Below are 110,893 nucleotides of genomic sequence, written 5' to 3'. Positions count from 1 at the left end.
CTCGATGCCGTCGAGCGAGTCGTGGTCCTTCCAGTACAGGCCAAGCACGTTGATCTCGCCAGAACCAATGATGCGCAGGTCCTTGCCAGCGGTGGCGTTGTACTGGGCCTGGTAGTTGATGGTCTGGAACTTCGAAATCTCGATCTGACCTTCGGTCTGTGCTGGGTTGACCTGCGGGTACTCGGAGAAACGCACGATATCGAGCTCGATGCCGGCCTTCTGGGCTTCGTCCGCGAAGACACTCCAGGCCTTCTGGTCTGCGTCGGTGGTGCCGATCTTGACGGTCACAGCGTCGCCATCAGCACTGCTTGTCGACGACTCCGTTTCCGACGAGCACGCCACCAAAGAGGTTGCGGCGATGACAGAGGCTGCCGCCGCTGCGAGAAAACGCTTGGTACGCATGAACTACGCGCTCCTTATTACTTCTTGTGCTTACTTGTTCTGCAGAATTACTTCTTGTGCTTACTTGTTCTGCAGACGGTCAAGGATGTCGTTGAGTTCCTTCTGGTCGCGGTAGACCGGAACCGAGGTGCCCTTGGAGTCCTTGGCGGTAGCTTCAGCAACCTCCGGGGTCTGCCACAGCTCGACCAGCTTGTTCAGCGTTTCATCGGAAATGTCCTCGGAACGAGCAGCGAACACGTTGATGTACGGCTCTGCTTCCTTGGACTCCGGATCGTCCTCGAACACGGCCAGGCTCGGCTCGATGCCTGCGCGGTCCAGCCAGGTGTTGTTGATGATGGCCGGCTTGCCCTCGTTGTAGGCATTCGGCGTCTGGGATGCGTCGACCGGGGTGACGGTGACCTTGGACTCGTCCTTGTTGATCTCGGCCGGGGTCGGGGTCAGCGGGTCAGCGACGTTGTCGTTGAGGGTAAGCAGACCGGCCTGAACCAGCACGTTGATGGCGCGGCCCTGGTTGGACGGGTCGTTCGGGATAGCGACGGACTGGCCCTCGATGCCGTCGAGCGAGTCGTGGTCCTTCCAGAACAGTGCGAGCGGGACGATCTCGGTGGAGCCGACAACCTTGAGGTCGTTGCCGGAAGCAGCGTTGTACTCGGCGAGGTACTTAATGTGCTGGAACTTGTTCACGTCCAGCTCTCCCTGTGCGAGCGCCTCGTTGACCGGGGAGTAGTCGGAGAACTGCACGATGTCGAGCTCGATGCCGTTGTCAGCTGCGAGCTGCTTGAATACAGTCCAGGCCTCCTGGTCGGCCTCGGTGGTACCGATCTTGACGGTGACGTTCTCGCCGTTTGCGGCGGTGGTCTCGGTGGCGTCGTTGGACTCGTTGGAGCAAGCGACCAGGCCGGTGGTGGCGAGCGCTGCAGCAGCAACGGTTGCGAGGGTGCGCTTGATACGCATGATGTCTCCTTGTTTATTGGGAAAGTTTGACGGGTGAGAATCTAGCACCCTATGTACCGCTTAGTCTATTTTTTAGAACAAAGCAGTTTGCGCTTCTATGCCTGGGCCAATAAAAGCGCAGCTTGTCCGATGTTGTGCAACGCCGTTCGAAGGTGGTCTGACTCTGCGTTCGCATCCAACTTCATCGTGCAGTCCAGGTCGCGGCATACCCAAAGAAGGTGCCATGCAAGATCGTCCCAATCTGGTGCGCCGGTGACGAAAGTACATCCATTTTTGGTTACCTCTAGGTCGGTGCGATAGGGAGGGGGGATCCGTTCGGCCACCAGATCGGGTGAGCTTTCCAGCTCCACACGGATGACGCAGGGATAGCGTTTTGCGATATCGCTGCTGAAGTCCGGGGGTGGTGGAACCTTCGGGGTGAAACCCCAGCATGTTGTCTGTGCGTTGCTTATTCGGTCGAGGCGAAAAGTGCGCCAGTCGTCTCTGCTTTTGTCAAATGCTTGGAGGTACCAGAGCTCGCCTTGGGTCATGAGCCGGGCTGGTTCAACTTCCCTCGTGGATGATGTGCCGTTGGGCTTGCTGTAGGTGAAACGTACGAGCGTGTGGTCCCGCTGTGAAGTGGCGAGTTGGGTGAGTAGTTGTAGTTCGACGGTCGGGCGCTCATGGGGGAGCGCCGTAGTTGCGTTATCAACCGCTGATGCTAGGGCTCGCAGGTGGGGCGGCAAGATGTGATCAATTTTGGCCAAGGCACGAAGTGCGGCGGTTCCAGCGTTGTCGGTGCCGTTCAGGGCCATCATGCGCAGACTCGCGACGAGCGCGACGGCCTCGGTGTCGTCGAGGAGTAGGGGCGGTAAATGGCGACCAGTGCCCAATTGGTAGCCTCCCTCGATCCCGCTGCTGGAATTGACCGGGTAGCCCATATCGCGCAACCGCGCGATATCGCGGCGCACTGTGCGCTCTGTGACGCCGAGCTCAGAGGCGAGGGCGCTTGCTTGCCACGTGGTTCGCGCTTGCAATAGTCCCAAAAGCTGGAGCACGCGCTGCGTCGTATTTGCCATGCAGTCATTCTTCTCCATACTGCGGACAAAAGCTGTCCTCAACGGGGCTTAGGGTTCCGGTTGGAAAGTGATCAACAGGAAGAAATACCGATGTATTTTCCGCGCAAAGACAATGAGCTAGACACGCTTTGTAACTATCTTGACGTGCAGTTAGATGCGCTGCGGGCTAGCGCGTTTGGGCTTGACGACGATGCTGCGAGGCGCACTCCACTCCGCAGTGCGCTGAGCATTAGCGGACTGCTCAAACACGTCACGTTTGTCATGGTGAGGTCGCTTTTCGGTGCCGGTGTTGCCGGGTATGAACACTCACAGGCCGACTTTGCAGCCAGCTTTACGCCGACTGCCGAAGAGACGCTGGATCGCATCTTGGAACGCTTCGATAGCGTGCGAGCTGACTATATGGAGATGTGTCGCGGCGGTGACCTTGAGGCGGAACTGCCGGTGGGGCCGTTCCCGTGGTACGGCATGGATGAGCCGCAGGTAGCTAAGTTGCGCTACATCTATGTGCATGCGGTGGAGGAGTTCGCCCGCCATGCCGGGCATGCGGACATCATTCGGGAGCAGATTGACGGTGCGCAGGCTGCAGAGTTGCTTGCGGCGATCGAGGGGTGGGAACCGAACGAATACATCACCCCTTGGAGTAACTAGCACACAGTTTCGAACGGTGGTAGCGTTCCCGCTATGAGGTTCAACGGGGGAGCGCCACTGTCGTGGTCGCGGCTCGAACGCATCCTCTCCGGCCGCCCCGGCCCGGAGCCGGTGCCGGTCGGTCACACCGGCACGCCCGCAGGCGCCGCGTACGGCAAGGCGGAGCCAGCGCCCCCGCCGCAAAAACAATGCCTATCGACGATACCGTTCGCCGAGCTGCACACCGTCAGCTCGTATAGCTTCCTCGGCGGGGCGAGCGAACCGGAGGACTTGGTGGCCCGGGCCGTTGAGCTGGGACTGAGCGCGGTGGGGCTGCTGGACCGGGACGGATTCTACGGCGCGGTGAAGTTCGCGGAGGCGGCCGCCGCGGCCGGGCTGGACACCGTCTTCGGGGCGGAGCTGACGTTGGGTGACACCGTCCTGCCCGTGATCGCCCGCGGGCCGGAGGGGTACAAGCGACTCTCCCACCTGATGGCGGACGCGCACATGGCCACCCGGGAAAAGGACAAGGTGGCCTATCCGCCGCTGGAGCTCATCGGCGACCAGCTGGGCGGCACCTGCGTCGTGCTCGCCGGCTGGCAGTGGGTCGATGAAATCGACCACCTGGTCGAAACCTTTGGCCAGGACAATGTGGTGCGAGAATATGAAGTTTCGATGACTCCTGAAGACGCTGACCGGCACGCAATGCTCGATCGTTTTGATCACCTCCCCGCCATCGTCACCGCGATGCCGGCGGCAGCCACGCGTGAGCAGGCGAGGTTGGCTGCGGCGAAGCGTGCGCTGGCTCGCAGAGAAGCACTTGCACAAGCATACGGGGACTTGCATCCGATGGGGGCGAACTGGCTGCGCTCTGGCGAGCAGCTCGAACGCATGCTGCCGGGATGCAAACACATGCTGGATTACAGCGTTGAGTTGGCAAAGCAGTGCGCGTTCACGCTGAATCTTGTCGCGCCTGAACTGCCGCGCTACCCAACGCCAAGCGGGCGAGACGAGATGGATCATCTGCGGGATCTGACGTTGGCGAGCGCGCAGTTCCGGTACGCGACGCGGAGTGCGGATGTGCGCAACCAGGCGATGAAGCAGATCCGCTACGAACTGAGCGTGATTGAGGAGCTGAACTTTCCCGGCTACTTCCTGATCATTTACGACCTCGTGGATTTCTGCGCGAAGCAGAACATTTTGTGCCAAGGACGTGGTTCGGCGGCGAACTCGGCGGTGTGTTTCGCCCTCGGGATCACGAATGTCGAGCCGATCGAGGCAGGCCTCCTGTTCGAGCGTTTCCTCTCGCCTGACCGCGACGGCCCGCCGGATATTGACCTAGACATTGAGTCAGGCCGGCGAGAGGAGGTCATTCAGTACGTCTACGACACATATGGGCGCGACAATGCGGCGCAGGTAGCTAACGTGATTACGTACCGCACGAAAGGGGCGGTCCGTGATGCCGCGCGTGCGCTCGGATACGCACAGGGCGCTGCGGATAGTTGGTCGAAGGGGCTTTCAGATCCGCCCGAGGCTGTGGAGCAACTTGCAGCGCAGTTCAAGGGGCAGCCGCGTCATCTGGGCATTCACTCTGGTGGCATGGTGATTTGTGACCGTCCCATCGCCGACGTCGTCCCCGTCGAATGGGCGCGCATGGCAGATCGCTCGGTGGTGCAATGGGATAAAGATGACTGTGCCTCCGCTGGCCTGGTCAAGTTCGACCTGCTGGGGCTCGGCATGCTCGAAGCGCTGCACCACATGGTGGATCTCGTGGAGGAAACCACAGGCCGCAAGGTGCATTTGTGGGAGCTTTCGCTTGACGACGACGCCGTGTACGACATGCTTTGCCGCGCCGATTCCGTCGGCGTGTTCCAGGTTGAATCGCGCGCACAGATGGGCACGCTGCCTAGGTTGAAGCCGCGCAGGTTTTTCGACCTGGTCGTGCAGGTGGCCTTGATCCGCCCTGGTCCAATCCAGGGTGGTTCGGTGCATCCGTACCTGCGGCGGCGCGACGGGCTAGAGCCGGTCGTGTACGACCATCCGGTGCTCGAGCGATCCCTTGGCAAAACACTGGGGATCCCGCTGTTCCAAGAGCAACTCATGCAGATCTGCGTCGACGCGGCAGGGTTTTCTGGCCGTGAGGCGGATGCGCTTCGGCGCGCGATGGGATCGAAACGCTCGCCGGCGAAAATGGCGGCGTTGCGCGCGCGGTTCTTCGAAGGCTGCTGGACTACTAACCAGATCGGCGAAGAGGTAGCAGAGCGGCTGTGGCAGAAGATCGTGGCGTTCGCCGCATACGGGTTCCCGGAATCGCACTCCCAGTCGTTCGCCTCTTTGGTGTACTTCTCCGCCTGGTTTAAATGCCACTACCCGGCGCAGTTCTGCGTGGGATTGCTGCGGGCGCAACCGATGGGGTTCTACTCACCACAGTCGCTGGTACAGGACGCACGCCGGCACGGGGTAGAGGTACTGCCAGTGTCGGTCAACGCGTCGGGGCGCGAGGCGCGCTGCATTGATTCCTCAACGATCCGGATGGGGCTCGGGCTCGTCCGTGGCTTAGGTGCGGATGCCGCTGACCGGATCGAAGCAGCGGCACCGTTTACCGATATTGCGGACCTATCGCGCCGGGCTGACCTGAGCGTCGACCACGTCGAGGCGCTCGCGCGGGCGGGGGCGTTGGACTGCTTTGAGGTGTCTCGTCGACAAGCATTGTGGCAAGCGGGTATCGCTGCCACGGAACGCCACGGCATGCTGCCCGGATTATCGGCGATCTCGGCGCCGGCGCTGCCTGGCATGAACTCGTTCGAACTCATGGTGGCTGACATCGCAGCCACAGGGGTGACCCCGGAGCTCATGCCAGTAGAGATGGTGCGCGAATCGCTGGAGGAGCGAGGCGTTATTCCGGTTGCACAACTGCTGCATGGCGTGGAGGACGGCACTCGCGTGCGCATCGCCGGAGTGGTGACGCACCGCCAACATCCGGTCACTGCAGGTGGTGTGACATTTTTGGGAATGGAGGATGAAACCGGGCTGGTCAACGTGGTTATCTCAGTCGGGTTGTGGAAGAAGCAACGCGTCCTTGCCCGCACTGCGAAAGCGCTCGTCGTACGCGGGATTGTGCAAAATGCTTCCGGGGCAGTGTCCGTGGTGGCGGACCGGTTCGAACCGTTGGAGGTAGGGGAGCTGCTCTCCCGGGGATCGAGGGACTTCCGATGAATGCTTCGATGAGCCCTGTCATGAGCAAGGCCGTATCTGGGGCTGCTGGTAGCGTGATCGCCATGTCTGAAGCGCTCAGCGGAAGCCCTGAACATCACCCCGGACCAAACACTGCAGGTCCGAACACTGCAGTCCAGCCCACTACCGGCGTGCATAGCCCGGTGCAGCCTTTGCCGTCCTCGGTCGAGGAGATGCACAAAGTGTCGCCGAAGTTGATGTGGCCGATGCTGGTGTCGAATGCCCTGTGGACCATCGGCGTGTGCGGTGGCCTGTATTTGGCCTACCGCGAGTGGGGCTGGGGATTCCTGATCCCGCTGGGGATTTTCACGGTGATCTTCATCTGGCGCTTCTTCCTTATCCCGTACCAGGTCCGCAACATGGGCTGGCTGGAGACCGAGGTCGAACTGGTGCTGAGCACCGGCAAGATGTTCCACACGATCACGGTGATTCCGTACGGGCGCATTCAGTTCGTGGATGTGCAGTCGGGGCCGATCACACGTGCCCTGGGGCTGAAGGAGCTGACGGTGCATACGGCGTCGAATTCGTCCAACTCGGATCTGCCGGGACTGCTTGCGGCGGATGCGGATGCGTTGCGGGATCGCCTTGCGCTGAAGGCTCGTGAGCGGATGAGTGGGCTGTGACAAGCGGACGCGTATCGACGATTCCCGGCATGGAGGGCTACCGCCACGTCCATAGGCTCACGCCACTGTTGCGTGTGTGGACGTTCATGCTGGCTCTAGCGACACTCGCCCTGTTCAACTTCACCATGCCGATTTATCGGTGGATGCAGCGCGAAAACGTCGGCCCCACCGACATTGCATGGGCAGCCGCAGGCCTTGTGGCTGCGCTCGTGGTGATTTTCGCGGTGTCCCAGGTGTGGTGGCGTCGCAGCGGATTCAAGGTAGGCGACGAAGAAGTGGAGACCCGCCGCGGTGTGCTTACCAACCAAATCCGCACCGCGCGCTACGACCGTGTGCAGGCTGTTGACGTAGTCGAATCCTTTGCACCGCGACTGTTTGGGCTTGCCTCCGTGCGTATCGAGGCCGCAGGCAGTGCCAGTTCAGGTTTGGACATCACATACCTTCCGCGCGAGGAAGCAGAAGAGGTCCGCGCGCAGATCCTGGCCCGCATTGACGGGCCAGTAAAGCGTTCGCTTGAGAGCGCCGCCGCCGGGGCCGAATACGCACCGAACATGTTGGTGCCGCCGATCCCGATTCGCCGCTCGCTGATCGGCACCACATTGCAAATGTCGACCGTATTCACACTGGCGTGGTCGACGATTCCACTGTGGACGGATGTGACCGCCGCGGCGATCATCCCTGTTGTGGTGGGTTTCATGCCCCGCATTTGGCGCACGATCGACCAGTCGTGGCGCTTCAACGCGACGAAGGACGGGGAGGTGTTCCACTTGACGTATGGGTTGGCGAATCGTCGTCGGCAAGCAATGCCTCGCTCGCGTATCCACGCGGTGCAGTTGCGCCAGCCAATGTTCTGGCGCCCGTTCGGATGGTGGACGGTCTCTGTCGTGGCGGCGGGTTATGGCTCGGAACGTAACAAGCAAACCGGCACGTCGAAGATTCTGCCAGTGGGGACGTGGGAACAGGCGATGGCCGTGATCGATGCAGCCGGTCCGCTTACCGGCGCAGAACTGACCGATCTGGACAACGTAGATTTCCGCTCCCCGCGCAGCGCCCGGTGGATCTCGCCGTTCGACTGGAAACGTCAAACGGTCAAGGTCCGCGCCGACGCGGTCACGACAACGGCAGGGCGGATCGGCCGCTGGTACCAGATGGTGGACGTCCCACACATTCAGGAACTGACCTTCAACCAGGATCCGCTGCAGCGAAAACTTGGCCTGGCCAGCATTGACCTGGACCTGGTGCCCGGCGCCTTCAGCGTGACGTGTCGGGATTTGGAGGAGGACCAGGCGCGTGGGCTCGTCGATAAGCTGCGCGCCCGCGAGTTGCCGCCGCTGTCACAAAGCGCCGGGGAACCCGAGCTGGCGCCAGGCCTCGTAGATGGCGACTGACGCCGAGTTCGTCAGGTTCATACTGCGCCGCGACGGCAGCATCGGAATCCGCACCTGACGCGTAATCCGCGGGTGGGCGAGGTGCTCCTCCGGGATGCCGTTGGCCTCGTTGCCGAACAGCAACGCGTCGCCGTCCTGGTATTGCACCTCGTGGTAGTGGTGGTCGGTGTGCGCGGTGAACGCGAAAATGCGTGAGCCTTCCAACGCGTCGAAGCAGGCGTCGATGTTGGGGTGGATGACCACGTCTGCAAGATCGTGGTAGTCCAGGCCTGCGCGTTTGAGGTGTTTGTCGTCAAAATTGAAGCCGAGCGGCTCGACGAAATGCAGCTGCGCGCCGGTATTTGCCGCAAGGCGGATCGCCGCGCCAGCGTTGCCGCCAATGGCCGGATTGTCATAGATGATGTGGAGCACGCACAAGAGTCTAGGATTGGGGCCGTGACTGCGATCAAACTGGACGGAAAACTCTACCGCGAGGAGATTTTCGCGGACCTGCGCGAGCGCGTGGCGCGACTGAAGGAACAGGGGGTGACCCCGGGTCTGGCGACGGTGCTTGTCGGCGAAGATCCCGCTAGCCAGAACTACGTGCGTATGAAGCACAAGGACTGCGAAGAGCTCGGCATTGCCTCCATTCAGAAGCACCTGTCTGCGGAGACCACGCAAGAGGAGCTTGAGGCGGTTATCGACGAGCTCAACCGCGACGATTCCGTCACCGGCTACATCGTCCAGTTGCCGCTGCCGAAGCACCTGGATGAGAACCGGATCCTGGAGTTGATTGACCCGGACAAGGACGCCGACGGCCTCCACCCGGTGAACCTGGGCAAACTTGTCCTCAACGAGCCGGCGCCGCTGCCGTGCACCCCGAACGGCTCCATCAAGCTGCTCGAGCGCTTCGGCGTGGACCTCAACGGCGCGATCGTGTGCGTCATCGGCCGCGGCGTGACCGTGGGGCGCCCGATTTCCCTGATGCTGACCTCTCGCGATGTCAACGCCACCACCGTGCTGTGCCACACCGGCACCAAGGATCTCGCTGCGGAGACTCGCCGCGCGGACGTGATCATCGCTGCCGCTGGCAAGCCACACATGATCACCGCCGACATGATCAAGGAAGGCGCGGCGCTTCTCGACGTCGGCGTCTCCCGCGTCGACGGCAAAACCGTCGGCGACCTGCACCCCGACGTGTGGGAGAAGGCCGGTTGGGTCTCCCCGAACCCGGGCGGTGTCGGCCCGATGACGCGCACGTTCCTGGTGCGCAACATCGTCGAAAGCGCCGAGCGCCAAGCCGGCGTGAACCAGCAAGCAAACCAGGACGCGTAACAACGTGGGAAGCACCCGCATCCAGCTCCCTGGGACTTCGCTGCCACCGGGGTTGACGCTGGATAACCCTCACGACCGCGGCAACGCCCCGTCACGCCTGCCATTGTGGGCGCAGCGCGTCGGGGTTGCCCTGTTTGTTGTCGGGTTTGTCATTTCCGGCATCTTCGCCGCTACCGAGCACTGGCGTCGCGCCACGTTCACCCTTGGCGCGGCGCTGCTGTGGCTCACGCTGGTGCGCTTGACCTGCGACTCCAAGGTTATTGGTCTGGTCGCGGTGCGCTCCAAGCGTTTCGACGCCATGTTCACCACCGCCCTTGGCGCCACCATGATGTGGCTGTCCTGGTCGGTGGACGCGCTGGGGTCTTAACTCCTAGATCGCGTAGTCGCCGTAGCGTGACGCGATCTCGCGGGCGGGCGGGATTTCGTGGGTGAGTTTGATGAAGTTGCGCAGAATCCGGTCCATCTGACGTGCCTCCACGAGGAAGGCGTCGTGGCCGACGGGGGAGGACAACTTCGACATGGCTAGCAGGTTGCCCAAGTTTCGGGAGATGTGTTCCTGCTGGTGGTAGGGGTACAAAATGTCGGTGTCGACGCCGACGATCATCGTCGGCACGGTTGAGGATGCCAACGCCTTGTTCAGCCCGCCGCGGCCCCGGCCGATGTCGTGGCGGTTGAGGGCTTCGGTGAGGGTGACGTAGCAGGCGGCGTCGAAACGCTCGGTGAGTTTCTTGCCCTGGTGTTCCAGGTAGGACTGGACGGCGAAGCGCTGGTCGTCTTGGCGGAATGGCCCGAGTGGGTTTTCGCCGGTTTGGGCGGAGGTGCCGAAGCGCTCGTCGATTTCCAGCTCGCCACGGTAGGTCAGATGGGCGATGCGACGCGCGGCGGCGAGCCCGGCATCCGGCGACTGGCCGGTGCCGTGGTAGTCGCCACCCTGCCAGGCTGGGTCCTGGGTGATCGAGGTGATCTGCGCGGTTTGGATACCGATCTGCCAGGCGCTTGCTCGGGCAGACACGGCCAGCACCAGCGCGTAGTCGGCTTGCTCGGGGTAGAGCAGCGTCCACTCCAGAGTGCGCGCGCCGCCCATGGATCCACCGATGACCGCGTGGACGCGCCCAATGCCGAGACGGTCAAGGAAGGCGTGCTCGGCGTGCACCATGTCGCGGATCGTGATGGCGGGGAAGCGCGAGCCCCACACACCACCATCCGGGTGCTCGCTCGCGGGGCCGGTGGAGCCGTAACACGACCCGAGTGCGTTGGTGCAGATCACGCACCACTCGTCGGTGTCTAGCGCTTTGCCGGGGCCGATGGCTTCGGACCACCAGTCGGAGGCGTCACTGTCGCCGGTCAGGGCGTGTTCGACGAGGATGACGTTGTTGACGCCGTTGGGGTCGCCTTGCAGTGCGCCCCATCGTCGATAAGCAATGCGCGTATCCGCGATCACCTCGCCGGCCTCAGTGACAACATCGCCGATGGCGACCGTGGCGAGCTGCCCTTCAGGAGCCAGCATTTAGACCGCCGCGAAACCGCGCTCGAGGTCCGCGATAATGTCCTCGACATCCTCGATGCCGACAGACAAACGCACCGTGGCCTGCGTAATACCAGCGCGGGCAAGACCCGCAGCGTCCGACTGGGAGTGCGTTGTCGACGCCGGGTGCACCACCAGCGAGCGCACGTCGCCGATGTTGGCCAGGTTGGAGTGCAGCTTCAGCGCGTCGATGAACTTCCACGCGTTCGTCTTGTCATCCTGATCGCCCGCGATGTCGAACGACAGCACCGAACCGGTGTACTTCAGACCCAACTTGTCCTTCGTCGCCTTGTACGGCGAATCGTCCAGGCCTGCGTAGTTGACCTTGGCCACCTTGTCATGGCCCGCGAGGAACTCCGCCACCTTCAGCGCGTTTGCATTGTGCTTCTCGACGCGAAGCGCCAACGTATCAATACCCTGCAGCGCAACCCACGCGTTGAACGGCGAGATCGCCGCACCCGTGTCGCGCAGCAAACCGGCGCGGGCACGCAGCGCAAACGCCGGGGCGCCCAGGTCCGCGTACTTCAGACCGTGGTACGCCGGATCCGGGGTGGTGAACAGGGGGAAGACGTCCTTGCCGTCGCGCTGGACGGTCCAATCGAACTTGCCGCCGTCGATAATCGCACCACCAATCGCAGCGCCGTTACCGGTGTAGAACTTCGTCGTGGACACGACCACGATGTCCGCGCCCAACTCAATCGGCTTGACCAGGGCAGCAGTGGCCATCGTGTTATCGACGATCAACGGCACCTGGTTGTTATGCGCAACCTCTGCAAGCGCCGGGATGTCCAGCACGTCCGCGATCGGGTTGCCGAACGTCTCGCCGTAAAACGCCCGCGTGTTCGGCTGGACGGCAGCCTGCCAGCTTGCCGGGTCGTCCGGGTTTTCCACGAAGGTGAACTCAATGCCCAACTTCGGCAACGTGTGCTGGAACAGCGTCTCAGTGCCGCCGTAGAGGCGCGGGGAAGTAACAACGTGGTCGCCAGCCTGCGCCAGAGTAAGAATCGCAGCGGTCTCCGCAGCCATGCCGGAGGCGAACGCCGTGGCCGCCACGCCGCCCTCCAGCGAGGCGAGGCGGTCTTCGAGTGCCTGCTGCGTCGGGTTGGTCAGGCGAGTGTAAATCGGGCCTGCATCCGAAAGGTTGAAACGGTTCTCCGCGTGCTGTGCATCGTCGAACACGTAGCTGGTGGTCATGTAAATCGGCTGGTTACGAGCGCCGTAATCCTGGTCGACTTGCTGGCCCGCGTGGATCGAGCGCGTACCAAAGGACCATTCTTGTGCGTTGGAGTTGTCGTAGTTTCCCATGCGCTGCAATGTAGCCCGCTTGGTCTGTAGTTGTGTACCAAGCGGTCTATTTTGCGAGTTGAGGGGCTGAATAAAAATAGTGCAAATATCCCAGCTCGCGATCGTTCGACCTCCGATGCCGAGACAGGGGAGTAGAACTTGGCTACGTTTACTAAGCACGTCGCGCCCGTGACGTCTTAGTCGCGCCGTAGTTGAAGGAAGCCTCCGTGTCTGCTCAGCCTGCCGATCACGTCCGTGAAGACATCCGACTCCTAGGCCGGGTACTCGGCCGCGTGCTTGCTGAGCAGGAAGGGCAGGAGATCTTCGACCTGGTCGAATCCACCCGCCGCACCGCCTTCGACATCGCCCACGGGGACGCCACCCCGGAAGACTTGCTCGCAGTCTTCCGCGATATGGACATCACCAAAGTGAACCTCGTCGCACGCGCATTTAGCCACTTCGCGCTGCTGGCTAACTTGGTTGAGGATCTTGACGACGAGAAGGCCGCCGCACCGGTCTCACTGCGCACCAGCTTCGCGCACCTGAAAGACAGCGGCGTGGACGCTGACAAGGTCGCCGAACTCATCGCCGGGGCGCAGGTCTCCCCGGTGCTCACCGCGCACCCGACTGAGACCCGTCGCCGCACCGTCTTCGACACCCAGACCCACATCAAGCGCTTGCTGAGTGAACTCCACGCTGGTGCCGACCCGGCAGCCATCGAACGCGAGATGGAGCTGCGCATGACCCTGATGTGGCAGACCGCGCTGATCCGCATCGCCCGCCCGCGTCTTGAGGACGAGATTGACGTCGGCCTGCGCTATTACAAGCTCTCCCTGCTCGAGCAGATCCCGGCGATCAACCGCGCAATCCGCTACGAACTTCGCGACACCTTTGGCCGCGACCTTGCCCTCACCCCCGTGATGCGCCCCGGTTCCTGGATCGGTGGCGACCACGACGGCAACCCGTACGTGAATGCCGAAACGCTCACGTATGCCACCCGCCAAGCCGCCGATACTGTGCTCAGCTACTACATCGATGAGCTGGGTGAGTTGGAGCGCGAGCTGTCGCTTTCAGACCGCTATTCCACCTGCTCGGAGGAGCTTTCCCGGCTTGCGGATGCCGCCAACAACACCGCCGAGTCCCGCGTCGATGAGCCCTACCGCCGGGCCATTTTTGGCATCCGCCACCGTGTCGTCGCTACGCGCGAGTTGCTCGCTGGCTCGGTGACCACGGGCTCGCCGTATGCGGACCCCGGCGAGCTGCTTGCAGACCTGGACGTGATCGACGACTCCCTGCGTGCGCACGGCGGCGCAATCATTGCGGACGACCGGCTGGCGCGTCTACGCTCTGCCGTGACCACCTTCGGTTTTCACCTGTACACGCTTGACCTGCGGCAGAACTCTGAGTCCTTCGAGAAAGTCGTGGCCGAGGTACTGGGCGTTGCCGGCGTGTGCGATAACTACGCCGCGCTCGCTGAAGAGGACCGCGTGGAGGTACTCGTCGAGGAGCTGCGCACCCCACGTCCGCTGCTGCGCGCCGAAGCACTGCTTAGCGACGACACCCGCAAGGAAATGGGCATCCTCACCGCCGCCGCCCGCGCCGTCCGAGACTTGGGCCAGGGGGCGATCGCGCAGTGCATTATCGCCATGACCGGTGCCGTCTCCGACATTTTGGAGCCCATGGTCCTGCTCAAAGAGGTCGGCCTGAGCGACGTCAACGTCGTCCCGCTGTTTGAAACCATCGAGGACCTCGCACACGGCGCCAGCATCCTCGAAGATCTCTGGTCGCTGCCGTTCTATCGCGAACATCTGCGCGCCCGCGGTGACATCCAGGAGGTCATGCTCGGCTACTCCGACTCCAACAAGGACGGCGGCTACCTGCAAGCAAACTGGGCGCTTTACGACGCCGAACTCGCCCTGGTTGAACTCTGCAACCGGCACGGCATCCGCCTCCGACTCGCGCACGGCCGCGGCGGGGCAGTCGGTCGCGGCGGCGGGCCCACGTACGATGCGATTCTCGCTCAACCCAAGGGAGCCGTCGACGGCTCCATCCGCATCACCGAGCAGGGCGAGATCATCTCCGCCAAGTACGGATCGCCAGAGACCGCTCGCCGCCACCTCGAAGCCTTCGTCGCCGGCACCCTGGAGGCATCCTTCCTGGATACCGAACCTATCGACGACCCGACCCGCGCCTACGACATCATGCGTACGCTCGCCGCCTACTCCGGCGAAAAGTACAACGAGCTCATCGGCGACCCCGGGTTCATTGACTACTTCACCCAATCCACCCCGCTGCACGAGATCGGCGAGCTCAACCTCGGCTCCCGCCCGGCGTCCCGCAAACAGACCACCGCGATTTCCGACCTGCGCGCCATCCCCTGGGTGCTGTCCTGGGCGCAGTCGCGCACCAATGTGCCTGGCTGGTTCGGCGTCGGCACCGCAGTCGAGCGCTGGGCTGGGGAAGACGAAGACCGCTGGGATGACCTGCGCGAACTCTACCGTGACTGGCCGTTCTTCCGCTCCGTGCTGTCCAACATGGCCCAAGTCATGGCGAAGGCCGAGCTGTCGCTGGCCCGCCTCTACGCCGACCTAGTGGAGGACCGCGAGGTAGCCGAGCGCATCTACTCCCTTATCGCCGATGAATTCGAGCGCACCAAGCAGGTCTACTTCCGCATCACTGCGCATGCGGACCTTGTTGCCGAGAACCAGCGCCAGGCCCGATCCCTAAAACGTCGTTACCCCTACCTGTTGCCGCTCAACGCCGTCCAGCTTGAGCTGCTGCGCCGTTACCGCGCCGGCGACGAGGCCTTCCTCGTCCCGAAGACGATCCAGGTCACCATGAACGGGCTGGCCACCGCACTGCGCAACGCAGGGTAGATTTCCTGCGGCGAAAGGGAACCGGTGCCGAGTTTCCGCCGTCAGAATAGGTATGGGGATTGACAGAGAACACAAGGCACAACAGCAACGATGGGAGGAGCGGAAGGAGGAACTGCGGCGGGGGATTGTGGACAAACGGCTGCTCTCCCACAAAGCACTCGACAAACTCCGAGGGCCGCATCGGGTGCTCGACACAAGTATTGTGTATCGGGAGACGAGCTGGAAAGAGCTGAAGTTCCACGAACGTCAATGGCTGCGCGTCGAGGCTGCTGCACTGATGAGCAGGGAAGCAGTGCTAGTCGGCAGATCGGCCGCGCGCATGCACGGTATTTGGGTGATCAGTACGACAAAAGAGCCCGTCGAACTGTGTCTGCTTTCCAGGGGGAGCTCCCCTACTCGACGAAACCGGGAAGGGATCCTGTTTCGACGCATGGTGCTGCGCAAGAGCGAAATCTCGTTGCGCGACGGCCACCGGGTTACCAATGGTTTTCGAACGTTCGCTGATATCGCCCGCCACTACGGCTTCGTCGAAGGGCTCGTCGCTGCCGACTACCTCCGGCGCAGTGGGTTTACGCTTGAACTCCTTGAACGGGAGGCATCCCAGCTTGGCAGACTGAAAGGTGTTGCAGTGGTCCGGGAGTGCATTCGGCACAGCGTCGCGGATTCCGGTTCGCCCTACGAATCTTTCGCGCGCGCCTTGCTGATCCGTGCGGGGATCGGCCCCTTGTTTACACAGTACGAAGTGGCTGGACGCTACGCCGACCTTTGCATCGATGGCTGGTTACTCATTGAGATCGACGGCAACGTGAAATACCAGGGACCCAACGCCGAACGCGCGCGGCAGGAAGAGTTCGAGCGACAGAAGATGATCGCCAACCGAGGATATGTGTTTCTGCGCTACTCGCCGGATTTCCTACGCCGGCATCCTGAGAAGTTCGTCCGAGAGGTTCTCGCCACCATCGCTGGCCGTCGAGCAGCCTTGGGGTGAGCAGTCGCACCCGCTCTTCGCCGGCGCTGTTCCCGCCCTTCGCCGCTCCTGGCCGGCGCTGTTCCCGTCCTTCGCCGAGGATGGTAACCGGAGGATGGTGATGAGCCGAGTTGGACGAGCACCGTCGGTCCAGGCACTCGGTTGATTACCATCTGGTGGTTACCACCTAGGAGGACAGCACCAGGAGGAAAGCACCCAGGGCAGGCCTGACGCGACGAACAGCAAAAGCCCCGGCCACTGTGTGGAAACAGTGACCGGGGCCGATCAAACCGAGCGCTTACTTCTCCAGTGCGTCGATGATCTTGTTGAAGGTTGCGGACGGACGCATGACCGCGGAGGTCTTGGCGTCGTCCGGCCAGTAGTAGCCGCCGAGGTCGGCAGCGTTGCCCTGGGCGTTCAGCAGCTCAGAGTCAATCGTCTCGGCGTTGTCGCGCAGGTCCTTCGCAATCGGGCCGAAGACCTCAGCCAGTTCGGCGTCGTCGGTCTGGGCTGCCAGTGCCTCTGCCCAGTACAGGGAGAGCCAGAAGTGGGAGCCGCGGTCGTCGATTTCGTTGACCTTGCGGGACGGGGACTTGCCTTCATCCAGCAGCTTCTCGGTTGCCTTGTCCAGAGCGGCGGCAAGGACGCCCGCCTTCTCGTTGCCGTTGGTGTTCTTCTCGTGGCGGAAGGACTCGGCCAGTGCGAGGTACTCACCGAGGGAGTCCCAACGCAGGTGGTTTTCTTCCTCAACCTGCTGGACGTGCTTCGGGGCGGAGCCGCCGGCACCGGTCTCGAACAGGCCGCCGCCAGCCATCAGCGGGACGACGGAGAGCATCTTCGCGGAGGTACCCAGTTCGAGGATCGGGAACAGGTCCGTGTTGTAGTCACGCAGCACGTTGCCGGTCACGGAGATGGTGTCCTCGCCGCGGCGGATGCGCTCGACGGAGATCTTGGTGGCCTCGACCGGGGAGGCGATGGAGATGTCCAGGCCGTCGGTGTCGTGGTCGGCCAGGTACTTCTTCACCAGTTCGATGAGGTTGCGGTCGTGTGCGCGCTCCTCGTCCAGCCAGAAGATGGTCTTCATGCCGGACAGGCGTGCGCGGTTGACGGCCAGCTTGACCCAGTCTTGGATCGGGGCGTCCTTGGTCTGGCATGCGCGCCAGATATCGCCAGCTTCGACGTCGTGCTCGATCAGCACGTCGCCAGCAGCGTTGACAACCTGGGCCTTGCCGTCAGCCGGGATCTTGAAGGTCTTGTCGTGGGAGCCGTACTCCTCAGCCTTCTTCGCCATGAGGCCGACGTTCGGAACGGTGCCCATGGTGGTCGGGTCGTAGGCGCCGTTTTCGCGGCAGTCGTCGATAACCGTCTGGTACACGCCGGCGTAGGAGGAATCCGGGATGACGGCCAGGGTGTCCTGCTCCTGGTCGTCGGCGTTCCACATGTGGCCGGAGGTGCGGATCATGGCCGGCATGGAGGCGTCGATGATCACGTCGGACGGGACGTGGAGGTTGGTGATGCCCTTTGCGGAGTTCACCTGTGCCAGTGCCGGGCCGTCCTGCAGGGCCTGGTCGAAGGCTGCGCGGATCTCTTCGCCGTTCGGCAGATCAGCAAGGCCCTCGTAGATTGCGCCGAGGCCGTTTTCGCCGTTGAGGCCGGCGTCGAGAAGCTCGGCGCCGTACTTGTCGTAGACATCCTTGAAGAATGCGCGCACGACGTGGCCGAAGATGATCGGGTCGGAGACCTTCATCATGGTGGCCTTGAGGTGCGCGGAGAAGAGCACGCCCTCTTCCTTGGCCTTCTTCACGGACTCGAGCAGGAACTCATCCAGAGCCTTCGCGGACATGAAGGTGCCGTCGATGACCTCGCCCTTTTCAACCTTCAGGCCGTCCTTGAGCACCTGCTCGCCGTCTGCGGTGACGAGCTTGATGGCCAGGGTGTCCTCGGCCGGCATGATGACGGACTTCTCGTTGTGGCGGAAATCGCCTGCGCCCATGGTGGCAACGTTGGTCTTGGAGTCCTTCGACCAAGCGCCCATGGAGTGCGGGTGCTTCTTGGTGTAGTTCTTCACGGCCTCCGGAGCGCGGCGGTCGGAATTGCCCTCACGCAGGACCGGGTTCACAGCGGAGCCCTTGACTGCGTCGTACTTGTCCTGCGCGTCCTCGTAGTCCGGGATGTCGAAGCCTGCGGCCTGCAGTTCGGCGATGGCCTTCTTCAGCTGGACGAGGGAAGCGGAAATGTTCGGAAGCTTGATGATGTTGGCTTCCGGGGTCTTTGCCAGCTCACCGAGCTGTGCGAGTGCGTCGTCGACCTTCTTGTCGCCGAGGCGATCTGGGAACTGTGCGAGGATGCGGCCTGCCAGCGAGATGTCTGCGGTGTCGACCTCGATGCCTGCACGGGAAGCGAATGCCTCCACGATTGGCTTGAGGGAGTACGTCGCAAGCAGCGGTGCTTCGTCGGTACGAGTCCAAATGATCTTCGCCATAATGCTCCTTTGTTGTAAGGTTCCTGACTTCAACCCACCAGAGTACCGTCCCAGCGCAGCCCTGTCTGGCGATAGGGCCGGGAGAGGTTCGGGATAGGTAAGGTCTTGGCCCATGAGCCTTACCATTGCATCCGTCAACGTCAACGGCATCCGTGCCGCCACGAAGGTCCGCAACGAGAACAATCCGGGCATGTTGGCCTGGTTGAACGAGAATCCGGCTGATGTGGTGCTGATGCAGGAGGTGCGCGCCACTGCTGATCAGACGCGTGCTGCGCTTGCCCCGGCGCTGGAAAATGGGTGGCACTTGGAGGTGGCACCGGCCGAAACACCTGGTGCGAAGGGTCGTGCGGGTGTGGGCATCCTGTCGCGCACGCCGCTGCGTGATGTGGAGGTCGGGATTCCTGAGTTTGAGGATGCGGGTCGCTTTATTGCAGCATCGCTTGACGACGACACCCGTGTCGCATCCCTCTACCTCCCCTCAGGAGCAGCCGAGACGGCCAAGCAGGACGAGAAGTATCGTTTCCTGGATCAGTTCGAGCCGCTGCTGGAGCAGTGGGCGGGCGAGTACCCGGACATGGTCATCGGCGGGGATTGGAACATCTGCCACCGCCGCGAGGACCTGAAGAATTGGAAAACGAACAGGAAGAAGTCCGGTTTCTTGCCGCACGAGCGCGCGTTCATGGATGCGGTGTTCGGTTGCTTCCCGGACGCGGAGGCCCAGGATGTAGAGGACAAGGCTGCGGTGGAATGGGCTGGGGCGGTGGAGTACCGGTCGGGGGGTCGTCGTCAAGCAAATGGTGCTCCGAAGTGGTTCGATGTTGCGCGCAGGCTGCACCCGGAGGACGCGCCGTACACCTGGTGGACGTTCCGCGGCCAGGCGTTTAACAACGACGCGGGTTGGCGCATCGACGTCCAGGCGGCCACCGCGAACATGCTGGAACGCGCGCAGCGCACGTGGGTGGAGAAGGCGCCGACGGTGGAAGAGCGCTGGTCGGACCACTCGCCGCTGTTGGTGGAGTACCGCTAATCTGGGTTTTCCTGAACGCCGTTCAATTACGCGCTAAACTGTTGCGCAACCATCACGTGAACGACGCGAACGGAGCCCGCAGATGACCGACATCCTTGACATCGCCCGCGAAAAAGCCCTGGAAAACGGCGAAGGTCTGAACAAGGAGGAACTCGTCCAGATCCTCAACATCGAGGACGAGCGCCTGCCTGAACTGTTGGACCTCGCCCACCAGGTGCGCATCAAGCATTGCGGTGTCGATGTCTCGTTGGAAGGCATCATCTCCCTGAAGACCGGTGGCTGCCCCGAGGACTGCCACTTCTGTTCCCAGTCCGGCCTGTTCGAATCACCTGTGCGCGCCGTGACCTTGGACATCGCCGAGCTCGTCGAGGCCGCCAAGCAGTCCGAGAAGATGGGCGCTTCCGAGTTCTGCATCGTCGCCGCCGTGAAGGGCCCGACCCAGCAGCTGCTCGACCAGGTCGCCGAGGCCGTCACTGCGATCCAGGAAGAGGTGGACATTTCCATCTCCGCATCACTTGGCATCCTCACCCGCGACCAGGCCCGCCAACTGGCCAAGATGGGTGTGTCGCGCTACAACCACAACTTCGAAACCGCCGAGTCGTTCTTCCCCAACGTGGTCACCACCCACACCTGGCAGGAGCGCAAGGACACGCTGGAGAACGTGCTGGCAGAGGGCATGGAAACCTGCTGCGGCGGCATCATCGGGCTCGGCGAAACCATCGAGCAGCGCGCCGAGTTCGCCACCCAGCTGGCCGAAATCCAGCCGCATGAAGTGCCGATGAACTTCCTCGACCCGCGCCCAGGCACCCCGTTCGCCGACCGCCCCTTGGTGCCGCAAGGTGAGGCGCTGCGTGCCGTCGCCGCGTTCCGCCTGGCCATGCCGTCCACCCAGCTCCGTTTCGCGGGTGGCACGGAGCTCGCGCTTGGCGACGACGGCACCGAAGCCGGCCTCATGGGCGGCGCGAATGCCATTATTGGCGGGAATTACCTGACCACGTTCGGCCGTCCGATGGAGAAGGACCGCGACGCCGTCGACCGGGTGATGGGAGGCGGGGCGAAGCCAGGGCTGAGCCTGAACATCACCCCGGTGGGGCAGAAGCAGAACTCCGGCCACGGTGTTCTGTACGACACCATCAAGTCGCTGTAGTCAGCCGGGCCCTGATGAAAACCCCGGATTCAACGGAACTCGCCGACGCAGTCCTGTCCGGCGAGATCGCCTGGCCGCTCGACCCGGCCAGGCCTTACGACGCCCCGCGCATCTGCCCGCTGTGCCAGCGGCGCATGGTGGTAAAAATCAGCCCGATGGCGTGGGAGGCTGCCTGCTCCCGTCACGGCCTGCTGCGCTCCGAGTGGTTGGAGCGTTAGCGCACGAAACGGCGGGTTCTGGCGAACACAACTGCGCTGGCTGCCAAAACTACTGGCCCCGCCGCCGCTACGAAGATGGCGTAGAGGTAGGGGTCGAAGGGGTTCACGTCCGCCCTGTAGCGACCCACTAGGAGCCCGGTGAAACCACCTACGAACATGCTGCCGAGCATGAACCACTGCATGCGGGTGCCTCGCGCAAGGCCGATTGCTACACCGGTCAGCGCCATCGTGAGGAAGATGACGAAGTGGAGTAGCACAGTTGACACGATGGATGTCAGGTCCTGCGCAGCACCTTCAACAAAATACGGTTCGCCGCTGCCGTTGATCCAGGGCATCGGTTGTCCGTTCGTAACAATGAACGGGTCGTACCGCTTGTAGTACGGGCTATGTGCTTGGTGGTACACCGCCGACGCGGCGGTAAGTGGCGTGAGTATGACCGCTGCCACGAGAGCCGTTAGCGTTGCCGAATTCATCCATCGGTTGAAGCTCGCGCCTAGCTGGTTCATTGCTGGCCAGTTCGATCCTCCGATTGCGAAGAGTATCCACAGTGTGGCAGCGCCCGCCATGGTCCACAGGCCGCCGTCGCCAAACTCCAATCGTCCAAAGGGTACGGCAATGCAGAGGACGAGAAAGATGCCCAAATACATCGCTGGTTTGAAGGGGCTGAGGAAGAGTTTCATCGTTCGGGCCTTTCCGTTGCGAGGAGGTCAATGAGTTCGGCATCGTCCGGGTACTCGATGGGCAGGTGGACGTCGTCCTCTCTGAGAGGTTCGGCGAAAGTGACGCGTGTCATCGGTCCGAGGCTCGCTGTCTCAGCCACGGGGAAGCGGGCGGTAAGGTCTTTGATCTCGGCGGTGGGGCCGGTGACCGTTGGAAAGCATAGGCGGGCGTCGTCGAGTGGGACTGGGCGCGAAACCACCCGATCAAACACCTGGATGACATGGGTGGCGAGACCCACGAAGTCCTCGGGGCGATGCGATGCCATCACCACGCTGCGCTGCGGGTTCTCCGCGATGTAGTCGATCAGTCTCTGGCGGACCTGTTTGCGGGTGGTGGTGTCGATGCCATCAAACGGTTCGTCGAGAAGTAACAGGTCTTTGCCAATGGCTAGGGCCACCTCAATGGTGAGTAGGCGGCGCTGCCCAACGGAGAGATCTTTGATGCGGGCGTTGGGAAAGTCGAGCCTCACGTGCGGGTAGATCGCTGCGACTGCACGTAAGTGATCGTCCACGGTCGTGCCTGCAAACTTGGCATCCGCACCAGCCGGAACGAACGCGGCGTGAGGGCTCATGAGCGTGTGGAGGTAGTGGGTTTTGCCGGCGGCGTTCGGGCCGACCAGCGCGTAGAAGCCGGGGTTCATTGAGCACGCTCCTTTTCGATCATTGCGGTCAGCTCCTCGGTGGTGATGCCGAGTTGGTTGGCCTCGTGGACAAACGGTTGGACAAAATCGCGGGCAAATGCTTCGCGACGAGTACGTAGCACCTGCTCACGTGCACTCTCCAGGACGAACATGCCGAGCCCGCGGCGTTTCTCCAGCAGACCCTCGTTGAACAGTTCGGTGAGTGCTTTGGCGGAGGTGGTGGGATTGACAGAGTGGTAGGCGGAGAGCTCGTTGGTAGACGGCACCCGGTCGCCGGGAGCGAGGGTGCCTGCCCCGATGAGGTCACGTAACTCATCTGCTATCTGTAGGTATATGGGTTTACCACTCATGTGGGTAACCATAGAACAGGAAAGCCCGGCGCGTCAACCCCCAATTTTGACGCGCCGGGTGAGATTCGGGTATGTCGCGGAAACCGCAGGCTAGCGGCTACTCGTCGGTGATGTCGAGCAGTGCCGCGCCCTTATCCACGTGGCTGCCGGCCTCCACGGCGAGGTTTTTCACCACACCGCTCTTGTGGGCCTTGACCGGATTTTCCATCTTCATGGCCTCGAGGATGACCACGATGTCGCCGGCTTCCACCCGGGCGCCCTCGGCGACCTCGGACTTGACCACGGTGCCCTGCATCGGAGCGGTCAGGGTGTCTGCGCTGGCAGCGCCCTTGCCGGACCCCTTGCCGCCGGATCCGCCATTACGGGAGCGGCGCTTGCGGTCGCGGCGGCGCTGCGCCACTGCGCCGAGAAGCAACGGCTCCGGCAGCGTGATCTCGATCGATCGGCCGTTGACCCCGACGGAGACGGTGCGGCGGCGCGCTTCGTCCTGCTCACCGTCTTCGCCAGCGCCGTCGGACTCGTAGGGTGCGACGTCCGGGTCCCATTCCTCTTCGATCCAGCGGGTGTAAACGGCGAATTGGGTGGCGTCGCCGGTGAAGGCGTCGTCGTTAAGCATGCGCTGGTGGAAGGGGATGATGGTCGGCATGCCTTCGACCCGGAATTCGGCGAGGGCGCGCTTGGCGCGGGCGATGGCCTGGTCGCGTGTTTCGCCGCGGACGATGAGTTTGGCCAACATCGAGTCGAACTGGCCGCCGATGGTGGAGCCGGCGCGGATGCCGGAGTCGACGCGAACGCCGGGGCCTGCCGGTTCGATGTAGGTGGTGGCGGTGCCGGGCATGGGCATGAAGTTGGTGCCGGCGTCTTCTGCGGTGATGCGGAATTCGATGGCGTGGCCGGTGGGTTCCAGGTTGGCGTCGAAACGCAGTGGCTCGCCGGCGGCGATGCGGAACTGCTCGATGACGAGGTCCACACCGGTGGTTTCTTCGGTGACGGGGTGCTCGACCTGGAGGCGGGTGTTGACCTCGAGGAAGGAGATCAGCCCGTCGGAGCCAACCAGGTATTCGACGGTGCCAACACCCACGTAACCTGCCCGCTTCGCAATCGCTTTGGCGGAAGAGTGGATGCGTTCGCGCTGCTCATCGGTGAGGTACGGGGCGGGGGCTTCCTCAATGAGCTTTTGGAACCTGCGCTGCACGGAGCAGTCACGGGTACCGGCGACGATGACGTTGCCGTGAGTATCCGCCAGCACCTGCGCCTCCACGTGGCGGGCGCGGTCGAGGTAGCGCTCCACGAAGCACTCACCGCGGCCGAACGCTGCCTTGGCTTCGCGGGTGGCGGACTCGAACAGTTCGCGGATCTCGCCGCGGGTGCGGGCGACCTTCATGCCGCGGCCGCCACCGCCGTACGCCGCCTTGATAGCCACGGGCAGACCGTGGGTGTCGGCGAAAGCGACCACATCGTCGGCGCTGTCCACCGGGTCTTTCGTGCCCGGCACGAGCGGTGCGTCGACCTCTTCAGCGATGCGCCGGGCGGTGACCTTGTCGCCAAGCGCGTCGATCGCCCTTGGCGGCGGGCCGATCCAGGTCAGGCCCTCGTCGATGACGCGCCGGGCAAATTCGGCGTTCTCTGCCAAGAAGCCGTAGCCGGGGTGGACGGCGTCCGCGCCGCTGTCGCGGCAGGCCTTGAGCACTTTGTCGATATCCAGATAGCTTTGCGACGACGTCTCGCCACCGATCCCAATCGCCTCGTCCGCCATTTCGGTGTACGGCGCGTCTTTGTCGGGGTCGGCGTAGATCGCCACGGAGGCAAGGCCGGCGTCGCGGGCTGCGCGGATGATGCGGACCGCGATCTCGCCGCGGTTGGCGACGAGGACCTTGCGGAACGGAAAGTCATGCATGTGTGCGGTCCTTTCTAGAAGTAGGTGACGTTGCCGATGGTTTGCTGGGCGCCGAACGGCTGGCCGAACGCATCGCCGAACACGTTGTCTTCGTAGGCAGCGCCGGTGCCGGCTGCCGCGCCAGCAACGCCAGGTGTGCCGGCAACGGCCTGCCAGGAATGGGCCTCGGCGAGGACGGTGGTCAGTGCTGCCAGTTCGTCGTGGGACAGCGACGTGTCGTCGGTACGAAACAGTGGTGTCATGGTGTCTCTCCTTAAACGGTCGGGGTCGCGGTCGGGTACGTGCCGTCGGCGTTGAGACGGGCATCGGGGTTGAGCAGGAGTGCGATCTCGTCGGCGTGGTCGTCGATACCGGCGAAGCGGCGGTTCTCCACCTGGGTGAAGAGGTCGGCGCGGCCGATCATTCCGGCTTCGAGTCGGCTTGCGCCCTGGGCGAGGCGTTCGGTTGCGCGCTCACGCCAGGCGTCGGCGTCGCGGCCGTCGCGTGTCAGTGCGGCTTCGAACACACCCGGGTGGCCCAGCACGACGAGCGCGCCGACGTGGCCGAAACCGAGCGAGGTCAGCGCCGCGGCCTTCACGTTGCCGGCACCGAGGGCGAGCGGGGAGCGCAGCCACACCAGGTTGGTTGCCTTCGGCTCGATGAGCGGGTCGACGCAGTCCAGGGAGGCGTTCGGCGGGAGGTCGCCGGTGGCCAGCACGTCGAGGAGTCCGCCGGTCTGCAGCAGTGCTGCACCTGCCTTGGAGTGGCCGGTGAGGGTCTTTTGCGAGATGACGTACATCGGCGCGTCCGGGTCGCGGCCAACGGCCGGCCACAGCACCGAGTGCAGTTCGGACTCGTTCGGGTCGTTGGCGTTGGTGGAGGTGTCGTGCTTGGACAGGACGGTGACGTCGTCAGGGGTCAGCCCCAGCGAGGACAGGGAGCGGGCCAGGCGCGAGTCGGTTCCGCCGCAGGCTGCAGCGAGCACGCCGAGGCCTGGTGCCGGGATGGAGGTGTGCGCGCCGTCGCCGAAGCTGGAGGCGTACGCGACCACTGCCAGCACCGGCAGGCCGAGTTCGGCAGCGAGGGTGCCGCGGGCGAGCAGGACGGTGCCGCCGCCTTCGGCTTCGAGGAAGCCACCGCGTCGGCGGTCGTTGGCGCGCGAGATAAAGCGGCCGTCGATCCCTTGTGCCGTCATCTTGGCGGTTTCGGCGGTGGCGTTCATGTCGCCGAAGCCCTGGAGGGATTCGACCTGGACGTCGTCGATACCGCCGGCGACTACGAAGTCAGCCTTGCCCAGCGCGATCTTGTCCACCGCTTCTTCGATGCTGACGGCGGCGGTGGCGCAGGCGCCGACCGGGTGGATCATGGAGCCGTAGCCGCCGACAAGTGCCTGCATGGTGTGGGCAGCCACCACGTTGGGCAGTGCTTCCTGCAGGATGTCGGTCTGGCGTTCCTCGCCGATGAAGCGGGAGACGAACACCTTGTGCAGCGATTCCATGCCGCCGATACCGGTGCCTTGGGTGGTGGCGATGAAGGACGGGTGGACCTTCTGCATGAGCTCCGCCGGGGTGAAGCCGGCGTTGATAAACGCGTCGACGGCGGTGACCAGGTTCCAGGCGGCCATGCGGTCCATGCCGTCGGCCATCTGTGCGGGGATGCCCCACTTGGTCGGGTCGAAGCCGTCCGGCATCTGGCCAGCGACGGTGCGCGTCAGGGTGGCCTTCTTCGGCACGTGTGCCAGGGCACCGGCGTGGCGGGTCACGCTCCATTCGCCGTCGATCTGGCGGATGGTGGTCTTCTCACCGTCGGCCTCCACGTATGCGAGAGCTTCCTCTTCCGTGGCCACGGTGAACGTGATGTCGCGGTCGAGGTAGACCTGCTCTAAGTCGATGGAGCCTTGGTCGGTGAGGAAGTACTTGTCCGTCAGGGTGCGGATACCGCTGCGTGCGATGACATCGTCGCGGAAGCGCTCGTAGATGTCCTCCTCGGCGACCTCTGCGCCGTCTTCGTCGTACCAGGCCGGGTTCGGATCCTCGGACCAGGTGATCAGGCCCATCATCCACGCCAGTTCGAGGACACCGGCTGCGGTGAGGTCGACCTCGCCCGTGCGCGTGATGCCGTATTCGGCTTCGCGGCGGGTGCGGCCGGAGCCCCAGCTGGATACCTCGCCGATGCCGACGACAACCACCATGTCATCAAGTGCGCAGGTCACATCGCCCACAGCTGCAGGTGCAGGCTGGCGCGGGGTGGTGACGTTCGGCAGTGCGCGCACCGTGGCGCCATTGCTTGTCGACGACTCCGTGCCCGCCACATCAACACGTGCATTACGCGCCAGATCGGCGATGGACACGCCTGCGTCCTCGAGCCCACCTGTGAGGTCGAGATCCAGCGGGGACTGCTTCGCCTGCTCGCGGGATTCCTCGGTGACCAGGCCAAGTAGCTGCGTGGAGATCTCCTCCGGGCTCCACACGTGGATACCCGCAGCCTGTGCTGCCGGAACGAGCCCGTCGTTGCCGCCCATCAGGTGCGTGCCGGCAACCCAACCGATGCGGGCCTGCGCCAGGGTCACGCCTTCTGGCCAGCCGGTTTCCGCCGACCACTTGTTTACGATCGCGTCGAAGGCGGCCTTGACTTCGCCGTAGGCGCCGTCGCCACCGAAGGTGCCACGGTTCGGCGAGCCCGGAAGGACGATGTGCGCGCGCTCGGCAGGGAAGTGATCGCCGCGCTGCGCCAGGTCGGACAGGCCAGCGATGGTGCGCTCCACCGACCACAGCAGCAGGCGGGCCTGCGTTTCGGCGTTGCCGCCGACCTCTGCAAGCGAGCCGGACACCGGCGGTGCTGCGAACGGGAAAGCAAGCGTCGGCGTGAGTGCCGGTTTGATGATCTTGACGTCCTTGCCAACGGTTTCCTTCTGCTCGGAGCCGATCCACTCGATGAGCGCATCGATGTCGCGGTAGGACGACAGGTTCGTCGGCACCAGCCACAGGCGCGCACCCACGGAGGCGTGCTCAGCGAAAAGCGTGCGGGCGAATTCCTTGCGCGCCTGGCTGACGTTGGATGCGGTCATGATGACCGTCGCACCGCCTGCGAGCAGGCCCTCCACCACTGCGGTGGCAATGGAACCCGGCGCGGCACCGGTGACCAGGGCGACGTCGTTTGCGTACGGCTCGTTCGCTGCGGCGTTGGCGGCAGCGGCGATCTCGCCGAGTACGTTGCGACGATCACCCTCCACGCGCTTGGCGTACCACTCGGCCTGCTTGGCCACGGTGGAACCGGTGCCAGCGAAGCGCTGTGGTGCGAGGTCGAGCTCGCCGAGGGCGACGCGGGCGAGGTCTTCGCGGGCTTGGGCCCAGCGGTCGTCGAAAAGCACTGCCTTGCGCTCGTCGAAGACCGTGGTGACCTGCTTGACCCAGCCGGAGCCGAGTTCTGCCTCGATCGTTTCCACGATCGTGGTGTCCGGTGCGGGGATCTCGGCGACCTCGTTTTCGATGCCGAGCTTGTTCAGCAGCGTGCGGGCGGTAGCCACCAGGGTGTCGGTGACTTCGTCCTTGTAGGCGTCGAGCGCAGCCGAATCCACCACGCCGCCGCCGGATGCGCCGCCGCTGGTGGCCTGGGAGACTGCAACGCCGTAGCGTGCGGCGACGTTTTGTACCGCCTGGTCGATCAGTGCGGTGATCTCCGCCTTGGTTGTGGCAGACGGCAGGCTGTTCAGCGAGCCGCCGCGCACCGATTCCTCGGTGCGGCTGCCCAGCAGGATCTCGGCTTCGACGTGTGCGGTCCAGGATGCGGGCAGGCCCCACGCGGCTGCGAGGTGCTCGCCGACAAACGCCGGCTTCAGGCCTGCGCCACCGAAGAGTTGGCGCAGGCGGGTGCCCACGGCCTCGCTCAAGACAGCGCCGAACGGGGTGTAGCCAGGCGCGGCGGTGTTCACGCGGGTGTTTAGCGTGGCCACGTCGGCTTCAGCAGCGCCGTCGATGGCGGGCACGCCGAGTTCGGCGGACATGTCCATGAGCAGCTGGTTGCGTCGCGACGACACCCCACCGGTGAGCTCCTCAATAGTGTCCGAATCGTTGATCTGCTCGGGGCGGATCTTGTTCTGCAGCGCGAACAGGACGGTGATCGCATCGGCCGCGGTGAAGGGAAGGTCGGATGCGGGTGCGCCGGATGCAGCAGGTGCATCCGGTGCAGCCGGTACTGGCTCTGCCGGTGCGGCGGGGGCCGCGGGTGCAGCCTCGGCGGCCGGTTGCGGGGCGGATTCTGGGGCCGGTTCGGCGTCTGTTTCGGCCGGGGTGTCGTCGACAAGCACAGGCTCCGGCGCGGACACCACGTCGTTGAGCATGACAATGTCCTGGCTTGCCTCAACGTTGAAGACCGGCACGTGGATGCCAATGACATCCATCTCGCGCTTAGCCAGGTTGGTCAGCGTCGGCGAGGACGCAAGGCCGACCTCGATGACCTGGTCGACGCGACCAAGCAGGTAGTCCTGCGTTTCAATCCAGCGCACAGGCGAGGCGAACTGCCACGCCAGCAACTCGATAAGCAACGTGCGTGCGAGCGTGTTGCGTTCGGTGTTCTCCGGCGTCATGCCCTTGAGGCGCTCGGAGGGGACCTCGTCGGTGACGGCGTCGATGAACTGCTGCGTCAGCGCGAACGGCTTGGCCACCAGGTTCGGGATGTAGCGATCCACCAGCGTGTCCACGTCGATGATCGCCGGCATGTGCTCGTCGAGCTTCTCGGCGAAGTCCGCCACACCCTCGCGCAGCACGCGCGAGTGGAACGGAACGTCCACGCCCGGAACCGTGACGTAGGCGCGCGGCGTGACCGAGTTGGCCTTGCGCTCCAGAGCAGCAAGGCCGCGCTTCGTGCCCGCTACGGAGTACTGCTGGCCCTTGATGTTGTAGTTGACAATCTCCAAGAACTCGCCGGAATCCTGCGCAACACCAGCGACGTAGGCCTCGACCTCTTCTGGGCCGACACCGATCATGTTCGGGCGCAGCGCACCCATGCCGTAGTCGGAGTTACCCTCCGCATCGCGCGGCACCAGGGAGCCCATGGCGGAGCCGCGCGAGTACACGATGTCGATGACCGCTTCTAGATCAAAGATGTTGCCCAGAGCTGCAAGCGCGGTGTATTCACCAAGCGAGTGGCCCGCAAAGTACGCGCCGGAGGCCAACGCGTTGGCCTCGTTCAGGCGCTGGGTCTGGGCGTAGGCGACAACCGCCATGGCCACCTGGGTGAACTGGGTCAGGTGGAGCACACCGTCCGGGTGCTTGAACTCCACACCGCGGATCACCAACCGCGACGGGTTGTCTTCCACAATGCGCTGGATGGAGAACCCGTGGGTCTCGCGCGTGTGGCGGTCTGCGCGGCGCCACACGTCGCGCGCGGCAGCGGAAGCAGCTCGGTCGCCGTTGCCCATGCCCTGGGTCTGAATGCCCTGGCCGGGGTAGACGTAGGCGGTGCGTGGCTGGGCCAGAAGCGCCTGACCACGGGAGACAACGTCGCCGGCGATGCGGCAGGTCACCTCAAGGGCCTGCTGGATGCCGACGCGGCCGACACGCTCGACGGTGATCTCTACCTCGTCATCAAGCTGCACCATGCCGTACATGGAGTAGGTCCAGCCGATGACCTGGCCGTGGCCGGCAGCGAGGTGCTGCGCGGTGGCAGACAGCCACATGCCGTGCACCAGCGGTGCATCCAGGTTGACCAGGGCGGCAGCGTTGGCGGAGGTGTGGATCGGGTTGTAGTCGCCGGAGACCAGCGCGAACGGGGTCATGTCCGACGGTGCGCGGACCACGGTGCGGTCCACGAACGAACGTGGGGTCGGCTCCACCTGATCGCTTGCCGCGCCGTCGCCGTACGCCGGCGCCGGGACTGGCGTCGCGGTGCCGGTGGCGCGACCACGGATGGCAAAGCGCTGCATCTGGGTTGCCACAACCTCGTCGCCAGAGCGCAGCTCCAACTCGACGGTGACAATGCGGCCAGAGGTGGACTCGGCAATAGAAGTGCACTTGGAGGTCACGTCGATGCGCCTGCCATCGGCAAGCTCGGACAGCGGGACACGCAGGTCAATGACGTGATCCAGGTGGACCGCGTTGAGCAGACCCTCGATGACCGGCGTGCCATCAGCCAGCCTGCCGGAGCCCAGCGCGGCGTAGATCGCCGGCCAGCAGGGGCCAACCAGCACATCCGGCGTACCAACCACAGCGTTGTCGGCCACAGCGCCACCCGTAACTGCGGAGTGCGACGCCAGCAGGGAAGCAGGCAGCGTAAACGACGAGCGCGCCACACCAAACGGTGCGTCCTCGGTCGGTTCCTCGATCTGCGGAATCTCAGTAATCGTGTCGCCGGCCTCGCTGACCGAACCGACACCCGCCAGGCCAGACAGCAGCTCGAAGACGCTGTCGGAAAGACGATCGCCGTCCACAACCGGGGAGGCACCCGTGCCTGCGCCGGCAGGGATCTCGACCGGGATGTTCACCTCACGCACGTAGAACGGGCGCTTATCTTCCGGCAGGTGATCCCATGCGGAATCAGCGTGGATCCGGATCGTCCACTCACACTCACCAGCCGCGTTGGTGGTTGCCTCCACGTCGAAGGCGTCCTCGTCCAGCGCGTATGCCGGGTTTGCCATCAGGTGGCCGTGCCACACCAAGGTTGGGCAGGAGCGCAGGTACGCGGCCTCGTCGGCGGCGTCGCTGCGTCGAGCGAAGCGGGATTCGGCGGTGACGCCGTCGTCGATAAGCATCTGCGTCGCGGCATCCTCGAAGCGTGCCAGCAACTGCGCAACCGGCTCGTTCTTGCGCGTAATGCCAGCAACCGCAACCGGGCCAGGGATGATGCGCACCTGGTCAGCGGTGTAGCGCTCATCCTGCGCCTGCCACAGGGTGTCCTTGCCAAACCAGGACTTCAGATCCGCATCAAGTGCCGGGACCCACGGCATCGGCTTCGGGTAGGCGTAGTGCAGACCGATCCACCACGCCGCATCGCGCGGGGAAACCACAACCTCGCATGCCTGCGGGTAGTGCTGCAGCAAGGTCTGAAGGCCTTCGCGCGGGGAGATCTCGACATCGTCGGGGAAGAGGGTCGGGATCTCGCCGTGGTCGGCTTCGTTCAGGCGTGCCTCGATGCGCTGCAGCAACGCGACAAAGCGCGCGTTCCAGGTCTGGTCGATGAACGGATCGGCGAGCTCGACGAAGCGCTCGACCCACTCGGCGTACGTCATCGTCTCCACGTCGCCGAAGTAGGGCTTCGCCGTCTTCGACAGTGCCTCGATGATCTCTTCGCGGTGCGCCGCGTACTCCTCAATATCCAACGAGGCGATAAACCGCGCCGCCTTGGCAAAGGAGTTGTCCAGGTCGTGCAAGTCTGCCAGCAGGTGCGATTGCGACGACGCCACACCGGCCACGCCGCGACCGCGGCCGACCCAACCGCCGTTGTTCTCCGGGGGCAGGCCCGGCGTATCCACGAGCAGCTGCTTGACCGAATCCGTGGCCTTCGCCTCCTTCGTGGCCATAGCCACGGTGCCGACGAACACACCATCCACCGGCATCGCAGGCAGCCCGAACTTCTCGGACCAACGGCCCGTGATCAGTTCCGCGGCACGCTCCGGCGAGTACACGCCACCGCCGACGGTGAGCACCGCGTTGTCGTGCGCACGAATCTCCGGGTAGGTCTCCAGCAGCATGTCTTCCAGGTCAACCCAGGAGTGGTGGCCGCCAGCGTGGCCGTCTTCCACCATCAAGATGACCTGGTCGTCCGGGTTCGCTGCCGCGATGGCAAGCGCGTTGCGGATCTGCTGCGTCGTACCAGGCTTGAGCGCAATGTAGGGGAAGCCATCCTGGTGCAGCTGCGCGAACAGTTCCGTAGCTTCTTCAACTTCCGGGATGCCTGCGGAGATGCACACGCCGTTAAACGGGGCACCGGCCGCGCGGGCCTTTGGCACCATGCGCGTTTGGCCGAACTGCAGGTTCCACAGGAAGCGGTCGAAGAACATGGTGTTGAACTGTGCGGTGCGACCGGGCTGCAAAAACGCCTTGAGGTTGGCGGTGTGCTTGCCAAACTCCTCCTCGGAGTACATGCCGCCACCGGCAAGTTCTGCCCAGTAGCCGGCGTTGGCGGCAGCGGCGACGATCTCGCCGTCCGCAGACGTCGGCGTCATGCCACCCAGGATGATCGGGGACAGGCCAGTCAGCGACGAGAACTTCGTCTGCGTGTACGTCTTGCCGTCCGGCAGCGCAATCACTCGCGGCGCGTAGTCCGAATAGTCCACGCCCTGCGGCAGCTCAGCACCCGGGCGTGCGAGGTCGTCGCGTTTCGCGGCAGTGGATGCATCGAGCACAGCGACGCCGGAACCGTTGGCCAGGTTGGTCACAATGGTTGCCGTCGCCGAATCAAACGTGAAAATGTGGCTCGCACCCTGGGCAATCAGGTCGCGCACGACTTCGGTGAAGTCGAATCGGTCCACCAAAATCGACTGCGCCAGTTCACGCGGGGTGGTGGTTTCAAACGTGATCCCGCACGCGTCCGCCCACTGCTGCGCTAGATCCACACCAGGGGCGTTGGTCTCCACATGGAAGGGGTACGCAACATCAAGCGAATCGAACACCGGCGTGATCTCGGAGCCGCCGTACTCCACTTCCAACTTGGCGTTGTAGCTGCTCGCAGCCGCTTCGATGTCCTTGCGTGCCTGCGCGAGCGCCTCCGGGCTGCCGGACAGCACCACGTGGCGGTGCCCATTGATCACGCTGATCGGAGCAGCTTGCGTATCGACGACAAACTCACCGACCTGCTCAGGCGTTAAGCCCCGAACCGAAAGCATCCGGCTGCGCGAGTCGGCGGCACCGTACACGTTGGTCGCGGCGGCACCCATGATGAACGCGAACGCAAGCGCCTTCTCCGCAGCCTGCGGGCCGTTAGCGCGATCCAGTGCGGCAGCGCCCAGGATGCCCTGCGAGTGACCGGCGAACAGTGCGTCGGTGGTGTCCAGGCCGAGCTGCTCGAGGTCTTCGGCAGCAACAATCTGGGCGAGCAGAATCGCCGGCGCGCTGACTGCGGGCAGGGCGTCGATCGCCTCGTGCGCAGCATCTGCATCCATCGCCTCGCGGATACGCTGCACAACCCCTGGCACCACAGAGGCCAACGGGCGGGCGACGGCGGCGGTGAGGGACTGGGCGTCGTTAAGCAATTGCTCCATGCGGCTGCGTGCCACAGGAGTCGCAGCAGCATCAGCGAGTGCCTGCTGCCAGGAAGAACCCTGCCCCGGGAACAGGATTGCGGGACGCTTCAGGGAAGAAAAAGAGGTGGAATTCATAACAGTGTCCTTATGGTCCTTTGTGGTCCTTGAATCGGAGCGGGATTAGAGCGGGATATTGCCGTGCTTGCGCATCGGACGCGCCACGGTCTTGTCACGGAAGAAACGCAGTTGCGCTGCGAGAACCGCAGGGGTTTCGCTTGGGAGGATGACCGAATCGATCAGACCGCGCTCAGCGGCCTTGTACGGGTTGAGCATCTCGTCTTCGTAGTCGCGCTCGTACTTCGCAATCAGTTCGCGGAGCTCCTCGTCGCTCACACCGGAGTCGCGGGCGTTAGCAATGTCTTTGCGGTTGATAAAGCCGACTGCGCCAGACGCACCCATCACCGCGATCTGCGCGGTCGGCCACGCCAAGTTCACATCGGCGCCGAGGCCCTTCGAGCCCATCACGCAGTACGCGCCGCCGTACGCCTTTCGCATGGTCACGGTCACCTTCGGCACGGTTGCCTCGCCGTAGGCGTACAGCAGCTTCGCGCCGCGGCGCAGAATGCCGCTGTGTTCCTGGTTCGCGCCGGGCAAGAAGCCGGGAACGTCCACCAGCATGACAATTGGGATGTTGAAGCTGTCGCAGGTGCGGATGAAGCGCGCGGCCTTTTCCGCCGAGTCAATGTCCAAGCAACCTGCGAGCACCATGGGCTGATTAGCGACGAAGCCCACCGGCTGGTCCTCAATCCGACCAAACGCAGTGACGACGTTTTCAGCGCGCTGCTCCATGACCTCCAGGAACTCGCCGTCGTCCGCGATATGCGCAATCACGTCGCGGACCTCATAAGGGGTGTTCGGCGAGTCTGGGATCAGTGAATCCAGCGCGGCAGCATCGGTGGCGTCTGCCTCTGCATCGGTTGGGGTTGCCGGGCGCGGCGCCGACTTCTGGCGGTTGTTCGACGGCAAGTACTCGAGCAAGTCAGCCACCCAGTCGAGCGCATCCTCGTCGGATTCCGCAACGTAGTGGCAGTTGCCGCCCTGCTGCATGTGGATCCAGGCGCCGCCGAGCTCCTCCTGCGAGATCTCCTCACCCGTGACCGTCTTGATCACATCCGGGCCGGTGACGAACATCTTCGAGGTCTCATCCACCATGACCACAAAGTCGGTCAGTGCGGGGGAGTAGGCGTTACCGCCGGCGCAAGCGCCCATGATCACGGAGATCTGCGGGACCACGCCGGAGGCTTCGATGTTGTGCAGGAAGGTCCGCGCGATCCAGTCCAGCGATACCGCGCCGTCCTGGATGCGGGCGCCTGCACCTTCATAGAGGCCGATCAGTGGACGACCGGTGGTGACGGCAAGGCGCTGAATCTTGGTCATCTTCTCGCCGTAGACCTCACCCAACGCGCCACCGAAGACGGTGCCGTCCTGGGAAAAGATGCAGACCTCGCGTCCGTCGATCGTGCCGAATCCGGTGACAATGCCATCCGTTGCCGGCCGCTTCGCCTGCATCCCGAAGTCATGGGTGCGGTGGCGGGCGTGCTGGTCGAACTCCACAAACGAGCCCTCGTCCAGGAGGTAGTCCAAGCGCTCACGTGCGGTCAGTCTGCCTGCTGCGCGGACCTTCTCCAGTGGTTTTGATCCCATCGGCTCGGCCGCTTCGGTGCGTCGTTGCACGAGGTCATCGTGTTTTTGGGCTGTGGTCGCCGGTGCCGGGATTGGCGCCGGAACCGCTGCCTTTTCAGTCTTATGTACACCTGTAAACGTATTTGGCATGCTGGCATTCTAAACCTACGAATCCGTAAGTTACTAGTCGGTAGGTAAATTCCCAGCCACACAGCAGGTTCTATTACGAACGCCAACCCCCGATGGACATTCAAGAAACTAGGCTTTGACCATGCATATCGGCATCGACCTCGTGGACGTTTCCTCGTTCGCCCAACAAATGGAATTCCCAGGTTCTACCTTCGGTTCTGTGTTCACCGACCGCGAGATACGCACGTGCAACACGAAACCGAATCGTGCTGCATCGCTCGCCGGACGCTGGGCGGTAAAGGAGGCTTACATCAAAGCCTGGTCCCAAACGATCATCGGCCAGCCCCCGCTTATCACCCCGGACGAGCTCAACTTCGCCGAGATAGAAGTAGTCAACGACGCATTCGGGCGACCTGTGGTCCAGTTGCACGGTGAGGTCGCACGGTTAGGCCCCCACGTCCAAAGCGTCTCCCTGAGCCACGACGGCGACTATGCGATTGCCACCGTGATCGTGGACTAGGGGCGCTTGGCCGGAAGGCTTACCGCCACGCCTGGGCGGCACGGACGAAGCCGGCTGCAAGGGTGCGGCCGGTGTGGGTGAGGTGGTCGTCGTGAAGCGAAAGCTCCTGGGTGACGGCGGCAGCGTCATAACCGCTGCGCGCGGCCCACTGACCTGCAACATCGGGGGAGCATTCGGGGTGGAACTGCACCGAGACGATGGAACCGAGACGCATCGCCTGGATGGGGCAGCGGGCACTCGAGGCGAGCAGTTGCGCGCCGGGCGGGAGCGACACCACTGCATCGTGGTGGGATTCGACCACAACCAATTCGGGATCGAGGACGCCGAAAAGAGGATCGGCAAGACCAGCTTCGGTCAGCGACACTCGTGCGGCGCCCTCTTCGTCCTGACTGGCTAAGCCGACGGAAACTTCGCCCCCGAAGCAGTCGGCGATGATCTGGTGGCCAAGGCAGATACCCAGCACCGGCATGCCTGACGAATGAGCTGCGCGAAGGAGATCGTGGACGGCGGGCAGCCAAGGTGCGGCCTCGGTGTCCAGGGCGTTGGTGCGACCGCCGAGGAGGATGAGGGCGGAGGTGGTGTCGTCGATACGCGGTGGCGTTTGGTTGAGATCGACGACATCGAGCTCAGCGCCGGCGCGTTCGAGCCATGGGCCGAGGCGCTGGAGCGGGCTGATCGGGTCGGGCTGGAGAACAGTGATGCGCATGGTCAGAGGTCAAAAGAAGCGACGCGACGCATTTCATCAGTGACACGGATCTTGCCTTTGCCCTCGCGCTCTCTCTTGAGGATCAGCTTTGCGAAAGCAATCTGGCCACGGGGCGGACGTTCTCCCTTAACATCCTGAGCTGTCTCAGGGCGGTTACTCACAGTCATCGCTGCTCCTTTCGTGGGCTTCATCGTAGCGAGTAAACAACCCCCGGTTCCCTCGAATGCGCATCGGGTTAATATGTGGTGCATGCAACGCGTGCTTTCCGGAATCCAGCCCACCGCCGACTCCTACCACCTGGGAAACTACTTAGGTGCCCTGAAACAGTGGATTGACCTGCAGGACGGCTACGAAGCGTTCTACTTTATCCCCGATCTGCACGCGATCACGGTGGACCAGGACCCGGAAGAGCTGCGCCACCGCACGCTTGCTGGCTGTGCGCAGTTGATTGCGCTGGGTATTGACCCGGAGCGTTCCACCCTGTTTGTGCAGTCCCACGTGCCGGAGCACGCCGAGCTGACTTGGGTACTGCAGTGCCTGACTGGTTTTGGTGAGGCCAGCCGCATGACGCAGTTCAAGGACAAGTCGGCCAAGCAGGGCCAGGACCGCACGTCGGTTGGTCTGTTTACCTACCCAGTGCTGATGGCTGCGGATATTTTGCTGTACTCGCCGCAGTTGGTGCCGGTGGGTGAGGATCAGCGTCAGCACTTGGAGCTCACGCGTACGCTGGCGGAGCGGTTTAACTCCCGCTACGGCAAGACGTTCACGGTGCCGGAGGGCATGATCGTGGAGGGTGCGGCGAAGATCTACGACCTGCAGGATCCGACGTCGAAGATGTCCAAGTCGGGTGCGAACCCGAAGGGCATTGTGAATCTTCTGGACGAGCCGAAGACCTCCGCCAAGCGCATCCGCTCCGCCGTGACTGACAACGATGGCGTGATTGCCTACGACAAGGAAAACAAGCCGGGCGTGTCCAATCTGCTGGTGATTCAGTCGGCGCTGACAGGCAAGTCGATCGACGACATCGTCGCCGGCTACGAAGGCCAAGGCTACGGCGCGCTGAAGGTGGATACGGCGGATGCGCTCGAGGCGTTCACCACGCCGCTGCGCGCGCGTTACGACGAACTCATGTCGGACCGTGCCGAACTCGAAGCCATCCTCGCCCGCGGTGCCGAGCGCGCCCGCGAGGTGGCATCGCCGCTGCTGAAGGACGTGTACGAGAAGGTTGGGTTCTTAGCGCCGAAGCGCTAAGGGCTAGCGGCGGAGCCAGGTCCGTTTCCGGCGTAGCCTCAGCGCTTCGCTCGTGCGGCCCGCAGGCCGTTCAAGATCACGATGACTTCGGCGACCTCGTGAACCAACACCACGGCGGCTAGGCCCAGCACGCCGGTGATCGCCAGCGGCATCAACACGATGATGATGGCCAGAGACAGCACGATGTTTTGGTTGATGATCCTGCTGCCTCGGCGGGCGTGCTGCAGAGCCTGCGGGATCAGCCGGAGGTCGTGGCCGGTGAAGGCGACGTCAGCGGACTCGATCGCGGCGTCAGAGCCGGTCGCTCCCATCGCAATGCCCACCGTCGCGCCTGCCAGTGCCGGCGCGTCGTTGATGCCGTCGCCGATCATCGCCGTCGGCGTCTTGGAGGAGAGTTCGGCGACGATGTTTGCCTTGTCCTCCGGTCGCAGCTCGGCGCGCACGTCGTCGATTCCGGCGATTTCAGCCAGCGCCCGGGCGGTGCGAGTGTTGTCGCCGGTGAGCATGCTCACTTCCACGTCGTTGGCGTGCAGGGTCTGCACGGCTTCGGGAACCTCGGGACGCAGCTCGTCGCGGACACCGATCGCCCCGGCGAGGGCGTCATCGACGGTGACCAGGACGCAGGTCTGGCCCTCGGACTCCATGCGCTCAACGTCTGCCTTCAATGGCCCGGCGTCGATCCACCGGGGGCTGCCCACCAGCACTCGTCGGCCTTCGACGGTGCCGCCGATGCCATGCCCGGCTTCCTCGCTGATGTCCGAGGCGGTGGGCGCTTCGGGCGCCGCTGCCGCGATCGCCGCGGCGAGGGGGTGCGTCGATTGCTGCTCAACTGCCGCCGCGAAAGCAAGCACCTGAGCCCGATCGAATCCGTCCGCCGGGACCACGCCGGTAACCTCGGGCTGGTTGCGGGTAAGAGTTCCGGTCTTGTCCACCGCCAGGTGACGGATGCCACCGAGCCGCTCGAACGCCGCGCCGGATTTGATGACCACGCCGAACTGGCTGGCCGCGCCGATCGCGGCCACGACCGTCAGCGGCACGGAGATTGCCAGCGCGCACGGCGACGCTGCGACCAGAACCACCAGCGCACGGGTGATCCACGTCTCGGGGTCGCCCAGCAGCGAGCCGATCACGCCGACCAGCACCGCCAGGATCATCACCCCGGGCACTAGGGGTTGGGCGATCCGGTCGGCGATCCGGGCGCGGTCGCCCTTTTCCGCCTGTGCCTGCTCGACCAGGTCGACGAGGGTGGTCAGCGAGTTGTCCGTTCCAGCTGCGGTCGTCTCGATCTCCAGCACACCGGCGGAGTTGATTGCTCCCGCGGGTACCTCGTCGCCGGGTGCGACCTCCTCCGGAATGGATTCTCCGGTGATCGCTGAGGTGTCAAGGCTGGATCGTCCGGAACGAATGATGCCGTCCGTGGCGATTCGTTCCCCGGGGCGCACGAGCATTAGCTCGCCAACCACGAGGTCCTTCGCTGCGACCTCGACCGCCGTGCCGTCGCGCAGCACCGTCGCGGTCTGCGGCACCAACTTCAACAGTGCCCGCAGTCCGCTCTGGGCCCGGTCCATCGCCTTGTCTTCCAGTGCCTCGGCGATCGAGTACAGGAACGCTAGCGCCGCGGCCTCTCCGACGTAACCGAGGATCACCGCGCCGACCGCACTGATCGTCATCAGCAAGCCAATGCCGAGCTTGCGCTTCGTGACAAGGTTCCGGATCGCGCCGGGCGCGAACGTGTACGCCCCTAGCAGCAGGCCGACCCAGAACAGTACTGTCGCGGGTGTCTCCAAGTCGGACCAGTCCAGCGCCAGACCTATGAAGAGGGCTATGCCGGAGAAGATCGGCAGTAGCAACTCGGGGTCCTTCCACCATGGCCGATCGAGCTCTTCGACCTCCGCGGCGGGTTTGTGTTCGCATCCACACGCTGAACTCATGCGTCCGCTCCCTTCTCGCCGCAGCCGGGGACCGAGCACTCAGAGTCGATGCATGGGGCGTTTTCGTCGACAGCCAGCGTCGCGTTGACCAGCGCGTTGAGCGCTGCCGCGAGATGCGGATCGGCGATTTCGTAGCGGGTCTTGCGGCCCTCCGGCTCAGCGACGACGATGCCGCAGTCACGCAAGCAGGTCAGATGGTTCGAGACGTTTGAGCGGGTCAGGTCTAAGTCGCGCGAAAGCACGGCTGGGTAGCTCGGGCCGTCGAGTAGGGTTATCAGGATTCTGGAGCGCGTCGGATCCGCCATGGCCCGGCCGAGCCGGTTCATGACGTCGAGGCGTGAAGCAATAGTCAGCATGTGCTGAACTATACAGTATGTACTGAACTGACCTGAAATGAGAGGAGCCTGCCGCCACCCCGCACCGGGCAACGCCCCTGCTACGTTGTCTCGCAGGCTCCTCTACGATGTGTTCGGTAAAGCACACTCGTTTAGAAGGGACGTCCGTCGATGGCAACCTCGACATCGCCGCGTAAGGCGTACACCGACGAACAAGGAATCGAGCGCGCCTCGAAGCAACAGCAAGAAGGCCTAGAGGCGAAAGTAGAGGAGAAGGCGCCCGCTGCGGCTCACGTGCTGCGGATGAACGAGCGCTTCGGTACCGAAGGCGGCAACCAGCTTGCCGGTGGCATTACGTACTTCTCGGTGCTGTCGCTGTTTCCGCTGCTCATGCTGATCTTCGCCGGCCTCGGTTTCTTCCTGAGCGCTCGGCCGGATTTGATCCAGGAGATCGAAAACCAAATCACCTCCTCGGTCGACGGCGATCTGGGCGACATGCTCAATGAACTGGTCAATGCTGCTATTGATCAGCGCGGTGCCGTCGCTGGTATCGGTTTGCTAACCACTCTGTGGTCCGGCCTGGGGTGGATGAACAACCTGCGCGTGGGCGTGTCCGCAATGTGGAAGGTGGATGCGAACGAAGGCGGCAACTTTGTCACCAAGAAGTTGGCGGACCTGCTGGGCCTGATCGTGCTCATTGTCCTGTTCGTGGTGGCTGCAGGCGTGACCGCGGTTGGCGTGTCCGGCTGGACCAGCACCGCAATGGAGCGCCTCGGCATCGGTGATTTCCCGGGCGCGCGCCTCGTGGTGTGGGTCGTTGGATTCCTGGTCAGTGTGCTGGCCAGCTTCTTGGTCATGCTGTGGGTGAACATGTACATGCCGCGCACGAAGGTGCCGGTGAAATCAGGTCTGAAGGGTGCGCTGCTCGGCGCGGTTATCTTTGCCATCTTGCAGCAGTTCGCAGGCCTGGTGATCTCTTCCGCTACCGGTAACCCGGCGGGTGCAATCTTTGGCCCGATCATCACCCTCATGGTCGTGCTGTACCTGATCTGGCGCGTGGTGCTCTACGTTGCAGCATGGACTGCGACGACGCAGGAGTCCCTGGACGCAGCCCCGGCGGAGGTTCCGGAGCCGGCCGTGATCAACATCCGTGCAGGTGCGGTGCGTAACACCGATAAGTCGGCGTCTACCGGCAAGGCGCTTGGCGTCGGCGCCGCGCTTGGCGCTATCGGCGTTGGCCTCGCTTCCGTGCTGACGCGAGACTAACCACAGCGGCAAGCAACGCGAGGGCCACAACGCCCGCAACGACAAGGTAGGACCACCAACGGTTCCAGGCCGTCTCCTCTTCCATACCGGAGTTCTCTTCGGGCGTGGGGGAGGGGGCGGCCTTCGTCGTTTCAGGGGTGTTGGTCTCTGGGGGCGCTAGCTTTGCGACGACACCCTCCACCCCATACGCCGCATGCAGCAGCATCTGCGCCTGTTCCCAGGCGCGGTGTTCGTGGGCAGTGGTGTCGAGGACGACGGCGACGAGGCGGCGGCCATCGTGGTTGACCGCACCGACGAAGGTGTGGTTGGCGTCGTCGGTGTAGCCGGTTTTTCCACCGATGCCGTCAGGGTCGTTGAGGTAGAGCTTGTTGTCATTCCACAGCTCAAAGGCTGGTAAGTCGTCGAATCCGGGGAACGTGTAGGACTCGGTGGCGACGATGTCCGCGAACGTGGGGTTCGCAAACGCCGCTTTGTACGCCAGGCCCATATCCCACGCGGAGGTGGACATGCCGGCGCTGTCCAGGCCGGAATACGAGGTGGCACGGGTATCGGTCATGCCGAGTGTTTTGGCCATTTCGTTGATCTTCAAAAGCGTCATCTCGTTGCCGCCGAGCGCCTGGGCGAGCGCGTGGGCGCAATCGTTGCCAGAGGCCAACAGCAGACCGTGGAGCAGGTCGTTGACGGTATAGTCGCCGCCCTCGCCGATGCCTGCGGCGGAGCCTTCCTGGCCCGCGGACTCGGCGGATACCGGCACTTTCTGGTCTAGCGGCAGTTCGTCGATCGCCGCCAATGCCAACAGCACTTTGATGATCGATGCCGGACGGTATCGTCCGTGCGGATCCTTCATCGCCACCACGTCGCCGGAATCCAGGTCAGCCACCAGCCACGCGGATGCGAGCACGTCCTGCGGAACCTCGTAACCGTCGGCGACGCTGACCCCACACGGCCCGTCGTAGGTCACCGGCAACGCGTCCGGCGTGCTTGTGGCCCGTTCTGAGGTGGAGACAGGCTCCGGCGGCCAGGTTGCCTGCGGGCAGTTATCGGTATCGGGTGCTTTGTCGCGCTTGGGTGGGACCCAGTTGCCGGTGTCGTCGTAGTAGCCGGTGGTGGGGGCGGCCGGCTCGATGGCATCGGTTGGGGCGGGGGTTTCGGCGTCTTGCGCGTTCGCTGTCAAGCACAGCCCCATGCTCAAACACACCACCGGAACTGCTGCCAACGTGCGCTTGATCATTTAGGACCCCTTCTGTTTGTAGCGGGTGACGAGGCGGTCGATGAGCTCGTCGGTAAGTTTCTCATCGGAAAGAATGATATCGAGCATGTCAGCATGCATCGCCTCAGTTTCCTCCGGATCTGGTTCTACCTGGTCATCGTAGGAATCGCCGGAGAGATCCATGCCGATGCCGTCGAGGAGCCCCTCGTCTTCAACAGGGGTGTCAATTCCCGTGGCTTCTGCGAGCATCTCCGCATCAATAGCGGGGAACTGGGTGGTGAACTCGGTGAGGAAATCGTCCGCATCGCTCATCGCCTGCGCCGGGCGCTTGCCCTTGCGGATCTCCGCATCGATGCGACGCTGCAACGCCTTCTCCATCTGGCGGTGGCGCCAGGAGCGCACACGGGTTGGCTCCAACTCGCGGGCCACCGCGCGTGATTTGTTCTCAGCCTTGCGCGCAAGCGTGGCTACCTGCGTCGCCGTCGCGTTCACAGTGGTATTTACCGGAGCGAACTCCGAGTCGGTGGAAATGCGCCAGTTGCCGTAGTAGCCGAACAGGAACAGGGCGAAACTGGCAACAGGTCCGAGAATCATGCCCCAGGCGAGGTAGCCAGTGGCGTTGCCGATCAGCGTGATCACTGCACACGCCACTGCCGGCAGCACGGTGGGTTGGTTACCGCCAAACACTGACGGTTCTTGGCCGGTGACCACGTCGCGGATCATGCCGCCGCCGGTCGCGGTGAAGACACCCATCATGATGGTGGGCACAACCGGAAGCCCGTACTGGATTGCTTTCGACGCACCCGTGGACGCCCACAATGCGGAGACCAACGCGTCGCCATGCGATTGCAAAAATTCCCATGCGCGGCCCTTGAAGTAGGTGAACCTGGCGATCAACGCGCCGGTAAACGCAAGGATCAGGTACTCAGGCTGGCTCATTGCTGCGACGGTGCCCTCGTTGATCAGCACGTCGCGCAACATGCCTCCGCCGAGTGCGGAAAGCATCGCGATGAAGAAAAACCCCACGATGTCGTAGCCGAGTTGGCGTGCCAGGGTGCCGCCAATGACACCCATGAGGAGCACGCCGGAGATGTCCATCCAGTGATAGATGGCGTTGATGAGGGGGTCGACCTGGTCCACTGCCATAGCCGACCATTCTAAACCTCAGGTCTTAGAACTTGGAGAAGCGCTTGATCAGCTGGTTTTCCATCTCGGTCCACGCTTCTGCCTTATCGGTGAACGGTGCGGACGGAACGTAACCGGCGGCGCGGGTGGAGCCAAGCATGTACGCCAGGTAATCCTGCATGCGCGGGTTGGTCAGCAGCAGGGAGTTCAGCGAATCGTCCTTCGCCCAGTCGGCGGCGTCCGCGAGCAGTTCGTAGGCCTTGGCCATCTGCTTGGTGTCTACCGCGTCGGTGCCCTTGGCAATGTCGGCGGCGATGCCGTTAAACGAGTAGGAGTTGTCCGGGTGAACCTCCACCTTGAGATCACCAGCGTTTGCCGCGTTGAGGATGTCCTGCCAAGTGGACACGCCTGCGAGGTCGTGGTCGTCGTTTTCCAAAATCCAGCGGCCGAGGTGCTTCGTGGACGGGAAGGTGATGATCTCGCCGTACTTACCCAAGAACACCGGCGCGCCGTTCAGGTACGTGCGCAGCGTGTACACGCTCTGGCCCTGGATGGAAACCTTCACCGGGTCGATGCCAGCAAGGCCCCAAACGGAGGAATCGTACGGGTCCTGCGCGGCGGCCTGTGCCTGCTCGTCGGCGCGGCGCTGCTCCTCAGCCGCTGCGCGTGCTTCCTGTGCTTCAGCAATAGCGGTGGTTGCTGCGGCAACCTCGTTCGCATCGAGATCTTGCGTATCGACGACACGCACCACCTCATCCAGCGACTCCACAACCTGCTTCCAATTGGTCAGCACAACGCGGCCCACACCCGACCATTCAGACATGCCGTTCTCGCCCGCGTAGTGGTCCGCGCCACGGTTGACGTTGCCCAAAATGGAGTGGGAGGCGAAGAAGATCTGCGCATGCTCAGCGCTGGCCACCTCGGCCAGCGAACGCGACACCTGGAAGACGCGTGCCAGCGACGAGACGTTCTCGTGGCTCGGACGACCCGCTAGGAAGTTCGGGGCGCCAATGATGTCGTAGTACTGCTTGTCACCCGGCACGACGCGGTCGTCGCCCTGAGTGTTAAACGCCTCCCACTTCGGGTGGTCACTCAGGTCATGCGACGGGTTGGTGTTGAGGTAGGCCAGAAGCTCCTCGGGGGAGTTGAAGGCGAGGACCGATTGGTCGTCGCCAAGAAAGGCCTGCCACTGCGTGCCCTTCTCTTTCCAGGTTGGGGCCCACAGGGTGTAAAAATCGCCCTCGGTCAGGGACAGTTTCACGGGAAGGATCGCGCGGGTACTCATGGGGTGAGAGTCTACTCAACTCACAGCCAGCAGATTAACCGGTTGGCCGCCAGAACCCGTAGAACGGCATTCCGATGTTCTCGGTGCGCACCGGGTTCATCTGTACCGGGTCGCCGGCCTCAATCATCATGCCGTCGCCTGCGTACATTGCGGCGTGGCCCGACCAGAGCACAAGATCGCCCGGCTGCAGTTCCTCGTAGGACACCTGCCTGCCAACCGTCTGGTCGGCCGCAACGCGAGGAATCTCCATCCCTGCCTGGCTGTAGGCCCAAGATGTCAGCCCTGAGCAGTCGAAGCCGCCGGGGCTCGACCCTCCCCAGACATATGGCGTGCCGAGTTGGCTTTTCGCTGCGGCCACTGCGGCTGCGCCGACAGGGGAGCCACCCTGTGCTGGCGCTGGCGTGGGCTCCGGTGGAGGAGCAGACATTGGCGTGACCTCAGGCGGAGCAGGCGCGGGGACCGTGGCTGCGGGTTTCGGTGCAGTCGGCAGCGCCGCGGCCACAAGCTGGCGCGGGGATGATGGCACCGAGGCCGATAGGCGCTGCAACTCTGCGTTCGCTGCCTCACCGAGCGCGCCCGGACCCGGCATGACACGGGCGGCCGCCGCAGCGGTCGACGCCCCCAGTTTCGTCGCAAGGGCGCCCAGGTCCTTCTCCAAGCTCTGCAAAGCCGCCATCGCAGCATCGAGCGCCTGACAGACTTGAGCCGCGACAAACGCCGCTGCACCAATTGGGCCGATTGGTGTCGCCGCAAGCGCGGGCGCTGCCGCGGCGTTGCGCATGAGACCGATTGCAATAGAGACAAGCTCGGCGACCGCGGCCGAAGCGCGGACTGACCCGCGCAGGACTGCGTCACTGATATCTGCACGGTAGGCCGCCAGGTCGGATGCAGCCTGCAGCCTGGTTTCTCCGCTCGCGTTAGCAACCTGTGCGAGCGGGCCGAAGTCCTTGAAGTCCGGCATGCGATAGCCCGGAAGGGTCGGAAAATCGATGATGTCTGCCATGGACAGAATCTGTGCCGCAGCAGTACCGATATCTAACGAGAAGTTCAGGTGGCGGTTGTTTGTCACTGACGGCGGCCCGCCTAGCGAGGAAAGCGCGTCGAGCATGGTGCTAAGGGTGGGGTTCATAGTGTCGCTCCAAACTTGTGGCAGGTGGCGGTATCGACGGCGCACGCAGCATCAACGGTGAGGTCCATGGTTGCGGCGATGCGCCGGGCTTCGTCGCGAAGCAAATTGGCGTCGCTGTTCGCTTGCTCGATAGCGGTGGACACTGCGTTGTGGAATTCGCTCAATGGCCACACATCGGGCACTGGCACATGGTTGAGGGCGCGCAGCGAGGCTGCGTCGTTGCGTAGAGAATCGGTCATGGAAAACACGGATGCGGAATCAAATTGAAAGACAGTCATGCACATTGGACGGCGAAAACCCCACGCCGGTTCCCTCGTAGGAGAAAAAACTTTGGTGAATTAGCATGGGCGGCATGGACATCACGGTTATTAACCACCCGCTGGCTGCTTCGCGGCTGACCATTATGCGCGACAAGCGCAGCGACAACGCAGCTTTTCGTGCGGCGTTGGCCGACCTCGGCGCAATGCTGATCTACGAGGCGGCGCGTGATTTGAAAGTCGAGCAGTTCGACACCGAAACCCCAGTTGCGGTCGCTCAAGGCACGCGGCTGGCCACCCCGCCGATCATCGTTCCGATCATCCGAGCCGGTCTGGGCATGATCGATCCAGCACTGTCGATGATCCCGGACGCCCAGGTGGGCTTCATCGGCTTGGCTCGCGACGAGAAGACCCACGAACCGGTGCCGTACCTCGAAGCACTGCCCGACGATCTGTCTGGACAGCCGGTGTTCCTGGTGGACCCGATGCTGGCAACCGGCGGCTCGCTCATCCACGCCATCGATCTGCTTGTTGGCCGCGGTGCGGACGACATCACCTGCATCTGCATGGTCAGTGCACAGCCGGGCGTGGATGCGCTCAAGGCTCACGGCGGGCCTGTCCGCCTGGTTACTGCGACGATCGATCCGTCGCTGAACGAGGACGCCTACATCGTGCCTGGCTTGGGCGATGCCGGTGATCGTCTCTACGGTCCGCGCAACATCGACCTCTAACGCGCATAACGCGCGCACAGTACAAGCGCAGCGCAAGGTCTACGCGCCACGGAACCGAAAATAACCGTGGCGTGCACACTTGCGCTGCGCTACATTGTGAGCACAACGGCACAACAGCACAACAGCACAACGACACAGCCAGGGGGAGAGCTGTCATGGGGGAATTGCTACCGGACTCGCACTGGGCCAGCTACGCGCTGGGCTTGGGAGAACGTATTCGCGCGCTGCGCATCATGCGGGGGTTGAGCCAAACGCGCCTTGCGGAACTCGCTGGAGTGTCGCGCTCGCTTGTGTCCAACATTGAGCGCAACGACTACAACGAGCGGGCTGCCGACCCAACCTTAAGCACTCTCTACCGCATCGCTCGTGCGCTGCACGTGCCACCTGCGATGCTGTTGCCGGGCAGTCTTGATGATGTCGACGATGCCTACGTGCTCCAAGGCCCTGACGCCAAAGTGGAGGCGATCATGTTCCAGTGGCCCCGCAGTCCGTACGACACTGCCCGGTTTTCCACCGCCTATCTTCAACCCGGCGCACCGAGGGGAACACCAGTGTTTAGCGTTGCTGAACAGATTCAGCACTGCACTGAAAACGCAGTACCGAAAAAGCAGTGCGCTTCTAGCGTGGCGACGACCCCGGCGTAGACTCTGTGCAACATATGCACTTGCTTGTACCCGCTGTACAGGACGACCTTAAGGGAGGACGCGTGAGTAACGCCGGAATCGCTACAGCCGTGGCGGCTTGGTTTGATCAAAACCAGGACAAGGTCGTGGGGTGGCGTCGGCACATTCACTCACACCCGGAGCTATCCAACGAGGAAGTGGAAACTACCGAGTTTTTGGTCAACGTACTGGAGGAACATGGTCTGAAGCCGGTGCGCTTCCCGGGCACCGGGTTGTATGTGGACCTTGGTCCTACCGAAGGCAAGCGCTTGGCATTTCGCGCAGACATCGATGCGCTGCGTGTGCCGGAGCAAACCGGTTTGCCGTTCGCGTCGGTGAACCCGGGCGTGTCGCACTCGTGTGGCCATGATGTGCATACGACGGTTGCTCTGGGCCTTGCGTGTGCGTTGTCCACGATCGAGCTTGAGCAGGGTGTTCGCGTGATCTTCCAGCCTGCGGAAGAAGTTATGGGCGGCGGCGCGCTGGACGTGGTCAAGTGGGGCGGGTTGGAAAATGTTTCCGCGATTTATGCGGTGCATGCCGAGCCGCATATCCGTGTTGGGGAGATCGGCGTGCGCACCGGTGCGATCACCTCGGCGTCTGACGTGATTCGTATCGAGGTCCAGGGCCCCGGCGGACATACGTCGCGCCCGCAGTTGACCGCCGATGTGGTGTACGCAATCGGTGCGCTGATTACTCAGTTGCCGGCGTTATTGTCGCGCCGGGTGGATCCGCGCACAGGCACTGTGTTGGTGTTTGGCCACGTCAATGCGGGTGATGCGGCGAATGCGATTCCGAAAGTGGGTGTTTTGGAAGGCACGTTGCGCACGGCGGATATTACGACGTGGCGTGAGATCGAGGACTTGATTACGGACCTGATCGACCTTGTCGTTGCGCCGACCGGTTGCACGTACCACCTGGATTACATCCGCGGTGTGCCGCCCGTGCTTAACGACGACGCCGCCACCGCCCTGGCCGTCCAAGCCGCCCGGTCCGTGGACCCGCACAGTGTTGTCTCCGCCCCGCAATCCAGCGGTGGGGAGGACTTTTCGTGGTACCTCGAGCACGTACCCGGCGCGATGATGCGCTTGGGTGCGTGGAACGGTGAGGGTGAGCCACAGGATCTGCACCAGGGGAACCTGAATGTTGATGAGCGGGCGATTGGGGTTGGGGTTCGTTTGTTCGGTGCGATTGTGGAGCAGTACTTCCGGGTGGGTGAGGTTTCTCCGGCTCCGGGTAGACTGTGACGTTGTTTAACCTGTCACGTCAAGTCTGAAACTTTGAGGAGAGCCGTTTTGTCCAAGAAGATTGTCATCATGGGTGGAGGCCCCGGCGGATACGAGGCCGCGCTGCTCGCGTCGAAACGCGGCGCAGACATCACGTTGGTGGAAGATTCTGGGGCTGGCGGCTCGGCGATCCGTAAGGACGTTGTGCCGTCGAAAAGCTTCATTGCGGGCGCGAACATTAAGACGGACTTGCGCCGCGCGGACGATATGGGGCTCAACCACACGTTGGGTGACGCGAAGCTGTCGCTGCTGGCGCTGAATGAGCGTGTGAAGCAGTTGGCGGCGGAGCAGTCCAGTGACATCCGCGAGCAGCTTGAGCGCAAGGGCGTGCGCCTGGTCAAGGGGCGTGCGCGCTTCTCTGATAAGCAGGTCGGTCACACTACGCATGACATTGAGATTGTCACCGAGTCTGGTGAGACTGAGCACGTCAGCTGCGACATGGTGCTTGTGTGCACGGGTGCGAGCCCGCGTGTGCTCAAGGGGGCGGAGCCGGACGGCGAGCGCATCCTGAACTGGCGTCAGATGTATGACCTGCAGGAGCTGCCGACCCACCTCATTGTGGTTGGTTCTGGCGTGACTGGTGCGGAGTTTGTCTCTGCGTTTGCGGAGCTGGGCGTGAAGGTGACCATGGTTGCTTCCCGCGATCGCATTTTGCCTCACGACGACGCCGACGCCGCCGATGTCTTGGAGAAGGTCCTGGCGGATCGCGGCGTGCAGTTGGAGAAGGACGCGCGTGTGGAGCGTGTGGAAAACACGGGTGACGCTGTGGTCGTGCACACCACTGATGGCCGCGCCATTGAGGGTTCGCACGTGATGATGTCCATCGGTTCTGTTCCGAATACGGCAGATTTGAACCTTGAGGCCGCAAAGGTGGAGACCACCCCGTCCGGCCACATTCATGTGGACCGCGTCTCGCGCACTAACGTCGCCGGCATTTACGCTGCGGGCGACTGCACGGACCTCATGCCGCTGGCGTCGGTTGCGGCGCAGCAGGGCCGCACTGCCGTTGACCACGCGATGGGCGACGGTGTCAGCCCGATCCGCCTGAAGACGGTTGGCAACGCCGTGTTCACCCGTCCGGAGATCGCTGCCGTGGGTGTCACCGAGCAGGAGATCCGCGACGGCAAGGTTGAGGCAGACATCTACAAGCTGCCCTTGTCGACGAACCCGCGCGCCAAGATGCGTTCCCTGCAGTACGGGTTTGTGAAGATTTTCGCCCGCAAGGGCTCCGGCCAGGTCATCGGCGGTGTGATCGTCGCGCCGACCGCATCCGAGCTGATCTTGTCGCTGACCATCGCGGTAACCAACAGCCTCACCGTCACCCAGCTGGCTAACTCGATGGCGGTGTACCCGTCGCTGTCGGGCTCGATTACCGAGGCGGCTCGCCGCCTGATTACAAAGTCGGATCTGGACTAGCCGGAAACGCACGTTGGGGGCAGCGGGTGCGCGGACACGTCGCGCACCCCGGACCAATCGGAGTAGCTGATGCCGGGGCCAGATCAAGGCCGTCGGCGTACACCAGTTGGGGTGCGTATGCGGCGTCGCAGCCAAGCGCTACGGCGTGCTCGCGCCGGGGCTGACCAAAGCCCACGGCGGGACCCTGCACCATGCGCGCAACCCACATCTGTGTGCGCCCGTCCGGGGTGGTGGAGACCTGCCTGGTCACACGGTTTGGGGTTTCAAACGCACGGTGCACCACCCATAGCGGGCAGGTATCGCCGGAGACGGCGAAGCGGAACGACGTGGTGGCCTGGCGCTTGGACACATTTCCTGCGCGGTCGGTGCGCATAAATACAAACGGCACAGCCTGCGCGCCGGGGCGCTGCAGTGTGCCGAGGCGTTGGCAGGTGGATTCGAATCCGGTGCCGAAGCGGGCCGAGATGACATCGATGTCGTAGCGCGTCTCGTGGGCAGCCTGCAGGATCTCCGTGTACGGCATGGTGACGGCAGCCGCGAAGTACTGGGCTAAGCCGTGGGTGGTGACGTTGCGGGCCGGGGTGTCGTCGATACGCGCAATGAGCTCTGATATCACGTCGCCGTGGGCGAGATTGCTGTAGCGGTAGGACAGCTCGAAGCACTGTTGCGCTTCGCTCAAGCCTGAGCGCAGGCGGATCTCGCGGGTGGTGGTGTCGATGTCGGAGCGACCCGACTCCACAGGCTGGTTGAAGCGCACGGTGTAGCCGAAGTCGCGGTCGAGGACCGACGCAAGACGGGTCAGGCGCAACTGGCGGCCACCAAGATGCTCCGCAAGCGTTTCGGCCGCTGAATCCAGGGAGTGGAAGTAGTTGCTGTGTTCCTGGAAAAAGCTGCGTGCGTACTCGTAGGGGTTGGGGGCTTGCTCGTTGAGGCGCTCGGGGATGGTTCGGACACGCTCCGCAAGGGTAGGGAAGTGGCGGGCGAATTCCTCCAGCTCGTGCTGCGCGATGCCGGGGAGCAGTTCCGAAAGGGCGGCTGCGGTTTCGCGTTCGGCGTCGCCGGAGAAGAAGGAAGCATCCACCCCGAAGGCGGACGTTAACTGCAACAACACCGTCGCCGTGAGAGGGCGCTGATCGTTTTCCAACTGGTTGAGATAGCTCGGCGAGATACCGACGAGGACCGCCGCATCGGCTTGAGTGAGGTTGCGAGCGGTGCGCAGTGTGCGGATCTGACCCCCCGCGTACAGCTTTGCCATCGTTGATTTTGCTCCTTCTCAGCCGCTTGGCCTGGTGATTTGCAACACTTTGCAAGTCTGCCAGTTTCAGGACGCAAGAATACGCAACTTCCACTATGATGCGCAACACACTTTCGCTCCTAATATGAGGTGCATCATCATCTCGATTGCCAGAAGGAGCCGAAGAATGATCCAACACGAGGTACGTACCCATAAGTCCGCAGAAGACTTCCCGATTGAAGAGCATCTGGCCTACAAGATTGCCAAGGTCGCGGCCGACCCGGTTGAGGTACCGGAAGACACCCGCGAAATGATCATCAACCGCATCATCGACAACGCTTCTGTCGCTGTTGCCTCCTATAACCGCCGCCCGGTCGCCGTCGCCCGCGCAATGGCCAAGGCACACCCGGCAGACAACAAGGGTGCACTCGTCTTCGGCGAAGACGGCACCTACTCCGCAGAATGGGTCGCTTTCGCAAACGGCACCGCCGTGCGCGAGCTCGACTTCCACGACACCTTCCTGGCAGCCGAATACTCCCACCCGGGCGACAACATCCCGCCGATCCTCGCTGTTGCACAGCACAAGGGCCTCGACGGTAAGGCGCTGATCCGCGGCATCGCCACCGGCTACGAAATCCAGGTCAACCTGGTCAAGGGCATCTGCCTGCACGAGTGGAAGATCGACCACGTTGCACACCTTGGCCCCTCGGCCGCAGCTGGCATCGGCACCATGCTCAACCTGGACGTGGACACCATCTACCAGGCAATCGGCCAGGCGCTGCACACCACCACCGCAACCCGCCAGTCCCGCAAGGGCCTGATCTCCTCCTGGAAGGCATCCGCCCCGGCGTTCGCCGGCAAGATGGCCATCGAAGCGGTGGACCGCGCCATGCGCGGCGAGGGCGCACCGGCCCCGATCTGGGAAGGCGAAGACGGCTTCATCGCATGGATGCTGCACTCCCCGGAGCGCACCTACACCGTCCCGCTGCCGGCAGACGGCGAGCCGAAGCGCGCGATCCTGGACACCTACACCAAGGAACACTCCGCCGAGTACCAGGCACAGGCTCCGATCGACCTGGCTCGTCGCATGAAGCAGACCATCGCAGACGCAGGCAAGACCACCGCCGAGATCGAGTCCATCGTGCTGCACACCTCGCACCACACCCACTACGTCATCGGCACCGGCGCGAACGACCCGCAGAAGATGGATCCGAAGGCATCCCGCGAGACCCTGGACCACTCGATCATGTACATGTTCGCTGTCGCCCTTGAGGACGGCGGCTGGCACCACGTCGACTCCTACACCCCGGAGCGCGCAAACCGTCCGGAGACCGTCGAGCTGTGGCACAAGGTGTCCACGGTGGAGGACCCGGAGTGGACCCGTCGCTACCACTCGCAGGATCCGGACGAGAAGGCATTCGGCGCCAAGGCTGTCATCACCTTCAACGACGGCACTGTCATCGAGGATGAGATGGCTGTCGCCGACGCCCACCCGTACGGTGCTCGTCCGTTCGAGCGTGAGAACTACATCCAGAAGTTCCGCACCCTGGCTGAGGGCATCGTCGATAAGGACGAGCAGGACCGCTTCCTCGCCGCCGTGCAGGATCTGGAAAACCTCACTGACCTGACCGAACTTAACATCCGCGTCAACGACGCAACCCGCGCCGCTGCAGAGGAGATCCCGGGAGGCATCTTCTAATGTTCAAGCCTGACACAACCCCGAACGAGCGTCGCAAAGCACTGCGAGCATCGCTTGTCGACGAAAAAATCACCACCTTGCCCGGCGCCTTCAACCCGCTGACCGCGCGCCTGATCGAGGACATCGGATCCTTCTCCGGCGTGTACGTCTCCGGCGCCGTGGTAGCCAACGACCTGGGCCTGCCGGACATCGGCCTGACCACGCTTTCCGAGGTTGCAAACCGCGGCGGCCAGATCGCCCGCGCCACCAACCTGCCGGTGCTCATCGACGCCGACACCGGCTTCGGCGAGCCGATGTCCGCAGCCCGCACCGTCGCCGAGTTTGAAGCGGCAGGCCTGGCTGGCCTCCACCTGGAAGACCAGGTCAACCCGAAGCGCTGCGGCCACCTCGACGGCAAGGAAGTTGTGCCGCGTGACCTGATGATCCGCCGCATCACCGCAGCGGTGCGCGAGCGCCAGGACGACGACTTTGTCATCTGTGCCCGCACCGACGCCGCCGGCATCGAAGGCATCGACGAGGCCATCGAGCGTGCGAAGGCATACGCCGACGCGGGTGCGGACCTCATCTTCACCGAAGCGCTGTACTCGGAGGAAGACTTTGCCAAGTTCCGCGCCGCCGTGGACACGCCGCTTCTGGCCAACATGACCGAGTTTGGCAAGACCGACCTGCTCAGCGCCCAGCAGCTGGAAAACCTCGGCTACAACGCCGTGATCTGGCCGGTGACCACCTTCCGTATCGCCATGGGCCAGACCGAAGCAATGCTGCGCGACATCGCAGAAACCGGCACCCAGGTGCCGTGGCTGGACAAGATGCAGCACCGCGCCCGCCTCTACGAACTGGTGCGTTACGACGAATACAACCAGTTCGACCAATCCGTCTTCACCTACTCGAAAGACACCTACAGCTCCACCTTTGAGCAGTAGACCGCCACCACCAACACCACCACCAAGAAGGAGTGAATCATCATGACTGAGCAGGAAATTCGTAAGGGCCTCAACGGCGTTGTCGCTGACTACACCGCAGTGTCCAAGGTCAACCCGGAGACCAACTCGCTGCTGTACCGCGGTTACCCGGTCCAGGAACTGGCAGAGCATTGCACCTTCGAGGAAGTGGCATACCTGCTGTGGAACGGCGAACTGCCGACCGAGGAGCAGTTTGCAGAGTTCCGCGGTGGCTGCATGGAAAACCGCGACATCGATGAAGAACTGATCCAGATCATCAACTTCATGCCGAAGGACTGCCACCCGATGGACGTGCTGCGTACCGCAGTGTCCTACCTGGGTGCAGAGGATCCGGAGAAGTTCACCCCGGATTCCGATCACCTGCGTGGCATCGGCCGCAAGCTGCTGGCCAAGCTGCCGACGATTGTCGCAACCGACATCCGTCGCCGCCAGGGCAAGGAGTACATCGCCCCGAGCAAGGAGAAGGGCTTCTCCGAAAACTTCCTCTGGATGGTTTTCGGTGACGATGAGAAGTCCCCGGCCAACATCCCGTCCGACATCGAGGCGTTTGAGAAGACGATGATCCTCTACGCCGAGCACTCCTTCAACGCCTCCACCTTCACGGCCCGCACGATTGCCTCGACGATGTCCGACGGCTGGTCCGCAATCACCGGCGCAATCGGTGCTCTGAAGGGGCCGCTGCACGGTGGCGCCAACGAGTTCGTCATGCACCACATGACCGAAATCGGCGACCCGGCCAAGGCAGAGCAGTGGTGCCTGGACAAGCTCAAGAACAAGGAGCTCGTCATGGGCTTCGGCCACCGCGTGTACAAGAAGGGCGACTCGCGCGTGCCGACGATGGAAGCCGCCTTTAAGAAGCTCGCCCAGGAGCATCCGGAGAAGGACGCTCAGAAGTGGGTCGAGATGTACGACATCATGGCCAAAACCATGCACGACAACACCTCGATCAAGATCCGTCCGAACCTGGACTTCCCGTCCGGCCCGGCCTACTACATCCTGGGCTTCGACATCGAGTTCTTCACCCCGCTGTTCGTGATGTCCCGCATTACCGGCTGGACCGCTCACATCATCGAGCAGTTTGAGAACAACTCCCTGATCCGTCCACTCTCGGCCTACAACGGCCCGGAGGAGCGCCACGTCAAGGCGTAAGCGGATCACCCCCGAAACGCGGGTCGTCGCAACGCGGCGCCCGCGTTTTTGCACCCCCGCGTTAGGGTGCAAACGTGTCACATTCGTTGGCGAAAACGACCCAAGAAAAGTGTGACCTGTACTAAACTACCCGTTGCAGTATGACTTCGATCTTTCCTTGAGGAAAGGAACCAAATGAACCCGGATAACCTCCCGCTTAATGACCTGCCAGCATTCAAGAAAATCCTGGTAGCTAACCGCGGTGAGATCGCCGTTCGTGCCTTCCGTGCAGCCTTTGAAACTGGCGCGAAGACCGTCGCGGTCTACCCCCGCGAGGACCGTAACTCGTTCCACCGTCCGTTCGCGGACGAGGCAGTCCAGATCGGCGAGGCCGGCCAGCCGGTCAAGGCGTACCTGAACATCGACGAAATCATCCGTGCCGCGAAGCAAACTGGCGCAGATGCCGTCTACCCGGGCTACGGCTTCCTCTCCGAGCGTGCTGACCTGGCTCGTGCCTGCCGCGACAACGGCATTAAGTTCATCGGCCCGACCCCGGAGACGCTGGACCTGACGGGCGACAAGTCCGCCGCTGTCCAGGCCGCTGAGCGTGCCGGCCTGCCGGTGCTGAAGGACTCTGAGCCGTCGTCCGACCCGAAGCAGCTGGCAGAGTTTGCCAAGGACTTCGAGTTCCCGGTGTTTGTGAAGGCTGTCGCCGGTGGCGGCGGACGCGGCATGCGTTTCATTGAGAAGATCGAGGACGTTGAGCGTCTCGCAGCCGAGGCATCCCGCGAGGCTGAGGCAGCCTTCGGTGACCCGAACGTCTACATCGAGCGCGCCGTGATCCGCCCGCAGCACATTGAGGTGCAGATCATGGCTGACTCTTACGGCAACGTGGTGCACCTGTTTGAGCGTGACTGCTCCGTGCAGCGCCGCCACCAGAAGGTTGTTGAGATCGCTCCGGCGCAGCACATCACGGAAGAGCAGCGCCAGAAGATCTGTGCCGACGCTGTGGCGTTCTGTAAGGAAATCAACTACGAGGGCGCAGGTACGGTCGAGTTCCTTGTCGACGAGTCCGGCAACCACGTCTTCATCGAGATGAACCCGCGCGTGCAGGTCGAGCACACGGTGACCGAGGAAGTCACCGGCATCGACATCGTAAAGAACCAGATGTACATCGCCGCCGGCGCGAAGCTGGAGGACATCCACCTCACCCAGGACCTCATCGAGGTCAACGGCGCAGCCCTGCAGTGCCGCATCACCACCGAGGACCCGGCCAACGGCTTCCGCCCGGACTCCGGCGTAGTCACCGGCTACCGCTCCCCGGGTGGTGCAGGCGTGCGTCTCGACGGCTCCGTGGCCGTCGGTACCACCATCACCCCGAACTTCGACTCCCTGCTGGTCAAGATGACCTGCCGTGGCCGCAACTTCCAGGTCGCCGTCGACCGTGCCCTGCGCGCTCTGAACGAGTTCTCCATTACGGGCCTGTCCACGAACATCGGCTTCCTGCGCGCCCTGCTCAGCGAGGACGAGTTCCGCAACGAGCGCATCAACACCGGCTTCATCGCGGACCACCCGCACCTGCTCGAGGCTCCGGCCGCGGCTGACGATGCCGGCAAGATCCTCGATTACCTGGCATCCGTTACGGTGAACCAGCCAAACGGTGCTCGCCCGACGAACATTCAGCCGTCGAAGAAGCTGCCGGAATCCAAGTACGGCGATCTGCCGCGTGGTTCCCGCGACGACCTGCTCGAGCTCGGCCCGACAAAGTGGGCTGAGAAGATCCGCAAGCAGACCGCACTTGGCGTCACCGAGACCACGTTCCGCGATGCCCACCAGTCCCTGCTGGCAACCCGCATCCGCACCAACACCCTGGTTGCGGCCGCGAAGCATGTGGGCCACCTGACCCCAGAGCTGGCCTCCGTTGAGGCATGGGGCGGCGCCACCTTCGACGTGGGCATGCGCTTCCTCCACGAGTCGCCGTGGATGCGTCTCGACGAGCTGCGCGAGGCAATGCCGAACGTCAACATCCAGATGCTGCTGCGTGGCCGCAACACCGTCGGTTACACCCCGTACCCGGACAAGGTGACCAAGGCGTTCGTCCGCGAGGCCGCTTCCTCCGGCATCGATATCTTCCGTATCTTCGACGCGCTCAACGACGTGTCCCAGATGCGCCCGGCTATCGACGCCGTGCTGGAGACCAACACCACCGTCGCCGAGGTGGCCATGGCGTACTCCGGCAACCTGGTGGACCCGAACGAGGACCTGTACACGCTGGACTACTACCTCAACCTCGCCGAGGAAATCGTCGAGGCAGGCGCCCACGTCCTGGCGATCAAGGACATGGCTGGCCTGATGCGTCCGGCAGCAGCAGCCAAGCTGGTCACCGCGCTGCGTGAGCGCTTCGACCTGCCGGTCCACGTCCACACCCACGACACTGCGGGTGGCCAGCTGGCGACCTACCTCGCCGCAGCGAATGCGGGTGCCGACATTGTCGACGTCGCATCCGCCCCGCTGGCCGGCACCACCTCCCAGCCGTCGATGTCCGCCCTCGTCGCGGCGTTTGAGAACACCGAGCGCGACACCGGCATCGACCTGCAGGCCGTCTTCGACATGGAACCGTACTGGGAAGCCGTGCGCCAGGTGTACGCACCGTTCGAGTCCGGCATTCCGGGCCCGACCGGCCGCGTGTACAAGCACGAAATCCCGGGTGGTCAGCTCTCCAACCTGCGCACCCAGGCGAAGGCCCTTGGTCTGGAAGACCGCTTCGAGCTCATCGAGGACTACTACGCAGGCGTGAACGAGATCCTCGGTCGCCCGACGAAGGTCACCCCGTCCTCCAAGGTGGTTGGCGACCTGGCTCTGCAGCTCGTCGGCCAGGGTGTCAGCCCGCAGGAGTTCGCAGAGAACCCGCGCAAGTACGACATTCCGGAATCTGTCATCGGCTTCCTGCAGGGCGAGCTGGGTACCCCTCCGGGTGGCTGGCCGCTGCTTCGCGACAAGGCACTGGAGAATCGCTCCGAAGTCGACCACACCGTCCAGGTGCCGACGGAGCTCGAGCCGGATCTGCAGTCCGACGACCACAGTGTGCGTCGTGCGGCGCTGGATCAGCTGCTGTTCCCGAAGCAGTACGCCGAGTACCAGGAGCACCTGCGCACCTACGGCATCACCGACCAGTTGGGTGACAAGACCTTCTTCTACGGCCTTGAAGAGGGCGTGGAGACCATGATCTACTACGGCGAGATCGACGAAAACCGTCCGCCGCTGGTGGTCAGCCTCGACGCTGTCGGCGAGCCGGATGAGAAGGGCATGCGCCAGGTCATCCTGACCGTCAATGGCCAGGTCCGCCCGGTTGCCGTCCGCGACGAGAACGTCGAGTCCACCGTTGCTGAGGTGGAGAAGGCCGACGCGTCCAACCCGGGCCACGTTGCCGCACCGTTCGCTGGTGCCGTCACCGTCACGGTGAAGGAAGGCGACGAGGTCAAGGAAGGCGACCCGGTCGCAACCATCGAGGCTATGAAGATGGAGGCCGCGATCTCCGCACCGAAGTCGGGCGTGATCGAGCGCATTGCGCTGACCAAGCCGACCAAGGTGGAAGGCGGCGACCTCGTGGTGGTTATCGCTTAAGAGCTTTTCGCCTGACGACGTCCAAAGCGCCGACCTCCACCCGGAGTGCCGGCGCTTTCGGCGTTTTGGCGGCTGGGCGTCTCGGCACAATGATGTAGGTAAGCCTAAACTACCTTTCATGGTTTTCGGTTCTAACAACTTTTCGGACATTCAGCTCACGGACTGGCCTCAGCGCGAGAAAAGCGATGCACTCACAGTCACCGTCGCCAATGTTGAACGGGTTGCCCCCGACCTCCTTGAGATCTCCGTGGTTGCGCCTGAATTGCGCGACCACCAATTGGTAGGCCCAGACGAGTTCTTCGGCCTCCTCATGCCGGGGCCTGGCAAGGACTATGTCCCATTAACGACAACTCGGGTAAGCAATCTACGAGCCCAACTTGCCGCGCTTCCGGATGCCGTGCGACCCGACCTTCGGTGGTACACAGTTCGAAGTCTCGACCGAGCTGCTGGCACCCTGAGCTTCCTATTGGTCACACACGGTGTTTCGGATGCCTCGGACACCGACATCGGGCCCGCGTTGCGTTGGGCGCTGCGCGTCGCGCCTGGGGACACCTGCGGAATCTACCCCGCGAACGGGCTGTGGTTCCGGCGCGAGCCAAAGCCAGGCACATCGCAGCTGCTGGTCGCCGACCCCACTGCAGCGCCTTCAGTCGCAGCAATTCTTGAATTCCTCGAGCAATTCCACCCTGCTGAGCTGGCTGCGGCAGATGTCGTGTTCGCCGCCACCACGAACGACGAATTCGAGCCTGGGCTGGTTGAGCGCTGGCAATCCCGCGTGAGGTCACTGGCCCTGGTCACCGCCCAGCAGGACAGGTTGCTGGAGGCAGTTGTCTCCGAGCTTCGCTCTCACGAGCGCCCGGAGAGTGTCTGGTGTTGCGGCGAACGAGACCTCGCAGCGGGGGTGCGACGATTCGCCGTGCAAGAGTGGGGGATTGATCCCAAAAATGTCACATTCAGCGCGTTCTGGATTCGAGGACAGGCGCGGGGGTAACTTCCTCGCGAGATGGTAAGGGCTGCTTTACCTAACCCAGACCATCTGTTAGGTTTGCCTTTGCTAAGTGCTCGCCTGGCTTTCTGCTCAGGCCACATTTCGACTGAAAGGGATCCCGCATGCGCGCGAAACTCGGTGCAGTGCTCACCTTTGCTGTTGGCCTCGCTCTCACAGGCTGCAGCTCATCTCCTTCCAACTCCGCCTCAACTTCCACTGCAACTTCCACCGTGTCTGCCTCGGACGCCGCGACATCCTCCTCCGCGTCCGCTTCGAGCAATGCCCAGGCATCCGGTGCGCTGGTGTTTAACCACCCGAGCATTGACGGCCTGAAAATCGAGTTCGCCGAGCAGCCCAAGAACATCGTCATGGACTGCTACGCCTACTCCACCCTCGATGAGTACGGCATCAAGCCGAACGCCATCTTCGGTTACCAGTGCGACGACCCGACCGTGATGGGTGGGGCGGACACCACCGGGATTGAGCAGATCGGCACCGACGGCGAGATTGACTTGGAGAAACTCGCACAGCTCAAACCGGACGCGATCATTGGCTTCGGCACAGCAGACGGTTGGCAATGGTTCAAAGAGGATGTGAACTCCCAACTCACTCGCGTCGCCCAGTTCGTGCCGCTGCCCGGCGGCGACACCGTGGACGAGGGCATCGCCAACGTCCGCGAGCTCGCCGAGTTCCTCGGCGCCGATGTCACCGCCTCGCACATCACTAAGGCAGACCAAGACTACGCGGCTGCGAAGCAGAACTTCTCCGATGCCATTGCTGGCGAAGACTTGAGCTTCATGCTGTCGAGCCCCACCAAGGAGATGCTCTACACCAGCGCGAACGGCCCCCATGCGGATCTGCTGAAGTCGCTCGGCGCGACCCTCGCTGGCCCGACCGAGGGTCACGAGGGCAGCCCGTGGGCGTGGATCGCCTGGGAGGAAGCCTCGAAATACCCCACCGATGTCATGCTCGTCGAGGACTACGACGAAGCTGACCCCTTCACCGCCGAAATGTGGGACTCGCTGCCGTCGGTCCAGGCTGGTCAGCTCTACGCCTGGAACTCAAAGGGTGCGCTGACCTCGCGCCACTACGCCGACTGGTTGGACGGACTCGCCACAAAGGTCCAGGGCTTCAACAAGGTCTCCTAAGCCCTCGACCCGCCCACCGCGAACCATGACGATCACCACAGCGCCTGCGCCCACCGAAACGGAAGCCCAGCTAGCACCGCCACAGCCCCACCCGCTCGCGTACCGAGTTGTCGGCGCATGGGTGCTCATCGCGTTGCTCGCGGTCTCGCTCGTGCTCAGCCTTACCGTCGGTGCGCGCGAGATTACGCTCAGCGAGCTGTGGCATTTCCTCCGTTCGCCCGATCCGGCCGACCCGGTGTCGCAGGTGGTGTGGCAGTCGCGGGTGCCGCGCACCGTGCTGATTTTGGTGGCAGGGGCCGCGTTCGGTGTCGCGGGCGGCTTGATGCAGGCAGTGACCAGAAACCCCCTGACAGACCCCGGAATCCTCGGCGTCAATGCCGGCGCTTCTCTGGCGGTGGTGGTAGGCATCGCCTACTTCGGTCTCACCGACATCAACCAATACATGTGGTTGGCATTCACAGGTGCGACCGTTACATCGTTCGCTGTATTCCTCATCGGAAATGCTGGGCCGATGCGAGGCAACCCGATCCGGATGACACTGTCCGGCGTCGCACTCGGTGCCGTCCTCGGCGGGTTCACTTCAGCGGTTCTGCTCACCAACTCCGACGTTCTGAAGAAGATGCGCGGCTGGTCCGCTGGCACCACGGCCAACCAGGCTCTGGACAATACGCTCGCGATCGTGCCCTTCATTCTGATCGGGCTCGTGCTCGCGCTCGCACTATCGAAGTCGCTTGATGTGCTCGCGCTGGGCGAGGCCGCTGCCGTGGCGATGGGAGCGAACCCGAACCGCGTTCGTCTCGTCGCACTGATCGCTATTGCGCTCCTCGCTGGCGGCGGCACTGCGGTGGCAGGACCAATTTCTTTCCTCGGGTTGTTGGCCCCGCACCTAAGCCGGATGATCGTGGGCCCGCACCAGGGATGGATCATGGCGTACTCGATCATTTTGGCACCCGCCATCATGGGTTTCGCTGACGTGGTCGGCCGCGTGATTGTGCAGGGCGAGATGCCTGTAGGGGTGGTCACGCCCTTCATCGGCGCGCCCCTCCTTATCTACATGGTGCGCCAGTTCCGGGTGACAGAACTGTGACGACGCAACGCCTGGATTTCGGCCGACCGATGGTAGGGATCGGCCCGCGCGAGCGCCCGATCTTCGTCACCGATGTGCGTGCAGTGGTAGTCACCGCCGTTCTCGTCGCGCTGGCGGCTGCTTGCGGCGTCTTCGCGCTTTTCACCGGTTCTGCATCGATGACCGCGGGCCAAGTATTCGATGCTGTGCTGGGCCGCGGGGACGACTTCACCCACATGGTCGTGGTGGAGTGGCGTGCTCCGCGCGTGCTGATGGCGCTGGTGCTCGGTGCTGCGCTCGCTCTGTCGGGCGCGTTGTTTCAAAACCTCACCAATAATCCGCTCGGTTCGCCGGATGTGATCGGTTTTCAAACCGGCTCCTATACCGGGGCTCTCATCGCTATGCTGGTGCTCCGCGGCGGTTCCACGGCCACCCTGCTCGGTGCGCTCGCGGGCGGCTTGCTCACGGCTGTAACGGTGTTTTTCCTAGCGTCGAAAGACGGCCATGCTCGGGGAGTGCGGCTCATCATCGTCGGGATCGGTGTCAGTGCGATGCTGGCCGCGGTGAACACATGGCTGCTGCTCACGGCGACGGTCGAGGACGCGATCATGGCGAGCTTGTGGGGTGCGGGCAACCTTGCTGGCACCAGCTGGAAAACCCTCGGGTTCGCAGCATCGGGCACGGTGGTGTTCATTGCGGTGACGGCGTTGTTGGCTCGCCCGATGCGCCTTACACAGATCGGCATCCCGTTCGCCACCGCTCTTGGGCAAAACGTGCGTGCAGTGCAAGTCGCCGCGATCATCACCGGGATTGGCTTGACCGCACTAGCCACCGCCACCGTTGGACCGATCTCATTCATCGCGCTCGCCGCCCCGCAGATCGCGCGCCGACTTGTGCGCGCCGACGGGCTGGCGCTGATGCCTACTGCCGCGACCGGCGCGTTGCTGCTCGTGCTCGCAGACACTGTCGCACAGCGCATTCACCCCACTTCGCCACTGCCAGTAGGCATTGTCACCGTCTCCATCGGCGGTATCTATTTCCTCTGGCTGCTGATTCAGGAAGGACGGAAGTAAATGGCACGTCTGCGCACCGAACACGCGAAGTTGGCGTACTCCGACGAAGCGATCATCTGCGACGATGTCACAGTCGAGATTCCGGATCGCATGTTCACAGTCATTGTGGGGCCGAACGGGTGCGGCAAATCGACGCTGCTGAAGTCCCTTACGCGGCTCATTACGCCGGTTTCAGGGGCGACGCTTCTCGACGGCAAGTCTCTGCACGAACAGCCCACCAAACACGTTGCTAAGCAAGTCGGCCTGCTTCCCCAGGGGCCGGTCGCACCGGAGGGCATCCGTGTCATCGATCTCGTCTCACGCGGACGGTATCCCCACCAGGGTCTTTTCAAACCTTGGTCGCCAGAAGACGAGCGTGCCGTGGGAGGGGCAATGGACGCGACCAACGTGCGCGAGCTCAGCGGTCGCTTCGTCGACGAGCTTTCCGGCGGGCAGCGCCAACGTGTTTGGATGGCTGTCGCTCTTGCGCAGGAGACTCCGATCCTGCTCCTCGACGAGCCGACCACGTTTCTGGATGTGCGCTACCAGATCGAACTTCTTGAACTGTGCCGCGAGCTGAACAAGCGCGACCACCTCACCCTGGTGGCGGTGCTGCACGATCTCAACCAAGCGGCGCGCTACGCGGATAACATCATCGCGATGAAAGACGGGGAAGTCGTGGCCACCGGCGCGCCCGCCGACGTGATCACCGAGGAGTTGGTTCGTGACGTTTTCGGCGTCGAGGCCAGTATCATCCAAGATCCGGAATCCGGCAGCCCCCTCATGATCCCGCGGTGGGAAGGGCGCGTCGCAGAGAGGGCAGATTAGAGCTGGTAGACCATCACACCCCCGGGTACCGCGACATCGCTGAAGCCGAACGCTTCATAGCGGTGGCGGGCGCGGGGGTTGTCTTCTGCGACAAAGAGCGCCACTTGTGTAGCACCCTGCTCCCGGGCGAGGTCTACGACCTCACGGAGCAAGGCTTCGCCCAAGCGGTGGCCCGCATATCGGTTCTCAATGGCGATGGCGATTTCTGGAGTGCCGGGCGAGAGGTTCGCATAGCCCTGGTCAGGCGACGTCCAATACCGCAACCACACTCCGCCTGCGGGAATGCGGAATTGGTCGAAGGCGATGACCCCGCCGTCGCGTTGCGGGTCCCACTCGTCGACGTAGCGTTCCACGTCCGGTAACTGCTCCGGGCGCACCTCCTTGGATTCGTCACCGTAGATGTCCGCGAGGAAGTTCAGACGGCGCAAGTAGGTGCGGTCCGATTCTGTGGCGCGGTGGAAGGTGAACTCCATGGGTGCCACCGTACTCATGCACTTAAGTCACGCACGGTAACCTTTCCCGCATGCGCCCACAGCGCCAGAGCCGCCACAGCCGCCGCTGGTGCCGTCTGTCTGGCCGCCGCGCCGCCTGAGTGCCGCCGCCCAACCATTACGGTCACCCAAGGCGACGTGGTGCGCTTTGGCGGGGTCTCCGAGTGCACGCTGGGCTACGTGGACGCCTCGTAAGGGATTCTGGGCGGGCTACACCGCCGCCCACTGTGGCCGGCCTGGCAGCCGCGTGGAGGTGAAAACCGTTGGCGGATACCGCGAGGTGGGCACGTTCTTGCCGTCGCGGCAGTACGAGGTTGAGTGGCACGACGCCATTAAGTCCTTTGCGCTTAACTGGCTTGATCGTGGGGAAAGGCTGCTGGAGGCTTAGGAATGGGGCTCAAATTTTGAGCTCTATCGGTGGAGGTGGTCCCCCAGCAGGCGCGCCGCCTAGGCGAAACGTGGCCTAAGCGGTGAAGTCATCGACGTCGACGGCCATGACATTGTCGTGGCCGTCGACGTTTTTGAATCCGAAAGACTCGTAGCGGTGGCGTGCGCGGTCGTTGTTCGGGTCCACCCACAGCGCTACCTTCGACGCGCCTTGCTTTGCTGCCAACTCAACTGCAGCTGCAAGGAGTCGGACGGCGAGTCGGTGGCCGGCGTAGCGTCGCTCCACCGCAATTGCGATCTCCGGAATATCCTTCCCGAGGTTGGCCCAACCCAGTTCGGGCGTGGGCCAGTAGCGCAGCCAGACACCGCCCGCTGGCACACGGAACTGGTCGAATGCAAGGATGCCGCCTTCGGTTTCTGGGTCCCATTGGCCGACGTAATTGTCGGAGCCTGCACGTTCATCTGGTCCGATCTCGCCGTGCTCATCCCCGAACACGTCGGTGAGAAAGTTCAGGCGGCGCAGGTACGTGCGGTCGGATTCAGTTGCTTCACGTAGTTCGAACTCAGGTGTGTAATCCATGCCCACCACGTTAATCTTTTTCCATGCTCCGCCGCATATGCCTCTCGACGACCACCGCAACCGCCCTTGCCCTCACCCCAATCGCAAACGCCGCGGTTCCGGTGGTGGAGCAGGGAGCTCGTGTGGTCGTCGTCGATAAGGGCATGTGCACCATCGGGTTCAACGACCCCGACCAACGGATCAGTTACACCGCCGGGCACTGTGGCGAACACGGCAGCCGCGCTGCTGTGGGCCAGGCAAGCGGAACGTTCTACCCCTCCACTGCATTCGGTAGGTCTGCGACCGGCAACGACTGGGGGATCATCCGTTGGGACGACGGTGTCCAACTGGGTGCGAACACCATCACCACCGACGCCGTGGTGGACCTCGAGGACCTGCACCCCAACGACGAGGTCTGCCTGCTCAACGCAGGGGAGAAGCGGTGCGGCACCTTCGTTGACCGGCTGGGCAACAACGTCTACTTCGACAGCGAACTTGGCGTGAAAGGTGACTCCGGCGCACCCGTGTGGGCACCCGGCAGGGGACTGGTGGCGGTCTACTCAGGCGTGAGCACGGTGTCGAACGGGAAGGGCGAATCGTCCTCGCTCAACAGAGCTTCGAAACCAGTGAACGGGCCTGGCGTATCGGAGGCGCAGGAGATCGAGCTCATCAGCGCCACCAAGCCGATCAGCGCCCCAGTTGTCCACGGCACCGGCATCCCCGAGGCACCCGCGACCGATGTGGCTCCTACAGGTTCGAGCACTTCCCCAGAAGCCATCGCTGCGATTGTTGTGGCTGTCGCCGTTGTTGTGGGCCTGCTCATGCCGTTTTTTGGGCCTGTGTTGGAGCAGTTTGCCGTTTCCGTAGGTCTGCGCTGACGGATTGTGGCGGAATGTGTCAGGCGGCCTTTGAAGGTGCATAAAACGCCTGGTCGCAGCGTCGCAAAGAAAAGCCCTGACAGATTCTGCAAAATCTGTCAGGGCAATGGGTGGGACAAGCGCCACCGAAGCAACCAGCTACTTCAGCTCCATGAGCACGGCGCCCTTGGTCACCTGGCCGCCAGCTTCGGCGGCGAGGCCCGTGACGGTGCCGGCCTTGTGTGCCTTGACTGGGTTCTCCATCTTCATGGCCTCGAGGACCAGCAGGACATCGCCTTCAGCAACCTCGTCGCCTTCGGAGACGTTGACCTTGATCACGGAACCCTGCATGGGGGAGGCGACGGCGTCACCGGAGACAGCAGCCTTGCCTGCGCGGCGCTTCTTCGGCTTGCGCTTGGCGGGGCCTGCGGTGACGAGTTCCTCGGGTAGGGCGACTTCGACGCGGCGGCCGTCAATTTCAACGGCAAAGGTGCGACGGGTCGGCAGGTCGGTGTCGGCGTCGTCACCAGATGCATCGGCGCTGGACGCGGGCAGTTCGCCGTCCCACTCTTCCTCGATCCAGCGGGTGTACACGTCGAAGCCCTCTTCGGTGCCGACGAATGCCGGGTTGTCCAGGATGGCCTGGTGGAAGGGGATGACGGTGGGGAAGCCGGTGACCACGTATTCGCCGAGTGCGCGGCGGGCACGCTGGATGGCCTCTTGGCGGGTGGCGCCGTAGACGATCAGTTTCGCCAGCATGGAGTCGAACTGGCCGCCGATGACGGAGCCTGCGCGCACGCCGGAATCGACACGCACTCCGGGGCCGGTGGGCTCAGCGTATGCAACGACGGTGCCCGGTGCCGGCATGAAGTTTGCGGCGGCGTCTTCGCCGTTGATGCGGAACTCAATAGCGTGGCCACGCGGAGCCGGGTCTTCGGTCAGCTGCAGTTCCTCGCCGCGGGCGATACGGAACTGCTCGCGCACGAGGTCGATGCCGGCGGTGACCTCGGTGACGGGGTGTTCGACCTGCAGGCGGGTGTTGACCTCCAAAAACGAGATCAGCCCGTCAGAGCCCACGAGGTACTCCACGGTGCCGGCGCCGTAGTAACCTGCTTCGCGGCAGATGGCCTTGGCAGAGGAATGGATGCGCTCGCGCTGCTCGTCGGTGAGGAAGGGCGCTGGGGCTTCTTCGACAAGTTTTTGGAAGCGACGCTGCAGCGAGCAATCACGCGTACCGACGACCACAACGTTGCCGTGCTGATCAGCCAGCACCTGCGCCTCAACGTGGCGGGCCTTGTCCAGGTAGCGCTCCACGAAGCATTCGCCACGGCCGAAGGCTGCGGTGGCTTCGCGGGTGGCGGACTCAAACAGTTCCGGAATCTCTTCGCGGGTGTAGGCGACCTTCATGCCGCGACCGCCACCGCCGAAAGCTGCCTTGATGGCAACGGGCAGGCCGTGCTCGTCGGCAAACGCAACGACCTCGTCAGCGTTGGCCACGGGGTCCTTAGTGCCGGGCGCCATGGGGGCGTCGGCGGCTTCAGCGATGTGGCGGGCGGTGACCTTGTCACCGAGTGCCGCGATGGCCTCCGGCGACGGGCCGATCCAGGTCAGGCCAGCGTCGATGACCTTCTGCGCGAACTCGGCGTTCTCCGAGAGGAAGCCGTAGCCCGGGTGGATAGCGTCGGCGCCGGACTTCTGCGCGGCGTCGATGACCTTGTCCATGTCCAGGTAAGACTCGGCGGCGGTGGTGCCGCCGAGGGCGAAGGCTTCGTCGGCAAGAGCGACGAACGGCGCATCGACATCAGGGTCTGCATACACCGCGACCGACGCAACACCTTCGTCCTGGCACGCGCGGATGACGCGCACGGCAATCTCGCCGCGATTAGCGACGAGCACCTTGCTCAGGCTGCGGGGCAGATCAGTATTCGGTGCGGTGGTGGACACGAAGCAATCCCGTCCTTCAATCGGAAATACGAACCGTCAGAAAATCGGACAAATGTCGTTCTATGTTACAGCCCCACCACGGGAATCCCCTTTAGCCACGGGGACGCGGACCATGTTGCCCCACTCGGCCCAGGAACCGTCGTACAGCGCAACGTCCTCGAAACCGAGAATATTGTTCAGGACGTACCAGGTGTGCGACGCGCTTTCGCCCAACTGGCAGTACACCACTGTGCGCTTCTTCGGATCGAAATCCTTGTAGATCTCGCGGATGTCCTCCAACGGGCGGAAGCGCGCGTTCGGGTGCACGGAACGGCCCCACGGGACGCTAAACGCGCCCGGAATGTGGCCCTGGCGCAGCGTCGGTACTTGGGGTTGCACAGGGGCGGTGCCGTCGCCGCGGTAAGCGGGGGCTGGGCGGGCGTCGATAAGCTGCTCCGGCGGATTATCCAGCAGCTCGGAGGCGAAGGTGCGAACTGCGGTGTCCTTGCGCTCCACCACGGGGTAGTCAGACTCGGGGTAGGAGGGAACGACGAAGGACGTGTCGCGCTCCTCACCCATCCACGCGTCGCGTCCGCCATCGAGCAAGCGCACGTCGGGGTGGCCGAACAGCTCGAACACCCAGGCGGTGTAGGCAGCCCACCAGTTGGCGTGGTCGCCGTAGACCACCACCGTGTCGTCGCGGCTGATGCCGCGGGACCGCATGAGTTTGGCAAAGGCTTCGCCGTCGATGAAGTCGCGGTTGAGCTCGTCGTTAAGATCGCTCTTCCAGTCAATGCACACCGCGCCCGGAATGTGGCCGATGTCGTAGAGGAACGCATCCTCATCACTTTCGACAACCTTCAGACCATCCACGCCGAGCCGCGCCGAAAGCCACGCGGCGGTGACAAACTTCTCAGGATGTGCGTAGTCCTTGAACTGGGGATTGTCGTCGAGTTCGATACCCACGTCAGCTGCCTTTCGTCTCTGCGGCCCCCGCCGGAATAGGCGAGTGAACAATCACCGACAAGGATACAGGTAGTACCAGCAAATCCCGGCCGGAATCGGCGAGAAACCTCGCCTCGCCACAACAGGTGTGAACTTGCACACTATCAATTCTGCCGCCCTGTGTGGGTCGCTTTAAGCCGATAGAGTCAGAGACGGAACACGACGGCTACGGCTGAGATGTTTCGCGAGTTTTTACCTACCCCGCCGATGCATGCGCTGACCGCATTCACACGCTGCGGGACAACATCATGAAAGGGATCACCGTGCACAAGGCGATTGTTGTCTTCGAGGTTGAGGGCGGCTCCGACAAGTACATTGACGGCCACCGCAAGGACACCATGCCCATTGTCAACGCCATCAAGGAAAAGGGCTGGCACGCAGAGGTTGTCTACTTCCGTCCGGAGTGGGCCGACGACCTGTTCACGTACGTCTCCGAGAACTTCGACGGCTACATCTCGCGTGTGAACCCGGGCAACATCCCGGGCGGCGAAAAGGGCTACTTTGACCTGCTTACCCGCCTGTCCGAGGCCGGCCTGGTCGGCATGTCCACCCCGCAGGAGATGATCTCCTACGGTGCGAAGGATGCCCTGGTGAAGCTGAACAAGACCGACCTTGTGCCGGAAGATACCGCCGCGTACTACGAGGTTGAGGACTTCCACAACACCTTCCCGACCTCCCTGTCCTACGGCGAGCGCGTGCTCAAGCAGAACCGCGGCTCCACCGGCTCCGGCATCTGGCGCGTGCGCCTTGCCGACGAAGCCCTGGCCGACTCCGTCGAACCGGGCACCGCCCTGCCGCTGGACACCAAGCTCAAGTGCACCGAGGCCGTGGACAACCACACTGAGGAGCGCGAGCTCGGCGAGTTCATGGACTTCTGTGACCAGTACATCGAAGGCGACAACGGCATGCTCGTGGACATGCGCTTCATGCCGCGCATCGTCGAGGGTGAGATCCGCATTCTGCTGGTCGGCCCGCACCCGGTGTTCGTTGTGCACAAGAAGCCGGCTGAGGGCGGCGACGCGTTCTCCGCAACCTTGTTCTCCGGCGCGAAGTACACCTACCAGAAGCCGGAGGAGTGGCAGGAGCTCGTCGACATGTTCGCCGAGGCCCGCCCGGTCATCGCCGAGAACCTCGGTGGCGACAACATTCCGCTGATCTGGACCGCGGACTTCATGCTTGCCGATGACGACGAGACCGGGGAGGACACCTACGTCCTCGGCGAGATCAACTGCTCCTGCGTCGGCTTCACCTCGGAGCTCGACATGGGCATCCAGGAGATGGTGGCCGAGGAGGCCATCAAGCGCGTGGAGGCGAAGCACGCGTAAGCGCTGGCTTTTCGACGACACCAACGCCCCGGCCCGAAAATCCCGTGCCGGGGCTTCTTGTCTGTCGTGACCCGGTTTTCGCCGACCGGGAATGCGAATCGTCTAGTTGCATTTCGGAGCTGCTAGACGATCCGCATTTTATTGATATCTGTTTTCAATATCACCTGGGGAAATGCATCCCGGGACTCGTGATCGTCTAGTGCCCCCTCACAGGCAGCTAGACGATCTGCTTTTGACGCCTACCCCAGCAGCTCCTTTACGCTAGCCGGGTCGGCATCGGAGAGCATTTGGCGGCAGCGGTCGTACTCGGCGTCGTCGCCAATCGCCTTGGAGGTCAGCGCGAGCATCGCGATGGCTTTGAGCACACCGCGGTTCGGCTCGTGGGACGCCGGGACCGGACCCCAGCCCTTCCAACCGTTGGCGCGCAGGCGGTCCAGGGAGCGGTGGTAGCCGGTGCGGGCGTAGGCGTAAGCGATGAGTTTGTCGCCGGATTCGAGTTCACGCTCGGCGCGGGTGGCCCAGACGGCGGGGGAATCGGGGTGGGCGAGTGCGGTGTCGTCGGCAAGGAGGTCCTTGCCGGTGGCCGGGTCTGCGGGAAGTTCGATGGGCTTCGGTGCAAGCATGTCGTTGATTTCCATGCCCGCCAGGCTACCCACAACGTGCGCTACGCGGTCCAGAAGTCGGAGGCGTCCAGTCCGAAGCGGTACAGGCAGCGGCGCAAAAGTGGCATGGACAAGCCGATGACGCTGGTGGGGTCGCCGTCGATGGAGTCGATAAACCAGGAGCCGAGTGCCTCGAGCGTGAACGCGCCGGCGCACTGAAGCGGCTGGCCGGAACGGGCGTAGGCCTCAATATCGGCATCCGATACGTCACCGAAGCGGATGGCGGTGGTGACGGTATCCACGACCCACTCGCCGCCGAACCACACCGCATGCCCGGTGAGCAGGTGGGCTTCCTTGCCGCGCTGTGCTTTCCACCGGCGGATAGTTTCGTCGACGGTGTGGGGTTTGCCCAGCAAGGTGTCGTCGAGAAGCAGCATGCTGTCGCAGCCAACAACAACGTTGTCGGGGAATTCCGCAATTGCGGTCTCGGCTTTTGCGCGGGCGAGGGTGGCCACGGTGGTGGCGGGTGGGACGTCGCCAAGTACAGCGATCACCGCATCCTCATCGATGTGCGCGGGGCGCAGCACCGGGGTGACGCCGCCTTGTTCGAGCAGCATGCGTCGCGACGGCGACTGCGACGCCAACACCAACCGCATTAGAAATACGCCGCCGAATCGAACGCGTGCGGATTAAACGCAGTCGCCGGGTGGGACGCACCCCACATGTTGGCGTCCGGCTGCACCCCGGACTGCTTGCGTTCGCGCTGGAGCTGCAGCAACACCTCGGTCAGCGCCTGCAGTTCCGCCTCGGTGGGGTTGCCTTTAACTACCTGAATATCCACGTCAGCCTCCTTACAGCGGGATGTTGCCGTGCTTCTTCTGTGCCGGGTAGGTCACCTTGCGCTCAAGCAGGCGCAGACCCTCGAGGACGCGGGCGCGGGTGGTGGACGGTTCGATGACGGCGTCGACCATTCCGCGCTCGGTGGCCACGTACGGGTTGAGGTTGTCCGCGGCGTACTGCTCCTCGTCGGTGCCGATCGCCTCGGCGGCGGTGGTGGCGTCTGCCAGTGCGATCTGTGCGGTCGGCCAAGCGAACACCAGGTCCGCGCCCAGGCCCTTCGAGCCGAGCAGCGCGTACGACGGACCGAACGCCTTGCGGGTGACCACGGTGATCGTGCCCACCTGGGCCTCTGCAAACGCGTAGGCGAGTGCGGCGGCGGCTGCGGCGGACCCGGAGCGCTCCTCCTCGACCGACGGGAGGAAGCCGGGGGAGTCCACGAACTGCACGATCGGCAGGTTAAACGCGTCGCAGGTGCGGATGAAGCGTGCGGCCTTGCGTGCGGCGTCGCGGGTCAGGCAGCCAGCCAAAACACTCGGCTGCGTTGCGACGACACCAACCGCGCGCCCGCCCACGTGCGCAAAACCGGTGACCACGGAACCTGCGAAGCCAGCGGAGAGTTCCAGAACGTCGCCGTCGGTGACCGAAGCCAGGATGTCGGTGACGTCGTAGGGCTGGTTGTCGTCGTCAGGCATGAATGTGTCGAGGTCGGCCTCCGTCGCAGGGGCCTCGGCGTTGTCCGCGCCCAGCGGGGACGCGGCCTTGTTGTTCAGCGGCAGGTAGCTGACCACGGTACGGGCCAGGTCCACCGCTTCCGTATCGGTCGCGGCGACGAGCTGCGCCAGGCCAGTCTTCGCGGCGTGGACGGCGGTGCCGCCAAGCTCATCGGAAGTCGTTTCGGCGCCGGAGACCTTGCTCACGATGTCCGCCGTGGTCACGTGCAGGGACGCGCCCTCGGCCATGACGGTGATGTCCGCCATCGGGACCGTGGTGGCAGCGAGCGAGGCGACATCCCCGGCCACGACCGCGATCTGCGGAATCAAACCCGACGCACGGGTTGCCGCGCGCAGGATCTGTGCCTGCAGATGCGCGGTGACAATACCTTCCTTCCAACGCGGGCCAGTCGAGTCATAAATACCGATCAGCGGCACGCCGGTCTTGGTTGCCAAGTCGTAGATCTTGAGGATCTTCTCGCAGTACACCTCACCGACCTGGCCGTCGAAAATCGTCGGGTCTTGGGAGAAGACGCAGACACGACGGCCGTCGATCAGCCCGTAGCCCGTAATCACACCGTCGGTGGAAGGCTTGGACTTGTCCATCTTGTATGCCTCGACGCGGTGCTTGGCCAGGGCGTCGGTCTCCACGAACGTGCCGTCGTCGAGAAGCGAAAGCACGCGCTCACGAGCAGTGGTGCCGCCAGCCTCATGGACAGCATCGATCGCGTCCTGACCGACCGGTGCCTGCGCCTCATCCAGGCGATTGCGCAGATCCTGAATGCGGCCAGCCGTCGTGGTCATGTCGGGTTTAGATGAACTCATAACGCCCCAGTCTAGATTCCGAGATTGTTCCTGCCACATTGCCTATCGACGGCGCGTCGCCAGACGTTTCGCAGCGTAGGTGTAACCGGGGTGCCGGGTTGGGGTGTGCTTCCGGGGGCTTGCGAGGGCGAGGGTGAGGAAACGGGAACACTAATTGCTGAGAAGCGCGAGAGGCATAACGATCACACCGTCAGGTCGTACATAAGCCTGTTTCCCCGTGGTAAGGACCATGAGGTTGGTAACACGGTCTGGAATGCGGTCGCGCAACCATAGGAGGTGTCGGACGTCGGCGTCATCGATATGAGGCTTCAGCTTGACTTCCACCCCGAGCACCTCCCGCTCAGCGCCCTCAATGATGAAGTCGACTTCTCGCTCTCCCGCGTTGGACCTGAGGTGGTAGACCTTGGCCCTGTTTGCTTGGGCCAGTACACGCAGGGTGAGCGCACACAGAGACTCGAAAAGCGGCCCGAACATGTGCGCAGCACGGTTACTCAAGAGGCCAGATGGGGATATTCCAAGAAGCCTGGCAGCGAGTGCAGGGTCAGCCAAGTGATGCTTTGGGCCTTGCTGCAGGCGTTTGAACTCATTGTTTTCTGGAACCCAACCAGGAACTGGATCAAGCAGCCAAATCTTTGCAAGGTGCTCACGATATGCGAGTGTGGTCTTCTGATTTGGTTGTTCAGTCTGACCGCCGGTGGTCGCATCAAGCAGCCTGGAGTAAGCGGTGGTAGTGGCTGTTGCAGCAGCGTATGCGCGCAACCAGCTTCGAAGCGATTCCGGCCGTCTCACCTCGTATCCTGCATCGGGAATATCACGATCGATGATTCGCTCAATGTAGGAATCCAGCAGTGTGACCTGGATGAGCGGATTCGCGGAAGCGATGGCGGGGAATCCGCTTCCGGTGATGAGGCGTGCGTAGTCGTCGAGCCTACAGTCAGAAGAACCAGATACATCGGTGTTTCCGGCCAAGATCCCGGCGAAGCTGCATGTGGGGTTGGCGACGCCGCGTTCATGAACTGCCATTGGTCGCATTCTCAATGAGACGATGCGTCCGGCCCCAGAGTGTGAGCCCTTCGGGTCAACTGGGGTAGCAGAGCCGGTGAGGAGGAAGCGCCCGGGCCCAGCGCCCTGATCTACTTGACGGCGGACAGAATCCCAGATCTGGGGAAGATGCTGCCACTCATCTAGTAGAAGAGTTCCATCTGGTGCGGAGGAGAGCGAGAAATCTGCCTCGGCAACGTTCCTCATATCGGGATCGTCGAGATACCAAGCAGCGTCGGCTCGGCGCCTTGCAGTGTCGGTCTTGCCCACACCTTTTGGTCCGTCAATTGCGATTGCGGGCAGGTGAGGCATAAGGAGATCAAGCTCGTCATCAAGCGTGCGCCGAAGATATGACATACGGGTAGTGTACAGCATGAATAGTTCCTACTACCCGTTTTTCAGAAGGACTACTACCGGATTTTCAGGACTCCTACTACCTGATTTTCAGAAATGGGATGCCTCTCCGGAGAAGCGTGCTACCCGACGTTTTTCGACGACGGGCCGTGGTTCGCGAGGGCCCGCGAGCGCGCCCCACCTTCCCACCCCAACACCCCGCCGCCTACTACGCTCGTGACCATGAGTGTCAAGGACGTGCAGGCAATTCAGGACAAGGTGGCCGGATACTGGACTGACGTGCGGTGGGTCGAGTCCACCGGGTCGACGAACGCGGACCTGCTCAAGGACGGTTCCGCGCCGGGCACGGTGCTCATCGCAGACGAGCAAACCGCTGGCAAGGGCCGCTTGGGCCGCCATTGGGTGTCGCCGAAGGGCTCGCAGTTGGCCATGAGCATGGTCATCGACGTGACCGATACCCCGCCGCCGTTCGGGTTGCTGTCTATCGCGCCGGGTGTGGCGGTGACGGATGTGGTGCCGCAGGCGCAGTTGAAGTGGCCGAACGATGTGCAGATTTGCGGCAAGAAGATCGCTGGCATCCTCTCGGCGTTGGATATGCCGCGGGTGATTGTGGGCATCGGCATTAACGTCGCTATGCGTCCGGAGGATCTGCCTGTGGAGACCGCCACCGCCTTGAACCTTGAGGGCATTGACGTGGATTTCGACGAGTTCACCGCCGACATCCTCGCCGCGATGGGTCGTCGTTTGAAGCAGTGGCAGGAGCGCGACCCGCAGTTGTTGGAGGATTACCGCAAGGTCTGTTCGACCATCGGCCAGCAGGTTCGCCTGGAGTTACGCGAGGGGGAGGAGACGGTGCGCGGCCTGGTCACGGGCATTAATGATGAGGGCGAGGTGCTTATCGACGACACCCCGTTCTCCGTCGGCGATGTCCACCACCTCCGCCCGACCCAGTAGGCGTGCAGTAACCTAGCCGGTCATGGCTAACAAAGCGGTGTTTCGTGTCGGCGAGGACGAGGTGGTCCTCGCCGATGTGTGTGCGCCGCTTTCTTCGTTGACGTTCCCGTTGCTGGAGTTGGTGGCGCTCACCGGTGTTGCCTGGATGGCGATCGGCTGGATGGACGTCACCCCGCATATCGATCCGGGGATGCGCAACATTGTGGTGCTGATCTGGGCGATTCTTGCGCTGTGGCGGTTTGTGTTGCCGTTGGTGTCGTCGCGACGCAGGCGCTTCGTGGTCACTGACAAGCGCGTCCTCGCAAGGGGGCGGCGTGGCGCGGTGGATTCGATCCCGTTGCGCCAGATCCATTCGGTGCGGCGGGAGCGCGGGGGCTTGTGGATCGCGCTGTACGGCTACGCCCAGCCGGTGCGGTTTGACCGGGTGGGTAAGACGCGCGCGGTGGAGAAAGTGCTGCAGGCGCAGCTGCGCAGCTAGTCCTTGACTTCCGTGGTGTGGAGCTGCTCGTCGAGGTCCTCAGGTGAGAGGTGCCCGCCGAGGAATTCGGCGGTGACGGGCAGGTGCAGTTCCATGTCGGTGCCGGGGCACAGTTCGATGACGGCGTCGTCGACGGTGTAGTCGAGAACGTGGCCGCCGCGCGTGTGGTCGTCGTCAATGAAATGCACGTGGCAGCCGGGCACACCGATGCCTTTGGCGTACATGGGTGTGCGGAATCCGCCGATGACGCCTTCGACGTCGGTGAAGATGTGTTCGGCGTCGTCGGAGACCGCCTCGGACATTGGGGGATAGGGCTTTTCTTGTTTGGTCACGGTGCGTACGCGGACTTCTTTGAATCGGCCGGTGATTTTGACGGCGGTGAAGAAGTTGTGGCTGGGTTCGGCGTCGTCGATAAATTTGGCGAGTTCGGCGCGGACCATGCCGGCGGGTGCGTCGAAACGTAGGCGGGGTACGAAGTTGGTCACCACGGTAAATGGGGTGCGTTGGTCGAGGTCAGCGACGCGGGCTTTGCCGTCGGAGGTGAGTTGGTGGCATACGCCGTCGAGGATGAGCATTTCGCCGTCGAGGGCGTCGAAGGTGCCGAGGCCGAAGTTGCCTTTGCTCAGGATGTCGCTGATGGTGAGCTCGCCGTCGTAGATGCCGTCGAGAAGTGCGGTCATCAGAGAGTTTTGGAAAATGGTGTGGCGGGCGATGGTTTCCGACATGGCTGCGATGCTAGTCGGTTGGCCGACTACAGTGTGGGGCGTGAGTAACGCGTATGGGATGCCTGTTGTCGCCGTGCTTGGCGACGGCCAATTGGCACGAATGATGCAAACAGAAGCTATCGAGCTCGGCGTGGACACTCGCGTGCTCGCGTCGAGTAAGGACAAGTCGGCGGCGCAAGTCTTCGGTGATGTCCGCATCGGCGACTACACCAACCTTGAGGATCTGCGCGCGATCGTCGAGGGCGCGGACGCGGTCACGTTTGATCACGAGCATGTGCCGAACGAGTACGCGCAATTGCTTATCGACGACGGCGTCGCCGTCGAACCGCGCCCCGAAGCCCTCATCTACGCCCAGGACAAACTCGAGCAGCGCCGCCGCCTCGCTGAGGCGGGCCTGCCGGTGCCGCCGTTCGCAGCGATCACGTCGGCTGCGGACGCGGAGGCGTTCTGGGACGAGACCGACGGTCAGGTGTGTCTGAAGGCGACGCGGGGTGGGTATGACGGGCATGGGGTGTGGTTCCCGTCGTCGAGAAGCGAATGCGCGGAACTCGTGGAGCAGCTTTTGAGCCGCGACCTGCCGCTGATGGCAGAGAAGAAGGTCGCCTTCACGCGTGAGTTGTCCGCCATGGTGGCGCGCAACCGTTCCGGCGATGTGCGTGCGTGGCCGGTGGTGGAATCGCGCCAGGACGACGGCATTTGCCGCGTGGCCATCGCGCCCGCACCGAACATGTCGGACGAGCAGGCCAAGCATTGCGAAGACCTCGCCGTGCGTGTCGCCGAAGGCTTGGGTGTGACCGGCGTGCTGGCGGTGGAACTGTTCGAGTATGAGGGGCCGAACGGCCCGGAGGTGGCCGTCAACGAGTTGGCCATGCGCCCGCACAACACTGGCCACTGGACCCAGGACGGCTGCCTGACCTCCCAGTTTGAGCAGCACATCCGTGCTGTGTTGGACTGGCCGCTCGGTGCCGTGGACACGCTTGCGCCGGCGACCGTCATGGTGAACACGCTTGGCGGCGACGAGGATCCGGACACTCCGATGGCCGAGCGCGTCGTCGCGGTGATGCGCAAGTACCCGCAGGCCAAGGTGCACCTCTACGGCAAGGATCACCGTCCGGGCCGCAAGATGGGCCACGTCAACGTGTGCGCAGACACCGTCGAGGAAGCCCTTGCGATTGCCGAGGACGCCGCGCACTACATCATCCACGCAACCTGGAAGGACTAAGCAGATGGCACAGCCGCAAGTTGGCATCATCATGGGCTCGGACTCGGACTGGGACACCGTTGCCCCGGCCGCCGAGGTACTCGCCGAGTTTGGCATCCCGTTCGAGGTCGGCGTGGTGTCCGCGCACCGCACCCCGGACAAGATGCTCGCCTACGCCAAGGAGGCACACACCCGTGACCTGCAGGTGATCATCGCCTGCGCTGGCGGTGCCGCACACCTGCCGGGCATGGTCGCCGCGGCCACGCCGCTGCCGGTCATCGGTATCCCGCGCGCGCTGGACACACTCGACGGTATGGATTCGCTGCTGTCCATCGTGCAGATGCCGGGTGGTGTTCCGGTGGCCACAGTCTCCATCGGTGGTGCGAAGAACGCCGGCCTGCTCGCCGCCCGCATCCTGGGTGCCGCCGACCCGGCCGTGCAGCGCAAGATGGTGGACTACCAGGAACGCATGGCAGCCGAGGTGGAACGCAAGGACGAGGCGCTGCGTCAGCGCCTGATGGGTGAGTAACCCAATCGTTGTGTTGGGCGCCCGGATTGTGGACGGGCGCCCTTCTCGCATGCTCGAGCACCGTCTGCACAAGGCGCTCGAGGTATGGCGTGCGAATCCGGCACCGATCGTGGTGTCCGGTGACGGAGAGGCCGACATCATGGCCGCCTGGCTCACCGCCCACGGTGTGCCTGCTCAGGCGGTGGTGCTCGAGCCGCATGCGCGGTCCACGAACGAAAACCTGGAACGTTCCCGCGCGCTGTTCCCCGACGCGTCGTACCTCACCGTAGTGACCAGCGGTTTCCACGTCCCCCGTACCCGCGTGTGGGCGTGGCACCTGGGCATCCCGGTGCGCATGGTCGCTGCGACGACGCCTGAAACCTCGCGGAAGAAAAACTACGCGCGCGAAGTGTTTGCCGTGCCGCACTCCATCACGCGCGTTGCTTGGCGACGACTCGCCCGCCGCCTCTTCGGCCGCTGAGCCATGCAACACGTGCCGGGCGGCGTCGGCCAGCACGGCGGCGCCGGGACTAGCGGGGGAGGCCCGGCAGGTTGATGCCGAAGTGTGGGCCAGCAAAGTACAGGCCTGCTGCGCCGAGGGTGGCGATGATCGCAGCCGCACCGACCAGCAGCGCGACGAAGCGCCCTGCGTTATCCACTTCGTCCTGGGTGTACTCGGAGCTACCCGGGCCGGTGGCCATCTTCTTGTCTTTCGGAGTGGTGTTTGTGTTCTCGGTTTCGGTCTGAGCCGTGGTCTCAGCCTGGGCCGGGGCGACAGTTGCGGTGGCGAGGCTGACGGTCAGTGCGGGGGCGAGAGCCAGCGCACCAGCGCGGCGGATCAGCGTGCGGGACATGCCGGATTCCCTTCATCAATGCGGGTAGTGTCCGGCACAGCTTAGCCCAGGAGTGCAGGGGTAACAGTTATGACTACTGGATACGCCGCGTGACGTTCTCAGCGGCGGAGATCTCCTGGAGCCGTTCATCGGATACCGAACCCGTGACGACGACCACGGATCCACCAGCGGCCAGCGGTACCATCACCGACATCGTGAAGTCATCGGTGCCACGCCAATCTTGGGCGAGGTAGCGTTCGGCCTCAACGCCTGGCTGGGCGAAGGTGGACAGGTCTGGGCTGTTGCCGAAGTAGTCGTCGCCGTAGAAGCGCACGGTGGGGCCGAAGTCCACGGTGCCGGGCGGAATGGTGCCGCCGGCTTCCTCGACGCCGCGGCCGAACGGGTCGTCGGAGACCAGAACGCACTCGGCGGCATCGGTCCAGGCGTCGGCGCGTTCCGGGGTGGTGAAGACGATATCCGGGGAGGTTGGGTGGTCGTCGATAAGCGGAGTGCGCGACGAGTTCAACGTGCCCACCGCAATCACCGCAGCCTGCCAGGAGACGGGCAGGTCGATGACGATGCTCGCGTCGAGGGGGAGGTCGAATTCCTCGTCGAGCATGTTGGCTACTTTGCTGGCCCAGTTGTCCAGCGTTTGGGCGGAGAAATCCATGCGTAATCCCCGCGCATCGTCGTAAATGGTGAAGCGCGGGGATGCGGGATCTGCGGCGAGAAGTGGGGCGAGCATGCTCATGCTCGCCCAGTGTAGGCACTACAGGAAGATGGCAGCGCCGGGGCCGAGCGGCAGGTCGAAGATGTACCAGATGAACAGCAGGGTAGCCCAGGACACCCAGAACGGAACCACGAACACGATCAGGCGCGACATCAGCGTGCCCAGGCCAGCATTGGGCTCGTATCGACGAAGCAACGTCAGGATCACGATGATGTACGGGTTCAGCGGGGTGATGATCTGGGTGGCGGAATCGCCGACACGGAACGCGGCCTGCGTGAAGGCTGGCTCGAAGCCGATCAGGGCGAACATTGGGACGAACACGGCCGCCATCAGGGTCCACATCGCGGAGCCGGAAATAACCAACAGGTTCAGGCACGACGCCAGGATGATGAACGCGAGGATGGCCGCGAAGCCGGTGATGCCAGCCGCCTCGAGCATCTCTGCGCCCTTGACGGCGGAGAAGGTGCCGATGCCGGACCAACTAAACAGGGAAATGAACTGGCCGAGGATGAACGCGAGAACCAGGAAGCCGAGCATGTCGCCCATCGCCTTGGTCATCATGTCCACGATGTCCTTGATGTTCTTCACCGTGCCGGCGACCTTGCCGTAGACGATGCCGAGGACCATGAAGTAGGTGAAGACGATGAACACGATCGACTGCAGCAGCGGGGACTTCGGCAGGAAGCCACCTTCTTCGTTGCGCCACGGGGAATCCGGGATGAGTACTGCGAACAGGATGATTGCCGTGACGATAAGCGTGGCGACGCCCGCCCACATCAGGCCGCGGCGTTCCGGCTTGGTCAGTTCGACGGAGATCTCGTTGCCGTCGGTGTCGCGGTTCATGCCGTCGTCGCCCTCGACCATCTCCTGGGGGACGTCGAGTTTGTGCATGCGAGGCTCGAGGATCCTATCGATGATGAAGCCACACACCAGGCCCAGGATGATAGAGGCGGCGATGTTGAAGTAGTAGTTGGACACCGGGTTGACCTCGGTGGCGTCCATGCTCGGCAGGGTTTCCATCACGGCGTTGGTGATGCCGGCGAACAGGGCGTCCAGCGACGTCGGCACCAGTGCGGTGGAGTAGCCAGCGCCGACGGCGGCGAAGCCACCGAGCAGGCCTGCGACCGGGTGGCGGCCAGCGGCCTTGAACACCATCGCGGCCAGCGGCGGGATGACCACGAACGCGGCGTCCGCCATGATCGAGCCGGTCACGCCAATGATGCCAACCGCGTACGGCAGAACCGAGCGGTTAGCGGAGCCGAAGAGCTTGCGGATGAGCGCGGAGAGCATGCCGGAGCGCTCGGAAACGCCCACGGCGAGCATGATCGGCAGGACCGTGACCAGTGGCGGGAAGCCGAGGTAGTTCTGGCCGAGGGTGGTGGTGAACCAGGCCAGGCCCTCACCAGTGAAGAAGCCCTTGATCTTCACACTTTCGTCCTCGCCGGGCACGGCGACCTCGGCACCGAAGTACGCCATCACGGTGGAGATGACCGCGGTGATGAGGAACAGGATGAGGAAGAGCGTGAAAGGCTCTGGAAGTTTGTTGCCGACAGCCTCGATGGTGCCGAGCACTCGGTCCATCGCGGTTTTCTTCTGCGGTGGGCTGCTGTCGGCGGAGCGCTCGAGCTCGGCGCTCCCTGTGGCTTTTCGCGTACTCATGCGTATATGTTGTACCAGTCACATTAATTCTGCGCTAGGGTTTTGTAGAAACGTAATCCGATCGACGGAGAGTGAGCGGACCGTGAGCGAAACGCATCCCAACCGCCCGACCAGCCCAACCCCACCGAACCCTGCCTTCCTGCAACGCATGGACGCAGTGGTGCGAGATGAGATCGCCGCTGCGTCGCCGCAGTTCCCGGTTGAGCCGGGCTATCCGGAGCGTGACGCGGTGTGGGGGAAGGTCGAGCGCAACGTCGAAGCCGTCCGGGCCGACCTGGAACACATCATGCGTGACCTGCACGCGAACCCGGAGGAGGCGTTTCAGGAATTCCATGCGCAGGCTGTGATTGCGAAGGTGCTTGAGGGGCAGGGGTTCGTCGTCAAGCAAGGGGCGCATGGCGTGGAAACAGCGCTGCGTGCGGAGTGGCAAAGCGACGATTTTGACCCGAGCACACATCCGACGGTGGCGGTGATGTCTGAATACGACGCGCTGCCGGGTATTGGACATGCGTGCGGGCACAACGTGATCGCTGCATCCGGGGTGGGTGGTTTCCTCGGTGCGGTAGGTTCGGGTTCGGGCCGCATCGTGTTTCTTGGCACCCCGGCGGAGGAGGGCCACACCGGCAAGGAGTACATGATCCGCGGCGGCATGCTCGACGGCGTGGATTGTGCGGTGATGATCCACCCGTTCTGCTACGACCTGGTGTCGCACGCGTGGACGGGGCGCCGCTCGCTTACCGCAACGTTTACCGGCGTTGCCGCGCACGCGTCGATGCAGCCGTACATGGGGCGCAATGCGCTAGATGCTGCGACGCTTGCGTACCAAGCCATGGGGTTGTTGCGCCAGCAGATGCCGCCGTCGGATCGCCTACACGCGATCATTTCGGACGGTGGTGCGAGGGCATCGATCATTCCGGAGACGGCCACGCTGAGCCTCTACGTGCGTTCGCTGTACACCGAAACACTCATGGATTTGAGCAAGCGTATCGACGACATCCTTACCGGCGCCGCCCTCATGACCGGCACCGGCGTGGATGTGCAGTGGGATAACCACCCCATGTCGCTTCCTGTCCGCAACAACGAAACCTTGGCGGCGCGCTGGGGAGCGACCCAGCAGGCGCGGGGTAGGGAAGTGTTGCCGGGTGGGATCTTGCCGGACTCGCAGGCGGCGTCGACAGATTTTGGCAACGTCTCGCAGCTCGTTCCGGGAATCCACCCGCTGGTCAAGATTGCGCCGGAGGGCACGGCGCTACACACGACCAAGTTCGCCGATGCGGCGATCACCCCGGCCGCGATGGACGGTGTGATCGACTCCGCAGTGGGGCTCGGCCAGGTCATCGCTGACGTACTCAATGACCCGGTGCTGTTGCAGCGCGCTCGCGAGGAGTTCGAAGCGGCGGGCGGGGCGATCTCCGTGGAGGCGCTGCTAGATGAGGCCTAGATGACGCGTAACTGACGCCTGAATGGCGTGCTACAGGAAGATGACAGCACCCGGGCCGAGCGGCAGGTCGAAGGTGTACCAAATGAACAGCATTGCCATCCAGAAGATCCAGAACGGAACCGTGAACATGATCAGGCGCGACATGAGCGTGCCCACGCCAGCCTTCGGTTCGTAGCGGCGCAGCTGCGTCAGGATCACGATGATGTACGGGTTCAGCGGGGTGATGATCTGGGTGGCGGAATCGCCGACGCGGAACGCTGCCTGGATGAAGGCCGGGTCGAAACCGATCAGGGCGAACATGGGCACGAACACGGCTGCCATCAGGGTCCACAGCGCGGAGCCGGAGATGATCAGCAGGTTCAGGCACGACGCCAACACGGCGAACGCGAAGATGGCGGCGAAACCGGTGATGCCTGCGGACTCGAGCGCGTTGGCTCCCTTCACGGCGGTGAAGGTGCCGATGCCAGACCAGTTAAACAGGGCGATGAACTGGCCCAGGATGAACGCGAGGATGAGGAAGTTCACCATGTCCTTCATGGCGCCAGCCATCATGTCTGCGACATCGGGTACGCGTTTGATCGTGCCCGCAACCATGCCGAAGACTAGGCCCATGACTACGAAGTAGAGCACCACGATGAACACTGTGGACTGCATCAAGGGCGAGTCCGGCAGGAAGTTGCCTTCCTCGTTGCGCCACGGAGAGTTCGGGATGAGGACGACGATCGTGCACACCACGGTCAGCAGCAGGGTGGCCCACAGAGTGGCGCGCAGACCGCGGGATTCGGCGTCGGTGAGATCTGCGGAGATTTCCTTGCCGTCGCGGTCGCGGGTCATGCCGTCATCGCCGGCAACCATCGTGTCGGGGACGCCAAGCTTGTTTAAGCGGGGCTCGAGGACCTTGTCGATGATGAAGCCGGCCAGAAGTCCCAGCACGATCGCGGAGACAAGGTTGAACCAGTAGTTAGAGACCACGGTGACCTCAGGGGCGTCGAGGCTTGGTAGCGCCTCCATCACGGAATTCGTGATGCCAGCGAACAGCGCATCGAGTGAGCCCGGCAACAGCGACGTGGCGTACCCCGCGCCCACGGACGCGAAGCCACCGAGCAGACCCGCCACCGGGTGACGGCCAGCAGCCTGGAACACCATGGCAGCAAGTGGCGGGATGACGATGAACGCCGGGTCGGCGATCAGCGAACCGGACACACCAATCAGACCGACCGCATACGGCAGCACCGAGGTATTCGCGGAAGAGAACAGCCGGCGGATCAGCGCCGACAACATGCCCGAGCGCTCCGCGATACCGACCGCCAAAATGATCGGCAGCACGTACACCAACGGCGGGAAGCCAACGTAGTTCTTGCCCAAGTTCACGGTGAACCAGGCAAGGCCTTCCCTGGTGAAGAAGCCCTTGATGGGGCGGATCTCGTCGTCGCCAGGCACCTGCACTTGCAACCCAGCCCAGGCCATCACTGTGGAAATGACCGCGGTGATCAGGAAGAGCAACAGGAAGAGCGTGAACGGTTCCGGAAGTTTGTTACCTACCCGCTCAATAAAAGAGAGGAGCCGGTCTACGGCTCCTCTTGGTGTCTGATCTCGTTCGGTCCCATCGTCCGGTCCCGGGTCGGGAACCGTGCCTGATGTGGCCTCCTGAGGTGCTACCGAAGTGGAGCCCTGGGCGGCGTGGTGGACAGAATGATTCTTTGCAATGTTCATGCAAAGAGGTTTTACCTGTCGCCGATTCGAATTTCAGGCGATTGGGGGATATTAATTCACGCAGCGCGGGCTGTCCTCGCCAGCTGAGAGCTCAGGGGCAGGCTCGTTGGCACCGAAATCCTCACCTGGCGTGCCCACAGGAGCGACCTGTTCCGCCTCATCAGCATCCATCGCGCCGGGCCCGTTGTAGTCGTCCGCGATGACGGCAATGACCGTGTTCGGCTCCACGCTGGCGTTGGCCACGACGGGCACTCCGCCGAGCAGCTGGGCCAGCTCCTGGGCGGCCGGGTTGTTCTCGTCTGCGGCAAGCACTTGGGTAGCTGTGTAGAGGCCTTCCATGGCGTTGGACACGCTTGTCACCGTCAGGCCGTCGCCGTTGAGTATCTCAGCAACACGCCCAGCCTGTCCGGGGACGCTGCCGGCGTTGAGCACGACTGCTTCGTAGCCGTTGAACGCCTCGCGTGGGGCGCTGGTGGCGGAGTCCGAACCGTCAGAACCCTCAGCGCCGTCCGTGTTGTCCTCCTCAGGCTTAATCGCTTCTGCCATGAACTTCTGCACCTGCGGTAGATCCACGGTGACGATGGACTCGCCATAGTCACCGACACCATTGACGGAGGTCACAGGGATGGTGGTGAAGGTGACGTTGCCACCAGCCAGGCCGGAAAGTTGCTGGGCCAAGCCCACAATGTCCCAACCCTTATCCAGTGTCACGGAGCGTTCCGCAGCGTTAGACAGTTCGCGCAGTTTCGCCGGGTTGGTCAGGGTGCCTGCGGAAAGCATCGACTGTACGAGCGAAGCCATGTAGGCCTGCTGGCGCACGATGCGGTCTAGGTCGCCGCGCGGCAGGTCGTGGCGTTGGCGCACAAACGACAGGGCTTGCGCACCGTCGAGGGTCTGCTCGCCGGCGGGGAACTTCGCGCCGGAAAGTGGCTCGTCCACGGGATTATTCAGGCACACTTTGACGCCGCCGACAGCGTCGGTGAGCAGCACGAAGCCAAGGAGACCGACCTGGGCGAAGTGGTCGACTTCGACACCGGTGAGGTCCGCTACGGCGTCGATCAGTCCCTCTTGTCCTGCGCGAGCAACCTGCTGTTCGAGCGCCGGGCCTTCGCTCATGCCGGATTCGATCAGTTCTTCGCGTTTTGCGGCAGCGTGTGCGCCGTAGACGCCATTGATTTTCAGGTTGCCGTAGTCGTCCGTATGCACATAGGTATCGCGTGGGATGGACACTGCGGTCGCGCGTGAGCCGTCCTCCGGGATGCGGATAACCATGATGGTGTCGGTATTGATCTCACCGTCCGCGATACCGGCGTTCAGACGGGAAAGTTCCTGCTCACTTAAGGGGTTGCCCTGCGCGTCCGTGCGCGAATCGGAGCCCACCAGCAGGATGTCCATTGCGCCGTCCAGGGCGTTGCCGTCTTTGCCTTTGCTTTGCGACGACACCTTTAAGTCCGACGCGCTCAACTGCCCGCCAAGCCGCCCAACGGCGAAATACCCGACGCCCGACAGGGCGATCGCGGCGGCGGAGACAATGGCAAGGGTGGTTCGCAGTGCGGGGTGGCCAGATTGCGAAACATCCCGCACCCGGGACGGGGCAGGTTTGATATCGCGGGCTTGCCGCCTGGGCTCAGTCACGCCGGGAATTATACGACATTCCCCGGCTCGCCCTGTGCCGTGCGCCGGAATTGGAGGTCATGGTGGGTATGCTGTCCAACATTGTGAAAGACACAGAGCATCATCCTGACGCTCATCAGGCGCCACTCGCGGTGATCACCGTGACGTATTCGCCTGGGGAGCACTTGGCGCAGCTCATCGCCTCCTTGGAGAAGGCGACGACGCGCCCCGTTGTGCTGCTTTGCGCCGACAACGGCTCCAAGGACGGCGTGCCGCAGCAGGCCGCACGCGAGCACGAGCACGTGGAGTTTTTCCCCACTGGTGGAAACATCGGTTACGGAGCCGCGATTAATGCGGCTGCTCGGCAGTTGGGGGATCGTCGAAAAACAGGTGCGGTGCGCGGCGACTACTTCCTTATTGTGAACCCCGACGTGGAGTTCACCCCGGGGAGCATCGACGAGTTGATCCACTGCGCCGACGACGCGCCGAAGGCAGGAGCTGCCGGGCCCAGGATTGAAGAGGCAGACGGCTCCGCATACCCCAGCGCGCGCGAGGTGCCCAGCCTGGTCATGGGGATCGGGCACGCGCTGCTGTACGACTACTGGCCGTCCAACCCGTTTTCCCGCGCGTACCAAGCCGGGGCGAATATGGAGGTGCAACGCACAGCAGGCTGGCTGTCCGGCGCGTGCCTCCTTGTGCGGTGGGATGCGTTTGACCAGATCGGCGGGTTCGACGAGCGCTACTTCATGTACCTGGAAGACATCGACTTCGGGGACCGTCTTACCCGTGCAGGCTGGGACAATTTGTACTGCCCGAGTTCCGTGATCTTGCACGATCAGGGCCATGTTGCGGACCGACACAGGGGAGTTACGGTGCCTGCGCACCACGCCTCGGCGTATCGGTTCCAGCGCGACCGCCATCCGCATGCGTGGCAAGCGCCCATCCGCTGGGCGTTGTGGCTCGGCCTCCGAGTGAGGGGTGCGCTGCAGTTGGGTAGGGCGAAACCTGCACACAGGGCTGGCACCGGCCGTGGGGAAGTGAACTGACAACAAGATGAAGGATCTAGCAATGGCTCAGACAGCCTCCACCGAAATCGCCGAGTCTGCTGAAATTGCAGAAATCACAGAAATGGATGCGGTGATTCTTGTCGGCGGGCGTGGCACACGCCTGCGTCCGCTGACTGTCTCTACACCCAAGCCGATGTTGCCGACGGCAGGTTTCCCGTTCTTGGCACATCTGCTTGCCCGCATCCGTGAGGCTGGCATGCGTCACGTGGTGCTGGGGACGTCCTATAAGGCAGAGGTGTTTGAGGAGTACTTCGGCGACGGTTCCGAGTTCGGTCTAGAGATCGAATACGTCGTGGAGGAAGAAGCGCTTGGCACCGGCGGTGGCATCCGCAACGTCTACGAGAAGCTCCGCTACGACAACGTGATGGTCTTCAACGGTGATGTGCTTTCTGGCGCGGACCTGTCGGCGATTGCGCACACGCACGTGGATAAGGACGCGGATGTCACGCTGCACCTGGTGCGGGTGCCGGATCCGCGCGCGTTCGGCTCGGTGCCGACGGATGAGGACGGCAACGTGCTGGCCTTTTTGGAAAAGACCGAGGATCCGCCGACCGACCAGATCAACGCCGGTTGCTACGTGTTTAAGCGTTCGGTGATCGAGCAGATCCCGGCAGGACGTGTGGTTTCCGTAGAGCGCGAAACCTTCCCGGGCCTGCTTGAGCAGGGTGCGAAGGTCGTCGGCCATGTGGATTCGTCGTACTGGCGCGACATGGGCCGCCCGGACGATTTCGTCCAGGGTTCCTCGGATGTGGTGCGCGGCATTGCGTACTCGCCGCTGTTGAAGGGGCGTACGGGCGAATCTGTGGTGGATCCGTCTGCCGGTGTTGCGCACGGCGTGATTCTGATGGGCGGCACAACGGTTGGCCGTGGTTGTGAGATTGGGGCGGGCTCGCGTATCGACGACTCTGTGATCTTCGATGGCGTGACCATCGAGCCTGGCGCAATGGTGCGCAATTCCATCATTGCTGCCGGAGCCACGATTGGAGCGAATGCGCGCTTGGTTGATTGTGTGATCGGTGAAGGCGCCCAGATTGGTGCGCGCTGCGAGCTGCAGGGTGGCATGCGTGTGTGGCCGGGTGTTGTGATCCCAGATTCGGGAGTGCGTTTCTCCCCAGACGCGTAACCGACACGCCAACACGGCCAAATAGTCGCGCTTTTTAGTCCCGACACTACATGTAGTACCCCCGAAGTCCACCCCCATTGCAGCTATACTGTGACAGTTGTGACTGGTGTGAAAGTTGACGTGGGGAATGTCTAAAAAAGGCGCGCTCGGCTCACATTTTGGTTGCGACTATTTAGTGCCTCGGTGTGTAATCACAGAAGTGTTATTTCCGCATCCGCAACCAGCGGGTGCATCACTCTTCGAACGACCACCGAAAAGATCAACTAAGCAACAGGGAAGGTAATGGCGTGGAAAATCAAGCGGACGCCATCCTCCGCGGCGCTGCTGCGGGAGGGATGACCCTCGACGAGTTGTTTGGCGCTGTCGAGCAGGAGTGGCAGGACCAGGCGCTGTGTGCGCAGACTGACCCCGAGGCCTTCTTTCCTGAAAAAGGCGGCTCAACTCGTGAGGCCAAACGAATCTGCAAGGCATGCGCAGTGCGCGATGAGTGCCTCGAGTACGCACTCGAGCACGATGAGCGCTTCGGTATTTGGGGTGGGCTGTCCGATCGTGAGCGTCGCCGTCTGAAGAAGCAGATCGGCTAACAACTCCCAAGATCTACAGGGTGGATCTACCAGGGAAAATCGGGATTCACAGTGCGTGGATCCAAATTTAAATAGTTTGCTACCAGCGCGGTGAGCACCCACGTGAGCAACTCTGCACGCTCCTGGGTGGTCACCGCGCGGTGTTCTATCGGCATGCGAAACACGACAAAGCGCGCGCGGGTGGGGTTACCGTGCTGATCCACGCCTGCCTGGAGCACCCGCCCGAGAGGGACCGGGCCGTCGGCGATGATCTCGTCCGGCAAGATCGTCATATCTGCGTGCAGGCGCATGCGTGGGATCGTGTCCACCGCCAGATCCACGCTTGCCAGCTGCTCAAAGTACGCGTTGTGGAGCGGGGCGTAGGCCTCCATGACAAGTGCGTCGAATGCGTCGTTGCGCGAGCGATAGCGGGGCACCCCAACGGGCAGGAGCGGGCCACGGGCACCTCGCCCGTGGCGGTCGCGTGCGGCGCGGACGTGCGAGGGGCCGACGCCGGGCCTGGAAGGGGTTTGCATGACGGCAATCCTAAGGTGGAAACAGGCAGGTGTGGAGGGGGCGCGCCGCGCCGCAGTACAAAAACCTCAAGAAGGGGTTTAGACTGTCCGCCGTGAATGTCTTCCGTCGTTGTTGTCGCCCGGGTTGCGGCAGGCCCGCTGTGGCCACGCTGATTTACGCGTACGCGGACTCGACGGCAGTGATCGGTCCGCTCGCCCCGGTAGCAGATCCGCATGCGTGGGACTTGTGTGAGCGCCATTCCGCCCATATCACCGCGCCCGTTGGTTGGGAAATGGTCCGTGTAGAGCACGTCGAGTTAGAAGGCGATGAGGATGACGATCCGGAAGCCTCCGACATCACCGCCTTGGCCGAGGCCGTGCGTGAGGCGGGTCGACTGACCACTGGTTTGGTCGATTCTTCGCAGGACCCAATCGAGTACGAGGCCTCGCACGACTTCAACGACCCGGATACCTCGAACCACCCGGTGCATCGCACGAAGCGGGTGGAAGAGCAGATTGCTGCGCATAAGGCGGCGCGCCGTTCGCATTTGCGCATCGTGCCGGATCCTTCGGCTGAGCAGGAATAGCGAAACCACAGCAGCCGGGGAGGGGTCGTGTCGCGGGGCGCACTAAGATGGCCTGCATGGCTATCCAGCACACACGTGAGACTCTGAGCAGCGTTATTAAGGCCTACGACGTTCGAGGCGTTGTCGGCGAGCACATCGACGAGGACTTTGTCCGCACCGCCGGCGCTGCGTTTGCCCACATTCTGCGCGAGGAGGGTGAGACCCGTATCGCTGTCGGCCACGACATGCGTCCGTCGTCGCCGGCGCTGGCCGCGGCGTTCGCCGAGGGAGCTGCCTCCCAGGGGCTTAATGTCACCGACTTGGGGCTGACGTCGACTGACGAGCTCTACTTCGTTGCCGGCTCCCAGCGTTGCGCTGGTGCGATGTTTACCGCCTCGCACAATCCGGCTCAGTACAGCGGCATCAAACTCTGCCGCGCGGGCGCGACCCCGGTGTCTACAGATACCGGTTTGTCGGAAATCGGCCGCATGATTCTTGAGGGCGTGCCGGAGTTTGAGGGGGAACGTGGTGTCGTCGAGAAGCAAAATGCGCTCGAGGCATACGCGAAGTATGTGCGTGATCTGGTGCCGGTGCCTACGCGGCGCAAGTTGGTCGTGGCAGTGGATGCCGCAAACGGCATGGCTGGGCTGACGGTTCCGGCGGCGTTGGGGGATATGGATATTCGCCCGCTGTACTTCGAGTTAGACGGTACCTTCCCGAACCATGAGGCGAACCCGCTCGACCCGAAGAATTTGGTTGACCTGCAGAAGTTCACTGTTGAGCAGGGCGCGGACATTGGGTTGGCGTTTGACGGGGATGCGGATCGTTGCTTTGTTGTTGACGAGCGGGGCGAGGCCGTTTCCCCTTCCGCCATCACTGCGCTGATTGCCACGCGCACCCTTGCGGAGAACCCCGGTGCGACGATCATCCACAACCTGATTACCTCGCGTGCAGTGCCGGAGATGATCGACGAATGTGGTGGCACCGCCGTACGCACCCGTGTGGGCCACTCTTACATCAAGGCCAAGATGGCCGAGCACAACGCGCTATTCGGCGGTGAGCACTCCGCCCACTACTACTTTGCTGAGTTCTTCAACGCGGACTCTGGCTTGGTCGCTGCGCTCCACGTTCTGGCGGCACTGGCAGAGCAGGACAAGCCGCTGAGTGAACTGATGGCGCAGTACGAGCGCTACGTCGCATCTGGTGAGATCAACTCGGAAGTTGCCGACCAGGAAGCGGCGACGAAGCGTGTGGTGGATGCGTTCGCGGATCGTGCGGAATCGGTAGACACCCTCGACGGTGTGACTGTGCAGTTGAAGGACTCCAAGGCGTGGTTCAACGTGCGTGCATCCAACACGGAGCCGCTGCTGCGTCTTAACGCGGAAGCGCCGACCCAGGAAGAGGTCGACGCGCTGGTCAACGAGATTCTTGGCCTGATTCGTTCCTAGGCACCGAATTCTTGTAACTCGAACGGGGAGCGTGGGACTGCTATTTTGGACGTTTGCGCTCACGCAGAACCAAAGGAGGCCACATGGAGCGATTGGATGGGGTACTGCGACCCTACCCATGGGGGTCGCGGACGCTGCTCGCACAGCTGAGGGGGACGCCCTCGCCGAGCGAGAAGCCCGAGGCCGAACTGTGGTTTGGTGCCCACCCTGCCGCCCCAGCGACCATTGACGGACGTGGCCTCGACGAGATCATCGCCGAGGACCCCCAGGCAGCATTGGGCGACCGCGTGATTGCCCAGTATGGCGAGCAACTGCCGTTTTTGGTGAAGTTGCTCGCGGCGGATTCCCCGCTGAGTATCCAAGCGCACCCGTCGCGCGAGCAGGCCGTTGCTGGCTTCGAACGGGAAAACGCTGAGGGCATCAGCCTCAACAGCCCGCAGCGCAACTACAAGGACTCGAACCCGAAGCCGGAACTTATCGTCGCGTTGACTACGTTCCGTGCGATGGCGGGGTTCCGCCCTGTGGCGCAGATGACCGAGTTGTTCGAGGCGTTTTCCTCCCCAGCCTGGGACCGTTACGCAGCACTACTGCCAGCGGCCGGCGGTGCAGGAGACATGCGGGTGTTGTTTACTACCCTGGTGTCGTTACCCAAGCCCGCGCTGACGGAGGTGCTCGACGCCGTCGGGCATAGTGCCCGCACGATTGCCGATGGAGGCACCGCAGCCCACCCTGCGTGGGTTGTGGAAGCAGCCGAGGTATTCCTTGAACTAGCGCAGCGTTACCCAGGCGACGCTGGTGCGTTTGCGGCTCTGCTGCTCAACATTGTCACCCTCAAGCCGGGTGAGGCGGCGTTCCTCGGCGCAGGTCAACTGCATGCCTACCTCAGCGGTCTCGGCGTGGAGGTCATGGAAAACTCCGACAACGTTCTGCGCGGTGGCCTGACCACCAAGCACGTAGATGTGCCAGAGCTCGTGCGTGTACTCGACTTTTCTTCGTTGGAATCGCCGCGCGCAGACACCGAGGAGGTGGCTGGTGGGAAGCGATTCGTGCTGCCGGTGGAGAGTTTCACCGTGAGCATGCACGAGCTTGATCAGGGCGAGTTGCGTATCGACGAAGATGGCCCCGCAATCGCACTCTGCACCGCGGGCACCGCCACGGACGGGACAATGTCAATCGCCGCTGGGGAGGCTGTGTGGATTCCCGCAAGCGATGGTGCGGTGACCCTGCGGCCTGCAACGGATGGGGAACCCACCCAGGTGTTTGTGGCTACCGTGTAACGCTTCGCGCGATCTGGTCAAGCGCCTCGCGGGGGGCTAAAGCCATCATCCGGCTGGGGGTATCCGGCCACGTCCTCCTTGCCCGGCACACGCGCCCGGGCAGTTGTGGGCGCAGATGCCTGCGACTGCAGTTGAGCCTCCAGCTGGTCTGCAGGAATCGCCTTGTTGTTTTCGGGGTGCTCATCGCGATCGTTCTCACGCGAGGTTGGCTCGGCGGGGGAGGAGCCGGGTGCGGGTTTGCCGTCCTTGATCTTCGGCTCGTTGTCCGCAGATGTGTCGGGGCCGCGCTCGGGCTCGGATGGTGCCGTGGGGACCCCGGAGGTGCCTGCCGAGTCGGTCTCAGTCGGCGTTTGTGCAGGCGTGTCCGGTGTGGACGGGTGCGACGCCTCAGGCGTTGGCTGCGGCCTGGACTCCGACGGGGACTCAGGCGTTGTCTCGGGGCGGTTCGGCCGTTCTTCGCTCGTTGTTCCAGACGGCCGGGTCGACTGTGAGGCCGACTGCGGCCCCGATCGCTGTGATTGCGGTGCCTGCTGGGCCGACTGGGCCGACTGGGCCGACTGGGCCGACTGGGCCGGTGGCGGCACAACGATGTTGGTCGGGCGGTACACCTTGGTCGGCTGCGCCGGATCCGCCTGGCCCACCACTGCGTGCGGTGGCAGGTATGGATCGTTCTGCGCCGCATAGTTCGGGTTGACGTGGTGCGTGCCACCCTGCATGCCGTGTTGTGCGCTGTAGTCCTGGTCTACCGGTGCATCGTTTCCAGTAGTGCGCCCATCTGCAGAGGTTTCTGTTGTCGACGAGTCGGTCGCTGTGCGGGAACTCGACGTGCTTGAGGTTGTCGAGTGCGCGCTGGTGGTGTCTGCGGCCTCGGCGGAAAAGCCTGCGTGGTCCGAAGGTGCGGTGGACGATGACGCCCATACGGTCCAACCGGTCAGGCCAGCAAGCCCGAAGCCTGCAGCAAAAAGAGCAGCGGTACGGCGGTTGGTCGGTTTCACGTCCCCGCTCCTTCCACGGTCGGCGCGCAGCCCTTACATCACGAATTGGTAACAGTATGGTGGTGTAGGAATGTTTATAGCACGTCGTACGGCGAAGGTGTACCCCCATAAGGTGCAAGTGCCGTATATAAAGACGTAATAGATACCGTGTTTGCAGCACTCGATACAGACGGAAGGAGCGTCACAGTGACGACCTGGGACGAGCAGATTTTCACCATTGACACCAATGCAGATTTCCTCGACGAGATCTCTGACCTGGATACCGACGAGATTGTGGAAGCAGTGCGTGACGCCGTGCTCCTCGCCGCAAATGGGGATTCCGCAAGCGAAGATGAGATCCTCAACGGCCAGGCTGCGGCGACGATCGCTGCAATTTGGTCGGGTGCACCTTTTTCTGCCGGTGATGTGGCAGAGGCGTACCCGTTCATCCGTCTGCGCCCGGACGAGATCGACGAGAAGCTCGTCGAGGCTGCTGCTGCGGTGCTGGAAGCAGTGGAGACCGAGGCGGACCTTGAGCAGTTCCTCGAGGCGCTGGCCTAACGGTTTGCGGCCATGATTATTGCGTTTGAAGGTATCGATGGCGCGGGCAAGAACACGCTTGTCACCGCGATCAAGAAGGAACTCAACGCCGACACGCTTGCGTTTCCGCGTTACGAGGACTCCATTCACGCCCAGCTCGCACAAGACGCGCTGCACGGGCGCATGGGGGATGTGACGGATTCCGCGTTTGCGATGGCGACACTGTTCGCACTTGACCGTCATGGGGCGAAGGCGCTTCTCGACGAGTACGTCGACGATCCGTCCCGCGCCCTCATCCTGGACCGCTACGTGGCCTCTAACGCCGCGTACACCACTGCGCGCACCGGTGACGATGCCGCCTTGCGCTGGGTGGAAGACCTGGAGTTTGGGCGTTTGGGGTTGCCGAGGCCGGACTTGCAGGTGCTCGTCGATACGAGCCCTGAGCTTGCGCGGGAACGCGCAGCGAAGCGCGAGACGCAGGACGCAACGCGTGCGCGCGATCGCTACGAACGCGATGGTGGCCTGCAGGCCGCAACGTATGCGATGTACGGACGGCTGGCGGAAATGTCGTGGGGTGGGCCGTGGGTACGCGGCTCGGATCCTGCGGTTATCATTCAGGCAATACGCGACCTGGCATAAGCCTCGTCATTTCAACCCCCATAAAAGCCCTGACAAAGGAGTACATGTGGCCCACAAGATCCTGGTCGTGGACGATGACCCGGCGATCAACGAGATGCTCACCATCGTGCTTGAGGCCGAGGGGTTTGAGACGAGTTCCGTCACCGATGGCGCTGAGGCCGTTGGCGCGTGGCGCAGCTTTGATCCGGATCTGATCCTGCTCGACCTGATGCTGCCAGGCGTCAACGGCATTGATATTTGCCGCGAGATCCGCAAGCAGTCCGCCGTGCCGATTGTCATGCTGACAGCGAAGACCGACACGGTGGACGTGGTGCTTGGACTGGAGTCTGGTGCGGACGACTACATCACCAAACCCTTCAAGCCGAAGGAACTGGTCGCCCGAATCCGCGCGCGTCTGCGTCGTACTGACGACGAGCCGGCGGAAATCTACGAGGTTGGCGATCTGACCATTGACGTTCCGCAGCACACCGTGACTCGCGGCGGCCAGGAAATTCAGCTGACCCCGCTCGAGTTTGACCTTTTGCTGGAGATGGCGCAGAAGCCGAATCAGGTGCACACCCGCGAGGAGCTGCTGGAGTCCGTGTGGGGCTACCGCAACGCTTCGGATACGCGCCTGGTTAACGTGCATGTCCAGCGTCTGCGCTCCAAGATTGAGCACGACCCGGAGAACCCGGAGATCATCCTCACTGTGCGTGGTGTGGGCTATAAGACCGGCAAGCCGGGGGTGTAGTCGCTGAATGCGCTCAAACGCGCACGCGAACGCGTAGCGCACGCATGGTCGACCTCGTTGCAGGTGAGGTTCGTGGGCACGGTACTCATCGTGTCCGCAATCGTGATGTCCGTGCTTGGGTTTGTGCTGGCGTCGGTGGTCACTAGCCGCATCACCGAGGCGAAGCTGGAAACCGCGAGTGTGGAGATCGAGCGCGCACGCGCCACCGTCGAATACCAGCTGGACAACAGCGGCAGTTCCGCCTCGCTGCAGGCGCGCTTGAACTCAGCCCGTGCAGGTTTGACCCAGCGCGCACAGGAACACTCGGACACGTCGAGCTTTTACGAGCCGGTCTTGGTGGCGGAAAGCGGTGGCGGGGTGGTGACCTCGTCGCCGGAGTCGTACCAGATCCCAGAGCGCTTAGCGCAGTTCGTCAACGACGGAAATGTGGCCTACCAATTCGCCACTGTGGAACGGCCGGATGCGACGTTGTATGACGCGTTAATCGTCGGTACACCAACGAATGCGGATATCCCGAATCTGCAGCTCTACCTGGTCATGAATATGGAGAGCGAAACCACCACCGTTGCACTGATGCGTGGCATTTTGGCTATCGCTGCGGTGATCGTCGTGGTGCTTTTGATGGGCATTGCGTGGCTTGCGTCGCAGCAGATTGTGGCGCCGGTGCGCTCGGCGTCGAGAACTGCCCAGCGTTTCGCGTCCGGTCACCTGCGCGAGCGCATGCCGGTCGATGGCGAAGACGAAATGGCAGTGCTGGCCATGTCCTTCAACAACATGGCGGACACGCTGTCTAAGCAGATCAACAACCTGGAGGAATACGGTGACCTGCAGCGCCAGTTCACCTCTGATGTTTCCCACGAGTTGCGCACGCCGCTGACTACGGTGCGTATGGCCGCAGACATGATCGCGGCGAACGAGGATTCGCTCGAACCGTCGACCAAGCGCGCTTCCCAGTTGATGATCAAGGAACTTGACCGCTTCGAGGCGCTGCTTAATGATTTGCTGGAGATTTCGCGTCACGACGCCGGCGTGGCCGAACTCTCCACCACCAGCATGGATGCTCGCGGGCCGGTGGAGTCTGCATGGCAGCAAACCCAGCACCTTGCCGACGAATTGGATGTGGAAGTCGACTTTGACATCCCGGAGGAACCACAGACGATCGAGGGTGACCCACGGCGTATCGAGCGCATCGTGCGCAACCTGGTGGCCAACGCCATCGACCACTCGGAGGGCAACCCGGTGAAGGTTGTGATGCATTCCAACGACGAGGCCGTGGCAATCACCGTCACCGACCGCGGTGTTGGGCTGAAGGAAGGCCAAGACGAGTTAGTGTTCAACCGCTTCTGGCGCGCGGACAAGTCCCGCAAGCGCCACTCGGGCGGCACCGGCCTGGGCCTGGCTATTGCGCGCGAGGATGCGCTATTGCACGGCGGCATCCTCGACGCCGCTGGCACGCACGGCGTGGGTTCCCAATTCCGCCTGGTGTTGCCGAGAGAAGTCGGGGCGAAAATCAACGTCGCCCCGTTGGACTTGGTCGCGCCGGGCAAGATTTCCGGCGAGATCGAAGGGGCTCCTGTTGTCACCGAAGCGGTTGGAGTTACCGATGCTGACACCAGCGGGGGAGATGATCCGGCCACCGATAGTGGGGCCGGTGTAGTAGCGCCGGATCCGCAGCCTGAAGTCCAGGAGGAACACCGATGAGGACGAATAAAGCTGCATCGTTGGCGTTGTCGGCCGTGGCCACGTTGACTGCGATGTCCCTGCTGTCGGGGTGCGCAACGCTGCCAACCAACTCGGCACCTCACGTGCTGCGTCCGTTTACGCCGGCGGAGTCTCCGACGCCGGATGCTGGTCCCGCGGAGGATGAGGAGCCAGACTTGCTGCTGCGTGGGTTCTACGCAGCATCGGCGATTCCGGACGGCGACTACGAAATGGCGCGTGCTTACCTGACGGAGAGCGCTGCCCAGGCGTGGGATCCAAGCGGGCAGAAGCTGATCGTGGACAGCTTCGGCGTGACCACGCTGCCGGGGGCCTCGGCAGGGAAGCGTCGCTTTGCGGTTCACGGCAATGTGGTTGGTGCGGTGCGCACTGGGGGATCGTTTGCTCCGGAGCGCGGCAAATACGAGGCAGAAATCGAGCTGGACATGATCGATGGGCAGTGGCGTATTTCGTCGCTACCCGCGGGTGTGGTCATGGAGCGAACTGAGCTGCGTAACCAGTATCAGCCGTATAACCTGTACTTCTTTGATGCCGACGACCGTGAGTTGGTCACCGACCGCCGTTGGGTTCACTCGCGTCGCGAGGCCCTGGCGGGTGACTTAATCGGGTTGCTTATGGAGGGGCCTGCGGAGCGTCTGCGTCCAGCGTTGCCCAATGCGTTGCCGTCGAAAGTGGCCTATACGGGGTTCAAAGACGGCGCGTTTACCTTTACTGGTTTCAGCGAAGTCGACGCCGCACGCCGCACGCAGTTTGCTGCCCAAGTGGTGTGGACCCTTGCCACCGCCGGCATCACAGGTCCGTATCGTTTGGAAGCCGACGGCAGCCCCCTCATCGAAGGCGCTGACGAACTCGGTACCGACGACTTTGCGGACGAGAGCCCACTGGTGGAAACCGCTGGTGAAAGCACGCTCTACGCGCTCGTCGATGGGCGCATTTTGCGTGTCGACGGCCGCACCACCCAGGCCGTCGACGGCAGCCTCGGCAGCTCTGGCCAGATCACTTCAGCCGACCTGGCCAAGGGTGGCCAATGGGCTGCTGTCTTCGGCAAACCAGACGATGACAAGGACGATGTGCTTCGCGTGGGCAAATTCGGTGCCCGCGAGGAAGAGGTTATGCGGGCGCGTACATTCACACGCCCGAGCTTCGAAGCGAACGCGGCGGCGGTGTGGTCGGTTGCAGACGGCAAGCGGATCCTGCGCACAGTCCAATCCGCAGCCAGTGGCGAATTGTCCACCGGCGAGGTGCACGTCGACCTGCCAGAAGGCGTGGACGGCAACATTTCTGTGCTGCGCCTGTCGCGCAGCGGCACCCGCGTGGTCATGGTGATCGACGGAAAGCTCTACACGGGCATTGTCCAGCGTGGCGCTTCCGGCGAACGCTCTATTGTCAATGTGCTCGAGTACGCCCAGGAGCTCGGTGGCAGTGTCGTATCTGCCGAGTGGCGTGCGGATGGTTCGCTCATCGTCGGTACCTCCGCCCCGTCGCCAGTGCTGCGTGTGGAGCAGGACGGCTCGTCTATGACCGCGTTGTCGGCGGGTAATATTTCGGCTCCGGTGGTGGCAGTGGCGGCGTCGCCAAGCATGCTCTACGTCACTGACGTCAATGCTGTATTGCAAGTGCCGGCCTCAGGTGCGGATAACCCCATCTGGCGTGAGGTGCCAGGTCTGGAAGGTATGCGCGCGCTACCGATCATCGCGCGGTAGGGGAGTCAGGGATGCTGGGGGATATCGGGGAGTTGCTGCTACCGCGCAAGTGCGCCGGATGCGGCGTGCCGGGGCCGCTGTTGTGCGCTACCTGCCGGATGGAGTTGGCGCATCCGCCGCAGCGCGTGTTTCCCAACACCACACCGATGGTGCCGGTGTTCGCACTGGGAGCCTATGCGGGTGCGCACCGTGGGGTGGTGTTGGCAATGAAGGAACGTAACCACCTTGCCGTGCGTCGCCACGTTGGTGCGGTACTCAACGCCGGGCTGGACTACTTGGAGGCGCGCGGCGATATCGCAGTCGGCGCGGTGTTGGTTCCCGCGCCGACGAAGGTGTCCTCGGCACGCGCCCGCGGCGGCGACCCCGTGGAAGCTATCTGCCGCGCCACCCGGCGCAGTGTCGCACCCGCGTTGCTACTCGACGCCAGCGCTGCCGATCAGTCGAACCTTGACGAGTCCTCGCGCCGCGCAAACCTGTCCGGAGCAGTACGGCTTGCCGCCATCCCTGCAGGTCCCGTGGTCATTGTCGACGACGTCGTGACCACCGGAGCCACCCTCCAGGCCAGTGTGTCCGTGCTGCTCGCCCACGGGGTTGACGTGAGTGCGTGCGTGACCGTGTGCGCAGCGTAACCGCAGGCCAAATATGTGTTTTTGCAGGTGTCCAGTAGGGTCACAGGAATGAAATTGCGTCTTCTTCCACTCGTGTGTGCCCCGGTTCTCGCGTTGGTCGGTTGCTCGACTGCAGAGATCACCCCACTTCATGAGGCCCGTGTTCAGGAGGTCTCCGAAATCCGTGACGCCCTTGCCGGCACGGACTTCGACTGCACCAACTGGCAGGAGTTGAAGCAGGAAGAGGGCGTGTGCATGCAGAAGGAAAAGGGCCAGATCAAATTCAAGCTCGACGGCACGCCTGAGGATTATGCGCGCTACCTCATGGAGGAGCAGTTCCCGTACGCAAAGGAAGTCATCGTCGGCGAGAACTGGGTTGGCCGCTGCGATAACACTGATGAGGGCACCTGCCAGACCATCGCTGAAGGTCTCGGTGCAAACGTGAAGCAGAGCACCCGCAGCTAAGCATCCGCTGCTCAACACCCGGCAGCGTAGCTCTCAGTAAGCTCATAGCGAACATTTTGCGAACCCCCGTGTATTGGTCATAACCAGTTGTATAGTGGTGATGGACACAGTTCCTACTACCCACAGGGAGGAAGCACATGACTTCTGCAGACCAGAATGCCGTACAGGGTGGCGCACAGGGGGAGGGTCTCGGACCCGATGTGGTGTTGACCATCACCGGCCGCAACGTTGAGGTTCCGGAGCACTTCCAGGAACGCGTAAGCGGCAAGTTGGCAAAGATTGCGAAGCTCGATCCGACTCTGAATTCCTTCCACGTTGAGCTCAAGCATGAGCCGAATCCGCGTCGTGAACAGGAAGCGGAACGCATCCAGATCACCGCAACTGGCTCGGGCCACCTCGCACGCGCTGAGGCGAAGGAAGACACCTTCTACAACGCCTTGGATGCCGCAGTGGCAAAGCTGGAGCGTTCGCTGCGCAAGGTCAAGGCTCGTCGCACCACTCCGATGTCTGGCCACCGTGCACCGAAGGGCGCCGGCAAGCTGGCCGCTGAGCTTGAGGCTGAGCAGAAGGCAGCGCAGGCTCGCGAGGCTGCTGCGCAGGGTCCGTACGATGTTGACCCGTACGAGGATCAGGTTGAGGATCTGACCCCGGGTCAGGTCGTTCGTACCAAGGTGCACTCCAACGCTCCACGTAGCGTGGATGATGCGCTCAGCGAGATGGAGCTGGTTGGACACGATTTCTACCTCTTCATCAACGAGGAGACGAACCGTCCGGCTGTGGTCTACCGCCGTCACGCGTTTGATTACGGTTTGATCGAACTGGCTGATGAGGCGGAAGCCGAAGCAGGCGAGAAGTAGCGCTTGCGCTGTTACCCGCACGGTCCTGTGAAAGGGGCCGGGCGGGTTTTGTCGTCGATTAGCAACGCCGGGTTGTTCTCTGCAACGTGGGCGTGCGTACAATGGCGGGTTGTTACACCTTGGCCCTGCCTACTCCAGTAGTAAAGGATTTTCTCACGTGTTTGGACTGTCGAAGCTGCTCCGCGCCGGTGAGGGGCGTACCGTCAAGCGCCTGGCGAAGATCGCTGACCAGGTCATGGCCCTGGACGATGAATACGCGGCGCTGACCGATGAGGAACTTAAGGCGAAGACCGCCGAGTTCAAGCAGCGCATCGCCGACGGCGCGAGCCTCGACGACATTTTGCTCGACGCGTTCGCGACTGCCCGTGAGGCGTCGTGGCGCGTGCTGGGACAGAAGCACTACAAGGTGCAGATCATGGGTGGTGCCGCACTGCACTTCGGCAACGTCGCTGAGATGAAGACCGGTGAAGGCAAGACGCTGACGTCGGTGCTGCCGGCGTACCTCAACGCGCTGTCCGGCAAGGGCGTGCACGTGGTCACCGTGAACGACTACCTGGCTAAGCGTGACGCCGAGATGATGGGTCGTGTGCACCACTTCCTCGGCCTGGAGGTGGGCGTGATTCTGTCGGAGATGCGTCCGGCGGAGCGCAAGAAGGCGTACGACGCTGACATCACCTACGGCACCAACAACGAGTTGGGCTTTGACTACCTGCGCGACAACATGACGCGTTCGGTCAACGAAATTGTGCAGCGTGGCCACAACTTTGCGATTGTGGATGAGGTTGACTCGATTCTTATCGACGAAGCCCGTACCCCACTGATCATCTCCGGCCCGGTCGATGGGTCCAGCCAGTTCTACTCGGTGTTCGCACAGCTTGCGCCGCGTATGCGTGAGGGCATCCACTACGAGGTGGATCACCGCAAGCGCACCGTCGGTATTTCCGAGGAGGGCGTGGAGTACGTCGAGGACCAGTTGGGCATTGACAACCTGTACGCGCCTGAGCACTCCCAGTTGGTGAGCTACCTCAACAACGCGATCAAGGCCAAGGAGCTCTTCGAGCGCGATAAGGACTACATCATCCGTCAGGGTGAGGTCATGATCGTGGACGGTTTCACCGGCCGTGTGCTCGCGGGCCGTCGTTACAACGAGGGCATGCATCAGGCCATTGAGGCCAAGGAGCAGGTGGAGATCAAGAACGAGAACCAGACGCTGGCCACCGTTACCCTGCAGAACTACTTCCGCCTGTACGACAAGCTCTCGGGTATGACCGGTACCGCTGAGACTGAGGCGGCCGAGCTGCACCAGATTTACAAGATGGACGTTGTGCAGATCCCGCCGAACCGTCCGAACCAGCGTGTGGACCGCGACGACCTGATCTACAAGACGCAGGAAGCCAAGTTCGCGGCCGTTGCGGAGGACATTGCGGAGCACGCGGAGAAGGGCCAGCCGGTGCTGGTCGGTACCACCTCTGTGGAGCGTTCCGAGTACCTGTCGCAGCTGCTGACCCGCAAGGGCGTGGCCCACAACGTGCTCAACGCGAAGCACCACGAGGAAGAAGGCCGCATCATCGCTGAGGCTGGCCTGCCGGGCAAGGTGACCGTTTCCACCAACATGGCTGGTCGCGGTACCGATATCGTGCTGGGTGGCAACCCGGAGATTCTCTTGGATGCGAAGTTGCAGGAGCAGGGCCTCGACCCGTTTGAGGACGAGGAGCGCTACCAGGAGGCGTGGAACGATCAACTGCCGAAGGCGAAGGAACGTTCCAAGAAGCTTGGTGATGAAGTCCGTGAGGCCGGTGGCCTGTACGTTATTGGTACGGAGCGTCACGAGTCGCGTCGTATCGACAACCAGCTCCGTGGCCGTTCCGGCCGTCAGGGTGACCCGGGCGAGACCCGTTTCTACCTGTCCATGCGCGATGAGTTGATGGTTCGCTTCGTGGGTCAGACCATGGAGAACATGATGAACCGCCTCAACGTTCCGGACGATGTGCCGATCGAGGCGAAGATGGTGTCCAACGCCATCAAGGGCGCACAGTCGCAGGTTGAGAACCAGAACTTTGAGATGCGTAAGAACGTGCTCAAGTACGACGAGGTGCTCAACGAGCAGCGCAAGGTGGTCTACGGCGAGCGTCAGGAGATCCTGGCGTCGAAGGACATCAAGGACCAGGTGCGTCGCATGATCGAGTCCACCATCACTGCGTACGTCGATGCGGAGACCGCGGAAGGCTACGTGGAGGACTGGAACCTCGAGGAACTCTGGCACGCACTCGAGTCCCTGTACGGCCCGTCCGTGACGCCGCAGGAACTCATCGATGGTGACGAGTACGGTCGCCCGGGTGAGCTGACCTCGGCACAGTTGCGCCAGGCGCTTCTCGACGACGCCAACGCCCTCTACGACAACCTCGAAGAGAACATCTCTGCGATCGGCGGCGAAGAGCAGATGCGCAACCTGGAGCGCATGGTGATCCTGCCGATCATCGATACGAAGTGGCGCGAGCACCTCTACGAGATGGACTACCTCAAGGAAGGTATTGGCCTGCGTGCGATGGCGCAGCGCGACCCGCTGGTGGAGTACCAGAAGGAGGGTGGCGACATGTTCAACGCCATGAACGAGGCGATCCAGGAAGAGACCGTGCGCCAGCTGTTTGCCATGCGTAAGCAGTTTGAGACCCAGCCAGCCCAGGCTGCTGAGGGCGAGACTGACGGCGGCACCGCCACCGTCTAAAACCACCGCTGAGCCCACTGTTTGGGGCCACTGTTCGGGCCCACTGTTTGGGCCAGCGCGGTCTCACACTGAGGGCAACGCCCTGGTGAGGGCGTGAGGAGCCGTCTGCGACGTGTTGCGCGCAGGCGGCTCCAGTATTTTGAACGACTGCAGTTTGCCGTCCGCCATCTTCGCGGCAAAGGCGAGGCGTCGCCCGCCTTTCTCCACGGTGCCGTAGAACTCGCCGGCCTCACCAGAGTGGCAGGTGATCACCCGGACGTGCTGGGTGGGCAGGACTGCGGTGTTGCGGGTGTGGGCGCGGAGTTGGAGCTGGGCTCGTCGATACGCACGGATGTGTGTGCGCACCGACGTACTGAACCGCGAGGCTGTCATCACAGTCGGGTCGTAGCCTCCGAACGCAGCACTGATGGCCTGGCGCACGAGAGGGTCGACGCGTTGATTGGTCTGTGGTGTGGCGCTGAGCGCCACGTCCGGCTCGAGCACCGACGGCGCCGGTTTCGGCGCGGGCGTGCGGCGCTCAGGTGCGAGGAGTTGAATGTGCTGGTGGCCGGGAACGCTGTAGTACCTGGTTGCGGGCATGTGGGAATCCTCCGTCACGGGAGGGGGTGGGGCGCGGCGCGGGGTAGGTATCATTGTTCACGATTGGCGCAATGAAATAAAGAGTGTGCGCACTAAAATACGCATCACGTACGCGAAATACGCAGCTAACGAAAGCTAACGAAAGAAGGCCGAAGTGCAGGGTTTGATCATCGACTACGCAGGTGTGCTGGACACGGGCGCTGAAGACCAGAGCCGCTGGAAGACCCTCATCGAGGAAGCCAAGAAGAAGGACGTCTCCGTGGCCATCCTGTCCAACGAGGCAGCTGAGGGCGAGATTGCGGACGCGATCCGCGAGTGGGAGTTCAAGGGCGTTGTCGACGCGGTTGTGCTCTCCGGCGAGATCGGTGTGGAAAAGCCGGAGCGTGCAGCGTTCCAGGCGGCAGCCGACGCGATCGGCCTGGATATGAACGAGTGCGTGATGATCGACGATGACATCATGAACATCCGCGCCGCAGTGGAATACAACCTCATTGGCATCCTGCACACCGCGCTGGACCGCACTGCGGTAGAGATCCAGTCCCTGTTCGACATTGAGGGCGAGTTCTAGTGCGCGTCTACATCCCGGCAACCTTTGGCATGCTGCAAGCGCTGCAGGACAACGGTCTGTTGCATGCGCGCAGCGGGTGGGGTTTTTCTGCGACGAAAGCGTTGCAGGAATTCTTCACCTCGGGCGATCTCGAAGAGATCGAAGATGTGGCGTTCGATGACGCAGCGTTGGCGTCGCTACGCCTGCTCGCCATTGGGGACGAGGAGCGCTTCCCGCACCGCCGCGTGGTCATCTCCGTGGACGTGGACGCGACTGAAGCGCCCGATATGGGCGAGTCTGTGGTGAAACTGTCCGGCCCGGTGAATCTTGAGGACGTCGCCGCGATCCATGTGGACATCAAGGAATCCGAAGAAGCCACCGCGAAGGCCATCGAGGTGGTCGATGCCGCGGATCTTGGCGACGAAGATGCGGAGCTGACCGTCGGCGACGCCCAAGACAACTACATGGCGTTCTATCACCCAGACGAGTTAGCGTTCCTCCTCGAGCTGCTTTAACTCCCACTCGTTATTGCTGTGTAGCGCCTCCAGCAGGTGGCGCACAGCCAGCGCGCGGCGCCCGATGGGGGATTCGGTGTCGAGCGTGTCCCAGGCACACTCCGGGTCCGCAGGCGGACCCAAGTGGGTGCAGCCGCGGGAGCAGCCTTCGGCGGCCTCGGCGAGATCGGGGAAGACCTGCACGATTTGTTCCGGGGCGACGTGTGCGAGGCCGAAGGAGCGGATACCGGGGGTGTCGATAATCCAGCCACCGCCGGGCACCTCCAACGCCACGGACTGGGTAGAGGTGTGGCGACCCTTGCCCACGCCGGAGACCTCGCCAGTTTCGCGGTCCGCGTCCGGCACGATGCGGTTGACCAGGGTGGATTTGCCCACTCCGGAATGGCCGATCAGCGCAGAAACGCGGTCGTGGATGTGTGTGAGCAGTTCCGCGAGGTCGTCGTCGACGCCGGTGCGCAGCACCTCCACACCAAGGTCGGCGAGTTCACGCTCGAAATCGGTAGGGTCCGCCAAATCAGACTTGGTCACGCACACCACCGGGGTCACGCCGCCGACAAAGGCGGCAACGAGGGCACGCTCCACAAAACCGGTGCGCGGTGGGGGATCGGCGGCGGCCACCACGATGAGCAGCAACTCCGCATTGGCGACGATGATGCGCTCGTACGGGTCCGTATCGTCAGCCGTGCGGCGCAGGACAGAGGAACGCTCCTCGCGCTTCACAATTCGCGCCAGCGTGTCCTTCGCACCGGAGGTGTCACCGACGACGCCGACACGGTCGCCGACCTCGATCGAGGTGCGCTTCAGGTCCCGGGCGCGGGTGCATTGCAGGCGCGTGGCGTCGTCGTCAAGCACGACGCCCCAACGCCCACGATCCTTCGCCACGACCAAACCGAACTTGGCATTATCGTGCGACGGGCGGTTCTTCGAGCGTGGCCGTGAGCCCTTGCCGGGGCGGACGCGGACGTCGGATTCGTCGTAATCGGAAAACTTGCGGCGCATTACTTGGAAACCATCTCCAACCACATGTCCTCAAACCCAGGAAGCGTCTTCGCGGTGGTTGCAATGTTTTCCACCTGGACGCCCTCCACAACCAGACCGATGATGGCGCCGGCGGTGGCCATGCGGTGATCGTCGTAGGAACGCCACGTCCCGCCATGCATCTCGGTCGGAGTGATACGCAGGCCGTCGCCGAGTTCCTCGCAGTTGCCGCCGACGTTGTTGATCTCGTTGGTCAGCGCCGCCAGGCGATCCGTCTCGTGGCCGCGCAGGTGCGCAATGCCGGTCAGCTCGCTCGGGGTGGAGGCGCACGCCGCGATGGCGGCGACGGTGGGGGCCAACTCGCCGATGTCGCTCATGTCGAGTCGAATGCCCTTTAAGGTGCCAGGCTTCGGGCCGCGCACGCGCAGGGTCTGGGTGGCGCCGTCTGCGATGAGTTCGACCTCGCAGCCCATGCGTTCCAAGACGGTTCGGATCACCGCACCCGGCTGGGTGGTGCGCAGCGGCCAGTTCGGGATGCGCACCTCGCCGCCAGTGACAGCTGCCGCGGCGAGGAAGGGTGCTGCGTTGGACAGGTCGGGCTCGATCACCCAGTTGGTGCCGCGGATCGGCTGCGGGGCAACGTCCCAGGTGTCACGGGTAGCGGTGACCTTCACGCCAGCCTCTGCGAGCATGGCCACCGTCATCTCAATGTGCGGCATCGACGGCAACATGCCACCCGTGTGGCGGATGGACACGCCACGCTCGAACCGGGGCGCAGACAGAAGCAGGCCCGAAACGAACTGGGAGGAGCCGGAGGCGTCGATCTCTACCGGGCCGCCGTCAGCCTTGCCGGTGCCGTGGACGGTAAACGGCATCCCGTCACCCGCAACGGACACGCCGAGGGTGCGAAGGGCGTCGAGGATAACCGCGATGGGGCGGTTGCGGGCGTGGGGGTCGCCGTCGAAAAGCACAGGCCCCTGCGCAAACGCCGCAACCGGCGGCACAAACCGCATCACCGTGCCAGCAAGACCGCAATCAACCTCCGCGCCGCGCAACTCGCCCGGGGTCACACGGATGACGTCGCGGTCGTGCTCGAAGCCGGTGCCCATGGACGCCAGTGCGGCCTCCATAAGATCCGTATCGCGCGAGCGCAGCGCCCCAGTCATCGTCGACGGACCAGCGGCAAGTGCCGCCAGCACGTAGGCGCGGTTAGTCATGGACTTTGACCCCGGCACCCGCTGCGTGTGGGTGATCGGGGCCGGATGGAACGGTGCGGGCCACATGTTCGTCATGAACGTCATAATAATGGAGCGCATGTGCGGACGATTCGTTCTTTTCACTACTGGCGACGAGCTCCTCTCCGAGGTAGCCACCCTGCCCGGCATCAACCATGTCGAAGCGCCCGACGGCACCCCGCCGTCGCGCTACAACATCGCGCCGACAAACCAGGTGCCACTCATCCGGATCGCAGAGCAGACTGCGCGTATCGACGCCGCCCGCTGGGGCCTCCTCCCAACCTGGAAGAAAGACGACACCGGCATGCCTCTGTTCAACGCACGCGGAGAGACGGTGGCGGAGAAGCCCTCGTTCCGCAGCGCGTTCAAAGCGCGGCGCGGGCTGATGGTGCTCGACGGCTACTACGAGTGGAAGCAAACCGAATCCGGCAAGCAGCCCTACTACGTGCGCCCTCCAGAGGGGCTGCTGTACGCGGCGGCACTGTGGGAGACCGGGCTGGACCGGCTATCCACCACCATGATCACCACCGACGCGACCGACAACATGGCCTGGCTCCACCACCGCCTACCGCTCTTTCTGCGTGACGATGAAATCCGCCAGTGGGTCGACGGCACCCCAGAGGAAGCACTAGAACTCGTGCACCCCTCGCGCGTGGCCGACACGTTGCAGTGGAATGAGGCCGCAAAGGAAGTGGGCAACGTGCGCAACGACTACGCGGAGTTGATCTCGGGCTAGTCCAGGGCTATTCAGTCCCGATAGGCGCGAACTTCGCGTTGGCCAGCTCCGCCAGGTCGGTAGGCGACAGCGCAATAGAAAGGCCCCGTTGGCCGGCGGAGACGGTGATGGTTTCGAGGTCGGCGACGGAGTCGTCGATAAGCGTAGGCATGCGCTTGGTGGTGCCCAGCGGGGAGATCCCGCCCACGACATAGCCGGTCGCACGCTGCGCCTGAGCAGGATCGGTCATCTCCGCACGCTTCCAACCCAGCGCTTTCGCCGCCGCCTTGAGCGAAAGGTGGCCGGCGACGGGCACGCAACAGATCGCCATGTCGCGCTCGTGATGGATCACCAACGTCTTCAGCACCGTGTGGGGGTCACGGCCCAACTCAGCAGCAGAATGGGCCCCGAAATGGTCCTGGCTTGGGGTGTATTCGAGCACCTCATGAGGGGTTTGAGAAAGAGCGCTCAGCGCGCGAGTCTTAGCAGCCATGGGGCGATTTTAGCGCTGACCTACAATAGCGAGCATGCCCGAAACCGAGCTTGATCAAGAAGCAAAGGCACGCTTCGCAGAAGAAGCCATGCCGCTGCTCGACCAACTCTACGGCGGAGCCCTGCGCATGACCCGCAACCCGCAAGACGCCGAAGACCTGGTGCAAGAGACCTACCTCAAGGCGTACAAAAACTTCGACAGCTTCACGCCCGGTACCAATCTCAAGGCGTGGCTGTACCGGATCATGACCAACACCTACATCAACTCGTACCGCAAGAAACAGCGCCGGCCGCTGGAAACCTCCGCGGACGAAGTGACGGATTACCAGTTGTACTCCTCGAGCTCGCACGACTCGACGGGACTGGAATCCGCCGAGGTTGAAGCGCTCAAGGCAATGCCGAACTCGCGGATCTCCGAGGCGCTCAACGCGTTGAACGAGGACTACCGCATGGTGGTCTACTACGCCGACGTTGAAGGGCTGGCGTACAAGGAAATCGCCGAAGTGCTGGACATCCCCATGGGCACTGTCATGAGCCGACTGCACCGTGGAAGAAAACAACTGCGCGCCATGTTGAAAGACGTGGCGAAGGAACGAGGCATTGGCCTCGACCACGCGGACATGCAGGACACCGACACTGCGGCGAAGGAGAAGTAATGGCTACGGGACACGGATGCGAAGCGACATACCGCCTGCTGTGCGAACTTTTCGACGAAGAAACTTCCCCACAGCGCCGCGAGGAAATCACCTCCGAGATCGCGCAATGCCCGGAGTGCCGCAGTATTGCCGAGTCTGAACGTGCCGTTCGCGCCATCGTGCGGGATTGCTGCCAGCCAACGAAGGCTCCTGAGCCGCTGCGCGAGCGCATCATCACCACTATCTCCTACACCGAGGTCACGTGGCACTAAGGCGCTTTTAGGGGGTTTTAGGGGGAGTTCGGGGGCTGGTTGTTGCGGCCTTTCTCATCGTCTAGCTGGGCTTGTGATGCTGCTAGACGG

At 63.2% G+C, this 110,893-nt stretch carries 101 protein-coding genes; 56 read left to right on the top strand and 45 right to left on the bottom strand.

From position 1 onward, the window contains the following. From HMPREF2690_RS08885 to HMPREF2690_RS08875, 3 genes are all read right to left on the bottom strand, one after another. On the bottom strand, positions 1-402 hold a 402-nt coding region (locus tag HMPREF2690_RS08885), incomplete at its 3' end, for a MetQ/NlpA family ABC transporter substrate-binding protein (protein WP_246819536.1). A gap of 60 nt (positions 403-462) precedes the next feature. Beyond that, a complete protein-coding gene (locus HMPREF2690_RS08880) occupies positions 463-1,356 on the bottom strand; it encodes a MetQ/NlpA family ABC transporter substrate-binding protein (protein WP_070422801.1) in 894 nt (297 codons plus the stop codon). Between the two features lie 95 nt (positions 1,357-1,451). Then, positions 1,452-2,414, bottom strand: a complete 963-nt coding sequence (locus HMPREF2690_RS08875) for a helix-turn-helix transcriptional regulator (RefSeq protein WP_083320359.1) — start codon at positions 2,412-2,414, stop codon at positions 1,452-1,454. A gap of 90 nt (positions 2,415-2,504) precedes the next feature. Between HMPREF2690_RS08875 and HMPREF2690_RS08870 the strand changes: the two genes are divergently transcribed. The 4 genes from HMPREF2690_RS08870 to HMPREF2690_RS08855 are packed head-to-tail and all read left to right on the top strand — an operon-like array spanning position 2,505 to position 8,286. Beyond that, on the top strand, positions 2,505-3,062 hold the full coding sequence (locus HMPREF2690_RS08870; RefSeq protein WP_070820696.1) for a DinB family protein: 558 nt from the start codon (positions 2,505-2,507) through the stop codon (positions 3,060-3,062). A gap of 33 nt (positions 3,063-3,095) precedes the next feature. After that, entirely contained in the window at positions 3,096-6,257 is a 3,162-nt protein-coding gene (locus tag HMPREF2690_RS08865; RefSeq protein WP_070820695.1) for an error-prone DNA polymerase, read from the top strand. A gap of 20 nt (positions 6,258-6,277) precedes the next feature. After that, positions 6,278-6,898 carry a PH domain-containing protein gene (locus HMPREF2690_RS08860; RefSeq protein ID WP_371326022.1) on the top strand — a complete coding sequence of 207 codons (621 nt, stop codon included), beginning with the start codon at positions 6,278-6,280 and terminating at the stop codon, positions 6,896-6,898. After that, the gene (locus HMPREF2690_RS08855; protein ID WP_141761230.1) at positions 6,895-8,286 is read left to right on the top strand and encodes a PH domain-containing protein; all 1,392 of its coding nucleotides are present in this window, start codon (positions 6,895-6,897) and stop codon (positions 8,284-8,286) included. Before HMPREF2690_RS08860 ends, HMPREF2690_RS08855 begins: the two co-directional genes overlap by 4 nt. Here the strand turns inward: HMPREF2690_RS08855 and HMPREF2690_RS08850 are convergent. Next, entirely contained in the window at positions 8,233-8,703 is a 471-nt protein-coding gene (locus HMPREF2690_RS08850) for a tRNA (cytidine(34)-2'-O)-methyltransferase (protein WP_070422805.1), read from the bottom strand. The genes HMPREF2690_RS08855 and HMPREF2690_RS08850 overlap by 54 nt on opposite strands. A gap of 18 nt (positions 8,704-8,721) precedes the next feature. On the opposite strand from HMPREF2690_RS08850, the gene HMPREF2690_RS08845 reads away from it, so the two are divergent. Together HMPREF2690_RS08845 and HMPREF2690_RS08840 are read left to right on the top strand one after the other, a co-directional pair. Then, positions 8,722-9,600, top strand: coding sequence for a bifunctional methylenetetrahydrofolate dehydrogenase/methenyltetrahydrofolate cyclohydrolase (locus HMPREF2690_RS08845; protein ID WP_210401391.1), 879 nt, complete (start codon positions 8,722-8,724; stop codon positions 9,598-9,600). 4 nt (positions 9,601-9,604) lie between these two features. Then, the gene (locus HMPREF2690_RS08840; RefSeq protein WP_224213045.1) at positions 9,605-9,967 is read left to right on the top strand and encodes a DUF3017 domain-containing protein; all 363 of its coding nucleotides are present in this window, start codon (positions 9,605-9,607) and stop codon (positions 9,965-9,967) included. A 3-nt stretch (positions 9,968-9,970) separates the two neighbouring features. Here HMPREF2690_RS08840 and HMPREF2690_RS08835 read toward each other — a convergent pair whose 3' ends face one another. After that, positions 9,971-11,107 carry a homoserine O-acetyltransferase MetX gene (locus tag HMPREF2690_RS08835; RefSeq protein WP_070422807.1) on the bottom strand — a complete coding sequence of 379 codons (1,137 nt, stop codon included), beginning with the start codon at positions 11,105-11,107 and terminating at the stop codon, positions 9,971-9,973. Beyond that, entirely contained in the window at positions 11,108-12,430 is a 1,323-nt protein-coding gene (locus tag HMPREF2690_RS08830) for an O-acetylhomoserine/O-acetylserine sulfhydrylase (RefSeq protein WP_070820693.1), read from the bottom strand. A gap of 206 nt (positions 12,431-12,636) precedes the next feature. Here HMPREF2690_RS08830 and ppc point away from each other — a divergent pair, with 206 nt between their 5' ends. Together ppc and HMPREF2690_RS08820 are read left to right on the top strand one after the other, a co-directional pair. Then, the gene (ppc, locus tag HMPREF2690_RS08825; protein WP_070820692.1) at positions 12,637-15,285 is read left to right on the top strand and encodes a phosphoenolpyruvate carboxylase; all 2,649 of its coding nucleotides are present in this window, start codon (positions 12,637-12,639) and stop codon (positions 15,283-15,285) included. A gap of 52 nt (positions 15,286-15,337) precedes the next feature. Next, entirely contained in the window at positions 15,338-16,273 is a 936-nt protein-coding gene (locus HMPREF2690_RS08820; RefSeq protein WP_083279472.1) for a hypothetical protein, read from the top strand. Between the two features lie 277 nt (positions 16,274-16,550). Here HMPREF2690_RS08820 and HMPREF2690_RS08815 read toward each other — a convergent pair whose 3' ends face one another. Then, a complete protein-coding gene (locus HMPREF2690_RS08815; protein WP_070422810.1) occupies positions 16,551-18,734 on the bottom strand; it encodes an NADP-dependent isocitrate dehydrogenase in 2,184 nt (727 codons plus the stop codon). A 112-nt stretch (positions 18,735-18,846) separates the two neighbouring features. Here HMPREF2690_RS08815 and HMPREF2690_RS08810 point away from each other — a divergent pair, with 112 nt between their 5' ends. The 3 genes from HMPREF2690_RS08810 (at position 18,847) to HMPREF2690_RS08800 (ending at position 21,126) form a co-directional block, all read left to right on the top strand. Beyond that, positions 18,847-19,761 carry an exodeoxyribonuclease III gene (locus HMPREF2690_RS08810; RefSeq protein WP_070820691.1) on the top strand — a complete coding sequence of 305 codons (915 nt, stop codon included), beginning with the start codon at positions 18,847-18,849 and terminating at the stop codon, positions 19,759-19,761. 82 nt (positions 19,762-19,843) lie between these two features. Further along, positions 19,844-20,908, top strand: a complete 1,065-nt coding sequence (gene bioB, locus HMPREF2690_RS08805) for a biotin synthase BioB (protein ID WP_070820690.1) — start codon at positions 19,844-19,846, stop codon at positions 20,906-20,908. Positions 20,909-20,922: 14 nt separating this feature from the next. Further along, a complete protein-coding gene (locus HMPREF2690_RS08800) occupies positions 20,923-21,126 on the top strand; it encodes a biotin synthase auxiliary protein BsaP (RefSeq protein WP_070820689.1) in 204 nt (67 codons plus the stop codon). On the opposite strand, the gene HMPREF2690_RS08795 is transcribed toward HMPREF2690_RS08800, so the two are convergent. From HMPREF2690_RS08795 to HMPREF2690_RS08765, 7 genes are all read right to left on the bottom strand, one after another. Beyond that, positions 21,123-21,806 carry a hypothetical protein gene (locus HMPREF2690_RS08795; protein ID WP_070820688.1) on the bottom strand — a complete coding sequence of 228 codons (684 nt, stop codon included), beginning with the start codon at positions 21,804-21,806 and terminating at the stop codon, positions 21,123-21,125. The two genes, HMPREF2690_RS08800 and HMPREF2690_RS08795, sit on opposite strands and share 4 nt — an antisense overlap. Continuing rightward, the gene (locus HMPREF2690_RS08790) at positions 21,803-22,486 is read right to left on the bottom strand and encodes an ATP-binding cassette domain-containing protein (protein ID WP_070820687.1); all 684 of its coding nucleotides are present in this window, start codon (positions 22,484-22,486) and stop codon (positions 21,803-21,805) included. Before HMPREF2690_RS08790 ends, HMPREF2690_RS08795 begins: the two co-directional genes overlap by 4 nt. Continuing rightward, positions 22,483-22,836 (bottom strand): GntR family transcriptional regulator, encoded by a 354-nt coding sequence (locus HMPREF2690_RS08785; protein ID WP_070614319.1) that lies wholly within the window; start codon positions 22,834-22,836, stop codon positions 22,483-22,485. The genes HMPREF2690_RS08790 and HMPREF2690_RS08785 overlap by 4 nt, the downstream gene beginning before the upstream one ends. A gap of 97 nt (positions 22,837-22,933) precedes the next feature. Beyond that, a complete protein-coding gene (locus HMPREF2690_RS08780) occupies positions 22,934-24,733 on the bottom strand; it encodes an acetyl/propionyl/methylcrotonyl-CoA carboxylase subunit alpha (protein ID WP_070820686.1) in 1,800 nt (599 codons plus the stop codon). Positions 24,734-24,747: 14 nt separating this feature from the next. Further along, positions 24,748-24,975, bottom strand: a complete 228-nt coding sequence (locus tag HMPREF2690_RS08775) for a hypothetical protein (protein WP_070820685.1) — start codon at positions 24,973-24,975, stop codon at positions 24,748-24,750. Between the two features lie 11 nt (positions 24,976-24,986). Further along, complete coding sequence (locus HMPREF2690_RS08770; RefSeq protein WP_070820684.1) at positions 24,987-34,025, bottom strand: type I polyketide synthase; 9,039 nt, start codon at positions 34,023-34,025, stop codon at positions 24,987-24,989. A 45-nt stretch (positions 34,026-34,070) separates the two neighbouring features. Further along, positions 34,071-35,723 (bottom strand): acyl-CoA carboxylase subunit beta, encoded by a 1,653-nt coding sequence (locus HMPREF2690_RS08765; protein ID WP_083320358.1) that lies wholly within the window; start codon positions 35,721-35,723, stop codon positions 34,071-34,073. Between the two features lie 121 nt (positions 35,724-35,844). On the opposite strand from HMPREF2690_RS08765, the gene HMPREF2690_RS08760 reads away from it, so the two are divergent. After that, positions 35,845-36,222 carry a holo-ACP synthase AcpS gene (locus HMPREF2690_RS08760; RefSeq protein ID WP_070422877.1) on the top strand — a complete coding sequence of 126 codons (378 nt, stop codon included), beginning with the start codon at positions 35,845-35,847 and terminating at the stop codon, positions 36,220-36,222. 19 nt (positions 36,223-36,241) lie between these two features. Here HMPREF2690_RS08760 and HMPREF2690_RS08755 read toward each other — a convergent pair whose 3' ends face one another. Beyond that, positions 36,242-36,928: a type 1 glutamine amidotransferase gene (locus HMPREF2690_RS08755; protein ID WP_070820683.1), complete on the bottom strand. Its 687-nt coding sequence runs from the start codon at positions 36,926-36,928 to the stop codon at positions 36,242-36,244. 2 nt (positions 36,929-36,930) lie between these two features. Then, a complete protein-coding gene (locus HMPREF2690_RS11985) occupies positions 36,931-37,095 on the bottom strand; it encodes an RNA helicase (protein WP_101732482.1) in 165 nt (54 codons plus the stop codon). A gap of 73 nt (positions 37,096-37,168) precedes the next feature. Here HMPREF2690_RS11985 and trpS point away from each other — a divergent pair, with 73 nt between their 5' ends. Next, positions 37,169-38,179, top strand: coding sequence for a tryptophan--tRNA ligase (gene trpS, locus HMPREF2690_RS08750; protein ID WP_070570522.1), 1,011 nt, complete (start codon positions 37,169-37,171; stop codon positions 38,177-38,179). Between the two features lie 38 nt (positions 38,180-38,217). Here trpS and HMPREF2690_RS08745 read toward each other — a convergent pair whose 3' ends face one another. Next, complete coding sequence (locus tag HMPREF2690_RS08745; RefSeq protein ID WP_070820682.1) at positions 38,218-40,110, bottom strand: heavy metal translocating P-type ATPase; 1,893 nt, start codon at positions 40,108-40,110, stop codon at positions 38,218-38,220. Beyond that, complete coding sequence (locus HMPREF2690_RS08740) at positions 40,107-40,466, bottom strand: Cd(II)/Pb(II)-sensing metalloregulatory transcriptional regulator CmtR (protein WP_070820681.1); 360 nt, start codon at positions 40,464-40,466, stop codon at positions 40,107-40,109. The genes HMPREF2690_RS08745 and HMPREF2690_RS08740 overlap by 4 nt, the downstream gene beginning before the upstream one ends. 150 nt (positions 40,467-40,616) lie before the next feature. Here HMPREF2690_RS08740 and HMPREF2690_RS08735 point away from each other — a divergent pair, with 150 nt between their 5' ends. Continuing rightward, positions 40,617-41,711 (top strand): YhjD/YihY/BrkB family envelope integrity protein, encoded by a 1,095-nt coding sequence (locus tag HMPREF2690_RS08735; RefSeq protein WP_070820680.1) that lies wholly within the window; start codon positions 40,617-40,619, stop codon positions 41,709-41,711. Here HMPREF2690_RS08735 and HMPREF2690_RS08730 read toward each other — a convergent pair. From HMPREF2690_RS08730 to HMPREF2690_RS08710, 5 genes are read right to left on the bottom strand one after another with little or no spacing between them, the layout of a single operon-like run. Further along, positions 41,671-42,942 carry a D-alanyl-D-alanine carboxypeptidase family protein gene (locus HMPREF2690_RS08730; protein WP_245167944.1) on the bottom strand — a complete coding sequence of 424 codons (1,272 nt, stop codon included), beginning with the start codon at positions 42,940-42,942 and terminating at the stop codon, positions 41,671-41,673. The two genes, HMPREF2690_RS08735 and HMPREF2690_RS08730, sit on opposite strands and share 41 nt — an antisense overlap. After that, positions 42,943-44,067 (bottom strand): trimeric intracellular cation channel family protein, encoded by a 1,125-nt coding sequence (locus HMPREF2690_RS08725; protein ID WP_083279474.1) that lies wholly within the window; start codon positions 44,065-44,067, stop codon positions 42,943-42,945. A gap of 25 nt (positions 44,068-44,092) precedes the next feature. Then, entirely contained in the window at positions 44,093-45,331 is a 1,239-nt protein-coding gene (locus HMPREF2690_RS08720; RefSeq protein WP_070820679.1) for a hypothetical protein, read from the bottom strand. Positions 45,332-45,365: 34 nt separating this feature from the next. Further along, positions 45,366-46,460, bottom strand: coding sequence for a C40 family peptidase (locus HMPREF2690_RS11730; RefSeq protein WP_245167945.1), 1,095 nt, complete (start codon positions 46,458-46,460; stop codon positions 45,366-45,368). Further along, on the bottom strand, positions 46,457-46,738 hold the full coding sequence (locus HMPREF2690_RS08710) for a hypothetical protein (protein ID WP_070482391.1): 282 nt from the start codon (positions 46,736-46,738) through the stop codon (positions 46,457-46,459). Before HMPREF2690_RS08710 ends, HMPREF2690_RS11730 begins: the two co-directional genes overlap by 4 nt. A 74-nt stretch (positions 46,739-46,812) precedes the next feature. Between HMPREF2690_RS08710 and upp the strand changes: the two genes are divergently transcribed. From upp to HMPREF2690_RS08690, 4 genes are all read left to right on the top strand, one after another. After that, a complete protein-coding gene (gene upp, locus HMPREF2690_RS08705; RefSeq protein ID WP_070422880.1) occupies positions 46,813-47,448 on the top strand; it encodes a uracil phosphoribosyltransferase in 636 nt (211 codons plus the stop codon). Positions 47,449-47,603: 155 nt separating this feature from the next. Beyond that, on the top strand, positions 47,604-48,092 hold the full coding sequence (locus tag HMPREF2690_RS08700) for a helix-turn-helix domain-containing protein (RefSeq protein WP_070482389.1): 489 nt from the start codon (positions 47,604-47,606) through the stop codon (positions 48,090-48,092). Between the two features lie 62 nt (positions 48,093-48,154). Beyond that, positions 48,155-49,357: an amidohydrolase gene (locus HMPREF2690_RS08695; protein WP_246815296.1), complete on the top strand. Its 1,203-nt coding sequence runs from the start codon at positions 48,155-48,157 to the stop codon at positions 49,355-49,357. A gap of 48 nt (positions 49,358-49,405) precedes the next feature. After that, a complete protein-coding gene (locus HMPREF2690_RS08690) occupies positions 49,406-50,812 on the top strand; it encodes an NAD(P)H-quinone dehydrogenase (protein WP_070450406.1) in 1,407 nt (468 codons plus the stop codon). Here HMPREF2690_RS08690 and HMPREF2690_RS08685 read toward each other — a convergent pair. After that, on the bottom strand, positions 50,790-52,067 hold the full coding sequence (locus HMPREF2690_RS08685; protein WP_070820678.1) for a helix-turn-helix domain-containing protein: 1,278 nt from the start codon (positions 52,065-52,067) through the stop codon (positions 50,790-50,792). The two genes, HMPREF2690_RS08690 and HMPREF2690_RS08685, sit on opposite strands and share 23 nt — an antisense overlap. A gap of 166 nt (positions 52,068-52,233) precedes the next feature. Here HMPREF2690_RS08685 and prpD point away from each other — a divergent pair, with 166 nt between their 5' ends. From prpD to HMPREF2690_RS11975, 9 genes are all read left to right on the top strand, one after another. Beyond that, positions 52,234-53,745, top strand: a complete 1,512-nt coding sequence (gene prpD, locus HMPREF2690_RS08680; protein ID WP_070570511.1) for a 2-methylcitrate dehydratase PrpD — start codon at positions 52,234-52,236, stop codon at positions 53,743-53,745. Beyond that, a complete protein-coding gene (prpB, locus tag HMPREF2690_RS08675; RefSeq protein WP_070422832.1) occupies positions 53,745-54,668 on the top strand; it encodes a methylisocitrate lyase in 924 nt (307 codons plus the stop codon). Before prpD ends, prpB begins: the two co-directional genes overlap by 1 nt. A gap of 42 nt (positions 54,669-54,710) precedes the next feature. Continuing rightward, the gene (locus tag HMPREF2690_RS08670; RefSeq protein WP_070820677.1) at positions 54,711-55,856 is read left to right on the top strand and encodes a bifunctional 2-methylcitrate synthase/citrate synthase; all 1,146 of its coding nucleotides are present in this window, start codon (positions 54,711-54,713) and stop codon (positions 55,854-55,856) included. Positions 55,857-56,030: 174 nt separating this feature from the next. After that, positions 56,031-59,459 (top strand): pyruvate carboxylase, encoded by a 3,429-nt coding sequence (locus HMPREF2690_RS08665; protein WP_070820676.1) that lies wholly within the window; start codon positions 56,031-56,033, stop codon positions 59,457-59,459. 118 nt (positions 59,460-59,577) lie between these two features. Further along, the gene (locus tag HMPREF2690_RS08660) at positions 59,578-60,450 is read left to right on the top strand and encodes a siderophore-interacting protein (RefSeq protein WP_083291905.1); all 873 of its coding nucleotides are present in this window, start codon (positions 59,578-59,580) and stop codon (positions 60,448-60,450) included. A gap of 227 nt (positions 60,451-60,677) precedes the next feature. After that, positions 60,678-61,595 (top strand): ABC transporter substrate-binding protein, encoded by a 918-nt coding sequence (locus HMPREF2690_RS08655; protein ID WP_168167296.1) that lies wholly within the window; start codon positions 60,678-60,680, stop codon positions 61,593-61,595. A gap of 25 nt (positions 61,596-61,620) precedes the next feature. Continuing rightward, complete coding sequence (locus HMPREF2690_RS08650; protein WP_141743308.1) at positions 61,621-62,682, top strand: FecCD family ABC transporter permease; 1,062 nt, start codon at positions 61,621-61,623, stop codon at positions 62,680-62,682. Further along, entirely contained in the window at positions 62,679-63,734 is a 1,056-nt protein-coding gene (locus HMPREF2690_RS11980) for a FecCD family ABC transporter permease (RefSeq protein WP_246815295.1), read from the top strand. The genes HMPREF2690_RS08650 and HMPREF2690_RS11980 overlap by 4 nt, the downstream gene beginning before the upstream one ends. Then, the gene (locus HMPREF2690_RS11975; RefSeq protein ID WP_070482382.1) at positions 63,735-64,541 is read left to right on the top strand and encodes an ABC transporter ATP-binding protein; all 807 of its coding nucleotides are present in this window, start codon (positions 63,735-63,737) and stop codon (positions 64,539-64,541) included. Here HMPREF2690_RS11975 and HMPREF2690_RS08635 read toward each other — a convergent pair. Next, positions 64,538-65,032 (bottom strand): GNAT family N-acetyltransferase, encoded by a 495-nt coding sequence (locus HMPREF2690_RS08635; RefSeq protein ID WP_070482380.1) that lies wholly within the window; start codon positions 65,030-65,032, stop codon positions 64,538-64,540. The two genes, HMPREF2690_RS11975 and HMPREF2690_RS08635, sit on opposite strands and share 4 nt — an antisense overlap. Positions 65,033-65,279: 247 nt before the next feature. Here HMPREF2690_RS08635 and HMPREF2690_RS12280 point away from each other — a divergent pair, with 247 nt between their 5' ends. Next, positions 65,280-65,420: a hypothetical protein gene (locus HMPREF2690_RS12280; protein WP_168167351.1), complete on the top strand. Its 141-nt coding sequence runs from the start codon at positions 65,280-65,282 to the stop codon at positions 65,418-65,420. Between the two features lie 75 nt (positions 65,421-65,495). Here HMPREF2690_RS12280 and HMPREF2690_RS08630 read toward each other — a convergent pair whose 3' ends face one another. Continuing rightward, on the bottom strand, positions 65,496-65,999 hold the full coding sequence (locus tag HMPREF2690_RS08630) for a GNAT family N-acetyltransferase (RefSeq protein WP_070482544.1): 504 nt from the start codon (positions 65,997-65,999) through the stop codon (positions 65,496-65,498). Positions 66,000-66,022: 23 nt separating this feature from the next. Between HMPREF2690_RS08630 and HMPREF2690_RS08625 the strand changes: the two genes are divergently transcribed. Then, complete coding sequence (locus tag HMPREF2690_RS08625; protein WP_070820675.1) at positions 66,023-66,856, top strand: chymotrypsin family serine protease; 834 nt, start codon at positions 66,023-66,025, stop codon at positions 66,854-66,856. A 138-nt stretch (positions 66,857-66,994) separates the two neighbouring features. On the opposite strand, the gene HMPREF2690_RS08620 is transcribed toward HMPREF2690_RS08625, so the two are convergent. Both HMPREF2690_RS08620 and HMPREF2690_RS08615 read right to left on the bottom strand, forming a co-directional pair. Beyond that, positions 66,995-68,779, bottom strand: a complete 1,785-nt coding sequence (locus HMPREF2690_RS08620) for an acetyl-CoA carboxylase biotin carboxylase subunit (protein WP_246819535.1) — start codon at positions 68,777-68,779, stop codon at positions 66,995-66,997. Between the two features lie 60 nt (positions 68,780-68,839). After that, entirely contained in the window at positions 68,840-69,724 is an 885-nt protein-coding gene (locus tag HMPREF2690_RS08615; RefSeq protein ID WP_070820674.1) for a sulfurtransferase, read from the bottom strand. 302 nt (positions 69,725-70,026) lie between these two features. Between HMPREF2690_RS08615 and HMPREF2690_RS08610 the strand changes: the two genes are divergently transcribed. Then, complete coding sequence (locus tag HMPREF2690_RS08610) at positions 70,027-71,088, top strand: Cj0069 family protein (RefSeq protein WP_070422883.1); 1,062 nt, start codon at positions 70,027-70,029, stop codon at positions 71,086-71,088. Positions 71,089-71,327: 239 nt separating this feature from the next. On the opposite strand, the gene HMPREF2690_RS08605 is transcribed toward HMPREF2690_RS08610, so the two are convergent. The 5 genes from HMPREF2690_RS08605 to HMPREF2690_RS08585 all read right to left on the bottom strand — a co-directional run bounded on the left by HMPREF2690_RS08605 (position 71,328) and on the right by HMPREF2690_RS08585 (position 75,481). Then, positions 71,328-71,726, bottom strand: a complete 399-nt coding sequence (locus tag HMPREF2690_RS08605; protein ID WP_070449528.1) for a DUF3151 domain-containing protein — start codon at positions 71,724-71,726, stop codon at positions 71,328-71,330. A gap of 26 nt (positions 71,727-71,752) precedes the next feature. Next, entirely contained in the window at positions 71,753-72,346 is a 594-nt protein-coding gene (locus tag HMPREF2690_RS08600; protein ID WP_070820673.1) for a Maf family protein, read from the bottom strand. Continuing rightward, positions 72,346-72,531, bottom strand: a complete 186-nt coding sequence (locus HMPREF2690_RS08595; RefSeq protein ID WP_070422838.1) for an acyl-CoA carboxylase subunit epsilon — start codon at positions 72,529-72,531, stop codon at positions 72,346-72,348. The genes HMPREF2690_RS08600 and HMPREF2690_RS08595 overlap by 1 nt, the downstream gene beginning before the upstream one ends. Before the next feature lie 10 nt (positions 72,532-72,541). Continuing rightward, positions 72,542-74,065 (bottom strand): acyl-CoA carboxylase subunit beta, encoded by a 1,524-nt coding sequence (locus tag HMPREF2690_RS08590; protein WP_070820672.1) that lies wholly within the window; start codon positions 74,063-74,065, stop codon positions 72,542-72,544. A 150-nt stretch (positions 74,066-74,215) separates the two neighbouring features. Then, complete coding sequence (locus tag HMPREF2690_RS08585) at positions 74,216-75,481, bottom strand: ATP-binding protein (RefSeq protein ID WP_246815293.1); 1,266 nt, start codon at positions 75,479-75,481, stop codon at positions 74,216-74,218. Positions 75,482-75,682: 201 nt separating this feature from the next. Here HMPREF2690_RS08585 and HMPREF2690_RS08580 point away from each other — a divergent pair, with 201 nt between their 5' ends. Next, positions 75,683-76,414 carry a biotin--[acetyl-CoA-carboxylase] ligase gene (locus HMPREF2690_RS08580; protein WP_070815642.1) on the top strand — a complete coding sequence of 244 codons (732 nt, stop codon included), beginning with the start codon at positions 75,683-75,685 and terminating at the stop codon, positions 76,412-76,414. 22 nt (positions 76,415-76,436) lie between these two features. Then, a complete protein-coding gene (locus HMPREF2690_RS08575; protein WP_070820671.1) occupies positions 76,437-76,892 on the top strand; it encodes a hypothetical protein in 456 nt (151 codons plus the stop codon). Here HMPREF2690_RS08575 and budA read toward each other — a convergent pair. Next, a complete protein-coding gene (gene budA, locus HMPREF2690_RS08570) occupies positions 76,889-77,617 on the bottom strand; it encodes an acetolactate decarboxylase (protein WP_070422841.1) in 729 nt (242 codons plus the stop codon). The two genes, HMPREF2690_RS08575 and budA, sit on opposite strands and share 4 nt — an antisense overlap. 58 nt (positions 77,618-77,675) lie before the next feature. On the opposite strand from budA, the gene HMPREF2690_RS08565 reads away from it, so the two are divergent. The 3 genes from HMPREF2690_RS08565 to HMPREF2690_RS08555 are packed head-to-tail and all read left to right on the top strand — an operon-like array spanning position 77,676 to position 79,807. Continuing rightward, positions 77,676-78,839, top strand: a complete 1,164-nt coding sequence (locus tag HMPREF2690_RS08565; RefSeq protein WP_083291902.1) for a 5-(carboxyamino)imidazole ribonucleotide synthase — start codon at positions 77,676-77,678, stop codon at positions 78,837-78,839. A 4-nt stretch (positions 78,840-78,843) separates the two neighbouring features. Then, positions 78,844-79,347, top strand: a complete 504-nt coding sequence (gene purE / locus HMPREF2690_RS08560) for a 5-(carboxyamino)imidazole ribonucleotide mutase (protein WP_070820670.1) — start codon at positions 78,844-78,846, stop codon at positions 79,345-79,347. Next, positions 79,340-79,807: a YdcF family protein gene (locus HMPREF2690_RS08555; RefSeq protein ID WP_083279476.1), complete on the top strand. Its 468-nt coding sequence runs from the start codon at positions 79,340-79,342 to the stop codon at positions 79,805-79,807. Before purE ends, HMPREF2690_RS08555 begins: the two co-directional genes overlap by 8 nt. A 49-nt stretch (positions 79,808-79,856) precedes the next feature. On the opposite strand, the gene HMPREF2690_RS08550 is transcribed toward HMPREF2690_RS08555, so the two are convergent. The 3 genes from HMPREF2690_RS08550 to HMPREF2690_RS08540 all read right to left on the bottom strand — a co-directional run bounded on the left by HMPREF2690_RS08550 (position 79,857) and on the right by HMPREF2690_RS08540 (position 82,470). After that, positions 79,857-80,180 carry a hypothetical protein gene (locus tag HMPREF2690_RS08550; RefSeq protein ID WP_070815558.1) on the bottom strand — a complete coding sequence of 108 codons (324 nt, stop codon included), beginning with the start codon at positions 80,178-80,180 and terminating at the stop codon, positions 79,857-79,859. A gap of 73 nt (positions 80,181-80,253) precedes the next feature. Next, positions 80,254-80,910, bottom strand: coding sequence for a TIGR03089 family protein (locus tag HMPREF2690_RS08545; protein ID WP_070820669.1), 657 nt, complete (start codon positions 80,908-80,910; stop codon positions 80,254-80,256). A gap of 18 nt (positions 80,911-80,928) precedes the next feature. After that, a complete protein-coding gene (locus HMPREF2690_RS08540) occupies positions 80,929-82,470 on the bottom strand; it encodes an AbgT family transporter (protein WP_083316854.1) in 1,542 nt (513 codons plus the stop codon). Positions 82,471-82,696: 226 nt separating this feature from the next. Between HMPREF2690_RS08540 and HMPREF2690_RS08535 the strand changes: the two genes are divergently transcribed. Further along, on the top strand, positions 82,697-83,989 hold the full coding sequence (locus HMPREF2690_RS08535; RefSeq protein WP_070422846.1) for a M20 family metallopeptidase: 1,293 nt from the start codon (positions 82,697-82,699) through the stop codon (positions 83,987-83,989). Between the two features lie 30 nt (positions 83,990-84,019). Here the strand turns inward: HMPREF2690_RS08535 and HMPREF2690_RS08530 are convergent, their stop codons facing one another. Continuing rightward, positions 84,020-85,702: an AbgT family transporter gene (locus tag HMPREF2690_RS08530; RefSeq protein ID WP_083320357.1), complete on the bottom strand. Its 1,683-nt coding sequence runs from the start codon at positions 85,700-85,702 to the stop codon at positions 84,020-84,022. 51 nt (positions 85,703-85,753) lie between these two features. Beyond that, on the bottom strand, positions 85,754-87,337 hold the full coding sequence (locus tag HMPREF2690_RS08525; protein ID WP_083320356.1) for an LCP family protein: 1,584 nt from the start codon (positions 87,335-87,337) through the stop codon (positions 85,754-85,756). 68 nt (positions 87,338-87,405) lie between these two features. Between HMPREF2690_RS08525 and HMPREF2690_RS08520 the strand changes: the two genes are divergently transcribed. From HMPREF2690_RS08520 to HMPREF2690_RS08510, 3 genes are all read left to right on the top strand, one after another. Further along, a complete protein-coding gene (locus HMPREF2690_RS08520) occupies positions 87,406-88,362 on the top strand; it encodes a glycosyltransferase family 2 protein (protein ID WP_070820762.1) in 957 nt (318 codons plus the stop codon). Positions 88,363-88,444: 82 nt separating this feature from the next. Beyond that, positions 88,445-89,506: a mannose-1-phosphate guanylyltransferase gene (locus HMPREF2690_RS08515; RefSeq protein ID WP_070422892.1), complete on the top strand. Its 1,062-nt coding sequence runs from the start codon at positions 88,445-88,447 to the stop codon at positions 89,504-89,506. Positions 89,507-89,841: 335 nt separating this feature from the next. Further along, positions 89,842-90,090: a WhiB family transcriptional regulator gene (locus HMPREF2690_RS08510; protein ID WP_171194374.1), complete on the top strand. Its 249-nt coding sequence runs from the start codon at positions 89,842-89,844 to the stop codon at positions 90,088-90,090. Positions 90,091-90,116: 26 nt separating this feature from the next. Here HMPREF2690_RS08510 and HMPREF2690_RS08505 read toward each other — a convergent pair whose 3' ends face one another. Continuing rightward, positions 90,117-90,605 carry a metallopeptidase family protein gene (locus HMPREF2690_RS08505; RefSeq protein ID WP_070422848.1) on the bottom strand — a complete coding sequence of 163 codons (489 nt, stop codon included), beginning with the start codon at positions 90,603-90,605 and terminating at the stop codon, positions 90,117-90,119. Between the two features lie 92 nt (positions 90,606-90,697). Between HMPREF2690_RS08505 and HMPREF2690_RS08500 the strand changes: the two genes are divergently transcribed. The 3 genes from HMPREF2690_RS08500 to manA all read left to right on the top strand — a co-directional run bounded on the left by HMPREF2690_RS08500 (position 90,698) and on the right by manA (position 93,875). Continuing rightward, complete coding sequence (locus tag HMPREF2690_RS08500) at positions 90,698-91,171, top strand: DUF3499 domain-containing protein (protein ID WP_083279486.1); 474 nt, start codon at positions 90,698-90,700, stop codon at positions 91,169-91,171. A 56-nt stretch (positions 91,172-91,227) separates the two neighbouring features. After that, entirely contained in the window at positions 91,228-92,598 is a 1,371-nt protein-coding gene (locus HMPREF2690_RS08495) for a phosphomannomutase/phosphoglucomutase (protein ID WP_070820668.1), read from the top strand. Between the two features lie 83 nt (positions 92,599-92,681). Then, positions 92,682-93,875, top strand: a complete 1,194-nt coding sequence (gene manA / locus HMPREF2690_RS08490) for a mannose-6-phosphate isomerase, class I (protein WP_070820667.1) — start codon at positions 92,682-92,684, stop codon at positions 93,873-93,875. A 17-nt stretch (positions 93,876-93,892) separates the two neighbouring features. On the opposite strand, the gene HMPREF2690_RS08485 is transcribed toward manA, so the two are convergent. Further along, complete coding sequence (locus HMPREF2690_RS08485) at positions 93,893-94,870, bottom strand: hypothetical protein (protein ID WP_070820666.1); 978 nt, start codon at positions 94,868-94,870, stop codon at positions 93,893-93,895. Positions 94,871-95,056: 186 nt separating this feature from the next. Here HMPREF2690_RS08485 and HMPREF2690_RS08480 point away from each other — a divergent pair, with 186 nt between their 5' ends. The 9 genes from HMPREF2690_RS08480 (at position 95,057) to secA (ending at position 104,835) form a co-directional block, all read left to right on the top strand. Beyond that, positions 95,057-95,410 carry a DUF4259 domain-containing protein gene (locus HMPREF2690_RS08480; RefSeq protein WP_070422853.1) on the top strand — a complete coding sequence of 118 codons (354 nt, stop codon included), beginning with the start codon at positions 95,057-95,059 and terminating at the stop codon, positions 95,408-95,410. A 12-nt stretch (positions 95,411-95,422) separates the two neighbouring features. After that, complete coding sequence (locus HMPREF2690_RS08475; RefSeq protein WP_070816002.1) at positions 95,423-96,028, top strand: dTMP kinase; 606 nt, start codon at positions 95,423-95,425, stop codon at positions 96,026-96,028. Positions 96,029-96,074: 46 nt separating this feature from the next. After that, positions 96,075-96,758, top strand: a complete 684-nt coding sequence (mtrA, locus tag HMPREF2690_RS08470) for an MtrAB system response regulator MtrA (protein ID WP_083279481.1) — start codon at positions 96,075-96,077, stop codon at positions 96,756-96,758. A gap of 3 nt (positions 96,759-96,761) precedes the next feature. Continuing rightward, a complete protein-coding gene (gene mtrB / locus HMPREF2690_RS08465; RefSeq protein WP_256380954.1) occupies positions 96,762-98,459 on the top strand; it encodes an MtrAB system histidine kinase MtrB in 1,698 nt (565 codons plus the stop codon). After that, positions 98,456-100,180 (top strand): MtrAB system accessory lipoprotein LpqB, encoded by a 1,725-nt coding sequence (gene lpqB / locus HMPREF2690_RS08460; protein ID WP_070771969.1) that lies wholly within the window; start codon positions 98,456-98,458, stop codon positions 100,178-100,180. The genes mtrB and lpqB overlap by 4 nt, the downstream gene beginning before the upstream one ends. Positions 100,181-100,191: 11 nt before the next feature. After that, positions 100,192-100,809, top strand: a complete 618-nt coding sequence (locus HMPREF2690_RS08455) for a ComF family protein (protein ID WP_210400962.1) — start codon at positions 100,192-100,194, stop codon at positions 100,807-100,809. 48 nt (positions 100,810-100,857) lie between these two features. Continuing rightward, positions 100,858-101,253 (top strand): hypothetical protein, encoded by a 396-nt coding sequence (locus HMPREF2690_RS08450; RefSeq protein ID WP_070449560.1) that lies wholly within the window; start codon positions 100,858-100,860, stop codon positions 101,251-101,253. A 137-nt stretch (positions 101,254-101,390) separates the two neighbouring features. After that, positions 101,391-102,110: a ribosome hibernation-promoting factor, HPF/YfiA family gene (gene hpf, locus HMPREF2690_RS08445; RefSeq protein WP_070482351.1), complete on the top strand. Its 720-nt coding sequence runs from the start codon at positions 101,391-101,393 to the stop codon at positions 102,108-102,110. A gap of 157 nt (positions 102,111-102,267) precedes the next feature. Continuing rightward, the gene (gene secA, locus HMPREF2690_RS08440; RefSeq protein ID WP_070422858.1) at positions 102,268-104,835 is read left to right on the top strand and encodes a preprotein translocase subunit SecA; all 2,568 of its coding nucleotides are present in this window, start codon (positions 102,268-102,270) and stop codon (positions 104,833-104,835) included. A gap of 63 nt (positions 104,836-104,898) precedes the next feature. On the opposite strand, the gene HMPREF2690_RS08435 is transcribed toward secA, so the two are convergent. After that, on the bottom strand, positions 104,899-105,414 hold the full coding sequence (locus tag HMPREF2690_RS08435; protein WP_070422859.1) for a hypothetical protein: 516 nt from the start codon (positions 105,412-105,414) through the stop codon (positions 104,899-104,901). Between the two features lie 154 nt (positions 105,415-105,568). Here HMPREF2690_RS08435 and HMPREF2690_RS08430 point away from each other — a divergent pair, with 154 nt between their 5' ends. Both HMPREF2690_RS08430 and HMPREF2690_RS08425 read left to right on the top strand, forming a co-directional pair. Next, positions 105,569-105,982 (top strand): HAD-IA family hydrolase, encoded by a 414-nt coding sequence (locus HMPREF2690_RS08430; protein WP_070422860.1) that lies wholly within the window; start codon positions 105,569-105,571, stop codon positions 105,980-105,982. Further along, positions 105,982-106,476, top strand: a complete 495-nt coding sequence (locus HMPREF2690_RS08425) for a DUF6912 family protein (RefSeq protein ID WP_180950030.1) — start codon at positions 105,982-105,984, stop codon at positions 106,474-106,476. The genes HMPREF2690_RS08430 and HMPREF2690_RS08425 overlap by 1 nt, the downstream gene beginning before the upstream one ends. Here HMPREF2690_RS08425 and rsgA read toward each other — a convergent pair. Both rsgA and aroA read right to left on the bottom strand, forming a co-directional pair. After that, positions 106,450-107,475: a ribosome small subunit-dependent GTPase A gene (gene rsgA / locus HMPREF2690_RS08420; protein WP_070820665.1), complete on the bottom strand. Its 1,026-nt coding sequence runs from the start codon at positions 107,473-107,475 to the stop codon at positions 106,450-106,452. The genes HMPREF2690_RS08425 and rsgA overlap by 27 nt on opposite strands. Beyond that, positions 107,475-108,755: a 3-phosphoshikimate 1-carboxyvinyltransferase gene (gene aroA, locus HMPREF2690_RS08415; protein ID WP_141761236.1), complete on the bottom strand. Its 1,281-nt coding sequence runs from the start codon at positions 108,753-108,755 to the stop codon at positions 107,475-107,477. Before aroA ends, rsgA begins: the two co-directional genes overlap by 1 nt. A 13-nt stretch (positions 108,756-108,768) precedes the next feature. On the opposite strand from aroA, the gene HMPREF2690_RS08410 reads away from it, so the two are divergent. Further along, positions 108,769-109,425, top strand: coding sequence for an SOS response-associated peptidase (locus tag HMPREF2690_RS08410; RefSeq protein WP_070820663.1), 657 nt, complete (start codon positions 108,769-108,771; stop codon positions 109,423-109,425). Between the two features lie 7 nt (positions 109,426-109,432). Here HMPREF2690_RS08410 and ybaK read toward each other — a convergent pair whose 3' ends face one another. Further along, positions 109,433-109,897 (bottom strand): Cys-tRNA(Pro) deacylase, encoded by a 465-nt coding sequence (gene ybaK / locus HMPREF2690_RS08405; RefSeq protein WP_070820662.1) that lies wholly within the window; start codon positions 109,895-109,897, stop codon positions 109,433-109,435. A gap of 34 nt (positions 109,898-109,931) precedes the next feature. Between ybaK and HMPREF2690_RS08400 the strand changes: the two genes are divergently transcribed. Together HMPREF2690_RS08400 and HMPREF2690_RS08395 are read left to right on the top strand one after the other, a co-directional pair. Beyond that, a complete protein-coding gene (locus HMPREF2690_RS08400; protein ID WP_070449575.1) occupies positions 109,932-110,552 on the top strand; it encodes a sigma-70 family RNA polymerase sigma factor in 621 nt (206 codons plus the stop codon). After that, on the top strand, positions 110,552-110,803 hold the full coding sequence (locus HMPREF2690_RS08395; protein ID WP_070422864.1) for a hypothetical protein: 252 nt from the start codon (positions 110,552-110,554) through the stop codon (positions 110,801-110,803). Before HMPREF2690_RS08400 ends, HMPREF2690_RS08395 begins: the two co-directional genes overlap by 1 nt. Positions 110,804-110,893 lie beyond the last annotated feature (90 nt).

Source organism: Corynebacterium sp. HMSC034E11 (genome assembly GCF_001835905.1).
Lineage (GTDB): Bacteria > Actinomycetota > Actinomycetes > Mycobacteriales > Mycobacteriaceae > Corynebacterium > Corynebacterium coyleae.
Note: the sequence above shows the minus strand (reverse complement) of the source record. Positions and strands in the feature narration are given on the sequence as shown.

Excerpts from the sequence above, each read along its gene's own strand:
- trpS (WP_070570522.1), top strand. The coding sequence starts at position 37,169 with ATGTGGTGCATGCAACGCGTGCTTTCCGGAATCCAGCCCACCGCCGAC.
- HMPREF2690_RS08810 (WP_070820691.1), top strand. The coding sequence starts at position 18,847 with ATGAGCCTTACCATTGCATCCGTCAACGTCAACGGCATCCGTGCCGCC.
- ybaK (WP_070820662.1), bottom strand. The coding sequence starts at position 109,897 with ATGGCTGCTAAGACTCGCGCGCTGAGCGCTCTTTCTCAAACCCCTCAT.
- HMPREF2690_RS08650 (WP_141743308.1), top strand. The coding sequence starts at position 61,621 with ATGACGATCACCACAGCGCCTGCGCCCACCGAAACGGAAGCCCAGCTA.
- aroA (WP_141761236.1), bottom strand. The coding sequence starts at position 108,755 with ATGACGTTCATGACGAACATGTGGCCCGCACCGTTCCATCCGGCCCCG.
- HMPREF2690_RS08530 (WP_083320357.1), bottom strand. The coding sequence starts at position 85,702 with ATGAACATTGCAAAGAATCATTCTGTCCACCACGCCGCCCAGGGCTCC.
- HMPREF2690_RS08820 (WP_083279472.1), top strand. The coding sequence starts at position 15,338 with ATGGGGATTGACAGAGAACACAAGGCACAACAGCAACGATGGGAGGAG.
- HMPREF2690_RS08835 (WP_070422807.1), bottom strand. The coding sequence starts at position 11,107 with ATGCTGGCTCCTGAAGGGCAGCTCGCCACGGTCGCCATCGGCGATGTT.
- HMPREF2690_RS08725 (WP_083279474.1), bottom strand. The coding sequence starts at position 44,067 with ATGGCAGTGGACCAGGTCGACCCCCTCATCAACGCCATCTATCACTGG.
- HMPREF2690_RS08520 (WP_070820762.1), top strand. The coding sequence starts at position 87,406 with ATGCTGTCCAACATTGTGAAAGACACAGAGCATCATCCTGACGCTCAT.
- HMPREF2690_RS08700 (WP_070482389.1), top strand. The coding sequence starts at position 47,604 with ATGGGGGAATTGCTACCGGACTCGCACTGGGCCAGCTACGCGCTGGGC.
- HMPREF2690_RS08545 (WP_070820669.1), bottom strand. The coding sequence starts at position 80,910 with ATGAGCATGCTCGCCCCACTTCTCGCCGCAGATCCCGCATCCCCGCGC.
- HMPREF2690_RS08755 (WP_070820683.1), bottom strand. The coding sequence starts at position 36,928 with ATGCGCATCACTGTTCTCCAGCCCGACCCGATCAGCCCGCTCCAGCGC.
- HMPREF2690_RS08410 (WP_070820663.1), top strand. The coding sequence starts at position 108,769 with ATGTGCGGACGATTCGTTCTTTTCACTACTGGCGACGAGCTCCTCTCC.
- HMPREF2690_RS11985 (WP_101732482.1), bottom strand. The coding sequence starts at position 37,095 with ATGACTGTGAGTAACCGCCCTGAGACAGCTCAGGATGTTAAGGGAGAA.
- HMPREF2690_RS08785 (WP_070614319.1), bottom strand. The coding sequence starts at position 22,836 with ATGAGTGGTAAACCCATATACCTACAGATAGCAGATGAGTTACGTGAC.
- HMPREF2690_RS08880 (WP_070422801.1), bottom strand. The coding sequence starts at position 1,356 with ATGCGTATCAAGCGCACCCTCGCAACCGTTGCTGCTGCAGCGCTCGCC.
- HMPREF2690_RS08730 (WP_245167944.1), bottom strand. The coding sequence starts at position 42,942 with ATGATCAAGCGCACGTTGGCAGCAGTTCCGGTGGTGTGTTTGAGCATG.
- HMPREF2690_RS11975 (WP_070482382.1), top strand. The coding sequence starts at position 63,735 with ATGGCACGTCTGCGCACCGAACACGCGAAGTTGGCGTACTCCGACGAA.
- HMPREF2690_RS08760 (WP_070422877.1), top strand. The coding sequence starts at position 35,845 with ATGCATATCGGCATCGACCTCGTGGACGTTTCCTCGTTCGCCCAACAA.
- HMPREF2690_RS08540 (WP_083316854.1), bottom strand. The coding sequence starts at position 82,470 with ATGGACCGAGTGCTCGGCACCATCGAGGCTGTCGGCAACAAACTTCCA.
- HMPREF2690_RS08815 (WP_070422810.1), bottom strand. The coding sequence starts at position 18,734 with ATGGCGAAGATCATTTGGACTCGTACCGACGAAGCACCGCTGCTTGCG.
- HMPREF2690_RS08455 (WP_210400962.1), top strand. The coding sequence starts at position 100,192 with ATGCTGGGGGATATCGGGGAGTTGCTGCTACCGCGCAAGTGCGCCGGA.
- HMPREF2690_RS11730 (WP_245167945.1), bottom strand. The coding sequence starts at position 46,460 with ATGAACCCCACCCTTAGCACCATGCTCGACGCGCTTTCCTCGCTAGGC.
- bioB (WP_070820690.1), top strand. The coding sequence starts at position 19,844 with ATGACCGACATCCTTGACATCGCCCGCGAAAAAGCCCTGGAAAACGGC.
- upp (WP_070422880.1), top strand. The coding sequence starts at position 46,813 with ATGGACATCACGGTTATTAACCACCCGCTGGCTGCTTCGCGGCTGACC.
- HMPREF2690_RS08740 (WP_070820681.1), bottom strand. The coding sequence starts at position 40,466 with ATGCTGACTATTGCTTCACGCCTCGACGTCATGAACCGGCTCGGCCGG.
- HMPREF2690_RS08395 (WP_070422864.1), top strand. The coding sequence starts at position 110,552 with ATGGCTACGGGACACGGATGCGAAGCGACATACCGCCTGCTGTGCGAA.
- HMPREF2690_RS08745 (WP_070820682.1), bottom strand. The coding sequence starts at position 40,110 with ATGAGTTCAGCGTGTGGATGCGAACACAAACCCGCCGCGGAGGTCGAA.
- HMPREF2690_RS08780 (WP_070820686.1), bottom strand. The coding sequence starts at position 24,733 with ATGCATGACTTTCCGTTCCGCAAGGTCCTCGTCGCCAACCGCGGCGAG.
- HMPREF2690_RS08865 (WP_070820695.1), top strand. The coding sequence starts at position 3,096 with ATGAGGTTCAACGGGGGAGCGCCACTGTCGTGGTCGCGGCTCGAACGC.
- HMPREF2690_RS08770 (WP_070820684.1), bottom strand. The coding sequence starts at position 34,025 with ATGAATTCCACCTCTTTTTCTTCCCTGAAGCGTCCCGCAATCCTGTTC.
- HMPREF2690_RS08635 (WP_070482380.1), bottom strand. The coding sequence starts at position 65,032 with ATGAGTACGGTGGCACCCATGGAGTTCACCTTCCACCGCGCCACAGAA.
- HMPREF2690_RS08860 (WP_371326022.1), top strand. The coding sequence starts at position 6,278 with ATGAGCAAGGCCGTATCTGGGGCTGCTGGTAGCGTGATCGCCATGTCT.
- HMPREF2690_RS08795 (WP_070820688.1), bottom strand. The coding sequence starts at position 21,806 with ATGAAACTCTTCCTCAGCCCCTTCAAACCAGCGATGTATTTGGGCATC.
- HMPREF2690_RS08505 (WP_070422848.1), bottom strand. The coding sequence starts at position 90,605 with ATGCAAACCCCTTCCAGGCCCGGCGTCGGCCCCTCGCACGTCCGCGCC.
- HMPREF2690_RS08590 (WP_070820672.1), bottom strand. The coding sequence starts at position 74,065 with ATGAGTTCATCTAAACCCGACATGACCACGACGGCTGGCCGCATTCAG.
- budA (WP_070422841.1), bottom strand. The coding sequence starts at position 77,617 with ATGTCGGAAACCATCGCCCGCCACACCATTTTCCAAAACTCTCTGATG.
- HMPREF2690_RS08735 (WP_070820680.1), top strand. The coding sequence starts at position 40,617 with ATGGCAACCTCGACATCGCCGCGTAAGGCGTACACCGACGAACAAGGA.
- HMPREF2690_RS08400 (WP_070449575.1), top strand. The coding sequence starts at position 109,932 with ATGCCCGAAACCGAGCTTGATCAAGAAGCAAAGGCACGCTTCGCAGAA.
- prpB (WP_070422832.1), top strand. The coding sequence starts at position 53,745 with ATGTTCAAGCCTGACACAACCCCGAACGAGCGTCGCAAAGCACTGCGA.
- HMPREF2690_RS08450 (WP_070449560.1), top strand. The coding sequence starts at position 100,858 with ATGAAATTGCGTCTTCTTCCACTCGTGTGTGCCCCGGTTCTCGCGTTG.
- HMPREF2690_RS08535 (WP_070422846.1), top strand. The coding sequence starts at position 82,697 with ATGGACGCAGTGGTGCGAGATGAGATCGCCGCTGCGTCGCCGCAGTTC.
- HMPREF2690_RS08575 (WP_070820671.1), top strand. The coding sequence starts at position 76,437 with ATGGCTAACAAAGCGGTGTTTCGTGTCGGCGAGGACGAGGTGGTCCTC.
- HMPREF2690_RS08605 (WP_070449528.1), bottom strand. The coding sequence starts at position 71,726 with ATGGAAATCAACGACATGCTTGCACCGAAGCCCATCGAACTTCCCGCA.
- HMPREF2690_RS08710 (WP_070482391.1), bottom strand. The coding sequence starts at position 46,738 with ATGACTGTCTTTCAATTTGATTCCGCATCCGTGTTTTCCATGACCGAT.
- HMPREF2690_RS08720 (WP_070820679.1), bottom strand. The coding sequence starts at position 45,331 with ATGAGTACCCGCGCGATCCTTCCCGTGAAACTGTCCCTGACCGAGGGC.
- HMPREF2690_RS08585 (WP_246815293.1), bottom strand. The coding sequence starts at position 75,481 with ATGCTGTACACTACCCGTATGTCATATCTTCGGCGCACGCTTGATGAC.
- HMPREF2690_RS08435 (WP_070422859.1), bottom strand. The coding sequence starts at position 105,414 with ATGCCCGCAACCAGGTACTACAGCGTTCCCGGCCACCAGCACATTCAA.
- HMPREF2690_RS08630 (WP_070482544.1), bottom strand. The coding sequence starts at position 65,999 with ATGGATTACACACCTGAGTTCGAACTACGTGAAGCAACTGAATCCGAC.
- HMPREF2690_RS08875 (WP_083320359.1), bottom strand. The coding sequence starts at position 2,414 with ATGGCAAATACGACGCAGCGCGTGCTCCAGCTTTTGGGACTATTGCAA.
- hpf (WP_070482351.1), top strand. The coding sequence starts at position 101,391 with ATGACTTCTGCAGACCAGAATGCCGTACAGGGTGGCGCACAGGGGGAG.
- lpqB (WP_070771969.1), top strand. The coding sequence starts at position 98,456 with ATGAGGACGAATAAAGCTGCATCGTTGGCGTTGTCGGCCGTGGCCACG.
- HMPREF2690_RS08670 (WP_070820677.1), top strand. The coding sequence starts at position 54,711 with ATGACTGAGCAGGAAATTCGTAAGGGCCTCAACGGCGTTGTCGCTGAC.
- HMPREF2690_RS08515 (WP_070422892.1), top strand. The coding sequence starts at position 88,445 with ATGGATGCGGTGATTCTTGTCGGCGGGCGTGGCACACGCCTGCGTCCG.
- HMPREF2690_RS08790 (WP_070820687.1), bottom strand. The coding sequence starts at position 22,486 with ATGAACCCCGGCTTCTACGCGCTGGTCGGCCCGAACGCCGCCGGCAAA.
- rsgA (WP_070820665.1), bottom strand. The coding sequence starts at position 107,475 with ATGCGCCGCAAGTTTTCCGATTACGACGAATCCGACGTCCGCGTCCGC.
- HMPREF2690_RS08870 (WP_070820696.1), top strand. The coding sequence starts at position 2,505 with ATGTATTTTCCGCGCAAAGACAATGAGCTAGACACGCTTTGTAACTAT.
- HMPREF2690_RS08625 (WP_070820675.1), top strand. The coding sequence starts at position 66,023 with ATGCTCCGCCGCATATGCCTCTCGACGACCACCGCAACCGCCCTTGCC.
- HMPREF2690_RS08565 (WP_083291902.1), top strand. The coding sequence starts at position 77,676 with ATGCCTGTTGTCGCCGTGCTTGGCGACGGCCAATTGGCACGAATGATG.
- HMPREF2690_RS08495 (WP_070820668.1), top strand. The coding sequence starts at position 91,228 with ATGGCTATCCAGCACACACGTGAGACTCTGAGCAGCGTTATTAAGGCC.
- HMPREF2690_RS08600 (WP_070820673.1), bottom strand. The coding sequence starts at position 72,346 with ATGCGGTTGGTGTTGGCGTCGCAGTCGCCGTCGCGACGCATGCTGCTC.
- HMPREF2690_RS08660 (WP_083291905.1), top strand. The coding sequence starts at position 59,578 with ATGGTTTTCGGTTCTAACAACTTTTCGGACATTCAGCTCACGGACTGG.
- HMPREF2690_RS08475 (WP_070816002.1), top strand. The coding sequence starts at position 95,423 with ATGATTATTGCGTTTGAAGGTATCGATGGCGCGGGCAAGAACACGCTT.
- HMPREF2690_RS08510 (WP_171194374.1), top strand. The coding sequence starts at position 89,842 with ATGACCCTCGACGAGTTGTTTGGCGCTGTCGAGCAGGAGTGGCAGGAC.
- prpD (WP_070570511.1), top strand. The coding sequence starts at position 52,234 with ATGATCCAACACGAGGTACGTACCCATAAGTCCGCAGAAGACTTCCCG.
- HMPREF2690_RS08580 (WP_070815642.1), top strand. The coding sequence starts at position 75,683 with ATGAGTGTCAAGGACGTGCAGGCAATTCAGGACAAGGTGGCCGGATAC.
- HMPREF2690_RS08775 (WP_070820685.1), bottom strand. The coding sequence starts at position 24,975 with ATGACACCACTGTTTCGTACCGACGACACGTCGCTGTCCCACGACGAA.
- HMPREF2690_RS08665 (WP_070820676.1), top strand. The coding sequence starts at position 56,031 with ATGAACCCGGATAACCTCCCGCTTAATGACCTGCCAGCATTCAAGAAA.
- manA (WP_070820667.1), top strand. The coding sequence starts at position 92,682 with ATGGAGCGATTGGATGGGGTACTGCGACCCTACCCATGGGGGTCGCGG.
- HMPREF2690_RS08800 (WP_070820689.1), top strand. The coding sequence starts at position 20,923 with ATGAAAACCCCGGATTCAACGGAACTCGCCGACGCAGTCCTGTCCGGC.
- HMPREF2690_RS08685 (WP_070820678.1), bottom strand. The coding sequence starts at position 52,067 with ATGGCAAAGCTGTACGCGGGGGGTCAGATCCGCACACTGCGCACCGCT.
- purE (WP_070820670.1), top strand. The coding sequence starts at position 78,844 with ATGGCACAGCCGCAAGTTGGCATCATCATGGGCTCGGACTCGGACTGG.
- HMPREF2690_RS08550 (WP_070815558.1), bottom strand. The coding sequence starts at position 80,180 with ATGTCCCGCACGCTGATCCGCCGCGCTGGTGCGCTGGCTCTCGCCCCC.
- HMPREF2690_RS08765 (WP_083320358.1), bottom strand. The coding sequence starts at position 35,723 with ATGCCAAATACGTTTACAGGTGTACATAAGACTGAAAAGGCAGCGGTT.
- HMPREF2690_RS08830 (WP_070820693.1), bottom strand. The coding sequence starts at position 12,430 with ATGGGAAACTACGACAACTCCAACGCACAAGAATGGTCCTTTGGTACG.